Origin of the sequence: Amycolatopsis sp. WAC 01376 (genome assembly GCF_003947415.1) — a bacterium.
Lineage (GTDB): Bacteria > Actinomycetota > Actinomycetes > Mycobacteriales > Pseudonocardiaceae > Amycolatopsis.
On the sequence record NZ_QHKL01000001.1, the window covers coordinates 393334 to 508676 of the forward strand.

Consider the following 115343-nt stretch of genomic DNA (forward strand, 5'->3'; position numbering starts at 1 on the left):
TCTCTTGCGTACTCGTATCGCTCTTTCCCTCGGCGCGCTGCTGCCCGCCGAGGGCGCCGCCTTCGCGACCACGTCGCTCGCGTCGGCCGATCAGAGCGCCCCGACGCCGACGATCACCCAGGCGCCCCAGCCGACCAACGCGCCCACCGCGGCACCGGGCGAGCCGACCCGGGCCACCACCGCCCCGGCGCGTCCGGAGGCGGCCCCGCCGAAGACCAGCGCCGGCGTCGTGAAGCCGGGCGAGCACCGCGTCCCCAAGGCCGTTCCCGCCGGACCGACCGGTGACCTGAACCTCCCCGCCGTCACCGAAGGAGCCGGTAACTAGGTGTCGCTGAGCCGCTCGTCGAAGACCGGGACGGGCTCGCCGTGGGACGGCGAGTTCGCCCGGTACTTCGACGAGCGCGCGCACAGCCTGCGTGCCACCGCGTACCTCCTGTGCGGGGACTGGCACCAGGCCGAGGACATCACCCAGGCCGCGCTGCTGAAGCTGTACCTGGCTTGGCCGAGGCTCTCCCGGCACGACGCGCTCGACGGCTACGCGCGCAAGATCGTGCTGCGGACGTTCCTCTCCGAGCATCGGCGGGTCTGGCGCAAACGGGAGAAGCTCACCGACGACCTTCCCGAGGTCGCGGGTGAAGCGGGCGGCACGGAGCAGGAGATGCTGGTCAGGCATGCCCTGTCCGGTATCGCCCCGAAGCAGCGGGCCGTACTCGTACTGCGGTATTTCGAAGATCTCAGCGTCGAAGAGACGGCCGCGGCGCTGGGCTGCAGCACCGGGAACGTGAAGAGTCAGAGCGCGCGGGGTCTGGCGACTCTGCGCAAGCGGCTCGGGCCGCATTTCAGTGAACTTGCCTTGAGCGGAGCGCACGACGATGGGAGGTGAGGAGATGGACGAGGACATCAAGGGCGTGCTTTCGCACGGGTCGAGCGGTCCCCCGCTGGGTATCCGGGCGGCGGACATCATCGAGAAGGGTGGCCGGATCCGGCGACGGCGCAAGCGGCTGGCCGTGGCGGGCAGTTCGCTGGCGACGGTCGCGGTGATCGTGTTCGGCGCGATCGCCGTCGGTGGCCGCGGCGGTGAGGGATCCGCGCCGGTCCAGCCCGCGGGCCCCGGCCTGTCGACCATCGCCCCGGCACCCGTCTCACCGGCGCCTTCCGAAGAGACTCCTCGGCCGACGGTCGCTCCCGGGGAACCGTCGTCCGCTCCGGTGACGCCCCCGAAGCACGATCAGACGCGCACGACACCCAAGACCCCGCAGCCCGGCCGCACGACGGCCGTCCCTCCTCGTGGGCCGACGCCGACGCAGGGACCGAGCGGGCCACCGACCGCGGTCACGACCCACTGATCTCCTGCCCGGAACGTCCGATTTCCGAGTTGTGACCCAAAGTAATCGGAAATTCTCCGACATCGGCTTCACCTGGTGGTTCGTCACCGTTCTGGGGGAACGACCCTCGCACGACCGATCCAAAGCGCTGAATCAGCACGTTTGAACACCTACGGTCGAGGGAACAAACCCTCGACGATGGGTAAGTAAACGGGTGGGTCGGGAGGTCAAACCCATGGCCGAAGAGGCGCTGAGCGCGTCACATCAGGAAAAAGGGGAACCGGCGGAGGCCCCACCTGAACAGATCAGAAAGGCCGTCGCCGGAGCGGCGATGGGTAACTGCATCGAGTGGTACGACTTCGGTGTATTCGGCTTCATGCCCGCCATCCTGGGGCAGGTCTTCTTCAATGCTTCGAGCACTTCCGAAGGCGCGCTGGCGACCTTCGCGGTCCTCGCGATCACCTTCGTCGTGCGGCCGTTCGGCAGCTTCGTGTTCGGTCCGCTGGGGGACAAGATCGGGCGCCAGAAGGTCCTCGCGCTGACGATCATCCTGATGTCCGGGTCGACGTTCATCATCGGCCTGTTGCCGTCCTACGCGACGATCGGCCCGGCCGCGGCGGTACTGCTGATCCTGTTGCGCACCATCCAAGGCTTCTCGGCGGGCGGTGAGTACGGCGGCGCGGCGACGTTCATCGCGGAGTACGCGCCCGCCCGGCGCCGGGGTTTCTGGGGCAGCTGGCTCGAATTCGGCACGCTCGTCGGCTTCGCGATGGGCGCCGGGTTCGTCACGATCTTCACCGTCGTCCTCGGCGACGAGGCCATGCGCGAATGGGGCTGGCGCCTGCCGTTCCTGATTGCCGGCCCGCTCGGCATCGTCGGTCTCTACCTGCGGAACAAGCTGGAGGACACTCCGCTGTTCCAGGAGATCGAGAAGAAGAACCAGGTCGAGAAGTCGCCGCTGAAGGCCCTGCTCAAGAAGCACTGGACGTCGATCCTGCACCTGATCGGCATCGTGGTGATGCTGAACGTCGCCGACTACATCGTGATCACGTATCTGGAGACCTACCTCAAGGACGTGGTCGGGTTCAGCGGGCACACGCCGTTGCTGATCATCCTGGCGACCATCGGGTTGATGCTGGTCCTGATCGTGCCGGTCGGCATGCTGTCCGACCGCATCGGGCGAAAACCGATCCTGATCACGTGTTGCGCGAGCTTCCTGGTGTTGCCGATCCCGGCGTTCTCCTTGATGGGCGCGGCCGCGGACGACCAGAACGCCTGGCAGCTCATGCTCGGCCTGGTGATGATCGCGGTGCCGCTGGTGCTGATCCTCGCCGTGCTCGCGGCGACGCTGCCGGCGATGTTCCCGACACAGGAGCGCTACAGCGGTTTCTCCATCGGCTACAGCGTTTCCACCGCGGCGTTCGGTGGCACGGCGTCGTACATCATCGGCAGCCTGGTGACCAATACGGGCGACAACCTGTGGCCGGCGTACTACTTGATGGGCGCGGCGGCGATCGCGGCCATCCCGATCCTGCTGCTGCCGGAAACGGCCGGGGTCTCGCTGCGCGGCATCGTGAACTCGCGGATCGCGCGGCGCCGGAAGCCGGAAACGGTCACTCCCGGCGATCCCTCCGAGCTACCCGCGAGTTAACGTCTGTCCATGAGCCGTATCTCGCAGCCGTGGCCGCCGGTCGAAGTCGAACCGGCGACCGTCCACCCGGAAGCCCCGAAACAGGGCAGCCACCTCGGCATTCACTACGGTGAATGCTTCGGGTGCGGCGACGAGATCGAGGCCGGGCTCCACCTGCATTCGACGGTGGGCGAAGGGACGACGGTGTACTCGAAGTTCACCGTCACCTCCGCCCACCAGGGTGCGCCCGGCCTCGCCCATGGCGGCCTGCTGGCCTGCGCCTTCGACGAGGCGCTCGGCGCGACCGTCGGCAATCTGCTGCGCCGCCCCGCCGTCACCGGGAAACTGGAGACGGACTTCCTCCGGCCGGTCCCGGTCGGTTCGACCCTGTACATCGCCACGAAACTGGACGGCGTCGCCGGCCGGAAGATCTACGTGAGCGCCGACGGACGGCTCGACGCCGAAGACGGCCCTGTCGCGGTGCGCGCGCGGGCGTTGTTCGTCCGGGTCGAGTTCGAGCACTTCAGCACCCACGGGGATCCCGAGGCGCTGCAAAAGCTCGCCGCCGCGCACGAGAAGGCCCAGCGCGCCCGCGAGTGGGACATCAACCCCTGAGCGTTTAGTCCTCTGGATACGGTGGTTCGGCATGCGAACTACCGCATCCAGAGGACTAAACGCGTGGCTAGGTGAGTGTCCTGGGCCGGATCGCGTTGGCCTTGTCGACGAGTTCGACTCGCTGGTCGACGGTCCCGGCCAGGCGGGCGAGGGTCCGGTAGCAGCGCTCGAGCCCGAACCGCAGGTCTCGTTCGTCCAGTGCGCAGCCCAGCACCTTCGCGCCCGGCGTCGGCTGGTTCTGCGAGTTGAGCCAGCCGTGGGCCGCTTCGAGCACCTCCGCCGACAAACGGGTGCGGCGTTCGGCGTCGAGCTGCAACCGCTCCAGGCGCGTCGAGGCGTCGACGAGATCCCGCTCGGACACCATCACCGGGTCCTTGCCGCCGCCGTTGATCCTGGTCTTGATCTTGATCGCGGCCACCTGCGCCGCGACGTAGTGCGACGAGGACGCCGGGACGGCTTCGAGCACCTCGATCGCGCTGGCCCTGGCGCCCTGCGCGAGGTACACGCGAGCGAGGCCGAAGGCGGCGCTGACGTACGACCGGTCCGTTCGCCACACCAGCTCGTAGTAGCGCGCGGCGCCGAAATAGTCCCCGACCCCTTCCGCGCTGACGGCCAAGGCCAGCTTCGGCGCGATCTCGCCCGGAAGGTCGTCGTACACCGCTTCGAACGCGACGTGCGCGACGCGGGACCGTCCGCCGGCGAGCTCGATCAGGCCGCGGTACCAGTCGATCCGCCAGTCGTGCGGGAAACCGGCCTTGATCGCGAGGTACTGCGCGGCCTGCAACTGCCGCTGCGCCTCGACCAGTTCACCGAGCTCGATGCGGGCCCGGACGATGCGCAACCGGACCTCGATCGACTCACGCGGTGCCCCGGCCAGCGACTCGATGGCGCCCTTGGGATCGAGGGCGACCGTCGACGCGAGCACGCCTGCCGCCGGGTCGTCAGTGTCGACCTGCGGGATCGGCAGGCCCGAGACCACCTCACCCGGATCCGGCAGCGGCACGCTCCCGCCGTGCTCCGGAACGACCATGTCGACACCGAACGTGCGGGTCTCCGGGCCGAAGACGGTCGAAGCACCGGGGCGCGGTTTCCCGGTGCCCAGCGCCATGATCTCGCGGAGCACACCGGTCAGCTGGTCGGCCATCTCCTCGGCCGCGATGAACCGGCGGTCCGGGTCGGAATGCGTGGCACGCTTCAGGAAACGGTAGTACGAAACGAAAAGCGCGAACAACGGGACGACGTCCGGGCCGGGCAAGGTCGTCTTGTACTTGCTGGTGTAGCCCGAGAACTCGAAGCTGAGGACGGCGAGCGTGCGGCCGACCGTGTACAGATCCGATGCCACCGAAGCGCCGTGGGTCGCCAGTTCGGGCGCGCTGTAGCCGGTGGTGAAGAACAGTGGGCTCTCGTAGTCGTCGACACGGCGGACCGCGCCGAGGTCGATCAGCTTGAGCTGCTCGTGCGTCTGGATGACGTTGTCGGGCTTGAGGTCGCAGTACAGCAGGTTCTGGCTGTGCAGGTAACCCATGGCGGGCAGGATCTCCAGCCCGTAGGCGATCACCTGGCCGATCGGCAACGGCTCCGGGCGCTTCGTCTCGCGGTGGTGCGCGAGCGCGAGCTGCCGCAGCGACTGGCCGCCGACGTACTCCATGACGATGTACCCGACCGAATTGCCGGTGTCGCCGTCCGGATGCTGCACGAAGTTGTGGATCTTGACGATGTTGGGATGCTCGACCTCGGCGAGGAACCGCTGCTCGTTCGCGGCGGCCGCCATCGCGGTGGCGTCACCGGTGTCGATCAGGCCCTTGAGCACCACCCAGCGGTCGCTGACGTTGTGGTCCTGCGCGAGGTAGATCCAGCCGAGCCCGCCGTACGCGAGCGCGCCGAGCACCTCGTACTGGCCGCCGACGATCTCGTTCGGCCGCAGCTTCGGGACGAAGGAGAACGGGTTCCCGCACTTCTCGCAGTTGCCCTCTGGTGAACCGGGTTCACCGTCCTTGCCGCGGCCGACCTTGGCACTGCAGTTGCCGCAGAAGCGTTTCTCCTCCGACACCATCGGGTTCTCGAGGACCGCGGACGCCGGGTCGCGATACGGCACCTGCGGGACGTCGACGAGCCCGGCGCCGAGACGGCCGCGACGCGAGGTGCGGGACGACGTCCGGCGCGCGGTGCCGGGGAACGAACCCGTGCCCGTGCCCGTTCCCGTGCCGGTTCCGGTGCCCCGGCTGCCCGATCCGGTGCCGGTGCCGGTCCCCCGGCTTTCGCTGGACCGTTCGGGGAGGACGCTTTCCGTACCCGGATCCGGCAGCGGCCCCGGGCCGTTGTCGACGCGCGGCGTCGGCGGCATGATGCTCTGCGTCTCCGGCGTCGGCGAGGAGAGCACGCTGGTCGGCTGCGGCGCGTCGGCGGGCGCCTGCCACGCCGGGCGGACGACCTGGGTCTGCGGGCTCACCGGGGCCATGTCACCCGGCGGACGCGTCGGATCCTCCGCGCCGGGGATCGGCCGCTGCTGGCCGCGCGGCGGCGTCTGCGGACGCTGGACCGGGGCGTGATAGATCGTGCGCTCGGCGTCCTTCTCCGGCTCGGGCTGCTGCTTCGGCCGCGGAGGCTCGTTGAGATCGAGCCTGCCGGAAATGGACGGTTCGGGCGTTTCCCAGCGGACCGGCGCCGGCGGCGTCCAGGAGGCGGGCTCCGCCTCGCGATCCGGCGTGGCGTCGTCCGGCGCTGCGTGCCGAGGACGGCGCGGCTCTTCCGACACTGGTACCTCCCGAAATCCCCGCGACAGCGTCAGACCTGATCCTAGACGTGAGCAGGCAGGTCGTGCCCGCGCCGGGTCGAACCCGCTACGGTGCGAGAGAGAACCGATTCAGCAGGTGATGAGGGGGAGGGACCGGTGCCTGCGTCATTTTCGATGTCGATGGCCCAGCTCGACGTCATACTCGAAGAACTCGGGCTCGGCAGATTCGTGCTGCCCTACGAAATCCCGACCGTCGGAACCACCTTCACGGAACGCGAGCGGCACTGCGAAGAAATCTGGGCCGAGCTGGCCGATCGAGGCTTCGCCCGCGACCGCGAACTCCTGCGCGACCACGAACAGACACTCCGGCTCTGGGCCACCGGGGACTTCGTCGTCACCATGGAGGCGCACGAAGTCGAGCAGGACGCCGAATACCTCTACCGGGGCGCTTGGAACAGCAGTCTCGGCGTCGTGAGCCAGCAACGCGGATTCGACATCCTCTTCGAGCCGGTCTACCCCGAACAGGTCGTCGCGACCCTGCTCGGTTACCTGCCGTCACTCCAGCCGTTCCCCGGACGGGTGACGACGTCCAGCACCCTCCCGCCGTCCAAACGACCGGACGACCCGTTCGACGAGGACCCGAACAACCTCCGCCTCGGCGCCGCCGGCCGCTTCTTCGAACACCCGCTCGCGCGACTGGGCACGATCAGCCTCACCCTGCGCGACGACCGGGGCAAACCGCAGCAGAAGAGCGTCCAGTGGTTCGACAGCGTCCAGGGCCGCTTCATGCTCACCACCGACCGCTTCCCCGACGGCGAAGTGCGCCGCACGTTCACCCCGACGAGTGGCTCCCACCTGGCACGATGGGTCCACGACCTGGTCGAAGCCGCCCGCGTCGGCAGCGCGTGATCCTCGCCGGAAGGCGGGCTTCGAGGCCGTTCCCGCTGATATCGTGATCTGACGAGCGCTACGAGTAACCGGGACTTGGTACAGGGGAGAGACCATGACTGACGGCACCGGCGGACCGCCGGGCAACTTCTCGGACATCCTGGGCGACTTCTCGGCGCAGGCCGACCGGATGGTGAAGGCCGCGAAGGACGGGGACTTCAAGGTCAGCGAAGAGGCCGGGGAGGCGCTGAAGACCGCCATCAACGATTACATCACCGACTGGGCATACAACCAGATCCGGTTCCAACGTCTTACGGAAACGCCCAAGTTGGGTACTGGCCCGTTCGCGCAGCAAGTCGGCCAGCACGCGATCCTGGTGGCTGACGGCGACGAGTTGTCAGCCAAGACTCAGCTTGACGCGTTGCGCGATGTCCTCAACCGCGCCGAAGAAGCCATCAATCTTGCCAAGTCCAAGTATTTACAGCGAGACACCGCCAACGCCGACCAGCTGAAATCTCTCCAAAAGGACTGACAAAGATCGACATGATCACGAAATCACAGAGCCTGCTCGTCGTCTCTTTGTCGGCCCTGCTCGCTGTCGGACTTTCCGCCTGCTCCACAGAGAACCCCGGCAACGCCACACCTGTGCAGACGCAGCCCGGTGGAACGTCGGTATCGGCGAGCACCGCACCTGAGGACGTCTTCGGAAAGCTGAAAGCCTGCGACCTGCTGGAGCCGACGAGCACAGCCAAGGGCTTCGACCCACCTGCCGAAGAAACCTACGAGAGCGACAACGGCTGCGGCACACGGAAGTACGGGTACGGCTCGGTGACCCTTTACCTCGTTCCCGAGGCCGGGATCGACCAACTGTCTGCCGGCCAAGGAACCAAAATCCCGACGAAGGTCGGTGAACGGGACGCGGTCGAAATCCCTGGAGACGCTGGCAAACAGGCCTGCACGGTGGCGATCGCCGTCACCCCGAACGCCCGGATGACGGCATCGACCGGTCTGAACAAGGGAACCAACGAAGAAGCCTGCGCGCTCTCCCGCGAGATCGCGACGGCCGCTGAACCGAAGCTGCCCAAGGGAAGCTGATGATGTCTCGTGTCCGCCTTGGTTCGCTGATCGCGGTACTCGCGGTTGCGGCGAGTGGCTGCTCGTCGGAGCTTCCAGGCAGCGCCATCGCCTCGGAACCGAGCGTGGCACCGGCGAACTCGGACAGCCGGCCAGCCGAGGTATTCGGTGACCTCAAAGCATGCGACCTTCTCGAGCCGACCACGACTCCCAAAGGTTTCGATGCGCCAGTCGTCGAGACAGCCGAGAGCGATAATGGATGTGCGGCTCAAAGACGCGGCTACGCCTCCGTGAGCATCTACCTCGTCCCCGAAGCCGGGATCGACCAGCTGTCTCCAGGACAAGGAACCAAGATTCCGACGAAGGTCGGCGGCCGTGAGGCCGTGGAAATTCCCGGCGACTCCGGGACTGAAGCCTGCACGGTGGCGATCGCCGTCACTCCCAACGCCAGGATGACCGCATCGACGTCCCTCAACGAGGGCACGAACGAAGAAGCGTGTGTTCTCGCCAGGGAACTGGCCGTCGCCGCTGAGCCCAAGCTCCCCAGGGTGGGCTGATGTCCGTTCGCCCTCGCTCTCTGATCGCGCTGATCGCAGCACTCGCGATCGCGGCGAGTGGCTGCTCGCCTGAGCTTCCAGGCAGTGCCGTCGCCTCGGGACCTAACGCGGCCCCGGCGAAGTCGGACAACCGGTCAGGCGATGTGTTCGGGAACCTGAAGGCTTGCGACCTGCTTGGGGCGACCACGACGCCCAAAGGCTTCGAGCCACCCGTCGTCGAGACAGCCGAGAGCGACAACGGCTGCGCGACGCGCAAGAGACGTTACGGGTCCGCGCGGCTATATCTCGTCTCGGAGGCAGGAATCGATCAACTGTCCGCCGGTCAAGGAACCAAAATCCCGACGAAGGTCGGTGAACGCGACGCGGTCGAAATCCCTGGAGACGCTGGCAAACAGGCCTGCACGGTGGCGATCGCCGTCACCCCGAACGCCCGGATGACGGCATCGACCGGTCTGAACAAGGGAACCAACGAAGAAGCCTGCGCGCTCTCCCGCGAGATCGCGATGGCTGCTGAACCGAAGCTGCCTAGAGGCAACTGACTACGGAACGAGAGGGACCATGGTCAACGTCGGGCAAGACGACTTCGACAGCAAGTTTTCGGCGATGGGCAACACCGGCCGGACGTACGAGGCCAAGCGGTACTCCGAAACGTACGAGGAGGTCAACGCGGGTCCGGGCGGCAACTCCCTGACGGCGAGGCTGACGGCTGAAGCGAAGGCGGGGCAGTACTCGGCCGATCAGGCTGCGGCGCTGGCGCAAGGCCAGCAGTTCCGCGCCGGGCTCAATCCGTCGGAACAGCGCTATGAAGCCGTCCCACACGGCGAGCTGAAGAACATGGTCACGCAGGACCTCGATCCGGGGGACATCGATGAGAAGGGGCAGCTCTGGAACAACCAGGGCAACTCGCTGAACACCTTCAGCAACGCCGTCCGTGACGCGATCGGCAAAGAGGGCGAGCATTGGCAGGGGGACGGTGCCAAGTCGGTCACCGACTTCTTCACCAACGTCAGCAAGTGGGCCGACACCGCGGGTGACGGCGCGTATCTCGCGTCCAACCGGTTCTCCCAGTCGGCGGCCGCGGCCACCACCGCGAAGAACTCCATGCCCGAAGAGGTTCCTTTCGACCGCAACACCGAGTACAAGAACGCCCTCGGTCAGCTCGCGTCGGGGAATTACGCGGGTGCGGTGGACACGGTCAGCAACATCTCGGCCAAGCAGGAGCAGTCGTTCCAGGCGCATCAGCAGGCCGCGCAGGTGATGCACACCTACGACCAGTCGCTCTTCGACGTCAATTCCAAGCAGCCCACGTTCGCTCCGCCGCCGGAGATGGGCGATTCGACGGCGGCGTCCGGGTTTTCCGGGGGTACCGAGGCCAAGGGCTTCAGCAGCGGTGGGCCGGGGCCCAACAGTGGTCCTGGGCCTGGGATGCCGGGGCCGGGTGGCGGGCCGAGCGGGCCGACGCCGGGGCCGGGGATCACCACGGGCGGCGGGCACACCGGGGTTTCCGGGCCGAATCAGCCGTTCGGTGGGTCGCAGGGGTCGTTCCGGCCGGGGCCGACGCCGGGGCTGGCCGCGATGAACGGGCCTGGCCCGACCGGTCTCGGGCGGCTGGGCAGCGAGCAGTATCGCGGGAAGCCCGGCCGGACGCCGAGTGGGCCCGGGGGCAGTGCGGCGAGCCGGTTGACCGGTGGCGGCGGTGGCGGCGGGTTCGGGCGCAACGGCGGGTCGGGCAATGTCGCCGAGCGGCTCGCGGGCGGCAAGGTTTCGGCCGGTGACGCCGAAAAGCTCGCGGGCAAGGGCGGCGGGTCCGGGGCGGGCAAGCTGCCGGAGGAGCGTGTCACGCGGGGAGGTGCGGCCGCCGCGGGCAAGAGCGGCGGGCCGGGCGCCATGGGCGGGGGCGCTCCCGGTGGCAGGGGGCAGAAGGAAGAGGACAAGGAAAAGAAGGCCCCGAACTACCTGCAGGAGGAAGACGCCGACGTCTTGTTCGGCGGTTACGAAGGCGAGATGAAGCCGGTGCCGCCGGTGATCGGCGACAAGTCCCCGTAAGCAGAAGCGGGCCGTTCGGAAGCGAATCCCGAACGGCCCGTTCTCACTTGTACACCGCCGCGGGCGGCGTCCCGCCTTCGAGTTTGTTCCCGATCCATTTCGCGTAGATCGACTGCCACGCGCCGCCGCGCACGTTCTCCAGCACGGCGTTCACGTACCGCACCATGTCCTCGTTCTCCTTCGGGACACCGATACCGTAGTTCTCCTCGGTGAACCGGTTCCCCACGATCTTCAGCGTCGGGTCCTGCGCGAGCATCCCGGCGAGGATGACGTCGTCCGTGGACACGGCCTCGACCTGCTTCTGCTGCAGCATCACCAGGCAGTCGGACCAGTTGTCCACCGAGACCGGCACCGGCTTCGAGGGATCCGACGCGATCTTCGTCAGCGAGGTCGACGTCTTGGTCGCGCACACCCGCCGCCCGCCGAGGTCCGAAAGCTGGGTGACCTTCGAGCCGGATTCGACCAGGATCCGTTGCCCCGCCTGGTAATACGCGGTCGAGAAGTTGACCTTCTTCAGCCGGCTGCAGGTGATGCTGTAGGTCCGCACCACGATGTCGACCTGCTTCTTCTCAAGCACTTCTTCGCGCAGTTTCGACGGGATCGCCCGGAACTGCACGCGGCCTTCCGCGCTGCCGAAGATGGCCTTCGCGATCTCGTTGACCATGTCGATGTCGAAGCCTTCGAGCTGGCCAGACGTCGGATTCCGGAAACCGAACAGGAACGTCGTCTGGTCGACGCCCGCGACGAGTTTGCCGTTCTCCTTGATCTTCGCCATCGTCGAGCCGCTGGTGATCGACGTGCCGTTGGTCGGCCGCAGGCTGGCCAACGGGTTGCAGCTCGTGTCGGTCGTACCGCCACCGCCGGCGTTGTCGGCGCCGCCGACGTTCGCGGGCAACGGCGGCGCGACGTCGCCGACGGGCGCCGGGTCGACCGGCGCCCCCGCGCTGCCGCAAGCCGTCACCAGCACGAGGACCGCGCCGAGCACGGCCCCTCGCAGACCGTTCCGTATCACCGGTACTCCCTCAGCCGTTCACGGATTCCCAACGCGGATCCCGCCGCCGCGAGCAACGCCAGCACCGCGATCCCCGGCGGGAGCAGGGTCAGCGCGCGTTCGGCGCCGCGGGTGTCGTCGAGGAATTCCTGTCGTCCCACGTTGATCGCGGCCACCAGGTTCTCGTCGAGCCGCAGGAACGCCCCGGCCGCGCCGTCCTTCTTGTCGTCGCGGGTGGCCGTGCCGACGGCGTCCTGGTAAAAGCCGTCGTCGTCCTGGCGCCGCACCTCGGCGTGCGCCTTGAACCACGCCGACGCCGCTTGGATCGCCGCGTCCACCTTCTCGGCGGCCGCGCCGCCCGCCGCGAGGCCGCGTGCCTCGCCCAGCAGACCGCCTTGCCCGTCGGTGCCGCCGAGTTGCGCGGCGAGGTCACCGAAGTCCTTTTCGTACGCCGCGCCGTCGCCGCGGGCGACGAGGGTCAGCGTCTCGTCGGCTCGTGCCTGCAGCGCCGCGATACGGGCGCGCACGAGGACGTCCACCTGGTGCGAGCCGTCTTCCTCGCCACTGCCGACGAGGCTGCTCTGCACGATCAGCGCCACCGCGCCCCACAGCAGGGCGACGACCACCGACGCGGTCGCGACGACGAGGCCGACGTTCAGCAGCCGGTTGGTCTTCCGCGTCAGATGCACCTGCGTGACGATCAGGGCGGCGAGCAGTGCGAGCACCAAAGCCGTTGCCAGCCAAGGGAATCCGGTCGCGTCGTCTTGTTCGGCGGCGAGCCGGTCGGTGTCGATGCGGTACAGATCCTGTGCGGCGGGAAGGATTTTCGCCCGCATCAGCTCGGATGCCTCCCGCAGATACGAGGCACCGACGGGATAACCCTGCCGGTTGTAGACACGCGCGGTCTCGATCAGTCCTGTGTAGACAGGGATCTCGCGGCCGAGGGTGTTGATCTGCTCGGCGGCTTCGTCGACGCCGGAGGAGTCCGATGCCGCCTTCGCCAGCGCCGCCCCGGCTTCCGCGATGTCGCGTTCGTACCGCTGGCGCATCGGGAGCGGCTCGGTGCCGATCGAGAGGAACGAACTGGCCGCTGTCGCGTCGGCGTCCGAAAGCGCGCGGTAGACCTGCTGCGCGGCGGCGGCCAGCGGTTCGCGGTGGTCGATCAGGCCGTTGATCGTGTCCTTCTTGTCCTGCGCGGCCAGCGTGCCGAACAGTCCCGCGACCAGCGACAGCAGCACGAGGCCGATCGCGATCACCGACAGCCTGCCCGGCGTGGTCGCCGCGGACCGAATGACCGCGCGGATCCCGTTCCCCGGCAGTTCGAGCAGCCCGGCGATCCCGCTGCGGCCCTCCGGCGCAGGGGGCGGCGCGGGGCTCCCCGGCGGCCCCGGCCGGGTCACAGTGCTCGTCATCGCCGATCCTCCCCATTGGTTCTACCCGCAAAGAAGGTATCCGAGTCGGGATCAGCGCAGCCAGTGACACCGGCGTGTGTCATCTGCACGTGATCTCAGAGGCCCTTTTCCAGTCCGTAGCGCACTGCCTGCGCACGATTGCGCACACCGATCTTGGCGAACGCGTGGTTGATGTGGCTTTTCACGGTGGCCTCGCCGATGTACAGCTCGGTGGCGATTTCCGGATTGGACAACCCGCGCGCGATGAGGCCGAGCACTTCGGCTTCGCGGGCGGTGAGCCCGTCCGGGAGTTCGACCTTGGCCCGCGTGACCGTTCTGGCTTCGAGCGCGGCGACGAGTCTGTCGGAGACTTCGGCGGCGAAGATCGCCTGTCCGTTGGCGGCGGAGCGGATGGCCGCCCCGATATCGGCGCGTCCGGCGTCCTTGGTCAGGTAACCGCGGGCTCCGGCGCGCAGCGCGTCCGCGATCGAGGCGTCGTCCGCGTACGTCGTGAGGACGACGACGGCGACGTCCGGGTGATCGCGTTTGAGCAGTCTGGTGGCGGCCACCCCGTCCAGGACGGGCATGCGCAGGTCCATCAGCACGACGTCGGCCGCGGTGTGGCCGAGCAGGTCGAGCGCTTGCCGTCCGTCGCCCGCCGAGCCGGCGACCTCGACCCCGTCGATCAGCCCGAGCAGGGCGACGAGCCCTTCGCGCATGACCTGCTGGTCATCGACCACGACCACCCGGATCACGTCCGCACCACCGCCTCCACCGTCCAGTGCCCGTCGGCAGGGCCCGCGGTCAGCGTGCCACCGGCGAGTGCGAGCCGCTCCCTCATCCCGGTGAGACCGAATCCGCCGGTGTCCGCCGATCGGCCGGTTTCGCCGAGTTCGTTCCACACCCGCAAGCGAACCTCCGCCGGAGTGAAGTGCAGCCGGAGCGACACCGGCTGCCCGGCGGCGTGCTTGGCCGCGTTGGTCAACGCCTCCCGCGCGACGCCCACCAGCGAGACCACCTCGGCGGACGGCAGTGGCCGCTGCTCCCCCTCGACCTCGAACGACACGCCGTCGTGGTGCGCGTCCGCCAGCCGCCGCAAGGCTTCGGCCAGCGACGGGACGTCGCTGCGCAAGGCGGCGACCGCGTCCCGCGCCTCGGCGAGCCCGTCCGCGGCCAGCCGCCGCGACAACCGGACCCTGCCGAGCGCACCGTCCACATCGGACTTCTCGGCCAGCAGCGCCTCGGCGACCTCCAGGTGGATTCCCAGCGCTCCCAGCGAATGCGCGAGGACGTCGTGGATCTCCCTGGCGATCCGCGTGCGCTCGTCGAGCGCGGCGGCCCGCGCGTGTTCGGTCTGCGCCAGCCTGGTCTGCTCCAGCAGCGCGGCCGCCTGCGCCGCCTGCACCTCGTACTGCCGCCGGTTCAACCCCAGCAGCATAAGCACGAGCAGCACGCCGACGTTGCCGAACACCAGCGGCCCGGACGCGCCCGCGACCAGGCCGGTGACCGCCGCGAGGCCCGCGTCGAGCCCCACCACCCCCACGATGGCGGCCACCGACGGCTCGGTCAGGGTGGCGAACCGGCTGACCGTGACCACCGCCAGCACGATGGCGGAGGAGTCCTCCGCCCAGCCGAGCGCGATCGACGGCGCGACGCTCGCCACCGCGAGCAGGACGGTCGCCACCCGGGGGAACCGCGGGGAGGCCGCGACGAAACCCAGCCAGCACGCCGCGCAGACGCCGTAAGCCGTCCAGATCCACGCGCTGGACTCGCTCGCGGTCAGCAGCACCACCACGACCGCGGCCGTGCCGAGCAGCTGGACGACCAGCCAGCTGGGCGCGATCGTGTCCGGCAGCAGCGGCCGCTCCCGCTTCCTCATCTCCCCCCTCAGTGATCGCTCAGCCGCGTGATCATCTCGACCAGGATCAGCCGGTAGGCCAGGAATCCCAGCAGGACGACGACCCCTGCGACGACCAGCACCAACAGGCCTTTCGCGTTCATCTTTCCCATGACACGGACGTTAGGCACGCCGAGGGGTGGACCGGGACCATCGCCGGGTCGACCCCGGGGTGGAGGTTCAGGCGCGGACGGCGGGCGCGACGGAATACGGGAGGACCTCGCCGTCTGCGGGCCGTTCGACGAGCACCTCGACATCGTCCGCGAAACGGTACGGCCTGCCCAGCAGGATCCCGCCGAAATGCCGCCGCATCCTGGACATCTCGGCGCGGACGGTGACGGTGCGGCCCGCGTCGCCGAACAGGTCGCGCGACAGTTCCGACGCCGACCTCCCCTCGCGATGACGCGCGAGGACGTACAGCATCTCCGCGTGCCGCGGGCTCAGCCGATGCGACCACGTGCCTGCCTCGCCCGAGACGCGCAGCGTGCTCTCGCGCGCCGACCTCAGATCGAGCACGACCCGCGTCGGCGGCACGTCCTCCTCCTCGGTGAGCCGGACGAGCCACCCGCCCGGCAGCGGCTCCAGCAGGCAGTTCCCGTAGGTGGGGAGCCAGGTCCGGCCCGCGGTCGCGTCGTTCGGCAGCGCGATCCGGCCGACCGGGACGAGGCCAGCCGACGCCGCGATCCAGCCGTGCGGGTCGGCGATCACCGCCCTGCCCTTCACCTTGGCGAGCAAGGGTGACGCCAGCCCGCGCAGCTGTTCGAGCTCCGAGAGATGGGTGGTGCGCAGCTGCGCTTCGGCGAGTTTCGCGACCGTGTCGACCAGTGCGAGGGTGGTCGGATGCACGGTGGAGGCCGGGCCGGAGAGGTCGACGACGCCGAGCAGCCTGCCGTCCCTCGGATCGTGCAGCGGCGCGGCGGCGCAGGTCCAGTCGTGCTGGCTACGGACGTAGTGCTCGGCCGAGTAGACCTGCACCGGATGCCGGACCACCAGCGCGGTTCCCATGGCGTTGGTGCCGACGGCGTTCTCACGCCAGTCGACGCCGTCGACCAGGCCGAGCCCGTCGGCGCGGCGGCGGACCGCGGTGCTGCCGTCACGCCAGAGGACGCGGCCGTCCGCGTCGACGACGACCATGATGTGCGCGGCCTGTTCGGCGAGGCTGATCAGGCCGCCACGCAGGGCGGGCAGGACGGCGGCGAGACCGCTCTCGCGACGGCGGGCTTCCAGCTGTTCCATGGCGAGCGCGGGAACCGGCGCGCCGCGGTCCGGGTCCAGGCCGAGCCGGCGCATCCGCTGCCAGGACGCGCCGATGACCGCGCGCGGATGGCTCGGGAGCGCGCGACCGGAGAGGGCGGCCTCGTGCACTTCGGCGAGGGCGCGCGCGTGACGGCGCGGATCCGCGCCGACCGGCAAAGCCGCCTCCAGCCGCACCTGGCCCACTCCTTTGGTCCGTTTCGACCAGTGTGCCCGGCGGCCCCGGCGTGCGGAAGGCTTCTGTGATCTGGGCCGGCTTACCGGCCGAAGGGGGCGTCCACCAGGTGGGTCGCGGGAAAGGACCCGGTCGGCTTGCGGCCGAGGAGCAGGCCGGTCCTGGTGGCCTCGGCCATCACGGCGCGGACGTCGACGCACCATGGGCCGTCGGGCTTCAGCTCGACGAAAGCGCTCTCTCCCGGCTTCAGCACGAAATGCGGTTGGCCGTCGAGCGCGATGGAGCCGCCGTCGACGGCGAGGTCGACGCGGACCCCGGCGTACAGCACGCTCCAGCCCCGGACGCCCACCGCGCGGACCTCGCCGGGCGCGATCGGCGCCTGCACGACGTACGGCGTCTCGTCGACCGGCCCGAGCGAGACCGCGACACCGTCCACAGTGGACTTGGGACTGGGGCACAGCCGCCCGGGGATACTCGACAACCCGACCCCGTCCGGGACGGCGAACGTGCAGTACAGCTCGGTCAGCGACGCGGGATCCCACCGGCTCTCCGAGCACACGCTGACGTCGGTCAGCGCGATCTCGCGGCGGGCCTTCGTCACCACCTCGAGCACGGTCGCGCGGTTCGTGACCAGGTCCGTGTCCACCTGATGGGTGGCCAGCAGCCCGGCGGCGAGCCCGGCGACGGCGGTCTCGTCGGTGCTCCCGGCGGGCAACATGAGCAGCGGCACGTCGCCACAGGCGGCCGCGGCGGCCCGCATCATGCCCTCGTTGCCCAGGCAGATGACCACGCTCGCACCCGCGTCCACCATCCGGCGGACGGTGCCGATGATCTTCCCCGCCTCGGTCCACACCATCACGCGGCCGACCCCGGCCACTCTCAGTGCCGAACGCAGGCTCTGGATATCACGCTCCGAAGCGGGGTTCGCCACGATCCCCGCAACCGCTTCGCCCACATGTCCTCCGCTGCCGCGCCAAGTCCCTACAAGGAAACGACGTCGAGGCCGCGAAAGAAAGAGTTGCACGAGGTTGCATCACAAAGCCACCTCCGCGGAGGAAGGCGACCAGCAGCGCGAGTTCGAGGATCAGCAGGATCCGTTCGGCCACTCCGCTCACCGCACGGGCGTCGACCAGGAACGTCGCCACGAAGACCACCAGAGCGGCCAACGTGGCGTAGGACAGCCGCCGGGCCGCGCCGAGGATCAGTCCTGCCAGCGGCAACGCGGCGAAAGCGGCGAGCGCGACATACCGGTGGATGGCGCCATGCCAGGTCAGCGGCTGGTCCATCGGCTCCTGCGGGAACACCGCGAGCACGCACAGCCCGACGCCGAACAAGGCGACGAGCCTGGCGGCCCACACCGCCCCGGACAGCCGGACGCCGCCCGCGACGGTCAGCGCGCCGAAGCCGGTGGCCAGCATGGCGACCCCGACGAGCCGCGCACCCTGTCCGACGTGGACGTACTCGCTGAAGGTGGTGGCGAGGGGATCGACCGCGCCGGCGTTGACGATCTCCACGTAGACAGCGATGACCAGGCCCGCGGCCAGCCACGCGAACGCGGACAGCCGGATCAGCCCTCTGATGTCGTTCATGAACCGAGCCTGACCGCGCGCCACCGTCCGGCACATCCCGCCCGGGCGAGCAGTCCGCGTCACCCCGCGGGGGACTCCCGGTGTCCCCCACGAGGGGATGTGCCCGGTCCGCGGCGTCGTTAGCGTCGAGCCATGGACACGTACGGCGGCTCCCTGGGCTGGGCGCTCCTCACCGGACGCGACGCCGATCTCGAACCGCCGTCGGCCTGGTGGCGCGTCCCGGTCTGGATCAAGGCCGTCCTCGCCGGATCCGCGCTCGCGGTGCTGATGGGCCTGACCTACGGCACTTGGGCGCGTTACCTCGGCGGCGGCAGTGTGCCGCTGATCTTCTTCCTGCTGATCCTGCAGATCGTCCCGCCGTTGCTGGTCGTCAAGTTCCCGCTGACCGCCGTCCGGGTGGCGGCGGCGGGGATGGTCAGCGCGATCATCGCGGTCCTCTTCCCCGCCGACTACGCGCTGTTCGGCCGGACAGCGTCGGAGTGGCCGTTGCAGGTCCAGGCCCTGCCGTATCTCCCGGTCCTCGCGCTGACGCTCGCCCGCACGAAACCCGGGCAAGGCAGGGGGATCTCGATCATCGCCGTGACGCTGGCCGTCGGGGTCGGCATCGCGCAGCTACCGCGCGCGGGCACGAAGACCCTGGTGTGGTCGTTGATCGTGGTGACCGCGACCATCGTGGCCGGATACGGGATGCAGCAACGCCGCCGGGCGCTGGAGCAAGCCGACGCGGCCGAGCGCACGACGGTCGAGGAGCGCGCGAAACGGGCGACGTTGCAGGAACGCGCGTTGATCGCCAGGGAGCTGCACGACATCATCGGCCATCACCTCTCGCTGATCGCGCTGCGGACCGACAGCGCGCGCTACCGCGTCCCGGACGTGTCCGAGGCCGCGCAGGAGGAGTTCCGCGCCATCGGGGTCGCGGCCAGGGAAGCGCTCGACGAGGCCCGGCGGCTGGTCGGCGTGCTGCGTGACACGGAGGCCGAGCCGGAGCACGAACCGCAGCCGGGGCTCGCGGAGGTGCCGTCGCTGATCGACGGCTGCCGGGCGTCCGGGATCGAGATCCGCGCGGAGATCGCCGGCGGGGACGACGTTCCCGCCCTGGTCGAACTGGCCGCGTACCGGATCCTGCAGGAGGCGCTGAGCAACGCGGCCCGGCACAGCCCGGGGGCGAAAGTGGACGTCGAGGTGCGGCGAGAACCCGACGGGCTCAAGATCCTCGTCGAAAACGGGCCGCCAACACGGCCTGCCGGCCCTGCTTTGAACGACGGCACCGGCCTCGCCGGGATCGCCGAACGCGTTACCCTGATCGGCGGTTCCCACGAGGCCGGGCCGCGGGCCGACGGCGGTTTCCGCGTGGCCGTCAAGCTGGATCTCCCGGGGGTGGGCGAAGCGTGACGACCGTTTTCATCGTCGACGACCAGGCCTTGGTGCGGGAGAGCTTCGCCGGCCTGCTGAACGCGCAACCGGGTCTGGACGTGGTGGGCCAAGCAGGCGACGGAATCGCGGCGCTCGCGGGCCTCTCCGCCTTGGCCACGCCACCGGACGTCGTCCTGATGGACATCCGGATGCCCGTGATGGACGGTCTCGAAGCGACCAGGCGGCTGCTCGACGGCGACGGCGAGAAGCCGAAGGTGCTCGTCCTGACGACGTTCCACCTGGACGACTACGTCTACGAGGCGCTGCGGGCGGGCGCGAGCGGGTTCCTGTTGAAGGACGCGCCGTCGGCCGAACTGATCAACGCCATCGAAGTGGTCGCCGCCGGTGACGCGCTGCTCTCCCCCGCCGTCACGAAGCGGCTCATCGCGAACTTCGTGGCGAGCGCACCGGTTCCGCGGCCGTCCCCGGCGAGGTTCGACGTACTCACCGAACGCGAGCGGGAAGTGCTGCGGTTGATCGCGAAAGGGCGGTCCAATCCGGAGATCGCCGCGGATCTGGTGCTCTCGGCGCAGACCATCAAGACCTATGTGGGCCGGATACTCGCGAAACTCGGGTTACGGGACCGGGCACAGGCGATCGTGCTCGCCTACGAGGCGGGACTCGTCTCCCCCACCTGAGAGCCGCCGGGCCAGGAAAGCGTAGGCGCCCGCGGGTCCTATGTCGTGATTCGGGTTCTGGCGAGCTTCCCCTTGGGTACCTACTGCGTGGCCTGTGGCGCTTCTTGCGTGATGCCAGGTTGAAGTACATGAAGGCCCCGTGCCTACTCTTCAGCGCTTCCAACGGCCCGGCGTCGAACTCCTATGTCGTGAAGGGCACCTTTGAGACCTTCAACGTCTCAAAGGTGCCCTTCACGACATCACCACGACCGCGACCACTCACGCAAGCGCCTGACTGGAGTCCTTCACGCGCCACTGTTGTGACTGCTGGTGCCTGTGGGGCGAACGCGGCGAAGACCGAGTCCGTGAAGGCCTCCTTGAGGGACCCAGAGTCCCTCAAGGAGGCCTTCACGGACCGGGGCCTGGCATCAACCGCAGCCTCAACCACGTCGGCACCTAAGACACCCTTGGCTCTAACCCGAATCGCCACGCACGATCGGGCCGCCCTGGAAAAGCAGCAGGGCCGCCTTCCCGAGGGAAGACGGCCCTGCTTGGAAAACCTGGATCAGATCACGGTGACCGAGGTGGCCTGCGGACCCTTCGCGCCCTGCCCGATCTCGAACTCCACGCGGGCGTTCTCCTCGAGGCTACGGAAGCCGTTGCCCTTGATCTCGCTGTAGTGCACGAAGACGTCGCCGTCGCCGTTGTCGGGAGTGATGAAGCCGAACCCCTTCTCGGAGTTGAACCACTTCACAGTGCCCTGAGTCATAAAATCTCCATATGCAACACAAACAAACAGGAAGCCACGTCGGCAGCCCGGGTCATGACCAGACGGTTTGCTTCCCCGGAAACACGAGGAGACACTACGCCCGCTGAGTTCTGCGAGCGTGAACCAACACGAACACAAAAAACGAGACCTGAATCAGTAAAGCACACGCCATGCAGGCGGACAAGGCTCATCACCCGGGTGTGCCGACCGGCACTCTACCCTCGCGGCCCCGCTCCTCACCGCCCGGCCCTCGCGGCTATTCGCCACTCGCCGCGCGCAGCGGTGCCTCGGCGCCGAACGGTGAACGGCGCAACGCCTCCCGGTTCGTGGGCACGACGGCGATGTCGTGGGTCTCCGCGTCCGCACTGAACTGCACCGGCACCACGCCGGAAACGGACTTGTCCTGTGGCTTCGTCTCGTCAGCCATGTTTTCTCCCAGTGTCAACACAACGCTCGTAGTACGACGTTAAGTACTGCGTGCCAACAACCCCACCGGTGATCGCTTCGGTCCATATCGGACTCTCTCGGTGTTGCGGCGATTGTGCCACGGCCGACCGACAAAATCCGGTCTCCGCGACCGAAAGTCGGCCGAGTCGTCACCGCTTTCCCACCTTTTGGAGCAGGTGAAGGCTGTCCGACAAGGGTTTCTGTGTATCCCCTGAGAAAAGTACCGCCCGGTCGTCGGCGCGGCGGCGCCTACTGGCCGCCCTGCGGTGGCCTCGCGGCGCCCAGCAGGCTCGTCAGCCGGATGTCCGGGGCCACCACGTCCGGATCCGTCCTGATGTCGATGACGCACGGCCGTTGCCGGACCAGCGCGCTCGCGATGATCGGCTCCAGTTCCACCGGGTCGTCCACGGTGTACCCGGCGGCGCCGAGGCCACGTGCCCAGGAGGCGAAGTCGGTGACGGGGACGGTGACCCCGGTGAGCCTTCCGTGTTTGCGTGCCTGATGCACCGCGAGCGGGCCGTGGAGTCCGTTCTGGAACACCAGGACGGTCACCGGCACCCGGTAGCGGACGGCGGTCTCGATCTCCTGCCCGGTCATCAGCGCGCCGCCGTCGCCGACCATCGCGATCACCGTCCGGCGCGGCTCGGCGAGCTTCGCCGCGACCGCCGCGGGAACGGCGTAGCCCATGGCCGCGTTGCTCGGCCCGAGCTGGCTGCGCGGGGCGGTGAAACACCAGTAGCGGTGCATGAACTGGGCGAAGTTGCCCGCGTCGCTGGTCACGATCGCGTCTTCGGGCGCGAGTTTGCGCACCGCGCGGATGACGTCGGCGGGATGGATGCGGGTGGCGCCGCTGGTGTCGGGCGGGGTCATGAAGGTGTGCACGGCGGCGTTCGCGGCCGACGCGCGCCGCTGCCGTGGCGAGGCGACGTTGCGCAGTTCCCGCAGGAACGGCTCGACCTCGGAGTCGACACGGAAGGTCAGGCCGCCGCGGCGGGCGGGCTCGATCCCGGTGCCGACCAGCACCAACGTCTGCGACGGCGTCGGATAGCGGAAGGACTGCGTGGTGACCTCGTCGAGCTGCGTGCCCAGCGCGAGCACGAGGTCGGCGCGCTCCAGCGCGTCGAGCTGCCGCGCGGGGATGCCGATGCCGAGATGGCCCGCGTAGCGCGCGTGGTTCTCGGGGAAGGCGTCCTGACGGCGGAACGCGTTGTACACCGGGAGCGCGAGTTCGTCGGCGACGGCGATCAGCTCGTCGCGGGCCGCACGGGCCCGGCCGCCGACGATCACCACCGGGTCGCGGGCCTCGTCGACCAGCTGCGCGACCGCCTCCGCGGTCCGGCCGAGCGCGCCGGTGGCCGGCGGGCGCACGGAGGCGACCGGTTTGGCCGAATCGAACGGGACACCCCAGAAGTCGGCGGGGACGGCGACGATGGTGGGGCCCGGCCGCCCTTCGCGGCAGCGGTTCAGGGCCTCGACCAGCAGGCCGGGGACCTCGTCCGGGGATTCCGCGCGGCCGGTCCACTTGGCGAGGGGTTCGAGCATCGCGGTCAGGTCGGCGGTGGGCAGCTCGCTCGTCGGCCCGGGTTCCGACGGCGGGTTCTCCAGGAGGACGACCATCGGGCTCTCGTCCTGGTACGCCGTGGACACGCCGATCGCGAGGTTCGCCGCGCTCGGGCCGCGGCCGGCGAGCAGCACCGCCGGATGCTCGGTGAGCTTGCCTTCGGCCTCGGCCATGAACGCCGCGCCGGAGTCGTGCCTCGCCGAAACGAAGGTGATCGACCGCTCGCGTTGCAGCGCGTCGAGCAGATCCAGGAAGGACTCACCCACCACCGCGTACACGCGGTGGATCTGCGCCTCGGTCAGGATCCTCACGGCCGTCTGGGCGACGGACGCTCCCGGTTGGTATCTAATGAGAAGAGCTTAGGCGGGCGGTGATCGGTGCCGTCAAGCGATCTTCCGATTCCGGCAACCCCGGAGCGGGGAGAATGTCCGAAATTCGGAACGTGTTCGAGCAAGGGAGCACGAAAACGTGACCTCAGCCACCGCCGGACGTGAAACTGTTTTCACTTACGGTGCACCGGCCTTGAAATACGGCGCCGGGTCGAGCGATGAGATCGGCTACGACCTCACCCAGTACGGCGCCCGCCGGGTGCTCGTCCTGACCGACGCGGGCGTCGCCGCGACGGGCTGGCCGCAACGGATCGCCGAAGGCATCGAGACCTATGGCATCGAAGCCGTCGTCTTCGACGGCGTGCACGTCGAACCGACCGACGTCAGCATGCGCAAGGCCGTCGACTTCGCCCGCGGACAGGGCGAGTGGGACGCCTTCGTCGCCGTCGGCGGCGGTTCGGCCATCGACACCGCGAAGGCGGTGAACCTGTTGACCAGCAACGACGGCGATCTGATGGACTACGTCAACGCCCCGGTCGGCGGCGGCCGCGCGCCCGCTTCGCCACTGAAACCGCTGGTCGCGGTGCCGACCACCACCGGGACCGGCTCGGAGAGCACCACCGTCTGCGTACTGGACGTGCTGTCACTGCGGGTGAAGAGCGGCATCAGTCATCTCCGGATGCGGCCGAGCCTCGCCGTGGTCGACCCGAGGCTGACGGTCTCGCAGCCGCCCGAGGTCACCGCCGCGAGCGGGATGGACATCCTCTGCCACGCCGCGGAAAGTTACACGGCCAAGCCGTACACCGAGTTCGACCGGAAGCGCCCGGAGGACCGGGTTCCTTACTGTGGCTCGAATCCGCTGGCCGACATGTTCGCCGAGCAGTCGCTGCGGCTGCTGTCGTGGGCGCTGCCCGCGGCCGTGCGGGACGGCTCCGACATGAAGGCACGCGAGGCGATGGCGCTCGCGGCGACGTTCGCCGGCCTCGGCTTCGGCAACGCCGGGGTGCACATCCCGCACGCCAACGCCTACCCGATCGCCGGGCAGGTCCGGGAGTTCCATCCGTCCGGGTATCCGGGTGACGAAGCGATGGTCCCGCACGGGATGGCCGTCTCGCTGACGGCGCCGGCGGCGTTCCGGTTCACCTTCGACGCCGCCCCGGACCGGCACCTGCGGGTGGCGCGGCTGCTCGCGCCGGACTACGAATGGCCGGGCGATCTGCGGGACCACCTGCCCGCGGTGCTGCGGCAGATCATGCGGGAGATCGGGATCCTTAACGGGATCGGCGCCGTCGGCTACACCGAGTCCGATGTGGACTCACTGGTTTCCGGCACGGTGAAACAACAACGCCTGCTGGCGACGGCGCCGCGCGAGGCGTCGGAAGCGGATCTCGCCGTCATCCTGCGGGAGTCGGTGACGCTGTGGTGAACGGCGAGTACCCGCACTGGCAGACGGTTCCGTTGCGGTGGAAGGACAACGACGTCTACGGGCACGTCAACAACGTCGTCCACTATTCGGTGATGGACACCGTGATCAATACCTGGCTGATCGAACGCGGCGGTCTCGACATCGAAACCGGCGGGGTCATCGGGTTGTGCGTGGAATCGCAGTGCAAGTACCACGCTTCGGTGTCGTTCCCGGGAGATCTCGAAGTCGGCCTGCGGGTCGGGCATCTCGGCCGGTCCAGTGTCCGCTACGAGGTCGGGATGTACTCGAAGGAGACGGTGATCGCGGAGGGGCACTTCGTGCACGTCTTCGTCGACCGCGAGTCCCGGCGCCCGGTCCCCGTCGAAGGTCTACTCAGGAGCGCGCTGGAAGAACTGCGCACTGGGCTGGGGTAGCCGCGGCGCCCACGCGTGCATGAGCTGGGCGTAGCGCGTGGACCGGTCCATGAGTTCGAGATGGGTGCCCAGCGCGGTTTCCTTCCCGTCCATCACCAGGACCCGGTCCGCGCGCAACGCCGACGTCAGCCGGTGCGCGATCACCACCAGCACCCCGCCCCGCTCGGCGAACGCCCGCTCCGCGCGGGCTTCGGCGGGCGGGTCGAGGTGCGAGGTCGCCTCGTCGAGGACGACGACGCCCGCGTCGCTCGCGTACACCCGCGCGAGCGCGATCAGCTGTGCCTCCCCGGCGGACAGCATTCCGTGCCCGATCTCGCCGTCGAGTCCGCCCAGGCGTGTCACCAGCGGTTCCGCGCCGACGGCGGCCACCGCCGCGGCCAGTTCGCCGTCCATCGCGGTCTGCGCGAACAGGCCGACGTTGTCCCGCACGGTCCCGGCGAAGACGTAGGCCTCCTGCGGGATCAACGCGACCATCCGATGCCGCAGCGCCGCCGGGATCTCCCGGACCGGCGCCCCGCCGAGCAGCACGCGGCCGGACTGCGGTTCGAGCATCCCGGTCAGGAGCCCGGCCAAGGTCGACTTGCCGATCCCGCTCGGCCCCACCACCGCGAGCCGTTCCCCAGGCAGCAGGTGCAGGTCGAGGCCGCGCACCACCGGTTGCGCCGCCGCTCCCCAGCTGAAGGTCAGGTCACGCACGTAGATCGCGGTCCCGTCGGGTTCGGCCGTGCCGTCGGGTTCCGGTTCGGCCTGCGCGGTCTCCGCGAGCCGCCGCAGCGCGACGATCAGCCGCAGCACCACGGTGCTCGCCGTCGCGGCCAGCCCGCGCAACGCCGGCTGCATCGTCGTCGCCAGGTAGACGAGCGCGCCGAGCGCGGCGCCGGCGGTGAGCGTGCCGTCCTTGACCATGCCCGGCGCCACCAGCAACGCCAGGAGCAGCGGCACGAAACCGCCGGTCGCGATCACCACCGTCCTGGCCGCCCCGGACCGCGCCACCCGCACGGCGGCATCCGCCTGCGTGTCGACGGCGTCGTAGAGTTCCAGCGCTGCCAGGGGTTCCGCGCCGCACGCGACGACATCACGCATACCGGACAGCGACGCGCCCGCGACCTCGGCGGTCCGCTCGTCGGCCAGCGCGAGCGCGCGCTGACGGCGGGCCAGCGACGGGAGCAGGCAGGCGAACACTCCGACCGCGACCACCACCGGGATCGAGACGATCAGCGCGAGCGAACCGGCGACGGTGAACAGCCCCGCCAGCGCCGCCACCGTCGTCACGACCATCCCGCGTGCCTGCACCAGGAGCCCGGCCGTGGCGTCGCGGACCACTTCGACGTGCTGGGTGATGCGGGCAACGCCGCTGGCGTCCGGCTGGTTCCGCGGTGGCGAGGGATCGTGCAGGACCCCGCGGACGACGGCGGTCACCAGCGCGTCGCGCAACGGCTCGACGACCTTGCCGAGCTGATGCCACACCAGCCGTGAACCCAGCGCGCCGATCACGGCGACCAGCCCGAAGACCGCGAGCCAACGCAGTCCGGTGCCCGGCCGATCCGCGGCAAACCCCTCGTCAACCGCGAGTTCGACCAGGCGACCGGACAAGAACGCGGGCGCGCTTTCCAGCACGGAGCACGCCAGCAGGACCAGGCCGCCTTTCCACTGCCCGGCCAGCGCCGAGCGGTAGAGCCCCCAGACGCTCATTGCGCAGCCTCGGTGAAAACGGCTTGATAGGCCGGATTCCGCCACAGCTCGTCATGCGTGCCGATCGCACGGACCCGGCCGTCTTCCAGCCACACCACCGCGTCCGCCCGCGACGCGGTGGCCGCGCGATGCGTCACCACCACCCGCGTCCGGCCGGGCAGGGTACGTTCGATCGCTTCTTCCACGGCGGCTTCGGTGACCGTGTCGAGGCTGGCCGTGGCGTCGTCGAGGATGAGCACCCTCGGCGCGTGCGCGATCGCGCGCGCCAGCCCGATCCGCTGTGCCTCCCCGCCGGAAAGCGGCGTCTCCGAAAGCGGTGTCCGATATCCGTCCGGCAGCCGGACGATCAGGTCATCGACTTGGGCGGACCGGCAGGCGGCGCGCACGGCGGCCTCACCCGCCCACGAGCCGTAGCCGACGGCGTCGCCGATGGTCGCACCGAGCAGTGCCGGCCGTTCGAAGGCGAACCCGACGACCGCGCGGAGTTCTCGCGGCCGCAGCCGCTCCAGCGGGCGGCCGTCGAGCGTCGCCGTCCCCGCGTCCGGGATCAGCAGCCCGCCGAGGACGTTGACCAGCACGGACTTCCCCGAACCGGACCGGCCGACGACCACGGTGAACCGGCCGCCCCGCACGAGCAGGTCGACGTCCCGCAACGCGCCTTCGACCGTGACCCCGCGCAGTTCGAGCGTGCCCTGCCCGACGACGACACCGAGGTCACCCGGTTCGGGGACCGGCGAGTCGAGCACCTCGTTGATCCGCCGCGCGCACGACCGCGCACGGGAAAGTGTGGTGAGCAAAGGAATCTGGGTGATCAGGCCCATGCCGAGCGCGACGTAGCCGAGCGCCGCGAGGACCTGTCCGACGGACAGTCGGCCTTCCATCACGCCGAAACCGGCGGCGGCGAGCACCGCGAGTTCCACCGCGGGCAGCAGCAGACCCGACCGCCACACCATCTTGGCCTGCGTGCGCCACATCCCGCGGCCGGCGAGGCTCAGTTTCGGCAGCGGCCGCAGCACCCGTTCGGCCTCGCGGTCGGCGGTGCCCGACGCGGCGATCGTGCGGAGCCCGGCGACCGCGTCGACCATTCTCGCCGCCAGCTCGCCGGAAACCTCTTGATAGGTGAGGACGTCGTCGGCGGTGTTCCTCAGATGGGTGCGCGCGAGCATCAGGCCGAACGGGATGCTGCCGAGGAAGACGAGCGCGAGCCGCCAGTCCATCAGCGCGAGCAGGACGACGGCCCCGCCGGAGATCAGGGTGGTCGATCCGAGCTGGACGACGACCGAGGCGACCATTCCCGCGCCGGTGCAGTCACCGGTGAGCCTGCTGATCGCGTCGCCGTCGGCGAAGGTCGATCGGGTGCCGAGCGCGAGGTGGCCGTCGGTGAGTTTGCGGCGCAGCCAGGCCGTCGCGGACGAGGTCATCCGCGCGGCGAGGATCCCGCCGATCAGGCCGACGGCGATCTCGGTGACACCGAGGACGATGAGCCAGGAGACTTCGGGAAGGCTGGGACGGCCTGCGATGACGGCGTCGACCGCCGCCGCCGGCGCGCCGGGCAGGAGCAGTCCCGCCGCCGTCCCGGCGAGCGCGCTGAGGATCAGCGCGATCAGGCGGGGGCGATCGAGCAGGGTCACGGTGACCAGCAGGCGATCGGCGGAACCCGCCATCCCACTCCTTCCCTCGTTCCGGCGATGAAGGGCTCACGTCCCACTTCGTGATCCGTGATCCCAACGAGATGAACCGGAAGGCAAAATGAAGGCGCGGGAGCGGCGCACTTGGCCTGTGCCGCTCCCGCACCCTCGGTGATCAGTCTGTGATCAGTGGCAGGTCAGCAGGCTGATCGTGCTGTTGGCGCAGGAGGCCAGCAGGCTGAGGTTGCTCGCGCCGCCGTGGCTGCCACCGCCGCCGCCCTCGAGAACCTCGGGGGTTTCCATGGCCTGCAGGTCGAGAACCAGTTCCATGATCATGTTCCCTTTCGTTGTTTTTCTCTTCCGCCGATCGTCAGCGACCGGCAGTTCGGGGGGACAGGAAAGGCAGTGCGGCCTTCCCGTCCAAGGTGGCGGCGAGGGCGAGCAGAACGCCCGCGCCACCGGTGACGACGTCCATCGACAGCCGCAGCAGCTGGTTACCGGGGAACGCCAGGCCGCCCTTGTACGGCACCGCGTACCAGGCCAGCCGGGAAAGATGCAGGTCGATGGCGTCGCGGACAGGCCGGTCCGGTTCGGCGCCCATGGCCAGCGCGGTCATCAGCCCGCCCCGGCCGAACAGCAGACCGGGATGGATGACGAACTCGCCGCGGCACGCTTCACGCAGGCCGGGAAGGCTCTTCAACGCCTTCGCGTCGGGACGGTGCTTCGCCAGTTCCTCGGCGACCATGAGGATCCCGGCGCTGCCGACACCCGCGTAGGGCAGCGTCCGGGTCTCGCCGTCGCGGACCTGCAGCGAGCCGTCGTCGGACTCGGCGCACTCCTCGATGTCCCGCTCCAGCGCCTGGTCGGCGAAGGACAGCCAGCCCTGTTCGCGAGTGCGCTCGAACAGCCGGACGAACAGCAGCGCCGCACCGGACCAGCCGTTGAGCAGCCCGGCCCTGGCGAAGTCGCCCGGCGGGTCGGCGGTTTCGAGTGCTTCGGCGAGCCGGACGGCGGTGGCGAGTGCCTGCCTGCCGAACTCGTTGTCCTTGCGGGCCACCGCGAAGTGCAGCTGGGTGAGCCCGATCCCGGACAGGCCGCCTTCCAATCCGTGGTCGGTGGTCTGCTCGACCAGCGTCGCCGACGCCGACAACAGCTTGGTGGCCTCGTCCCGGTATCCGAGCTCTTCGAGGACATACGCGATGCCGTAGGAGCCGTCGTAGAACCCCGGTCGTCCCGGCGGATCGCGGCGGATCGAGTCCAGCAGCCAGCGTTCGTGCTCCCGGTGACGCTCGCCGCCGACCGTTTTCAGCGCGTGGAGGACGCCGGCCGCGCCGTAGCCGAAGCACGCTCCGCCGACGCGGAACTGTTCGATGTCGCCGGGGAAGAGCCGGTCGGTGCGTTCGGGGGTCGCGCTGGCGAGGATCGCCTCGATGATCTGCTTGCGGACCAGCGCCCAGTCCGGTTTGTCCTGGTCGAGCTCGGTCTCGCTCGACAGCGAAGGGCCGTTCCGGGGCGCGAGCTCGGCGACGATCGAGTCGGCGTAGCCCTCCGGGACGTCGAAACGCCGCTGGACGAAGTCCGCGAGCCCGCGCAGCTTCGCCGGGGCGAGCTCGAGGAGCGTCGTGAGCGGCAAGAAGATCCAGAGCTTCAGGACGGCGAGCGCGTACTCGTCGACCTCGAACCCGTTCCGGTCCCGCGGAGCGCGGAAACCGGGGGCGCCGAGAGCGGGCCGCGTGCCGGCTTCGACGTCGGACGCCATCTCGAAGTCGATCAGCGAGACGGAGTCGTCCTTCCCGTCCTTCTCGTCGCCGCCGTCGATCAGGATGTTCTGGGAGTGCAGGTCGCCGAAGACGATGCCGCGGCCGTGCACCTCCCCGACTATCGCCTCCACCCGCCGGACCAGCGCCAACGCGCGTTCGGTGTACGCGACGATGTCGGCCTCGGTGGTGTCGCGCCGGGTGAGCGGATAGTTGCGGGCGAGCCAGTTGCCGAGCGAGACGCCCGGCATGTACTCCATCGCCAGGAAGTGGTGCTCCCAGACGGTGAAGCGGTCGAAGGCGGTGGGGATGCCGTCGATGCCCTTCAGCCGGTCCAGCACCTCGTGCTCGCGGCGGAGGCGTTCGACGGCGTCGACCTCGTCGCGGTCCAGGCCGGCGAACGGCCTGGCCTCCTTGAGGACCACCCGCTCGTCGTCGGCCTTCCGGTCGGCGAGGTACACGCCGCCGCCGTTGGAGAAGTGGAGCGAGCTTTTCACCTGATAGGGGAACTGATCCGCGCCGCCACCCTTGCGAGCTGCGAGATGCGGGGCGAGGAACTCCGGAATCGTCACCCAGTCAGGTACGGAGAACGTCGGTTCGCGCTTATCCGGGACCAGCGTGCCGTCCGGTTTACGGACCGCGAGGACCCGCTTGCCGTCGAGTTCGACCCATTGCTCGGCAAATCCGCCGTAGCGGACGTAGAGCGGACCGGCACCATACCGGAGATCACTGAGAATGTATGCCCCCGGTTCCCCGTCGAGCTTCGCGGACAACTCGGCGAGAAGGCGCTCGAGCTCGTTGTTGTCAGCTGGATAAAGAGTGAGCAACTTTCCGCTTCCGTCACGCGGAGCGTATTTCGAATTCCTTGCCAGCAGGGTGCCACGCGAACGCAGATGCTTGTAGGCCACCTCGCGCTCGACACAATGCTCGTGCACCTTCACGAGCACGCGCTCGGCGTTGCCCAAACCTGCGGACACGTGGATTTTCCAGCCCTGCAAGGGAAGGTTTCGAGCATCAGGGTGCAGCAGCCGCCATACTCCGCGCACTCCGGTGCGCCAGCCCGACTCTGGAGCGGGCAACAGGGAGGCGAAATCGTCGGCGGCGTCCCCGTTTTCCCGCTGCTCATCGAAGAACAGAGGATCGGCGAAGCAATACGCTTCGTACCGGACGTCCATCGAGCGCCCCCTCCTTGGCACCAATCGGATGGGCCATGTGCACCATCGCGATGGAGAATATTCCACCCGCCGGATAGCGAACGGCCAATCCGCCATACCGGGGGTTCGTATGGGCTGTTCAGGGTCGTCAATTCGAAACCTACCGAATGGTAGGGGTACCCAGCGTGAGATCAACTCGGATTCCAACCACCCGGTCGGTGTGTAACAGGAACGGACCGACGTCGTAATCCCTGGTCGAAGCGTCGAAAACAATAACCGCCGCCGAATTGGCCGAACGCCAACTCATGGCGCTTCGTGATCTATTCACCCGAGGTCTGGACCACTTCCGCGCCTCGTGGCGCCCGCCACGCGGGCCACCGGTCGCCCGCCGGCGGAGATCGGCACGGAGGTACGTTGTCGCCGGTGGAGCAGTCAAGGAGGCGGACGTGATCACAGGCTTCGCGGTGACCGTCGCGATCTGCGCGACACTGGTCGCGATATGGAGTTTCGTGCAGTCCGCACGCAAGAAGCTGCCGGACAACGCACTGCTCGGCGGCCTCGCCGTGGTCGAACTCCTCCTGGTGGCGCAGCTCGTGATCGGCGTCGTACAGCTGATCGGCGGCGGCCGCCCCGGCAGCATGGCCACCTATCTCGCGTATCTGATCGGCTGCCTGGTCGTGCTCCCGCTCGGGACCTTCTGGGCGCTGGCCGAGCGCACCCGGTCGAGCACCGCGATCCTCGGCATCGCCTGCCTCGCCATCCCGGTGATGGTGCTCCGGCTGCACGAGGTCTGGGCGGGCGCCAGTGCCTGAGGAAATCGAGGAGAAGACGGTGGACACCGCGGCGGACAAAGCCTCCGGCCCGGGACGGATCCTGGTCGCCGTGTACGCGATCTTCGCGCTGGCGGCGACCTCGCGCGCCGCCGTGCAGATCAGCACCAAATTCCACGAGGCCCCGCTGGCCTACGCGCTCTCCGCGTTCGCGGCCGTCGTCTACCTCCTGGCCACCGTGGCACTGGCCCGCCGCGGCGCGGGATGGTGGCGGATCGCGCTGGTCGCCTGCGGCGTCGAACTGCTCGGCGTGCTGACCGTCGGCACGTTCAGCCTCTTCGACCGCGAAGCCTTCCCGCACGCCACCGTGTGGTCGGTGTACGGACAGGGCTACCTCTTCATCCCGCTGGTGCTGCCGGTGATCGGGCTGTTCTGGTTACGGCGGACGAAGCCCTGACGGGTCTGGGGCTCGTGAGCGGTGCCCCGACACCGAACTCGCGTGATCGAACACGTATCTCGCGTGCTTGGAGGCGTATCTCGCGTGATCAGACGCCGAACACGCGAGATACGCCTCCAAGCACGCGTGATACGGCTCCAATCACGCGAGTCGCGCCTCTGATCACGCGAGTCACGACTTAGCCCTCGAACCCTCACTTGTCGAAACAGCCCTTTTCGTTGAGCGGGCCGAAGGTGGGCAGGACGAGCCCGCACAGATAGCCGTCGATCCAGCGCCCGTTGCCCGCGACGTTGGTCAGCACCCGGATCGCCGGCGCGAACGCGGCGATCCCCTTGGCCAGCGAATCCTGGTTGCGCTGCAGCATCGACGTCAGCCGGTCGAGTTGTTCGAGCACCGGCCCGAGTTGCCCGTCGTTGTCGGCGATGATGCCGTCGAGCGCGGTCGCGAGCCGTTTCGAGCCATCGAGCAGGTCCTTGATCGCCTGCTGCCGGGTGGCGATGGCGCGCAGCAGCGCGTTGCCGTCCTGGATCAGCCGCTGGACCTCGGCGTCGCGGTCGACGAGAGTTTGCGAGACCTGCCGCGTGTTCGCGACCAGCGTCCGGAGTTGCCGGTCGCGGGAGGCGATGGTGCCGGAGAGTTTCGAGATCCCGTCGAGCGCGGCGCGGACGTCGGACGGCGTATCGGCGAAGGTCGCCGAAATCGTGTCGAAGCTTTTCGCGAGCTGATCGACGTCGATCGCGTCGACGGTTTTCGACAAATCCCGAAACGCTTCAAGGACGTCGTACGGCGCGGTGGTCCGCCGTAGCGGAATCGGGTCGCCCGGATCAAGGATCACTTCACCGCGCGGATCGAGCGCCAAATACTTCTGTCCCAGGACGTTCTTGATCTGAATGGACGCGCTCGTCGCGTCGCCGACCCAGGCGTCCTTCACCCGGAAGGAGATGAGGACGCGATCGCCTTCGAGGTCGATCTCGGACACCTTGCCGACCTTCACGCCGGCGATCCGGACGTCGTTGTCCACGCGCAGCCCGCCCGCGTCGGAGAACTCGGCGGAATAGGTGACGTCGCCGACGACCACCGGCAGGGCGTCGGCGTTCAGCGCCGCCGCCATCCCGAGGGCCATCGTGGCGAGACCGGCGATCGCCGTCTTGACCGGATCCATCGCGCCGAAGGACCGCATCGCCTCACCTCGCAGGTCACGAGCGGCAAAGCTTAGGGGCCGCTCCCGCCCATCGCCAGGCGAAACGTTGCACCGATCGGGTAAGAACGTCTGTCTATTGTGGACTCCGGCTAAGTGTCGAGCCTGACTTCGTAATGAAGCGTCTTGTACTTCTTCAGCCGGTGCGCGAGCGGGACGAGGAAGCCGTGCAGGAGCCGGTGCTTCCTGGCCAGCAGATCGGCCGCGTGCCGGGCTTCGTCACCGTCGAGCAGGCGAACCCGCCCGTGCACGGCCTCCCCGGTCGGGGTACCGCGGAACGTCGAAGGGGCGATCTCGATCCGCGGATCGTTCCGCAGTCGCTTGGCCTTCCACGCCGCGTCATACGTACGGATGTACGCGTGATCCCCCTCGACGGCGATGTTGACCGGCGTCCCGATGGGCGTCCCGTCCCGTTTGAAGGTCTTCAGCAAGATTGTCTTCTGGTCGGTGAACCTGGTGAGCTGCGTCGTCATATCCCTGGGACGGAGCCACCGCACGAAACGTGACGGCTAACGCCAGAGCTCGTTCGCCGTCCCTCGCGCGACATGCTCCTCGTAGATCTCGACCTTCCGGGTGATCAGTTCCAGGCAGTCGACCAGCTCTGCGATCCGGTCGCGGACGGTGTTCTGGTGGTCCCGGAGCAGCTCCAGCCGCTTGTCCTCGTTTCCCGGCCCCTGCCGGACGAGTTCGGCGAAGGCACGAATGGTGGCGAGCGGCATTCCGGACGCCCGGAATTTCGTGCAGTTCAGCAGCCATTCGACGTCGTGTTCGGTGTACACGCGGCGGCCGTTCGCGTCCCGTTTCACCGGCGAAGCGAGCAGTCCTTCCTTCTCGTAGAAGCGAAGTGCGTGCACGCTGAGGCCTGTCCGGTCGGTGACCTTGCCGATCGCGAGTTCCGTCACCTCGCCGACGATAGCGCTTGTCCTAGAGTGCCCTCTAGCTCCTAGCGTCCGCCCCATGAGCACTTCACAACACAAGATCGGGTCCGGCTTCGGCGCGCGCAGCACCGCCGGGGAAGTACTGAGCGGGATCGACCTTTCGGGCAAGGTCGCCGTCGTCACCGGCGGATATTCGGGGCTGGGGCTGGAAAACACGCGTGCCTTGGCGAACGCGGGCGCGCACGTGGTCGTCCCCGCGCGCCGTCCGGCCGACGCCGAGGCCGCGCTCGCCGGGATCCCCGGCACCGAGGTCGGCGAGCTCGACCTCGCCGATCTGACCAGCGTCGAGGCCTTCGCCCGCGGATTCCTCGGCACCGGACGCCCGATCGATCTGCTGATCGCGAACGCGGGGATCATGGCCGCGCCGGAACGGCGGGTCGGCCACGGCTGGGAGTCGCATTTCGCGATCTGCCACCTCGGCCACCACGCCCTGGTGAACCGGCTCTGGCCCGCGCTGAAGGCGGCGGGCGGGGCGCGCGTCGTCACGGTGTCGTCCGCCGGTCACCATTCCTCGCCGATGCGCTGGGACGACGTCCAGTTCGAGCACGGCTACGACCGGTGGCTCGCCTACGGCCAGGCCAAGACGGCGAACGTGCTGTTCGCGGTGCGGCTGGACACGCTCGGCGCCGAACACGGCATCCGCGCGTTCAGCCTGCATCCGGGTGCCATCCTCACTCCCCTGCAACGGCATCTGCGACAGGAGGAGATGGTCGAGCGCGGCTGGATCGACGAGCACGGCTACCAGGCCGACCCGAGCTTCAAGTCGCCGGAGCAGGGCGCGGCCACGCAGGTCTGGGCGGCGACGTCGCCGCTGCTCGACGGGATGGGCGGGCTCTACTGCGAGGACTGTGACGTCGCCGAAGTCGCCGCCGAAGAGGGCGAGTGGGTGGGCGTGCGCCCGTATGCGATCGACGCCGGTGAGGCCGCGCGGCTCTGGGAGCTCTCCGAAAACCTCACCGGCGTCTCCCTTGCCTAGTTCCAGAACTTGATCTCGGGGTTGCCCGCCACCGGCCCGTCGAGCAGCGGCTGATGCCCGCCACGCAAGTTCTTGTCGAAGAACGCGGAGACGTATGCCCTGGTCAGTTCCATGCCGCGCTCGCCACCGAGCAGACCGGGCTGGCTGAGGCCGAGCTGCTCACCGAGTACGCCGACGTCGGTGAAGGACGCGTGCCCGGCCGCCGCGACGCTGATCCAGCGCTTCCAACCGGTGAGGTTCGGCCAGCTGCCCGCCCACGTCGTGTCCGGACCGGCCGGGGTGTACTCGCTTTCGCGGCCGAGCAGCAGGAACGGCCGGTCGATCCCGGACGCGGGGATCGGCGACCACAGCCTGCCGTCCAGGTCGGCGCCCGCGCGGATCCGCTGGTCGTCGACCATCGCGGTCGGCGTGCTGTACCCGCCGATGGAATGCCCGGCCATGCCGATGCGGGTCCGGTCGATCAAACGTGACCAGGGGGACGAAGGCCTGGTCAGCGTGTCGAGGACGAAGGAGACGTCCGCGGAGCGGATCGGCGGGAGCAGTTTCGAGTCGGAGCCGCACGCGGCGCATTCGGTGACGTGGCCGTCCGGGAAAGCGGTGCCGTGTGACTCGTAGTTGTGGCCGATGAGCGCGACGACGAACCCCTTGCTCGCCAGCTCTTCCGCGAGCCCGGTGAGCGTCGTGCGCGGTTTGCCGAATCCCGGCGACAGGACGACGAGCGCGCGCTTTCCCGGCCTGGCCGGGGCGTCGACCCTCGCGCTGGTCCGGATCCCGGAGACCAGGCCGGGGTCGATGTCCGGCAGACCCGATTCGGTCAGGAACGCCTTGGCCTCGGCGAAGGTGAGGTACGGCCGCTTCGGGCCGATCGGCAGCAGCGCCGGATAGAACATCGACACCATCAGCTCGCGCGGCCCGGACGGCACCCACGGGTCCTTGCGCGAAGTGTCGACGAGGTGCAGGTCGGTGGAACCGAGGGGATGCGAGCCGGTCGGCGGTGGCAACGTCAGTCGCGGGGCCGCCGCGGCCGGGCTCGCCATGGCCGCCATGCCGGCGAGGGCGAGCAGTGCGACGAGAAGCCTTCTCATGAGGGTTCCGTTTCTGTCGAGGATCTTCCTTCACCCAGCCTGGAGCCCGCCGACGTATTCGCGCGTCTGTCGTAAGGTGTATCCCGGGGTCTGCCGTAAGAGGGACGCGCGCCGCCCGATGCGGGATTACGCTCGACTGGTGCTGGCCTTCCTCAGGAATCACCCGAGAGCCGTCGACCGCGGCCTGACCCTCCTCATCGGACTGTCCACTGTGGTCACCGCCGATGACCCGGAGGGCTTCGAGTGGTGGCTGGCCTCCTTGGTGGCCTTGGCTTCTTTGCTCGTCCGGCACCGGAACCCCACGATCACCTTCGCGGCCGGGGGCACGGTCTCACTGCTGCATCTGGCGATGGGCAACGATCTCAAACCCGTCGACGTCGTGGCGTTGATCGGCCTCTTCTCCGTCGCGGCCTGGGGATCGCGCCGGCTTTCGCTAGGGCTGCTGGCAGCGGGGCTGTTCGTCGCCGGAGCGTGGTCTTTCTATGCGTCCGAAGCGAACACGCGGACGCCGGGCCCGACGCCACCGCGACTCATCATCATCGATCGCCTGGCACCGGCCGACACCGACGCCGACGACCATCAAGTGCAGGACTGGGGCGGTTTTCCGGCTATCGGCCTGTCGCTCGGCGTGGCGTGGCTGGCCGGGCTGAACACGCGGCAGCGCCGGATCCGGCTGTCGGTGCTGGAACAGCGGGCCGCCGATCTCGAACGCGAGCGTGACACCCAGGCCGCGCTGGCCGTGGCCGCCGAACGCGGCCGGATCAGCCGCGAACTGCACGACGTCGTCGCGCACGCGCTTTCCGTGGTGGTCCTGCAGGCGCAGGGAGCCCAGGCGGAGCTGGACCGGCGGCCCGAGCGATCGAGGGAGGCGCTGGACGCCATCGTCGACACCGGGCGGACCGCGTTGAGCGAGATCCGGCGGCTGCTCGGCGCGCTCGGCCAGGACGAGCCGGACTGGGAACCCCGGCCCGGTGCGGAACGCCTGCTGCGGCTGGCCGCCGACATCCGGTCCGCGGGCACGCCGGTCGAGTTCAGCGTCGAAGGGGAACCACGGCCACTTTCGTCCACAGTGGACCTGGCCGCCTACCGGATCGTGCAGGAGTCGCTGACGAACGTGCTGAAACACGCCGGTCCGGACGCGGCGGTGACTATCGTGATGCGGTACGAGCCCGGGACACTGGGGATCGAGGTGACCGACGACGGCGTCGCGGCCGAAGCGCCGTCCGGCACCGGGCACGGCCTCGAAGGGATGCGGGAGCGAGTGAACGTACTGGGCGGCACCTTCGAAGCGGGACCGCGGCCGGACCGCGGCTTCGCCGTCCGCGCGTCCCTGCCGTCATGACGATCCGCGTGGTCATCGCCGATGACCAGGCGCTCGTGCGCACCGGCCTGCGGATGATCCTGGACAACGCGGACGACATCGACGTCGTCGGCGAGGCGGGGAACGGCGCGGAGGCCGTCGCGCTGGTCGCGGAGCTCGATCCCGACGTCGTGCTCATGGACATCCGGATGCCCGAAATGGACGGCGTCGAGGCCACCGCCGCGATCGCCGCGGCCTATCGCACCCGCGTCCTGGTGCTGACCACCTTCGACCTGGACGAATACGTCTACGCCGCGCTCCAGGCGGGCGCGAGCGGCTTCCTGCTCAAGGACTCGCTGGCACCGGATCTGCTCGCCGGCGTCCGCGTGGTCGCCGACGGCGAGGCCACCCTGGCTCCCACCGTCACCCGCCGGCTGCTCGACCGCGTCGTCACCGGCCTGCCCACGTCGCCACCGGACGACAGGCTCGCGCTGCTCACCGGACGCGAACACGAGGTGCTCCAGCAGCTGGCGCGCGGCCTGTCCAACGCCGAGATCGCCGGACTGCTGTATCTCTCGCCGGGGACGGTGAAGACGCACGTCGGCCGGATCCTCACCAAACTCGGCCTCCGCGACCGCGTCCAGGCCGTCGTCTTCGCCTACGAATCCGGGATGATCAGCCGCTGACCGCGGCGGGCGTGCGCCAGTGCTTGCCGCGACGGGGCCGCCGGTGCTGGCCGCGCCTGCCGAGCTCACGCAGGTCGTCCGAAGGGCGGGCGGCGAACTCCTCGGCGGTGATGCCCATCCGCACGAGGTACTTGATCTCGCCGCGCACCACCTCGGTGTCGCGCAGCCTGCCTTCCTCGCGGAAGCCGAGCCCGCCGTGCAGCGAAAGCGACGCGAGGTTGCCGCCGTACACGGTGACCTCGCATTTGCGGAAGCCACGCTGGCCGAACATATGCGCCAGGAGGACGGTGATGGCGTCCGTGGCGTAGCCGCAGCGCTGGTGACGAGGGGCGATCCCGATGCCGTAGCCGAACCGGCCGGTCACCGGGTCGGCGCCGATGGTGCAGACCGACCCGACCAGCATCCGGCCGCGCACCGTCTCGATGCCGAAGTGGATGTCGTCACCCGAGGATCCCGAACGGTGCGAGGCCCAGTGCCGGTGTCCGCCGCCGATCAGCGGCGTCGCCTCGCGGGCCATGTCACGGTCGAACCCCATCAGGACCCGGCGGTCGCGGAGACCGACCTCGCGCAACCGCACCTTCCGCCCGACCTGCTCGGGCTCCAGGGCGGTGCGGCTCACCGCGTCCGGCCGCACGACTGCTCACGAACGATCACAAGCATGCTTGGACGATATCGGTACCCGAAACGCCCGAAGGCCCCCACCCGGTACGGATGGAGGCCTTCGGCGTGAAGAAAGTCAGATGGCGACGACGCGCTGGGCCTGCGGGCCCTTCTGACCTTGGCCGATCTCGAACTCGACGCGCTGCCCTTCGTCCAGGGACTTGAAACCGCTGCCCTGGATCTCCGAGTAGTGCACGAAAACGTCCGGTCCGCCGTCGTCCTGAGCGATGAAGCCGAAGCCCTTTTCGCCGTTGAACCACTTAACGCTGCCCTGAGCCATACTTTTCTACCTGCTCTTCATAGCGAGTCTGAGCCCATTCGATGCCCCGATCTCGCCGTCTATTGTCGCAGGTCTTGCCGAGATACACACGTCGCCGTCCCAAATTAATACAGATCGCCTGGTCAACGGCACCCTCGGCGGGTCGCCCGGCGCGTCGGATCGCCGATTTCCGCCGTCTTCGGGCTTGACCTTGACCCTGCGTCAGGGTCGGAGCCTTGCCGCATGACGACCACACCCCCGCTCGGAGAGTTCCAGGAGATCGACGGCCGCCGCCTGTTCGTGCACCGGTCGGGCGACGGCGGGCCCGCCGTCGTGTTCTTGCCGGGGGCGAGCGCGGTCGGCTTGGACTACTTCGGTGTCCACCAGGAGGTCGCGCGGTTCACCACCGCCGTGCTGTACGACCGCGGCGGCACGGGCTACAGCGACGCGCTCCCGCTGCCCCGCAGCGCCACCGCGGTCGCCACGGAACTGCGCGAGCTGCTCCTCGCCCAGGGCGTCGCCGCCCCGTATGTGCTGGCAGCACACTCCCTCGGCGGCCTCTACGCGCATCGGTTCGCGCAGCTCTACCCACGTGAGGTGGCCGGACTGGTCTTCCTGGACGCCCTCCACCCCTGCTGGGACGACTTCATGCCGCCCGCGGCGAGCCTGGCCGAGGCCGAGCGGCCGGGACCCGAGCCGGACCGCCAGGCCCTCCGCGCGATGCACGCCGAGCTGCGCGCGGACTACCCGGACGACGTGGGCCTGCCGCTGATCGAGGCCAAGATGAGCGACGAATGGCTTCGCGCCGGTGCCGCAGAACGCACCGGGCTGGTCGCGCTCGCCGACGAACTGCGGGGCGGGCCGGACCTCCCCGACGTCCCGGCCATCGCGCTCACCGTCGTCGGCACCGACGCCGGGCATCCGCCGCAGGAGATCAACGAGGCCAAGACGAGGATGGACGCCGCGCGGATGAGCGGGTTCTCCCGCGGGGAGCAGCGAGTGATCTTCGACACGCTCCACCACCGGCTCTGCTTCGACCGCCCCGATGCCGTGGTCCAGGCGATCCGCGACGTCGTCGACCGCTCCCGCTGAGGGGAAGCGGGGTGGTCCGGCGCCGGTGCGCTGGGCTTGAATGCTCCCAATGCCACATTGGGGACACTGAGCGTCTCCGATGCGACATTGGGGGCACCGATCGAGCGACCGGCACCGGCACGGCTGGGCTCGGCTCCGGTGCGGTGGGCTTGAGTGTCCCCAACGCGACATTGGGGGCACTGAGCGTCTCCGATGCGACCGGTATTTGCTTACCTACGCTTGACCAGGGCGAAGGTGAAGCGTCAGCGGCGGCTCGGATCACACGACCACCTGGCCTGCATGAGGGTGACGGCTCAGCGTGTGCCGGGTGCTGACGATGTGGGAATCGGGACGTTGAGTGTCCCAATTCCTACATCGTCGAGGGGTTCCCCGCTCACCCACATCAGCATCCAGTGGGTAGGCAAATACGGGTTCCACCAATGCGACATTGGGGGCGCTGGAGCCGGGGTCGTACGGACAGGAGGACGGGTGCTCACGATCGGCAGGCTCGCGGCGACCGCCGGGGTGACCGTGCGTGCCGTTCGCCACTACCACCACATCGGCCTGCTGCCCGAGCCCGAACGCGACGCCTCCGGTTACCGCCGCTACAGCGCCCAGGCGGCGGTGGACCTCATCCGGATCAAGACGCTCGCGGACGCGGGGGTGCCCTTGGCCCGCGTCGACGCGTTGCTGCACGCGGAGCCTGCCGAGTTCGCCGACGCCATCGCCGACCTCGACGCCGAACTGCGGCGCAAGATCGACCGGCTCACCGAGAACCGCCACCGGATCGCCGAACTGACCGGCGGCGAACGGCTCATCCTGCCGCCCGGCGTGGTCGCCCTCCTGGAGCGGATGCGTGGCCTCGGCGTCAGCGAGCAGCGGGTGCTGCTCGAACGTGACGCGTGGATCCTGATGCAAGCGCTGGATCCGCGCGCCATGCCGGAGCGGCTGCGGGACAAGAACGCCGCCTTCGACGATCCCGAGACGCTGCGTGTCTACCTGGCCTGCGATCAGGCAGTCGGCTGGGATCCGCGCGATCCCCGTCTCGACCGGCTCATCGAGGACCTGGACGCCTGGGAGATCGAACACGAACGGGACGGCGGGCGGCCGGGATACCGCGAGCTGGTGGTTTCCCGGATCTCCGAGGCGTCGCCGGCGTGGCAACGCATCGTCGGCGAACTCGCCCACCGCGCCCGGTCGCGTCAGTGCCCTTCGGGTTCGGAGCCGATCCGGTAGGGGACGGGTTTGCCGTCCGCGTCCCGCACCGGGACCGGATTGCCGTCGGCGTCCACGATCTTGCCGTCGACGATCCTGTCGCCGTCCTTGAGCCGCGAGAAGGCCTTGAGATCGGAGTAGTCGATCACCCTGGTCGCCGTCGCGAACACCGACGGGTCGCGGCCCTTGCCCGGCTTCAGGTGGTTGAACAGCAGGTTCAGCACGACGGCCATGAGCGCGGCGGAGCTGATCCCCGAGTGGAAGATGGTGCCGACCCACGCCGGGAAGTGGTGGTAGAACTCCGGCGCCGCGATCGGGACCATGCCCAGCCCGACGGAAGCCGCGACGATCACCAGGTTCATGTTCCCGTTGTAGTCCACTTTGGACAGTGTCCTGATCCCGGACGCCGCGACCGTGCCGAACAGCACGAGACCTGCCCCGCCCAGCACCGGGTACGGGATCGCGGCGACCACCCTGCCGAGTACCGGGAGCATGCCGAGGACCAGCAGGATCACGCCGCCCGCGGTCACCACGAACCGGCTCCTGACGCCGGTGATCGCGACGAGGCCGACGTTCTGGGCGAACGCGCTCTGCATGAACCCGTTGAAGACCGGCGCGATCGCCGAGGACGCCATGTCGGCGCGCAGCCCGTCGCCGATCCGGCGTTTGCCGACCCGGGTGCCGACGATCTCCCCCACCGCGAGCATGTCGGCCGTGGTCTCGGTGAGGGTCACGAGCACGACGATGAACATCGACACGATGGCGGCGACGTCGAAGGTCGGCGCGCCGAAACCGAACGGGGCCGGCACCGCGAAGATCGGGCCGTCCCAGACCTGGGAGAAGTCGGCCTTGCCCAGTACGGCGGCCAGCACGGTGCCCACCACGATCGACAGGAGGATCGAGAGCCGCGAGATGGCCGGGACGGCGACCTTGCTGAGCAGCAGCACGATCGCCAGCGTCATCGCGGCCAGCCCGACGTTGGAGACCGAGCCGAACTCCGGCGACTTGGTGTTGTTGCCCATCGCCCACTGGGCCGCGACCGGCATCAGGCTGAGCCCGATCACGGTGATCACCGTCCCGGTGACGACCGGCGGGAAGTACTTCACCAGCCGGGAGAACACCGGCGTGATGAGCAGGCCGAGCAGCGCGGACGCGATCACGGAGCCGAACACGGCGGGCAGCCCGCCGTCGGCCACGATCGCGGTCATCGTCGCCACGCCCGCGAAGGAAGTGCCCTGGACCAGCGGCAGCCGGGAGCCGAAGAAGGGCACGCCGAACGACTGCAGGATCGTCGCCAAACCGCCGATGAACAGGCACGACGCGACGAGCAGCCCGATTTCGGCCGTCGAAACGCCTGCGGCGCCGCCGATGATCAGGGGCGGCGCGATGATCCCGCCGTACATCGTCAGGACGTGCTGGATGCCGTAAGTGAAACTCTTGCCGATCCCGAGCCGTTCGTCCTCGGGCCTGCCGCCTGCCGCCGGTTCGGCCTGCGTCCTCTTCACCATGGATCCGCCTCTCCGTCGAAGCGAGCGATGCGGGGCAATTTCAATCTGCGGAGGTTAACTTCCACATCGCAGAATTTGCAAGACCCTGCCCGTAGGGGTCGTCCTCCCGGCGCGCGGACAAAGATCCTTTCCAAGCAGGGGCGCCGGAGCGCGGCGGTGGTAGAAATCAGCTGCCCAGTCGGCGAGGGTCCCGAGGCAGAAAGACGGCACAAATGGCGAATCCGCTGGTCGCTGAACGTCAGGACTCCACCCAAGGCCACTCCGGTGTCCCGCTGCTGGAATCGGCGATCGACCTCAAAGAGGGCATCGAGAAGGGCGATTGGGCCGCGGTCGCGATGGGTGCCGTCGGGACCGCTCTCGACGCGCTGTCGATGGCCATGGATCCGTTCGGTTCGATCCTCGCCGCGGGCGTCGGCTGGCTGCTGGAGCACGTCGGCCCGCTGTCCGACGCGCTCGACGCACTGACCGGCGACGCGGATCAGATCAAGGCGCAGGCCGAAACCTGGTCCAACATCGCCAAGGAACTCGGCGCCATCGGCACGGATCTGTCCGACCTGGTCAAGGCCGACCTGCAGACGTGGGCGGGCGATGCCGCCGACCGTTACCGGGAACGGTCCCAGGACACCGTCACCGTGCTCACCGCCGCACAGAAGGGCTGCGAAGGCGCCTCGAGCGGAGTCAAGACCGCGGGCGAGGTCGTCGCCGCCGTCCGCACGCTCGTCCGCGACATCATCGCCGAACTCGTCGGCCACCTCATCAGCTGGGCGCTGCAGGTGCTGTTCACCCTCGGCATCGGCCTGACCTGGGTGGTGCCGCAGGTCGTGACCGCGGTCGCCAAGACCGCGTCGAAGATCGCCGACCTCACCACCAAGCTTGTCAAGGCGCTCAAGGGCCTGATGCCGCTGCTGAAGAAGGCCGACACGCTCTTCGACGACGCCGCCAAAGCCCTGCGCAAACTCCAAGGCGGCAAGGTGGACACTCCGCCGCCGCCCAAGACCAAGGGCGGGAACGACAGCGGGATCGACCCCAAGAAGGACAAGGACGACGAGAGCACCACCAGCTCCAGCGCCGACAGCAACGGCAGTGGCGGCGGCAAGGGCGGCGACGGCAACACCAACGACAAGGGCAACAACACCAAGAACGACAACGACCAGACGAACACCAGCGGCACCGGAAACGGCGGCACCCGCGACCGGGGCGGCAACAACGACTCCACCAAGAAGGACGGCAACGGCGACCGGTCGACGCCGTCGGATTCCAAGAACTACTGCGGTGACCCCGTCGACGTCGCGACCGGCGAGGTCGTCATGACCCAGGTCGACGTGACGCTGCCCGGCGACGCGGCGGATCTGGAGCTCTCCCGCACGCATCTGTCGTCCTACGGCGCCGGCCGGTGGTTCGGTCCTTCTTGGACGTCCACAATGGACCAACGGTTGGTCTTCGCGGGCGACCGGATCCGGTTCTACGCCGAAGACGGGATGGTGCTGGACTACCCCATCCCGGCCCACGAACCCGTTTTGCCGCAGCAGGGTCCGCGTCACCGGCTGCGTCGCGCTCCGGATGGCTACCGGCTGTCGATCGGCGATCGCGAGCTGCTCTTCGCCGGCCACCGCGGCGTCCTGCCGCTCAGGGTCATCGAACAGAACGGAAGCCGCACCGAGTTCGGCTACGCGGCCGACGGCACGCCCGCGAGCATCCGCCGTGACGACGGCGTCGAACTCGCGATCGGCACCGCGAACGGGCGGATCGTCGCGCTCGGGGCTCCGGGGCAGCCGCCGTTGGTGAGTTTCTCGTACAACCGGCTCGGCCAGCTGAGCACGGTCACCGACTACGCCGGTCGCCCCATGGCACTCGACTACGACTTCAGTCACCGCCTCGTCGGCTGGCGTGACCGCACGGGCACTTGGTACCGCTACGTCTATGACGACGCCGGCCGCTGCGTCCGCGCCGTGGGCGCGAACGGCTACTACAACGCGACGTTCGTCTACGAGCCCGGCACGACCCGGCACACCGACGCCCTCGGACACACGTGGACCTATCGCCTCAATGACGCCAAACAGCTGATCGAACGCGTCGACCCGCTGGGCAACTCCCGGCGCTACAGCTGGAACCGGCGCGACGAGCTTCTGTCCCAAGTGGACGAACTCGGCCGCGAGACCGGCTACGAGTACGGCGACGACGGCGAACTGGTGGCCGTCCACCGCCCCGCGGGCTCCACCGTGCGGCTGACGCCCGCCGCCGACGGCGAGGTCCGGCTGTCGGCGGGCGAAGCCCAGCGGGTGGTCCCCGAATTCGATCCGGCCACCACCCTGGCGGGCACCGGGCTGCCGGTGCACATCCCGGACGCGCCGAATCCGCTCGACGACGAACCCGTGACGGATCGCCCCGGCGACCGCGACCTGTTCGGCCGCCCGCGTCTCACGTACACGGCTTCCGGCGGCGAAGCGCGGCTCGGCTGGACGGCCGACGGCCGCCGTGCCTGGCGGCTCGGTCCGCACGGCGGTCGCGAGACGTGGGTGCACGATGCGGAAGGTCACGTCGTCGAGCACCGCGACGCGACGGGTGCCGCGCGGCGCCGCAAGTACGGCCCGTTCGGTCTCGTCATGGAGGAGACCGACGCGGCGGGCGCGCGCACGCTGTACACCTACGACGGCGAGCTGCGGCTCACCTCGGTGACCAACCCGAACGGCCTCACCTGGCGGTACGTCCGCGACGCCGCGGGCAGGCTCGTCGAGGAGGTCGATTACGACGGCCGCCGGATCGGTTACGCCTACGACGCGGCGGGCCGGCTGCTCCGCATGTCCAACGGCACGGGTGACGCGACCGAGTACGACTACGACCTTCAGGGCAACATCGTCACCCGGCGTACCCCGGACGACGTCACGTCGTACGAATACGACGCGCTCGGCAGGATGACCGTCGCCGAGAACACCGAGTCGCGGGTCGAACTGGTCCACGACGGCGATCAGGTGGTCATCGACACGATCAACGGGCTCGGCGTGTGCCTGCGCCACGACGGCGAAACGCTCGTCCGCCGCACATCGTCCGGTGTGGACAGTGAGTGGCGCTTCACCGAAGCGGGATTGCCGAGTTCCCTGCGGATCGCCGGTCATGAGGTCGGCTTCGCCTATGACGCCGCCGGACGCGAGACCACGCGCAGCGTCGACGGCGCCGTGGTGCTCCAGCGGCGATTCGACGCGGAAGACCGGCTCGCCGAAGAGGACATCGCGGGTGTCGGGCGGCGTGTCTACCGCTACCGCCCGGACGGCAGGCTCGCCGCCGTCGACGACGCGATCCGGCCATGGCAGCTCTCCTTCGACCCCGTGGGCCGGGTCAGCGAGGCCCGCGGGCCCGCCGGGGTCGAACGGTTCACCCATGACGCGGCGGGCAACCTCGCCGTCGACGAGACCCACTACAACGATGACGAGCGGGGCAGGGTCACCGCCGACCGGTCGTGCGCCTACGAATGGGACCACCTCGATCGGCTGCGGTCCGCGCGCACACCCGACGGCGCGTTCTGGACCTACCACTACGACCCGCTCGGACGGCGGTTCGCCAAACGCCGCTGGCTGCTCGGTCCGGAAGGGGAAGCCGAGCTCACCTTCGACGTCCGGTTCCTGTGGAGCGGGATGAACGTCGTCGAGCGGATGGATTACGACCCCGCCGACGAGTCCTATCGGCTCTTCACCTGGGAGCGGTATGACGACGACCGTCCCGTCGTCCAGATCGAGCGCACCGGCGCCCTCGAAGACGCCGTGTTCCGTGCCGTGATCACGTCGCCCGCGGGAACGCCGACCGAGTTGCTCGACGAGCACCGCACGCTGGTCTGGCAGGACCGCAGCAGTTTCTGGGGCGTGCCGTTGCCCGACGCGGACACCGCGGCGATGCCGCTGGCGTTCCCCGGCCAGCACCGCGACGAGGAGACCGGGCTGCACTACAACGTATTCCGGTACTACGACCCGCGAACCTCGCGTTATCTCAGCCAGGACCCGCTCGGGCTCGCCGCCGCGGCCAACCCCGTCGGCTACGTCGAGCAGCCGCTGCTCATCGGCGATCCGCTCGGCCTGGCCGGTTCCTGCGGCAAGACCGGGCCGGGCAGTCAGCAGCGGCCCCAGCCGGCCGGCCCCAGTGCGCAGCCGCCGCCGCTGCGAAGGAGCCCGAGGAAACCTCCCATCAACGTCGACAAGATGTCGAAGGAGGAATTCGACAAGTTCAAGCCGAAACTCGACGAGATCCTGAAGGCGGACAAGCACTTCTTCTGGTCCGGCGGCACCAAGAAACGCAAACGCGGCGAAGAGGACGAGTACCTCGGCTCGGTCGAGGAGAAGGCCACCAAGATCGCTAAGCAGAACGGCGGCAACACCCTCGAAGGAACGCTCAAGGACAACAACGTCAAGATGCCCGGGTGGATCAACGATCCCAACGACCCGAGGAAACCGCTCGTCCAGGAGAAATGGGACTACGTCTCCGAAACCTTCGCCAAGAACTCCAACAAGGACACGCACGTGGTCTTCCCCTACTGGCCGGGCAAGGGACACGACGTCTACCCGCATCGCCGCGACGACAACGTGTTCGACGTGACCGAGTACCCGAGGCTCGAAAAGATGGGGATCGACGACATCACCAAGCACAACGCGGAAACCGGGCACACCCGCCCGTACCGGCACACCAAGTGAGTCACCTGACGTTGCTCCAGCTCCCTCGCTTTGGTATACCAAAGGAGTGCGTCGAGAAAGGTGTTCACCGTGTTGATCCGTGACGTCCGCCCGTGGGGTGGACAGCACAGCGACGTCGAAGTGGCCGATGGCCGGATCACCGCGGTACGGCCGCACGATCCCGCCGCCGCGACGGCACCCGGCACGGTCGACGGGCGCGGGCGGCTGCTGTTCCCGTCGTTCAGCGACGTGCACGTCCACCTGGACTCGACCCGGATCGGCCTGCCGTTCCGGCCGCATACGGGCGCGCCGGGCGTGTGGGCGATGATGCTGAACGACCGCGAGAACTGGCGCGAAGCCGAGGTCCCGCTGCCCGAACGCGTCGCCGGGACGCTGGAACGGATGATCGCCAACGGCACCACCCGCGTGCGCACGTACGCGCAGGTGGACGTCGACTGCCGGCTCGAGAAACTCGACGCAGTACTCGCCGCGAAGGAGCGCTTCGCCAAGCACGCGGACGTCGAGATCATGGCGTTCCCGCAGGCAGGCATCCTGCGTGAACCCGGCACCGTGGACGTGCTGGAGGCCTCGCTGCGCTCGGGCGCCACGGTCGTCGGCGGGATCGACCCGTGCTCACTGGACAAGGACCCCAAGGGACATCTCGACGTCGTGTTCGGCCTCGCCGAGAAGTACGGCGTCGAGGTCGACATCCACCTGCACGAACCGGGCCACCTCGGCGTCTTCTCGACCGATCTGGTGATCGAACGGGTCCGCGCGCTGGACATGCGCGGCAAGGTGACGATGTCGCACGCGTACGAACTGGGCTCGATCTCGGAGTCGGTGAGCCGCCGCCTGATCGACACCTTCGCGGAGCTGGACATCGCGATGGCGACCGTCGCGCCGTCCGTCGACGGCCAGCTGTCCCTCGCGGACCTCACGACCGCGGGCGTGCGCGTCGGCCTCGGCGAGGACGGCCAGCGGGACTACTGGAGCCCATACGGCAACTGTGACCTGCTCGACCGCACCTGGCAGCTGGCCTTCACGAACGGTTTCCGCCGCGACGACCTCATCGAGATGGCGCTGGCCGTCGCCACGATGGGCGGCGCGTCGATCATGGGCCACGACGTCCCGCGGCTCGCGGGTATCGCCGACCGGCCCGGCGTGGCCGTCGGCGACCGCGCCGACCTGGTGCTGGTGGACGGCGAGACCCCGACGAGCGCGGTGATGGACCGCGGCAAGGACCGCACGGTCCTGCACGACGGCGTCGTCGTGGCGGACGGGCTTTCGGTGCTCGGTTATTGAGGGGTAAGTCAAAGGTGTCGTGGTCGTGGGGTTGGGGTCTGCGGTGAGGTGAAGGCGTCCTTCGTCGCGTCTGATGCGGTGAAGGGCGCCTTCGCGCTTGGTCGGTGGTGCGAGCCCGTTCGTTCGGCAGGCCGTGCGAGGCCCGATGTCGAATTCCGGATGAGCCGTTCGTGGAGTAAGTGAGCGGCCGCCACGAGGGCGCCGCCACGACCACAGGGGATGAGCATGTCGCACCCGGAACCCGTCGCCCGCCGCATGTACGACCTGGTCGAGCCCATCGGCTTGGTGCCCTACTTCGCCGACGAGCCGGACGAGGCCCTGATGGCGCTGGGCCTGCGCAATCAGTGGGACGCCTATTTCGCCGGGCGGGTCGCGCCGTTCGGCCGGTCGGTTCCGGCCGAGGTGATCCACGCGATCTTCTACAACTTCGCCCCCGGCGAGGTGGCACGCCACCTCCCGCGGATCTGGGAGCTGACCACGCCCGAGGAGGCGCTGGCCGCTCGTGAGCGGGGATGCGTCGCCGGAATCCGGCGGATCCTCGGCGACCTCGCCGACGACCCCGGTGTCGCGCGCGCCGGCGACCTCCTGATGAAAGCGGCGACCAGCGCACCGATCGAGGGACGCGCCCTCTACGCCGCTGTCCGCACGCTTCCGGTCCCGCGGGAGCCGGTGGCCAGGCTGTGGCACGCGGCCAACTTGCTGCGCGAGCATCGCGGCGACGGCCACACCGTCGCGTTGGTGACCGAGGGCATCGGCGGGACCGAGGCCCACGTGCTGCACGCCCTGTCCATCGACATGCCCGCGAAGGAATTCGGCCGGGTCGGCCACCTCCCCGCCGCACAGCTGACCGCGGTCATCGACGGTATGCGCGACCGCGGCCTGGTCGGGGCCGACGGCTGGCTCACCGCCGACGGCCGGGCCGCGAAGGAACGGGTCGAAGCGCTGACCGACAAGCTCGCGGAAGCGCCGTACAACGCCTTGAGCCCCGGCGAACTCGACCGCCTCGTCACCGACCTCGAACCGGTTTCAGCGGTTCTCCGTCCGGCCTTCCCGTGGTAGCCGCCCGACGCGATAGCGCAGGTGGGTAGCGGTCCCGGCGACGGGTTCGCCCTGCGGGACCAGCTCGCCAAGGTGCCCGGCGAACACGGCGGTCCCCTGCCCCAGCACCACTGGGGAGAGGTGGAGGTAGACCTCGTCGAGCAGGCCCGAGGCGAGCAGTTGCCCGGCGACGTCGGCGCCCAGCACGAGCACGTCCTTGTCGCCCGCGGCTTCTTTGGCACGCCGGACCGCGGCCTCCAGCCCGTCGAAGGCGAACGTGCCTCCGTTGTCACCGAGCAGGTCTTCCCTGGTCCGGTGGGTGACCACGAAACTCGGGACGCCGGGCCACGGCGTTCCACCCCACGGCCGCAGACCGAGGTCGAAGGTGTGCCTGCCGATGACGGTCGCCCCGACCATCGCGTTCACTTCGTCGCGAACGCTGGCGTCGGGCCCTTCACCGGCCATCCATTCGTGCAGTCGTTCGCCGCCGTCACCCATGGGCTCGTCGGCCCGCACGTTCGGTCCGGCGGTGAATCCGTCCAGCGACATCGACACGTCCAGCACCACCTTGCTCATCGCAAGGCCTCCTTCGCTCCTGGGGCGCCGCTGTCCGGCGCTTCAGGAGGGGGTCGGAGCCGTGCCGTCCGTCTCGACATCCACGCTCGAACGCCCTCGTCCTGTCCGGACAAGGGCGCTCTCAGCAGGGTTTTCAGTCCTCGGCGCGGAGTTCGGCGTTCGCGCGCCGGGCTTCGTGGAGCTGATCCTCAAGGGTGACGATGCGGCAGGCGGCATCGACGGCGGTGCCCTGATCGACCAGTTCCCGCACTCGCGCGGCCAGGCGAAGCTGATGCCGGGAGTAACGGCGATGGCCGCCGGCGGAACGCTGCGGGGTGATCAGGCCTGCCTCGTCGAGGCTGCGAAGGAAGCCTTGAGTGGCGCCGAGCATGTCGGCGGCACGGCCCATCGTGTAGGCGGGGTAGTGCTCGTCATCGAACCTGTCGGCCCCGCTGGGCGTGGCCGGTCCTTCTTGGTCAGGGATCATTCCACCTCCACATCACAAAGGACCCCGGGTGCCGAAACGGCACCCGGGGTCCTCAGGGTTGGGTTTCACCATCGTCTACCGGCGCGACCGCCGGCTTCCTGCACCCGCGTCCGGTGAACAACCGGAGTGCGCGGGGATCGCTGATTCGTGACCGCGAACCACCTCCGTACTCGATGGAACTACGGCACCCGCGCGGCGATACCTTGCCGCTGCGGGCGATCCAATGATGTCGCCGTTCCCTTCTTTCCTGTGTTTTCACCTTGCTGGGTACTGCTACTTCACCTGCCGCGAGCGACACTGCCGGAACCCTTTCACTGATCGGTCCCAGCACGCTGACGCCGCTGGTCACTGCCCGGAGCCCTGTTCACTGATCGGCTCCGGCCACCTGACCGGTCCTGCAACTGCACTGCTTACTTACTTACTGAACTACTGACTTACTGCAACTACATGTTCTTCACGGGCGCGACTGCTCCGCCCGTGTCCTGCACTTTCCTTCCAGGGCCGGCACTACCTGGTCGAACCTTCTTCACAACCCGGCCCTGAGATCCTGCTCCCGATCACCGTCCGGGACCTGTTCCTAGATCGGCCCCGTGCCGCCTGACCGGCTTGTCTCACCTCGCGGGTAGTTACGTCATCTCCCGCGCCTGCTTGACGTTGTCTTTCTCGGTACGAGTAGAACATTACACACACCCGGCGTTGAATGTCTACCCCGGCCAGCATAGATTTTCTGGAGCGCGTCGGACGGGTGAACGCAGAAGGGGAGACGACCATGAGTGACGACCTCGCCGGGGATTCGCTCGACGAGCGGTACGGCCTGGCTGTGGTGCGTGACCTGGAGGAATACGCCGATGCGCTGTCACGGCTGGTCGAGAAGGGGCTCCAGGACCGGCGCGCGCCACTGCTCTCCGAGGCCGAGGCCTACGCCGCGGCGGAACTACTCGGCCGGTTCGCGCTCGATGAACCTTGGAGCGCCTTGAACCAGCTGGCCGCCACCCTGGCCAGCCGGATCTACAACCGCCTCGGCGCCTGAACAGCGGCTGACGGTGATCTCCCGCTCCACATTCGCCAGCTTCTCCGGATTGCGCACGTGGTACGCACCGGTGACCAAGCCGTTCTCGACCCGCACCGCCAGCACGCCGTCGATCTCCCCGTCGACCCGGATGAGCAGCCCCGGGCCACCGTTGATCTGAACCGGCTCGACCGCCCTTTCCGCGTCCCGTTTCCACCAGCCGACGGCCAGCAGGCGCGCCACGTTGTCCACGCCCACGACCGGCCGCAGCAGGGCGTGTTTGACCCCGCCGCCGTCGCTGAGGGCGACGACGTCCGGCGCGAGGATGTCGAGCAGGCCCTGTAAATCGCCGGTTTCGACCGCCGACCGGAAGGCCTGGAGCGCGGCCCGGTGTTCGGCGGGAGAGCCGGCGCCGCGGGGTCTGCGCGCGGCGACGTGCGCCCGCGCCCGATGCGCGATCTGGCGCACGGTACTTGGAGTTTTGCCGACGGCTTCGGCGATCTCGTCGTAGTCGAGCACGAAGACCTCGCGCAGCACGAACACCGCGCGCTCGGTCGGCGCGAGCGTCTCGAGCACCAGCAACATCGCCATCGAGACACTGTCGGCCAGCTCCACATCCTCGGCGACGTCCGGCGCGGTCAACAGCGGCTCGGGTAGCCACGGGCCGACGTAGGACTCCTTGCGCCTGCCGAGTGTCCGCAGCCGTTTGAGCGCCTGCCGGGTGGTGATCCGGACCAGGAACGCACGCGGGGCCAGCACCGTCGCGAAGTCCACGCCCACCCACCGCATCCAGGTCTCCTGCAGGACGTCCTCGGCGTCGGTTGCGGAACCGAGCATCTCGTAGGCCACGGTGAAAAGCAGGTTGCGATGGGCCACGAACGCCTCGGTGGCGGGCTCCATGGCGGTGTCTCGTTCGATCGTCACCGGTTCCTGCCTTTCTCGAGCGTGCCCATACGACCCCGGCCCTCCTCCTTTTGTGACGGTGGCCTGCGTCACAAGGCCGACCTGTCACGGGAATCGCGTCGCCGGGATCTCTTGGTCGCAACGCCGAAGAGAAAGGAAGTCCGCCATGCCCCCGCGGTCACGCATGCCCAACCCGATCCCCTTCGTACCCGAGATGGCCGAAGTCGCCGGCGGCCTGCACAAGGTCCTCAAGAACGGCGCGATCCCCTCGACGACCGTCAGCCTGCTGCAACTGCGCGCCGGACAGCTGCTCGGCAGCACGTACTTCACCCTTCGCGAGACCGCCAATCTCCGCCAAGCCGGAGAGCCCGAGGAGCGCATCACCGCGGTGGCGACCTGGCAGGACGCCACCTGCTTCACCGACCCCGAACGCGTCGCGCTGGAGCTCGTGGAGGCCGTCCTCACCCCGAATCCGTCCGGCGAACGTGTCCCCGACTCGTTGTACGCCAAGGCATCCGAATGCTACGACGCCAAGGCGCTCTGGACGCTCGTGATGGCGATCGCGCATATCGGCTTCTTCGCCCCCGCCGCGCTCATCGCCAAGCCGATTCCCGGAATGCCGCCCGGCCTCAACTACACCGACTGACTTCCCCACGTTCGAGAGAGGTTCTGAATCATGAGCAAGTTCGCAGTGGCCGGCGCGACCGGACGGCTGGGACAGCACGTCGTCGACGTCCTCACCGAACGAGGACACCACGTCGTGCCGATGTCCCGCGCCACCGGCGTGGACATCATCACCGGTGAAGGGCTCGCCGAGGCACTCGACGGCGTCGAGGTCATCATCGACGTCGCCTCGTGGCACGGCTCCGAGCAGGAAGCGGCGACGGAGTTCTTCCGCACCTCGGCCCGCAACCTGCACGAGACGGGCCGTCAGGCGGGGGTCGCCCGGATCGCCGCGGCGTCCATCATCGGCGCCGACAAGGCCACCGCCGGTTTCATCGCCGCCAAGAAGGTGCACGAGGAACTCCTTCTGGCAGGCCCTCTCCCCGTTCGCCTCCTGCGGGCCGCACAGTTCCACGAGTTCGTCGGCCAGCTCCTGGACTGGCAGCAAAGCGACGTCGTCCACCTGCCCGCCCTGCCCACACAGCTCGTGGCCTGCCGCACCGTCGCGGAGGAACTGGTCGACCTCGCCCTCGACCCGAGCGACCCGGGAACCCCTATCCCCGAAATCGCGGGGCCACGCAAGGAAATCATGGCGGACGCGGCCCGCATCCTCGGCGCCCGCCGGGGCATCGAGGTCGTCAGCGTCGACGGCTCCGGCATGCCCGACGCCGACATCGCGGCCGCCGGCGGCTTCCTGCCCAGCCCGCACGCCAAGCTCGCGGGCCCCACGTTCCCAGAGTGGCTCGACGCCCAGTCCTGAACGAAAGACAGAAAATGACCGAAACCATGCCACTTCACCTGCGAAGGAACGGTCTCGACCCGATCGGAGAATTGGCGCGGGCTCGCGACGGCGAAGGAGTCGTACAAGTCGAGACGCCGTTCGGCGTACCCGCGTATCTGGTCTGCCGTAAGGAAGACGTCCGTCAGGTGCTGGCGGATCCGGCCCGGTTCAGCAGCGCCACGCCGCTGACGGGAGCCGGACAAGACGACGTCACGGCGGGACAGCTGATCAGACTCGACCCGCCCGAACACACGCGCCTGCGGCGTCTGCTCACCCCGGAGTTCACCGTACGGCGGATGAACAGGCTCGAGCCGCGGATCACCGAGATCGTCCAAACGGCCCTGGACAACCTGGAGCGAGCCGGTAACCCGGCCGATCTGGTGGCGCACTTCGCGTTGCCGGTGCCGTCGCTGGTGATCTGCGAACTGCTGGGTGTCCCGTATGCCGACCGCGGCGAATTCCACGAGCGCGCCGCGCGGATTCTCGACACCTCGTTGCCGGTGGACCAGCGGGTCGCGGCGCAACGGGAGGACCACGACTACATGGCCGGTCTCGTGGCCCGCGCCCGGACGGATCCGGGCGACGACATGCTGGGCATGCTCGTGCGCCAACACGGCGACGATCTCACTTCGGACGAGCTGACCGGTATCGGAGGACTTCTGCTGCTCGCCGGGCACGAGACGACCGCGAACATGCTCGGCCTCGGCACCCTGGCCCTGCTGTGGCACCCGGACCAGCTGACCTTGCTCCGCGAGGATCCCGGACTGATCGAGCCCGCCGTCGAGGAACTGCTGCGCTGGCTTTCCGTCGTCCAGTCGCTGCCGCCGAGGACGACCACGACGGACGTGGAGGTCGGCGGGCACCGCATTCCCGCGGGATCGCTCGTGATCTGCTCGATCCCGGCCGCCAACCGCGACCCCGCCCTGATCGACGATCCCGAAACCCTCGACATCACCCGGGGAACGACCGGCCACGTCGCCTTCGGACATGGCGCACACCATTGCCTCGGGGCACCACTCGCGCGGATGGAACTGCGCATCGCTCTCCCGGCGGTGTTGCGGCGTTTCCCCCGGCTCGCTTTGGCCGACCAAGTGGAATTCCGCGAGTTCAGTCTCATCTACGGCGTGCGCGCGTTGCAGGTGACGTGGTGAGCCCCGGTTTCCTCTCGGAGTGGCTTCGCGCGGGGCGAGCAGCGTGCTGATGGCGCAGGTTCGATGAACGCGGGAGGCGGTCGGCTAACTGTTCCGCGCTCGCCCGGCGGCGAAGTAGGCCCGCAGGGGAGCCACGGCGTGCTCGCCGGCGCCCGCGTCGACCGCGGCGGCCAGCGCGTTCAACTGGACCGTGGCGATGCGCACGGATACCGGGTCGGAAAGGGTGGGCACGAACTGACCCTGCTCGTCTTCGACGTCGGCGAGCTTGCCCTCCGCCTCGGTGAGCACCACCCATGGCCCGCTGACCACGTGCGCGTGACAGTCGTGCAATACCCGGCCGAGATCGGTCAGCACGTTGCGGCCGAGGCCACGCCCGGGGGTGGCCACCATGGTCACCACGCATTTGCCGTGCAGCGCGGCGCCCACCATGGGCCGGGACACCCAGTCGACCGCGTTCTTGAGCACGCCCGGAATCGAGCTGTTGTACTCCGGTGTGACGACGAGCAGACCGTCCGCCTCGCGGACGGCCTCACGCCACCGCTCGACCGGAGCAGGGCCGCCCTCCCGGGAATCGAGATCTCCGTTGTACAGCGGCAGATCGCCGAGTCCGTCGAAGACATCGATCGTCATCCCCGCCGGGGCCAGCTGCCGAACGGCCGCCAGTAGCCGGGTGTTGAACGACTCCTTGCGAAGCGATCCGGAAATGCCGAGAATCCGCAACTCACCACACTCGCATTCATTTCGTAACGGTCCATGAGGGAATCCCGCCGTTCGGGGCCGCACCGCTGGGCGCCCGGTTTGGGTGCTTTGCGCAGCTGCGAGACGGGGTCGTGAGTGGTAATGAGGGTTAGAACGCAATGCCACGTAGCTTGAGTTGATCTTGGACGAGGTTTGATCGCAAGTGGCGACGGTTGCCGCAGGTCAAGCGCTCGGTTGCCCCGGCCGACGGAAGCCGGTACGCCCCTAGTGTCCACTGTAGACACGCTTCGATGGCTGAATGTCCGATTGACGACGAAATGGGCGGTGCTGCCAGGGGGTCGTGAGTGGCAAAGGTCGTTCTAACGCTCATTGCCACTCACGACCCCCTCACACAGCTGCTCAAAGCACCCAAATCAGGCACCCTGATCCGGACTGGCGTCCCGTGTGGACAGTCCGGATCAGGTTCCGCTGCCGGCGACTTGTCCGGCTTGATCGAGCAGACCGGCAGCTGCTCAAGCTCAACTTAAGCTACGTGGCATAGGGTTAGAACGACATTTGCCACTCACGACCCCCTCGCGCCTGACCAGGGCCGAAGGCTCCCTTCGCCGCATCAGACGCGGCGAAAGGAGCCTTCACACCCCACCACCAGCCTCACCCGCGAACAGACGCGCGTCGAACCCGTCAAGGTCGGCGAAAAGCACCAGATGATGATGGTGGCGAAGCAGAGAACCCACCCACGTGCCGGCCGTTTCCAGCCGCGCTGCTTCGGCACGGCTCAAGAGCCCGAGAGGATCGTCGGCGGCAAGGGAATTCGGGACGTACGCATGGGGGTTCGGCGCGGGCGTCAGTCCAAGCGGATCCGGGGAGAGGTACGCACCGGTATCGGGATCGTAATAGCGGTGATCGTGGTAGTGCAATCCCGTTTCTTGATCGAAATACTGACCGGCGAATCGCAGCGGGGTCGTCGCGGTATCACGTTGCCAGTGGGATTGCCCCCACAGTGTGCGCCGCTGATTCCCGGCGATGACGCCGTCAGCGGAGACCAGCTCGGTCGCTGCACCACTCAGGTCCGTGACCACGGAGTGGAATTCTTCGTCGACCTGCTCGTCTTCGGATCCTGCACGGACAACGGTTCGCGAGGTCTGCGTGACCGGAATGAACGAGTCGTTCCGGTAATTCCAGGTGGTGATCTTCCGCCGATCGCCTTGAATGTCCTCTTGCTCGGCGAGAACTCCCCCGTCCCACGAGAACCGTGTCTGCTCCAGCAGTTCACCGTCGGCGGAAAGATGACGCTTGCCGATGCGGCGGCCAAGGGGATCGTACTGATAGTGCCACTTGCTCCCGTCGGGAAGAGTGGCAGAGAAAAGCCTGCTGTCCGCGTCCCACGCATAGCGCCAAGTCTCCGGATCGCCGGATATCCGTGTTCGCGTCCGCGTCACGACTCGCCCGGCGGCGTCGTACCCGTAACGGACGTTCCCGGCCCGGGTGGTGAAGGTTCCGTTCACCTCGCGGGGTCCTTGCGATGAGGTCTCCGGAGTTCCGGAAGCGGGGAAAGTGGCCGAAGCGGGCCAGACGGCGTTCACGATGTTGCCGACGGGGTCGTAGTCATAGTGCTCCGACCATTCGTCACCCCGGCCGGTCACGACGGTGACCCGCCCGTCGGAATCGAGCCGGAACGCCCGGCCGCCGGTGAGCAGATCTTCCAACTCCGCGACGAATCCGTCCGGGCCGTAGGTGTACGCGCGCCGTTGGAGCGGTTCGGATCCCGCCGGACCGGAGGAAGCGGCCCGGCCGGTGAGGGTTTGAGTCACGAGACGACCGAGTAGGTCCCATTCCTGGGCGAGCACGGTTCCGCCGGGTAGCTCCCGCCGGATTTCCCGTCCGGCTTCGTCATGGGCGAACCGCAGTTCCCTGCCGTCGGCGGTGAGTGCCGAAGGCAGTCCGGCGGCGTTGTAGACCCAGGCGGTACGGGCCCCGGATGGTGTGATGCGGCTCGTCACCCTTCCGGCGGCGTCGTAGGTCTTGGTGACGGTGCGGCCGTCGCAGGTTTCGGTGATCACCCGGCCGAGCGAGTCCCGGACGAAGACCAAATCCACGTCGTCGTTTTTCGCGCGAAGGAAGCGGCCTTCCGGATCGTGGTCGAACTTCGTCACGGTGCCCTCGGCGGCGTGATGAGTCGCCAGTTTGCCGAGCGGGTCATACGCGAACGAGGCCTCGTGGCCGCTGGCGTTCACACGGTGCACGAGCTGACCCTCGGCGTCGTACCAGTACTGGGTGGTGGCGCCGTTGTAATCGGTCTGCGCACTCATCCGGCCGGCGGAGTCCAACTCGTATTGCCACGTCAGTCCGCCGTGGGTCACCGAGACGAGGCGGCAGTTGCGGTCGAAGCCGAGCTCGCTGCGGGTACCGCCCGGCCAGTCGATCGACACGAGCCGCCCGAATGGGCCGTAAGCGTAGGACGTGACCGATCCCGTGGCGGAGACGCGTCGCAGCAGATTCCCTTCGCCGTCCCAGTCCCAGGACTCGGTCGAACCGTCCGGCAGGGTACGGGAGGCGGGGAGGCCATCCGTCGTCCACGTATAGGCGGTCGTCCCGCCGCCGGAACTCGTGACGCGCACGACTCGTCCCAGTGGGTCGCGCTCGTACCGGGTGGTTTCGCCGGTGGGCGCGGTGACCGTCACGGGCATCCCGGCGGGATCGCATTCCATCGTGGTGACCGCGCCATCCACGCCGATCACCTCGGCGAGGTGCCCGCGGCTGTCATACCCGTTCTTGAGCACCGAGCCGTCGGGCGCGGTCAGTTCGGTGAGATTGCCGCTCTTGTCGAAGGCCTGTAGCCAGACACTTCCGTCCGGCCCGGTGATCCGTACCGGGAGGCAGGCCTCGTCGGCTTCGACTTGGGCGACGCGGCCGTCCGGATTGGTCACCGAGACCAGGTTGCCGCGATCGTCGTAGGCATATCGCGTGACCCTGCCGAGGGCGTCGGTGCGGACCGTGACCCGGCCACGTTCGTCGTAGTCCGTCCGCGCCGTTTTCCCGATCGGGTCGGTGATCGCGGCGACTTGGGCGGACTCGGTGATCGCGTGGATGGTGACATCTCCGTCGATGCCGGTCCAACGGGTGATGCCGTGCTCGTAGGCGAAGGTGCCGGACAGGAAACCTTCAGGGCCTTCCCCGCGTACGCAGCGGCCTTCGGGATCGAAGGTGTAGTGGTAGGAGTAGCCGTTGCGGTCGGTCCAGCTGGTCAGCCTGCCCTCGCCGTCGTAAGTGAAGCGTCGCGGCAGGCCGGAGGAATTGACGACGCCGGACAGGTTGCCGGAGTCGTCGTATTCGAAGCGGCGCAAGGGGATTTCGTCCTGGCCGTCGGGGCGGGCGAGGGTCAGCGCGGTGACGTGCTCGCCGGTGACCGTCACCAGGACGCGGTAGCCGCCGGAGTGGACGATGCTGAGCGGGCGGCCGGCCTCGTCGTGATTGAAGGTGATCTCGTGGCCCGCGCGATCCGTGACCGAGACCAGGGGCAGTTCGCCGCCTTCATATCCGGGCCGTCGCTCGAATCGCCAGATGAGGCCGCGTTGCGGATCGCTGACGGCGTAGGAGCCGTCCGGGTTCTGCAGCAACGGCCAAGCGGGACCGGTCACCGGGATGGAGCGGGGATCGCCGGCGCCGCCCGGGTGTGTCCAGGTCAGGATCTCCCCGCCGGCGAACCTCGCGTCGATCCGGTCTCCGGTCACCCGCAGGCACTGGTCGAGGCTCGACGTCCAGGACCGTCCGAACCATCGGCCGGTGCGAGCGGACGACCGGTGGGCACGCTCGAGCACGAGGGGCAAAACGCCGGGCAGCGTGACATCGGTCTCGGCCAGAATGACGTCGCCGGTCGCCACGTCCACGAGATCGCTGACGTCAGGCATCATAGTCTCCACCCTTGATTTTTAGTCCCATTTACGGCTTCATCGAGCTTTGCTCGCCGGTGGCGGTGGCGCGCTCACCGGCGTCGTACGCGTTTCGTCTTCACCGGACTACGGAATCAGCCCTCGCAGCGGCGCGAGATCGTGCCAAGGATCTTGCAGCGCTTCACGCCATTTCGCTTCGTGCTCCCGATGCCGGAGCCTGAAGTAAACCGTGCGCCGAATGGAGTCGCCGGTGTTGTTGCCACCATTGTGGCCGAGCAGGTAGTGCTTCAACAGCAGGTCGCCTGGACGACCACGCACCATCTCCCGCTCCGGCAGCTTGACATTCGGGTAGGTCGTGAAGGCCTCGGGACCGCGCTCGCGGAACAATTGTGCGTGCGCACGGTGTGTTCCCGGCCAGACGAAGAGGTTTCCCGTGTCATCGCTCGACTGGTCGGTCAGGAAGAACCCGGCGAGCATGGTGAACGTCCATGGGGGGTCATCGGGTTTCCGTCCCTTGCCGCCGTCGATATGCGGCTTTTCCCTGGCGTCCTTGAAGGGCGGGTAAGTCAGTGCGATCTGCACCGACTCCGGCACCTCCAACTCTCCTTCGCCCGTGAGGTTTTCGGCGAGCGAGAAGGCGGCGGTGTCACGCAACAACGCCGCGAGCACCGGTGAATCCTCCAATTCCTGGAACCGGTAGACCACCCCGACATGGCCTTCCGCCGGCGGGCGCGCACGCAGCTGCTCGTCGACCACGGCGTTGGCGGCGGCGATCAGATCCGGCGGCACGACATCCGGAATCACGAGGTAACCGCGCTCGGCGAACTCTTCCAGCTGTTCACGAGTCAGTGCCCGTTTCGCGCTGAATGTCGCCTGCCGGTCACCATTCTTCGGTATGACTTCGGTCGGATCCACCACGAAATCTGCCACCCACCTTCTGTCAAGTCTGCCGTCTCGGGTACCCGGCTGATGCTAGGGCGCTCGCGGAGGGATCCCTATCCCTCGGTATGACAGTTGCCCGCGGTGCGCGTTCAAGTGACCGTCGCCGACTTTCGTTCACCGGCCCTCGCGGCGGCATCGGGAATTTGCTTGACCTTCAACGTCCTCGCGGTCGGCGAGGAAACTCGCGCCGGAACAGATACGGTAAGTTTGCTGGGATTCGGTCGAACGTCGGCCTGTCAAGCCTTTTGGAGGAGCCATGTCCGTCCTTGTCATCGGCGCGTACGGCAGTGTGGGCAGTCACGTGGTGACTGGGCTTCTGTCCGCCGGAGCGTCAGTCCGGGGAGCCAGCAGGAAACCGAAACCGGGCGCATTGCCGGACGCCGTCGAGATGGTCCGCCTCGACCTCGATGAGCCGGAGACGCTTCCGGCCGCGCTCGAGGGCGTCGAAAAGGTCTTTCTCTACGCCAATCCGGGCAGTGCCGTCGACTTCGCCACCGCGGCGCGGGCGGCCGGAGTGGAACACGTCGTGTTGCTGTCGTCGGCTTCCGTGGTGGAACCCACCCTGCAGAACAGTCGCAGCGCGAAAGAGCACTCCGCGGTGGAGAAGGCGCTGCAGGAGTCCGGAATCGCGTGGACCTTCCTCCGCCCGACCACGTTCGCCACCAAGCAGCTCAGCTGGGCTCCGGCGATCCGGGCCGGGGAACTGCTGCGGATTCCCTTCCTGCATGGGCAAGCCGCGTCCATCCACGAACGCGACATCGCCGACGTGGCGGTCCGGACACTGACCGATGCCGGACACGAGGGGCAGGGGTACTGGCTGACCGGGCCGGAGGCCTTGACGCAGCAGGAGCACATCGACACGATCGCCGCGGTGATCGGGAAGTCGATCGACGTCGTCGAGGACACCGAGCCGAAGTGGCCGCCGTTCCTCATCCAGACCATGAAGCAGCTCATGAAGGAACCGTGCGTCGTGACGCCCGCCGTCGAGGAGATCACCGGAGTGCCGGCCCGCTCCTTCCGGCAATGGGCCGAGGACCACGCCAAAGACTTCAGCTGACTGGGCAAGCCTGCCCATGGCGGGCGTGCCGGTCACCGCGTCGTGGCGGTGCCGGCACGCTCATCGTCACTCGGTCTTGCCCCGGCTACCCGGCGGAATTCGTCCTGATATTGAGCGGTAAGGCAAGGGTGCCGCGATCAGGTGAGCTGGCCCCTGGGGTGACGCGGCACCGCACTCGCGTGATCAGACACGTAACTCGCGTGCTTGAAGACGTAACTCGCGTGCTTGGAGACGTAACTCGCGTGATCGGACCCCAACCCACGACAGCGCGTTCTTGCTGCCGGCCCGGTGCTCGCGCACGCGCCGGCACCCCGCCGAGGTGAACCGCTCGGCGGGGTGGCCACGAGTGGTCAGCCGAGGCCGCGCAGTCCGGGGAGGACCTGCTCGGCGAAGTTCTTGAGGAACCGCTCTTGGTCGTGTCCGGGGCCGTGGAAGACCAAGTGGTCGAATCCGGCGTCGACGTACTGCTTGATCTGACCGATCGCCTCGTCCGGGGTGGAGGCGACGATCCAGCGTTTGGCGATCTGCTCGATGGGCAGTTCGTCGGCGGCCTTCTCCATCTCGACCGGGTCCTCGAAGCCGGCTTTCTGCTCGGGAGACAGTGACAACGGCGCCCAGAACCGGCAGTTCTCCAGTGCCTGGTCCGGATCCGGGTCGTAGGAGAGCTTGATCTCGATCATCTTGTCGATCGCGTCGTGGTCACGGCCTTCTTGCCCCGCGCCCGCTTCCACGGCAGGCAGGAGCTTCTCGGTGTACAGCTCCATGCCCTTGCCACTGGTGCAGATGAAGCCGTCACCCTTGCGGCCGACATATTTGGCCATGACCGGACCACCGGCGGCGAGGTAGATGGGGACCGGCACCGCGGGCCGGTCGTAAATGGACACGGCGGTGGTCTGGTAGTACTGCCCCTCGAACGTGACGCGGTCTTCCGTCCACAGCCGGCGGATCAGGTCCACGGCCTCACGCAAGCGGGCGAACCGCTCCTTGAAATCCGGCCAGGTGATGCGCGCGACCGCGACTTCGTTGAGCGCCTCGCCGCTGCCGATGCCCAGCGCGACCCGGCCGGGGTACAGCACCCCGAGGGTGGCGAACGCGTGCGCCACCACGGCCGGGTGGTACCGGAACGTGGCGGTCAGCACGCTGGTGCCGAGCTGGACCCGCTCGGTGCGCTCCCCGACCGCGCTGAGCCAGGACAGGGAGAACGGCGAGTGGCCGCCCTCGTGCCGCCATGGCTGCAGGTGGTCGCTGATCCAAACGCTGTCCAGGCCGTGGCCTTCCGCGCTGACCGCGTACTCGACGAGCTCGCGCGGGGCGAACTGCTCGGCCGACGCCTTGTAACCGATCTTCAGTGCCATGCTTCCAGTAATAGGCCGCGCCGGGAGGGATCCCTATCCCCCGTCCTGACGGTTGGCGGTGCCGGCCCGGGGAAACGGGCCGGACGCCGCCGCGCTCGCCTCAGGCCGGTGAGGTGAGCGCCCGGTCCAGATGCCGGGCGAAGAACCGGACCGCGCTGTCGACCTCGAACCTCGGCACTTCATGGTGTTTGCCCGCGTTGGCGTGCAACGACTTCTCCTTCGAGGCGAAGGCGTCGAACAGCGTCAGGCTGGCCTCTCGCGAGATTTCCTCGTCGTCCCACTGCATGCCGAACTCGATCGGGATGGTGATCTCCTTCGCCTTCTCCGCGAGGACATCGGGCCAGTGCTGGCCGAAGACCGCGGCCGTGATCCTGGGCTCGACCGCCACCAGCGGCACCCCGATCGCGGTGCCCAGGTTGATACCGAAGTACCCCACCGGCCCATCGGCGCCGATCTCCGCGAGCTCCTGAAGGGCATCCAGGGTCGCCCGCCACTCCGGCACGGCCAGCTCCGCCAGATACGCGCTGTAGCGCCGGGCGACCGGGCCTTCCGACTCGCCCGCGGCCTTCGCCGCCAACAGCGCGGCGACCTCCTGCTCGTCGCGCGCCGAGCGCGGCCGGTCGCCGTGACCGGGCGCGTCGACGACGGCGACGTGAAAGCCGCCGTGAGTCACGAAGCGCTGTGCCCGGCCCGCCATCGCCGGATGTTTTTTGTGGTTGCCCCCACCGTGGCCCATCAGCACCAGAGGCGCCCGCTCGCCGTCGGCAGGCGACCAGAGAACGCCGGGGACCTCACCCACGACGAAGTCGCGTTCGACCATGCCGTTCGACGAAGATTCGGCAAGGAACCGCAGAGAATGCACAGGGTGCCGCCTTTCGAGAGGGCCGTGACGCTGGTCCTCCGCAACCGGCGTCCGGGACCACCACGCTCCCGCCGAAAGCGCCGACGCACTGTCGGCGGTCCGGCGGAAGCCGTGGTGGTCCGCGTGATCAGGCGAGAAGTTCGAGCACCGGGGCGAACTGCTCGGCGAACACGGCGTTCAAGGTGAAGCAGTTGATGCCGAGCGTCTCGCGCCGTCGCTGCAGTTCGTCGGCCATCACCTGCGGGCTGCCGCGGAGGATGCCCAGCGAGTCGTGCTCGATGAGCGTCTTCATGTCGGTCTTCAGCAGCCGCGGCACCCAAGGCGGCGCCACTTCGCCGATGACGAAGATCGGGGAGACGAACTCGATCTCGTCGCCCCGGTCCCCGGCCTGTGCACGCATCCCCGCGACCAGCGCCGCGATTTCCTCCCGGGTCGCGATCGGGCTCGCGGCGACGGTGATCCTGTCTGCCTTCGCGGCGGCCAGGGCACGGGCCTTGGGACCGCCGGCGGCGATGAGCACCGGGGTGTGCGCGTCCCCGTCGAGGGCACGCAGTTCGTCGATCGTCTGCTCCACCTGCGCCAGGCGTTCCGCGGGCGACGACGGCGTGATGCCCAGCAGCTTCACCGCGTCATCCAGGACGAACGGCCTGCCCGTCCCGATACCCAAGTCGAATCGCCCGCCACTCAGCAGTGACAGTGTGTGGGAATCCCAGGCCGCCATGCGCGGCGCGCGCAGCGGGCTGGCGGCCACCCACGTTCCCACCCGCAGGGTCGTGGTCGCCCCGGCCGCGATGGCGAGGGCGGGGAACGGAGACGGTGCCGTCAGGACGTCGGCGGAGAGCAGGCTGGTGTATCCCAGGTCTTCGGCCTGCCTGGCTATGCCAAGCCACTGCTTCTCGTCCGTTGGCTCCGCAATCACGGCGAACTTGAACGCCTTGTCGGTCATGGGGGAAACCCTGTCCTTTCGTAGAGCGGACGCCATCGGGCACGGAGGCCGCCCCCGATCGCGGGCGGGGCGGACACCGGTACCGCGGCTCGGATCAGCTCCGGTGCGTGCGCGTGGCGGAGAACCCGGACGAAACTTTTTCGGCCCGCGTTCAGCAGGCTAAAAGCGGCCGCACCCCCTCCGGCATCCCTCAGCCTGATAGCCCGGCCTTCCGGCGTCGGAAGCGCGCCGGAAGGATTGCGTGAGTCAGCGATCCGCTGCTAACGTCGTTTTCGACCGTGAATTCGTTGGAGGAGGTGAGACCCGTGAACGCAAACACCCATGGGTGCTCCCTGAACCCTTCACGGTCCGGCGGCTGAGCTTCGCTGCCGCCAGGAGCGCCTGAGACCGAGGCACTCCTGGAAGGAGTCTCCGATCAACACGAAGCCTTTGACATCCGGCCTGAGCGAGAACGCGGTGGTGATCACGCGCGTCGCGGACAGGCATTGGCACGCACTCGACGACGACAGGGTGGTCGGCCGCGGATATGCGGAGCACCGGCCCGACGGCCGTTTGTTCGTTTGCGTCGACGCCTGGCGCGAGGCCACGTTCGACCGGCTCGCCGAGGCGATGGTGGCCGAACTGCCGGAGCCGCTGTACACGGTGGTCGACGAAGCCGACGTCGAGCTGACGGCCTGCTGGCGACGAGCCGGTTTCACGATCCGGCGCCGCGAGTGGGAATACGCCGTGCCGACCGACCCGCGGACCACGGGACTCGAAGAAACCCTGCCACCTTCCGGGGTGACGATCGTGCCTGCAGGCCAGGCGGACGAGGGTCTGCTGCGGGCGGTGGACCGCGCGATCCGTGACGAAGTCGAGGCGACCGCCGGGTGGCAGTCGATGCCTGCCGAAGTGATCCCCCGCCCCGACGGCGACACCATCATCGACCCGTCGAAGTACGCGGTCGCCGCGACACCGGACCGCTACCTCGGCCTGATCCGCGTAGTGACGGTGAACCGGCCGCGCATCGGACTGCTCGCGGTCCGCACCGTCGAGCAGCGCCGCGGCATCGCGCGTGCGCTGCTGGCCCACGCGCTCGGGACGCTGCACCGCGCCGGATTCGCCGAAGCCTTTGCCGAAGTCCAAGAGCCCAATCACGCGGCCTCTGCCCTGTTCGAAGGCATCGGCGCCCGGCCGATGAACAGCAACCTGGAGCTGGTGCGATGAAGACTAGAAAAGGCATCGAAGTCGAGGGCAAGGTCGTCGAGGCCCTGCGTGCCGGCATGTTCACCGTGGAGCTCGACAACGGCCACCGGGTGCTCGCGCACATCAGCGGCAAGATCCGCCAGAACTTCATCAAGATCTACCTGGAAGACCGGGTGCTGGTGGAGCTCACGCCGTACGACCTGTCGCGCGGCCGGATCGTCTTCCGGTACCGCAACTAGCGGCTGGTCGTGCAGGAAGGCGTGACTCGCGTGCTTGGGGACGTAACTCGCGTGTCTGGATGCCGCACTCGGGTGTGCGGAGTCTGGACACGCGAGTTCCGTCTCACCTGTTCGGCCGGCGCTGCTATTCGGCGATGTCGTCGCGCAGCCACAGACCGTCGATGTCCACCTCGATACACGGAGAGAAAAGGACCCTCTGGTGCAGGTCGACATCCGGGGGAACCGACATGGTGAACAGGTAGAACTCCGCGGGCAAGGCGCAGCTTGCGAATTGTGCCGCCGGATACGGGGAATTCGAGCCGAGCATTGCGGTGATCCTGACCCACCGACGAAGAATGCCTCTGAGACGGAAGCCCATTACTTTCCTTCGTTTTTCGGAGACCAGAAAAGTCTGGCCCCCACCACCGCGACCCTTCAGGTCACCCGGATGGACAATCGAGAGCTCATCGAGAACCGATGCGCGTCCCCGGTCCGGATCGGACAGGCCTCACTCACGCTCCGGAGGAGCGATCACCTTCAGCCCACCGCGGCCACCTCGTCGCCGTCCGGCACCGCGACGATGTCACCGGCTCGTCCCACGACGAACCTCCCGCCCCCGTCCCCGAGAAGTTCCGAGGATCGGTCCACCAGCGGCAACGCGGACATAGGCCACCTCTCGAAGTGCCGATGCGGACAGCGCCGACCTTGACCATCATCGTGCCCATCCCGCCGCACCGACGGCAACTACCCAGCCTGACAGTGTCCGGCTCCTGTCTCGCCGCGGTCCGCTGAGCCAGGTATGCCCGAGCCCTCCGGGGAACCGACAATTCGGACAGAACCAGTCAGTTTTTCCGCATTCTCGGCATTCGACCAGTTGGCGGTTTCGACGACGAAAGGCCAATGACTCGCGGGCGCCCATCGGGCGCACTCCGGCAGCGCTGGCGGAAAATCATAGCCCCCAGGACTACTCCGTGTGACCTTGACATAGCGCAGCGATCAGGTATCGTCGGCCAGGTCTGGGGTGCTCATAGAAACTGGGGTAAGTATAGCAATTTGACACAATCTCTCCGCCGAAGAGAGATTGGGCTTAAATCGTGCTGTCCAAAGTTCGAGTCGCGCTCTTCACCGTAAATGTACTTGGAGACTTCCTTAAATGTGCATGGAAACTTCGGGGGTTCGATTGGGCATTCTGGGACTAAACGCGTCAATTCTCTCCTCTCACGACTGCATCAATCTCGAAATCCTGCACACAGCCGGTTCGGTCTGGCTCGAGGGCGACGTCGTCTCCGCCATCTCCCTGGCCGAGGCCGCGGCGACGGCCAGATGCCGTCGGGGCAGCGAGCACTGCACGGCGCTGGCGAGCCTTCAACTCGCGCTGCTGCTGACCAACCTCCGGTGCATCGACGAAGCCAAGCGCGCGGTCCGCCAAGCAACCGAGGTGGTCGACGACCCTGCCATCGACGCGGTTACGGCGCTGGTCAGAGCCAAGATCGCACTCTGCGAAGGCGACATCGACGGGGCGGGCAAGCTGTGTGACGCCGGCATGGTCGTGGCGAACGACCCGCGTCTCGCGTCGTGGGCCTCGATCGGGAACACGGTCCGCGCGATCGCCGCGATGCGGCGTGGCGAACTCGCCGCGATGATCCATCATGCCAACCAGCTCAAGGATGACGTGCTGTTCGGCAGGGACGTGCTTTTCGGCAGGCGGGACACCTTTCCTTGGGACTCGCCCGCCTGGCTCGTCGTCCAGATCCTCGAGGCGGAGAAGGGCTGGGAAGTCGCCGTACCGCTCGCCCGAGGGCTCTTCGAATCCGAATCGTCGGCCCGTGGTCTCCTGCTGTCCGAGCCCGCGGCGGCGTCGTTCCTCGTCCGGATCCTGCTGCGAGCGGGCGACCGGGAATCCGCCCAGCGCGGCCGTCGTTGCGCGGCGGCGCTCTCCGCGGACAATCCGGACATCCGCGCCATCACGGCCGCCGCCCTGCACCTCGACGCGCTGGTCGAGGAGGACGTCAGCCTGCTTCAACAAGCGGCCACCGCCAGCCGCGACGCGTGGACCCGCGCCTCGATGAACGAGGACATCGGCGATCTCCTGTCCGCGAACTACGGAGACTTCCGGCAGGCATGCACGCATTACGACACGGCCATGCACTCCTACGCGGACGCCGGCTCACCGCGCGACTCGTCCAGGGTCCGCAGCAAGTTGCGGCGCCACGACACGTCCAAGGCCGCGGCGAGATTCTGGCCGAGCAGCCGGATCCCCATGCTGACCGACACCGAGTACGCGGTGGCCGAACTGGTGGCAGGCGGACTCACGAACGCCGAGGTCGCCGGCAAGATGTTCCTGTCTCGCCACACCGTCGCCTTCCATCTCCGCAAGATCTTCCAGAAGGTCGGGGCCAAGTCGCGCATCGAGCTCGCGGTCATGTGGAAGCAGCTGGTCGGGCAGGACATCACCACGTCGATGTGAGTCGTCGGCGCGGGTTCGCCGGCGGTGAGGTGAAGGGGCCCTTCGCCGCGTCCGATGCGGTGAAGGGCGCCTTCGCCCTTGGTCTGTGGTGCGAGCTCGTTCTCCTGGCAGTGAGGGCCTCCCTTCCTACCCTGAAGGTAGGGAAGGAGGCTTTCGCTACCGTCAGATGTGATCCCTGGTGACAGTGGTGACTCACGTGCCTGGATGCCGCACTCGCGAGTGCGGAGTCTGAACACGCGAGTTACGTCTCTAAACACGCGAGTGCGGTGTCGCGTCACCCGGCCCGCCGTCTCGCCCAAGACACGACACGTTTGCCTCACCCCTCAATAACCCGAAACGCCACCCACGACCAACCCGGCCACACCGCGTTCGCTCCTGGTGCGGCGGTCAGCTGAAGTCTTTGATGTGTTCCTCGGCCCACTGCCGGAACGAACGGGCCGGCGCCCCGGTGACCTCCTCGACCGCGGAGGTCACGGCACACGGAGCCTTCATGAGCTCGGTCATGGTACGGACGAAGGATTCCGGCATCTTCGGTTCGGCGTCCTCGGGAGCCAGCTCGGCGACCTCGATCCGCCGCCCCAGCACCGCTCCGATCACCTCGATGCATTCCTGTTGTGTCAAGGCCTCTGGCCCGGTCAGCCAGTACGCCTTCCCCTCGTGCCCGGCGCCGGTCAGTGCCCGGACCGCCACGTCGGCGATGTCGCGCTCGTGAATCGCCGCGGTGCGCAAGCGCGGGAACGGAATCCGCACCACCTCCTCCCCCGACCGGATCATCGGAGCGAAGCGGAGCTGCAGGGCGGCGAACGTGGTCGGGCGGAGGAAGGTCCACGCGATTCCCGACTTCCGCAGCGCCTCCTCCACGACCGAGTGCAGCTGCGCGCTCCGGCTGTGCCGGGCGGCGGGTTGCACCACGGCAGAGGAGGACAGCAACACGACGTGTTCCACCCCCGCCGCCTTCGCCGCGCTGACGAACTCGGTGACGCCGTCCTGGTTGGCGTAGAGGAAGACCTTCTTGACGCCCTCCAGGGCGGCCGGCAAGGTGTCCGGTTCGCTCAGGTCGAGGCGGACCATCTCGACGGCGTCCGATACCTCACCGGTTCGCGGTGTTCGACTGGTTCCCCGGACCGGCATTCCAGCGGACAGAAGTCCGTCCACGACGTGATTGCCCACATTGCCGTACGCACCGATGACAAGAACGGACATAGCTCCTCTAAGGGGGTAACGGATCACCATTCGGGCAAATCGCACCCGGGGTCGGCATCATTCAACGACCTTGCCCTGGTACTGACCATCCCCCGCCTTGGTAAAGCGGCCACGTACGCACCCAATGCCACTACCAACGTCGGGGATAGTGCGCGGCCGCGCGCCAGACCTACTGTCCGGAAAAGGGTTCGGGCAAAGAGTCCGGCGGCCAGCTTGGAGGACCCGGGTGAAGGACAACGAATCGGTCCTGTTGGAGGCCTACCAGCGGTTCCACCAGACGGGACCGGAGTGGGGCGGCCACCATCTCAGCAACCACGGCCCCATGGCCGTGGAGGCCATGATCCGGCACGGACACGCCGGCTCCGTGCACCACTGGATCGACAACTACACGCAACGCCTGGAAGAACCACCACGCGGGATCGACCCCGTCACCGAAAACGACTGGCGAGAGGCACTCGGCGACCTGAAACGGGTAGCGGACTGGACCACCCTGTTCCACCGCGAGGTCACCGAACGTCCCTGGCGGGAAGTACTGGCGACGTGGTGGCCGCGGCTGGTACCCGGCATCGCCGGCGGTACGGCTCACGGCGCGATCCGAGTCGGGCACGTGGTCCACTCGATGCTGACGGCCGAAGCACGGGCAGGATCCGTCGACAGCATCGAAAACCCGTACGTGACCGAGCTCGCCGACGCACTGGGCTACTGGGCCGCGTGCTGGACACCGGTGACGGGCGACCCTTCCCGTCGGCTCGGGTCGCTACGCCCGGCCGACGCCCTTGCCAACGTGCCGACCGTCGCCGACCAGCAGAAAGGCGTCCCCTACCGGCTCAGCCAGCTCCCGACCACCGACGGCTGGCAATCGGCACTGGGCGCGCTGCGGACCGTGGACGATCCCGAGCAGGTACCCGCGTTGCTGTCCCAGCTGATCGACGCCACGGTGTTCCGCTACCTGGACTACGGCCACGGTCACGCGGTCATGCTTGTCCACGCCTCGACGGCACCCACCGCGGTCCTCCGCGTGCTACCCGCCCTGCCGCGCAGGCTGTGGGTTCCCAGCCTGGACGCCGCCTGGCAGGCGACCGCGGCCCTCACCGCCGCGTGCACCCCCCAGCTCGCCGCCGACCGGGCGGATCTCACCGTCCACACCAACGGCGTCGCGACGACCGAGGACGCCATGGCACTGGCGGTCGACCAGGGAGACGAACACGTCATCAAATTCGCCGACACAGCCGTGGAAACCTTCACTCGCACCGGGAACAAGGACGCGCTCGCGGCCGCGAGCCGATGCGCGGAACTCATCACTCTCACGGAGGCCGCAGGACGTGCACGATTCGATGGCCGTGGACCCACCAGCTGACCGCCCCGGCTCCCCGGTGCCCGCGCTTCCGGCCACTGGGGGAAGTGCCACCGATCGGGACGGTCTTTTAGCGGCTTCTTATGCCGCGATGTGGTGTTTCAGGTATTCGGTGTGGACTTCGCGGGTCCCGAAGCCGAGTCCTGAGTGAAGAACCGCTGATCAAAGAAGGCTTCACCGCATTTCGGCACTAGTTCGCGTCAGGGCGAACGCGTTGTCCCGACAGACTCCAGTGCGGCCGACGGACCACTGGGTGCCGAGTGTCCACTGTCCGGAAAGCGCGGGTATCTCAAATGATTTGCGCGAGGCGGTCGCCCACTGCTAGGTTCATGGCGACCGTGAATTCGTGCGAGGAGGTGAGTCCCGTGAACGCAATCACCCATGGGTGCTCCCTCAGCCTCTCACGGTCCGGCGGCTGACTTTCGGTGTCGCCAGGAGCGCCTGAGATCAAGGCCCTCCTGGAAGGAAACTCCGATGAATACAAAGCCTCTCACCACCAGCTTGAACGAGAACGCGGTGACCATCACCCGCGTCGCGGACAATCAATGGCACGCACTGGACGACAACCGGACGGTCGGCCGCACCTATGCGGAACACCGGCCCGACGGACGCTTGTTCGTCAGCATCGACGCCTGGCACGACACCATCTTCGACCGGCTGGCGGAAGCGATGCTGGCCGAACTGCCGGCACCGCTGTACACGGTGGTCGACGAAGCCGACGCCGAACTCACAGCCTGCTGGCAACGCGCCGGTTTCACGATCCGGCGCCGCGAGTTCGAATACACCGTGCCGACCGACCCGCAGGCCACCGGACTCGAGCAGACCCTGCCGCCTTCCGGGGTGACGATCGTGCCCGCCGACCAGGCCGACGAAAGCCTGCTGCGGGCGGCGGACCGCGCGATCCGTGAAGAAGTCGACGCGGCCGGCGGGTGGTGGCAGACCATGCCCGCGGAACTGATCTCCCGCCCCGAAGACGAGGACACCAGCACCGGCCCCTCGACCTACGCGGTCGCCGCGACACCGGACCGCTACCTTGGCCTGATCCGCGTGGAAACAGTGCACCACCCGCGCATCGCGCTGGTCGCGGTCCGGGCAGGCGAGCAACGTCGCGGCATCGCACGGGCACTACTCGCCCACGCACTCGGGACACTTCGCCGCGACGGGCACTCCACCGCCTGGGCCGAAGTCCACGAGACCAACCACGCGGCCTCGGCACTGTTCAAAAGCGTCGGCGCCCAGCCGGTGGGCAGCAACCTGGAGCTGGTCCGATGAAGAAGAACAGGAACGGCATCGAGGTCGAAGGCAAGGTCGTCGAGGCCCTGCGGGCCGGCATGTTCACCGTCGAACTCGAGAACGGCCACCGGGTACTCACCCACATCAGCGGCAAGATCCGCCAGAACTACATCAAGATCTACCTCGAAGACCGGGTGCTGGTCGAATTGACACCCTACGACCTCACCCGCGGCCGGATCACCTTCCGCTACCGCAACTGACAACGACCCAGGCCCCGGTCACGATGTCTTCGTGACCGGGGCCTGGGTCGTCGGTTCGAGCGGTCGCGAACTTCCGCTCAGTACTTGCGGACCTCGATGGGCAGCTTGTTGACGACGCGTGGTTTCACCACGTCACCGAGACCCCACCGGCCGGGACTTTCGCCCGAAATCGCCCAGGGATTGCGCAGGCCGGCAGGAGCGTCGTCGCGCACGCGGATCTCCCGGTAGCGTTCCAGGAGAAGCCGGATCGCGATCCTCGTCTCCAGTCGTGCCAGTGGCGCGCCCACACAGTGATGGATGCCCTTGCCGTACGACAGGTGCGGATTGGGCTTGCGGAGGATGTCGAACCGGTCCGGGTCGGCGAAGACGCGGTCGTCGCGGTTCGCGGTGGTCAGCCACACCAGCACGGTCGAACCGGCCGGGATCTTCTGGCCGCCGAGCTCGGTGTCCCTCGTCGTCCGCCGGGGCGAACGCGGGAACGGCGGCCGGAAGCGCACCGCCTCGTCGATCGCGGCCGGGATCAGCGCCGGGTCGGCCCGCAACTGGTCCCACACAAGAGGATTCTCGTCCAGCGCGAGCAGCGTGTTGCCCATGGCGGCGGTGGTGGTGTGGTGGCCGGCGACCACCACGTTGAGACAACCGAGGGCCTCCTCCTCGTCCAGCCGCGCTCCGTCGGCCTCGACCGTAATGAGCCTGCTGACCAGGTCGTCGCCGGGGTTTTCGCGGCGGGCGCGGAGGATCTCCAGTAAGTGCGAGTTCAACTCGCGCAACGGCTTCAACTCACGCAGCGGCGGCGCGTCGTTGTCGTTCGGCGACTCCTTCGCGGCGGAGCTCCGCACCTCGACGACGGAGTCGGACAGCTTCCGGACGAACGCCAGGTCGTCGGCGGGAATGCCGAGCATCTCGGCCATGACCATGAACGGCAACGGGTGGGCCAGCTGTTCGATGAAGTCCCACTGATGGCCGCCGTCATCGGCGGTATCGAGTAGCCGCGTCGTCAACTCGGCGATCCGCGGCTCCAGGTCGGCCATCATCTTCGGGGTGAGCGCCTTGCTGACCACGCCGCGCAGCCGCCGGTGAGCCGGATTGTCCGCCCGGAGGAAGTTGCCCGTGAAGTCTTCCTCCACCGGCCCCAGCGGGGCGACTTCGGAGGAGAAGGTCACCGAGTCCATCTGCACCTGCTGAGTGACGTCGTAGCCGAGTACGTGCCACGCCTTGATTCTCTCGTCGAAATGCACGTCTCCACGTGCTCGTAACACGTCGAGATAGCCGAGAAGATCGGACAGCGTCGGTTCCGACTGGGTGACACCCATGAAAACTCACTCTCTTCCTACGACCCGGTGGCGCGCGCTAGCAAACTCGGGAAGCCGGGACGCGACTTCCGTGGGGCTTGGCATGGCGGCGATCTCCTCGGCGATGGCTTTGGCCGCCTGTCCGGCATCGGTATCGGCCAGCAGTCCGCCCGCTGCCTCGGCGATGGCCGCCGCGGAGACGACGTCAGTGCGGCGGCGGTCGTCTTCCAGTTCGACTCCCTCTGGCAGCAACTGCCTCCCGGCACCGGTGGCGGACACCGCGCCCGCCATGGCGAAGTTGTCGAACCCGACGGGCAGGAACAGTTGTGGAACCCCGGCGGCGGCAGCGGTGACGGTCGTCCCTGGGCCGCCGTGGTGTACGGCGAGGTCGACAAGTGACAGCAGTTCCCCTTGCGGCACCCAGCGTTCAAGGTGCACGTTTTCGGGAAGCACACCGAACTCGTCCAACGAAAGGTTGGGCCACGCCGCCACCACCACCTCGACGTCCAATGCCGACAACCCATCGACAGCGGCACGCAGGGCGGCGACGGTGCCCAGCACCGTCCCCAATGTCAGATAGACCAACGGGCGTTTCCGCTCGGCCAGTGCGATCTTCGGTAGCTCACCGGGTTCACTGAACGGCACCAGGCGCAGCGGCACCCGTTCCGGACGAGCCAAGAACGACGTTTCCTGCAGCGAGGAAGGGAAGACGTCCAGGTACGGGTCACCCAGGAGGTATCGCCCTTCGGGCACCTCGACCCCGATTTCGGCGGCGACCGCACGGAGGAGCCTCATGTCCACCTGCCGCCATCGGTCTTCTCGGTCGACCGCGTCCGCTCGGGAGTTGGCGTGACATACCGCGGGAATGTCCAGGCGATGCGCCGCGAGCCCGGCTCCCGGGTTGCCCGCTTCGTACACCACCAGGTCTGGCCGCTCCGCCCGCAGCACGGGCATCAGGTCGGCGGCGAACCGGCGGGGTAACAGCTCACTGAACGCCCGGACCGCGGGATCGAGCAAACCACGCCACGGTAGGTCGCCGGCCTCCCTGTCCTTGCCCGCCTGAACGGAACTCAAGGCTTCATGGATCGGCATTCCGACCGGCACGGTACGGAATCCGAGCTCCTGTAGCAACGGATGGAATCTCTCGCCGATCGCATAAAGGACGTCATGGCCGACCTCCCGGGCAGCGAGGGCCAGCGGCAGCAACGGGTAAGCGTGACCGTAGCCGGACAGGCTGGAGAAAACGATCTTCATTTCCCGGCTTTGCCTTCCTGCCTGGAAAGATCGAACAAGACAGAGCAAGGCTAACCAGCAGGTGCCGCCGCCCCCATCCCTCACCTTGACTGCGCCGGACTCGCCCGCGATGAGCGCATACGTTTGTCCATTATGGACAGACGTATGTCGTCCGCCTGATCACGCGAAAAGTGGCGTGATGCCAAGGTGCGTCACTGGGTGGTCGTGAGTGTTTCGGGTCGTTAGAACGACACATATTGCGAGGTAAGGCAAACGTGTCGCGTCTCGGGCGAGACGGTGGGCCGGGTGACGCGACACCGCACTCGCGTGTTCAGGCTCCGCACACCCGAGTGCGACATCCAGACACGCGAGTAACGCCGTACCGAAGTACATGAAGGCCCCCTTCCTTGCGCCTAGCGCAGGGTCCCGGCAAAGTCGCATAACCGCTGGTCGGCTCCGCCGCCATGGCGGGACAAGGCGAACGTGTCGTGGTGGAGCCGGCGGGACCGGGCTCACTCAAGGAGCCTCACCCGGCTCTTGACTGTCCACAAAGGACGCTTGTCAGAGCGCTGATGCCCGGTTTAGGGTATTTGCGTGATTTCGAGCGGGGGGGTCGTGAGTGGTAATGAGCGTTCTAACGCTCATTACCACTCACGACCCCTCGCGTAAACGTACATAGCGGCATCAATCGGACACTCGTGGACACTGAAGCCCCGCCGGCGCCGCGCGACAGTGCAGGAATAGCTGCCTGACCTGCAAGATCTCGACTTTGCCGGGACCCTGCGCCTAGCGCAAGGAAGGGGGCCTTCATGTACTTCACGACCAGCCTCCGAGGTCACAGTCGCCCCACCGTCACCAGGGACCCACATCTGACGGTAGCGAAAGCCCCTTCACTACCGTCAGAGTAGGCAAAGAGGCCCTCACTACCAGGAGAACGCCTACGCAGAAGCGGACACCGGCCCCACGCCACGACACATAACACTCACGACCCCCAACGCACAACGCGGCGAAGGGAGCCTTCACCCCACCGCCGGCGAGCGGGTCAGCCGATGCCGCGGGCGAAGCGGAAGAACTTGTGCGGATCGTAAGCCCGCTTGATCCGCACCAGCCGGGGGTAATTCTCGGCGTAATAGGCGGTCCGCCAGTCCGGCAGCGCCGGGTCCATGTAGTTCTGGTAACTCTCGCGCAGGGAATGCCGGTCGAGCACCGCGAAGCCGTCCGCGAGCCAGCTTTCACACGCCGCCGTGTCCTCGTCGGTGTAGGCGAAGTCGCGCAGTTCCGCGGTGAGACCGGCCAGCATCTTGGTGGTCCGGTGCACATAAGCGGTGTCCGTGCGGGCCCGCGTGTTCGCGGCGCCCCCGAGGGCTTCGAAGTACAGCATGCGGGACTGCCCGGTGCGGAAACGCGCCGGATCGGCGAGGACCGCCAGCAGGTCTTCGACGTCGGCTCGAGGCACCGCTGAGCCGAACATCCGGCACCGGGTGCGGTAGTAGTTCCAGCGAGGTGCCGTCGCCTCGGGAGTGGCGCCGACCCGGTGGCCCTGCGCGGCGGTGGGATCCGCGTAACCATAGAGCCGCGTCATGGCGTGCTGAGCCGGCAACTCCCAGACGGACCGGTTGAGCGGCGTCACGCCGGTCGCCGCGACCAGTTCGTCGATGCGGCGGTTGAGCTCGTCCATGGTGCTGTACCAGGTGCCCGAGACGGTCACCATCGTGCTGGGTGAGGGCGGGCTCGCGGTGCGGGCCATCAGGACCGACGAAAGATCGTCGGGAGCCGTGTTCACCCACTGCTGCCAATTCTCGATCAGCGCGGCCGTGTCGGCTCCTGACCAGATGAGCCGGTAGCCGACCAAACTGTTGCGCGGCACCGGTTCCAGCGTGTACTTGGTGACGACGCCATAGTTGCCGCCGCCATTGCCGCGCAACGCCCAGTAAAGATCGGGATTCTCCTGGGCCGAGGCCCGCACGACGCGCCTGTCCGCCAGCACCACCTCGGCCGAAACCAGCCGGTCGCAGGCCATCCCGTATTTGCGAGTCTGGTGACCGATACCGCCGCCCTGGATGTAACCGCCGGAACCCACCGTCGGGCACAGGCCACTGACGAGTGCCAGCCCATAGGGGGCCAGGGCGGCCAGCGCGCCGGCCTGCTGGGTGCCCGCGCCGATCGTGACGTGCGTTCCGTCGATGGTGACCTGGTTCAGCCGGGAGACGTCCAGGATCATGCCCTTTGTCGTCGAATAGCCCCCGAAACTGTGCCTCCCGCTGCGGGGAACGGTGTGCACCCCGTTGTCCTGGGCGAACGCGATGACGGTCTGGATGTCCTTTGTGCTTTCGCAGTAGGCGACGGCCATCGGATTGGTGTTGTCGAATTGGCTGAGCGCCTGCTCGCGGGCCTGCCCGTAGCCCGGATCCGACGGCAGGACGAGGTCACCGTCGAGGTGACGCCCCAGCGAGTTCCAGTCGACCGTGCCGCCACCGCGCCCGGCGGTGCCGGCGGCGGCGGATCCGGTCGAACCGAGGACGCCGGCCACGGCACCGACCGCGGACGTGGCAGCGAGGCCGAGAACACTACGGCGAGTGAAGTTTCCTGTCACAGTAAGTCCCCCAGACGAGTGATCGTTGCTGCGATTCTTATCCGGTGAGTAACCGATGCGCAAGGACGCCGAGGGGCTGACCGACGGCCGAAGGCGGACAACTACTCACTCGACCGGCTGCCGGACCCGCCACGGCGGGTGTAGGAAAGAGCCATGAAATTCCGCGTACTCGGTCCGTTCGAGAGTCGACGTGGGGCAAGCCGACCGCGCGCCGGCGGCACGGCAGGCGGGGCGGCATCGGCGAAGGAGACGCGGTCATGACCGAGCAGGCGCACCGGCGATACGGCCCGAGCGCGCAGTGGTTGCACATCAACGACGCGCATATCACCGAGGAGGCCGTGGCCGACCTCGCCGGGTTCAAGTCGAACGGCGTCAATTTCAAGCTGGCGCTGTGGAATCCGCGACCCAACGGCGTGCGATACCTGAAAGCGCTCACGTTCGCACTGGGCATGCGACTCAGCCCCGCCAACAGGGAAAGGCTGCGCCGCACGCGCAACCGTGAGGTCGGCGACCCCTATTCAGTGCGTTGCGACGGCGAATCAGTGTGCCTCGACTACTTGCAGGCGGTGCACGAGGTCGAGTTCATGGCGGCGAACCTGCCCCTCGACGGCGCACGGATCGTGGAGATCGGCGCCGGCTACGGCCGGACCTGCCACACCCTGCTGTCCAACCACGAGGTCGCCGGATACACGATCGTCGACCTGCCGAACACCCTGGCGCTGTCGCGCCGGTACCTGCGGACCGTCCTGGAGCCGGAACAGTTCGCGAAGATCCGTTTCGTGGGTATCGACGAGGTGGACGAGCAAGTGCGCGGTGCCCGCTTCGATCTGTGCGTGAACGTCGACTCGTTCGCCGAGATGAATCCCGGCACCGTGCGGGACTATCTCGGGCTCATCGACGCGACCTGCACGCATTTCTACGTCAACAACCCGGTCGGCAAATACCTCGACAAGACGCTGGACGGCCACTCGCAGGGGACCGCGGTGGTGGAGCTGGCGCTGAGCACCGGGTTGCTGCGCGACGTCATCGACATCCACGACAGCGAGGCGGTACTGGAGAAGGTGCCCGCTTTCGTGTCCGCGTACCGGCCAGGCGAACGGTGGCAGTGCGTGGCAAAGGAACGCTCGGTGTCGTGGAGCTATTACTGGCAGGCCCTGTACCGCGCCGCCCCGGTGCCGCGGTGAACGCCGACGGTGACGGCGGGGACCGGCCGCTGATCGCGGTGCTGGGTGGTTCGGGCTTCGTCGGCGCCGCGGTGGTCGAAACCCTTGCCCGGCAACCGATCCGGCTCCGTACGGTCGGCCGTCGGCCGCAGCCGGTGCCGCCCGGCGCCGTGGCTGAAATCGAGGTGCTGACCGCCGACCTCACGGTTCGCGCGGACCTCGAAGCCGCTGTGGCCGGCGCGGACACGGTGGTCCATCTGCTGATGCACACCGCCGACTGGCGTGAGGCCGACGGCAACCTGACCGCCGAACAGGTGAACGTCGGCGTGCTGCGCGAACTCGTCGAGCTGCTCGGGGAGCGCCGCCGGCCGCCGACGATCGTGTTCGCGGGCTCCACTTCGCAGGCCGGTCTGCCGGAGCGGATACCCCTCGACGGCACCGAACCCGACCGGCCCACGACCGCCTACGACCGGCAGAAGCAGGCAGCGGAGCAGGTGCTCAAGGCGGCCACCGCCGCCAAGCTGGTCCGCGGCGTTTCCTTGCGGCTGCCCACCGTGTACGGGGACAGCCCGCGGGGGCGGCTGAACGGCCGCGGCGTGGTCTCCACCATGGTGCGCAAGGCTTTCGCCGGCGAGGAGCTCACGCTGTGGAACGACGGCACCGTCGAACGCGACCTGCTCTATGTGCACGACGCCGCGAACGCCTTCCTCGCCGGGATCGACCACGCGGACGTGCTCGCCGGCGGGCACTGGCTGGTCGGCACCGGGCGCGGGGTGCCACTGGGCGACGTGCTGCGCACGATCGCCGAACTGGTCGGCGCCCGCCTCGGACGGCCGCCGGTACCCGTCGTCTGCGTACCGCCACCCGATCTCGCCACGGCCACCGACATGCACAGCGTCGTGATCGACTCGTCGAGGTTCCGGGCCGCCACCGGCTGGCGCCCCCGGGTGCCGTTGCACACCGCACTGCGGCGTTGCGTCGACGCGTTCGCCGAGAACGCCGGATAGCGCGGGCCTACAGCAGCCCGTTCAGCAAGCCGACGACCGCGAGCAGCGTACGTGCCTGCATGTTGAGGTAATGCCCGTGCCGGGCAAGCGAATTCAGCTGGCCGGGGGTCACCCAGGCGTACCCGGGCGGCGGCTCGGCGCCCACCTCGGTTTCGTCGGCCTCCACGAGCAGGTATCGGCTGACGGCGTTGAAGAAACGGCCACCCTCGTCGGAATGCACCGCGGCGTACCGGATCCGGTCCGCCCCGGCACGGCGCACCAGGTCGAAGAACCGCGGCCGCTCCTCCTCCGGCAGGTGGGCGTAGTTCTCCGGGGTGCACTGCACCGTCGGTCCGAGTTCGACGGTGTCGAGGAGACCACCCTCGGCCCTGGCATGGGCGAGCAGATGCGGCACCCCGCCGAAGCGGCGGACCAGGAACGCGCAGAGACCCAGACCGACCGGCTCGAACAGCGGCTGCATCCACGAGGTCACTTCACGGTTCCCTGCCTCGACGGACACCCCGCCGACCCGGAAATACCGGTTCGCGACATGCTGGATGTCGTCCTCGGTGTGTACCCAGTCGTCGACCTTGGCGAGCGGCACGCGCCGGGCCCGCACGTCGTGCCGGGCCCGCTCGTTGGTGAACCACGACAGCACGTCCGTGTCGGAGCGCACCGCGCCCGGCTCGGCGGGCGCCGTCGGGGCGCAGGCAAGGACACTGCGTGCGTCCATGTTCACCACGTTGTCGCGGTGCAGCAGCTTGCCGATCTGCCCGAGAGTGAGCCAGCAGAAGTCGTCGTGCGGTGGCACGTCGTCGAAGGTCTCGATGATCATGTTGCGGTTGGATTTGCACAGGAACCAGGAGCCGTGCTCCGACTGGAGCACGTCGGCGAGCACCCGGCCCCGGCCCGGCCGGGTGAAGTACTCGAGGTACCTCACGTCGGCGCCCCGGTGCACGCCGGTGTAGTTGCTGTGCGTGGCCTGCACTGTCGGCGAGAGCTGCAACAGGCCAGGATTGCCCGGCTCCATCTTGGCCTGCATCAGGAAATGCAGGACGCCGTCGAACTCCTTGGCCAGGATGCCGAGGATCCCCACTTCGGGTTGCACGATGATCGGCTGCTGCCACTCGCGGCCGTCGATCACGACGTGCAGCCCCTCCACGCTGAAGAACCGCCCGCTGCGGTGCACGATGTTGCCGCTGTCCGAATCGGACGACCAGTCCTTGATCTCTCCGAGCGGCACCCGCTCGACGATGAAGCGGTGCGCCCGGCGGCGCCCAGCGCGACAGGCGTCGAAGTCCTCGGTCCGCATGTCCGTGCCGGTGGCGGCCGCCCGCCGGGAACGCGCGAGCCGTGCGGGCAGCCGGGTGTCATCCCGTGCCGCCAACTGCGTTGCGATCACCATCTTGGATCCCCTTCGAGACGACGCCGGGCACCGGACTGCGCGACGCGTGGTGTCCTGCCCTTCACCGGGCGTCCGGCGACCGGGTGGCCCGCAAGCTCACGTAGTCGTTGTCCCTTTCCAGGCCGAGCACTTGCGCGCTCAGGTAGTCGACGCCGTCGGCGTAGGTGTACGGCTGCATGAACCGGCCGGCGCGCACGTCCCGATACAGCCGGGCCAGCGGGTGCTCCGCCACATACGTGGCCCCGCCCACCACGGTGATGCAGTCGTCGACCACCGCGGCCGCCAGTTCGTTGACCACTTGCTTGGCGCACTGGAACGGGGTCATCAGCCGCCGTCCGCGCTCATCCGGATCCATGTCGTGCCGGGGGGACAGTTCGTCGGCGTTGACGAGCGCGGCCGACGCGGTGGCCCGCAGCGCGTACAGCCGCGCCTCGATCTCGGCGACCAGGGTGCGCGACGCCGCGGGTGGTGCGGCCGACCGCCGGCCGACCGTGTCCACCGCGAGTTCACGGGCGGCCTTCGCGACCCCGGCGTAGATGCCGAGCATCGCGAGGGAACTGATCGCCTGCCCGGCGAGGACCGCGTCGCTGTGCGCACCGACGCTGCCACGCGCCAGCACGTCGTCCGCCGGCACCGGGCAGTCGTCGAACGCCACGTCGAGGGTGCCGGACGCACGCATCCCAAGGCCGTTCCATCCGTCGACGATGGTGAGCCCCGGGGTTTCCCTTGCCACGATAGGGGCGTACAGCCGCGCTGATCCGCCGTCGACCGGCGCCTGAGCGGATACGACGAAATGCGTCCCGATCGGCGCCATCGTCACCAGCGTCTTGCGACCGGACAGCAGCCAGCCACCGGAGCCGTCGGGGCGCAGCCGGGTGACCTCTCGCCCGTGATCCTTCACCGCGCCGCACACCACCGCCTCGCCCCGGGCCATCGCGCGCAGCAGCCGCTCGGCCAGTCGCCGGGTCGGCGGCGGACCGTACTGCCACTCGTAGGTCAGGGTGATCCCCCGGCTGAACTGGGCGTGCAGGGCCAGTGCGGTCGAGGCGTCCGCCTCGGCGACCCGCAGAAGCGCGACCGCCACGTCGTGGAGCCTGCCGACCCCCATCCCGCCCAGCTCCGCGGGCACCGTCGCGCCGAGCACGCCGTCACGGCCGAAACCGCGGAACGTCTCGGCGGGGAACGTGCCGTCCCGGTCGTTCGGCGCCGCCTCGGCCCGTATCCGGGGCAGGTGCCGAGCCAGGACGGTCAGCAACTCCCGGCCCGGCTCGGTGGTCGCGGTGCTCAGGTCGCCGGGTGGCACCGCCTGCCACGGCGAGTCCCGTTCCGTCTCCATCAACGCGGTGTGGTGTTCCAGCATGGCCCTCGATCCCCTCAAAGCACCCGGACGTTCGGCACATAGCTGATCCATCGCCCGCCGGAGCGCCGGAACTCCTGCTCGTTCGCCATGATTTCGTCGGCGTGGTTCCAGGCGAACAGCAGCGCGTAGTCCGGGTACGGATCGCGGAACGCGGCCGGCGGGCGTACCGGGATGTGCTTGCCGGGCGTCATCCGGTGCTGTTTCGCGGGCGTGCTGTCACACACGTAGGACACGAGTTCCGGTCCGATATCACAGAAGTTGGTGACGGTGGCGCTTTTCGCCGTGGCACCGTAGGCGACCACGCGGGATCCGTCGACGCGCAGCCGTCGCAGCAGTTCCACCAGATCGTCACGCACGCGCATCACGCCGTCGGCGAACCGGCGCAGGGTCGCCATGCCGGACAATCCGCGGGCGTCCTCCTCGGCGAGCAGGGCGGCGACCGCGGCGCTGGGCGTGCGCTTCCCGGCCCGGGCGAGGGTGTACCGGATCTCGCCGCCGTGCACCGGCAGCCGTTCCACGTCGACCAGTTCGAATCCGTGATGCTCGGCCATGGCCCGCACGGAGTGTGCGCTGAACAGGAAGAAATGCTCGTCGTAGATCTGGTCGAAGGACGTCTTCTCCACCACGTCACCGAGATACGGGTCCTCGAACACGAACACGCCGTCCGGCGCCAGCAACGCGTCGACGCCGCGGAAGATCGAGTCCGGGTACGGGATGTGGCACATGGTGTTCGCCGCGAAGACGACCTGGGCCGGCCCTTCCGCCGCACGGACCTCCGCCGCCGTCGCGTCCTCGAAGAACGCGGTACGTACCCGGACACCTTCGGCGCGGGCCAGCTCGGCCACCCGCCCGGAAGGCTCGAAGCCCAGATGACGTACGCCTGCCCGGTGGATCGTGCTCAGCATGACGCCGTCGTTGCAGCCCATCTCGACGATGAACGGGTCCGGCACGGCCAGCTCGGTGGCGAGGAACCGTCGTGCGACGCTCGCGAAGTGCTCACGCATCACCGCCGAACCGGACGAGTGGTACGGGTAATCCTCGTGGAACATCTTCTCCCGCGGTACCGGCTCGGTGAGCTGCACCATCGTGCAGGACTCGCATCGGCCGACGGCGAGCCGGAAGAAGAACTCCGTGGCATCGCTGCCGGGCTCCCGGAAAGCGTCGGACAGTGGCTGACGGCCGAGGTCGAGGAACTCGTGGACATCGCCGTCGCACACTCGGCAAGTGGCGGTCGCCAGTTCTCCCGGCATGGTGTTCCCTCCGTACCAGATGGGTTGTCTCAGAAACCGGCCAGCACCTCGCGAAGTGCCCGGATCACCGCCTGCTGCCGGTCGAGTGGCAGCGACGGGTACATCGGCAGCGAGAACACCTCGTCCGCCAGTTTCTCGGTGACCGGCAGCGAACCCTTGGCGTATCCGAGGTCCTCGAATCCCGCCATCGTGTGCACCGGCCAGGGATAGCTGATGTTCAGCGCGATGTCGTACGCGCGCAGCCGCTCGATGATCTCGTCCCGCCTGGGGTGGCGGACCACATACAGGTAGTACACGTGCTCGTTCCCTGACGACACCGCGGGCAGCACGAGCCCTCCGGGCGCGACGAGGTCGCTCAGCGCCTCGTCGTAGCGGCGCGCGATCGCGCGCCGCCCCGAGATGTACGCGTCGAGCCGGCGCAGCTTGCACCGCAGGATCTCGGCCTGTACCTCGTCAAGGCGGCTGTTGTGCCCGGGGGTCCGCTCCACGTAGTAGCGGTCCTCCATGCCGTAGTAGCGCAGGCGCCGGAGGTTCTGGTCGGTGCACTCGTCGCCGGTGATCACGGCGCCGCCGTCGCCGTAGGCGCCGAGAACCTTCGTGGGATAGAACGAAAAGGCGGCGGCATCGCCCATCGCGCCCGCCAGCCGTCCGTGGTGGCGCGCGCCGTGCGCTTGGGCGCAATCTTCCAGGACGACCAGGCCATACCGGGCGGCCAGCCGGCTCAGCGGGGCCATGTCGACGCACTGGCCGTACAGGTGCACGGGCACGAGCGCCCGGGTGCGCGGGCCGATCGCGGCCTCGACCTGGCCGGTGTCCATGAGGAAGTCGTCCTCGCGCACATCGACGAAAACCGGCTTCGCGCCCGTCCCGTCGATGGCCACCACGGTCGGTGCGGCGGTGTTGGCGACCGTGATCACCTCGTCCCCGGCCCCCACACCGAGCGCCTGCAACCCCAGCTTGAGTGCGTTGGTGCCGTTGTCGACACCGGCGCAGTGGGCGACACCGTGGTACGCCGCGAACTCCGTCTCGAACCCGGCCACGCTCGAGCCGAGGATCAACTGGCCGGACTCGAACACCTTCGCCACCGCGGCGAGCACTTCCTCGCGTTCGTCGTGGTACTCCGGCAGGTAGTCCCATACCCGGATCGTCACCGTCGTCCTCCCTCGCGGGCGAATCACCCCAGCCGATCCGATCGAACCGGCGCTGATATCTCTTGCGTATTCGGTAGCCGTACGGCAGGTTTTTCGCCCACAACTCGTGAAAGGCTCGCGCGGAATACCTGGGTGAGGCAGGAAAAGCAGACAAGGTCCGGTCGGACTTCGTCACCCCATGAAGAAAACCCACTTCTGTGGCGCGATGCTCAGCGGACACGGTACGTCCGGACAGCGGGGTCCTGGCATCCCGCACGCTGCTAGTTGTCGCGGGTGAACCGTTGAGCGCGCAGTCGGCCCACGGGATGGCGTGCGGGGTTTTGGCCGGTCACGCTTCCGGCCGGGCCACCACGCGCAAGTGGTGACGGTTTCCGCAGGTCAAGGGCTCGGTTGCGCTGGCCGACGGGAGCCGGCACGCCCCTGGTGTCCACTGTGGACACCTTTCAGAGCAACCGTGTCGTGTCTCGGGCGAGACGGTGGGCTGGGTGACGCGACACCGCACTCGCGTGCTCAGACCCGGAACTCGCGTGTTTGTAGGCGTAACTCGCGTGTTTAGAGACGTAACTCGCGAGTGCGGTATCCAGACACGCGAGTCACGCCCTACCGAAGTACATGAAGGACCCCTTCCTTGCGCTAGACGCAAGGAAGGGGTCCTTCATGTACTTCACGACCGGCCGCCGAGGTCACAGTCGCCCCACGGTCACCAGGGACCACATCCTGAAAGTAGCGAAAGCCTCCTTCCCTACCCTCAGGGTAGGCAAAGAGGCCCTCACTACCAGGAGAACGCGCACGACCACTGGCCACCCCGGCACACAGCTACGCAAAGCACCCGAATCGGGCACCCAGATCCGACCTGGCGTCCCGTGTGGACAGTCGCGCCCCGGGTCCGCTGCCGGCGACCTGCCCGGCTTGATCGAGCTGACCGGCAACCGCTCAAGATCGACTTGAGCTACGTGGCATTGGCTCCTGGTGCTGTCAGACCGAGGGATACGGATCACTCCGGCCCGGCCATAGCATCGGCTGAACGTCCCAGACATCAGATGTGACCGGAAGGGTGGCCAATTCGTGGCTGAAAACGACACGATCACCATTCGCGTTGACGACCGGATCGAGCAGGCGATTGCCGCCCTGACCCGCGGTGGCGCGTCTGCCACGGAGGCGATCGAGCGGGCGATCATGGAATCGGCGAGGCGCGCCGCGCCCGCCCCGCCCACCGAGGCCATGCCGAGCAGCATCGACTCGAAAACGTTGAGCGTGCAGCGGAAGCTGACTCGCGAACAGTTGCTGGAGTTCGCCGAACGCGGCTACCTCGTGATCCCGGATGTCGTCCCTCCGGACATCCTGGCCGCGGCCAACGCGGCGGTGGACGGACAGCTGCGCAAGCATCAGCCCGAGGAAGGGCACGCCGGACCGCACTTCATGTTCCCGAAATGGGATGAGGAGCCGGACCTGGCGGCGCTTTTGCGTGACACCCCCGCGTTCGAGCTCGCCGAAGAACTCACCGGTGACGGTGCCATGGAATATCCGTGGCAGACGCAGATCGCGATGACCTATCCGCCCTACACCGACGACCGGGGAATGCCGCATATCGATGGCGGCATGCGCCGAAAGGCCGATGAACCCCCGCGGACCTTCACCATGCTCGCCGGTTTCTTCCTCACCGACCAGGACGGCGACGATACGGGGAACCTCTACGTCTGGCCGGGAACACACCGCGCTCACGCGAAGTACTTCCGCGAGAAGGGGCCCGACGCGTTCACCTCCTACCCGGACATCGAGCTGCCCGAGCGGGAGCAGGTGCGCGGCAAAGCGGGAGACCTGCTGCTGAAGCACTACATGGTCGGCCACAACGTCGGCAGCAACTTGTCCGACTCCATCCGGCGCACGGTCTACTTCCGGCTCAAGGTCCGCGGGCACGACGCGACGTGGCGTGAGATCATCCAGAATCCCTGGCACGATTTCACCCCGTTGCGGCCGCTGGTGTCTTCATTCGAAGAAAACGGCGAGTCCGGCGCATAGAGCTACCTGGCCGGATGCGAAAGCCGGCAGGTTTTCCGGCCTGCCGGCTTGGTCCCATCGGCCGCGACATCACTTGGTCTGACAGTATCCGCACCACTTACCCTGGCGAGTGGAAAATATGTCGAATGATCTTTCAACATGAAGGCGATCGTATATTCGTCGACCGGCGGAATTGACGTTCTCCGGTTCGTCGACCGGCCGGTACCCGAGCCGGGACCCGGTGAGGTCCGGGTCCGGGTCGCGGTCTCCGGGGTCAACCACTCGGACTGGAAGGGCAGGGAGTTCGGTCACCGCAACGGCACCCTGATGTTCCCCGAGGTGATCCCGCACAATGACGGCAGCGGAGTGATCGACGCCGTCGGAGCGGGCGTCGACCGGGAACGGATCGGCCAGCGGGTGTGGGTCTGGGAGGCGGCGTACAAACGCCCCCACGGCACGGCCGCCGAGTATTCCGTCGTCCCGTCCCGCCAGGCGGTGCCACTGCCGTCGAACGTTTCGTTCGAGGCCGGCGCCTGCCTCGGCCTCCCGGCGGTCGCCGCCCACCGCTGCCTGCTCACCGGGCAGAAGGGCCCCGACCGGCTCGGCCCCGGCACCCTGACCGGACGGACCGTGCTGGTCGCCGGTGGCGCCGGAGCCGTCGGCCATGCCGCGATCCAGCTCGGCGCCTGGTCCGGCGCGACCGTGATCGCGACGGTCAGCAGTGAGGAGAAGGCGAAACTGGCCCGCGTCGCCGGCGCGGCACACACCGTCGACTATCGGTCGGACACGGCGGAGGCCGATATCCGCGCCGTCGCGCCCGACGGGGTGGACCTCATCGTCGAGGTGGCGGCGACCAAGAACATCGACACCGCCGTGGAGGTGCTGGCACCGAACGGCACCATCGCCGCGTACGGCACCGAAGGGGACAGCGTGCTGGCGTTCCCGACCAAGAAGGTGATCGGCCGGAACACGCGCCTTCAATTCGTACTGGTGATGACGCTGCCCGCTGCGGCCAAAGACCTCGCGTCGGCCGACATCACGAGAGCAGCGGCGGCGGGGGCACTCGCCGTCGGCGAGGAGGCCGGGCTGCCGATCCATCGGTTTCCGCACCCGAACACCGGCGAGGCGCAGGACGCCGTGCAGGGCGGCACCCTCGGCAAGGTGGTCGTCGAGATCGGTTCCCTTGCGGGGTAAGGCAAGGCGCGAGGGGGCCGTGAGTGGCGATTCGGGTCATTGAGGGGTAAGGCAAAGGTGTCGTGTTCGTGGGCGGGGCCGACGGTGGGGCGAAGGCTCCCTTCGCTGCGTCTGATGCGGTGATGGACGCCTTCGAGCCTGGTTGGACACGGGTTCGACGGTGACAGCGACTCGTGAGTGATTCCTGACCATTCTTGACTATCCACAAAGGACAATTTCCGGGACGCAGGTGACCGGTTTAGGCTATTTGCGCGTTTTTGAGAGGGGGTCGTGAGTGGCAATGAGGGTTAGAACGCTCATTACCACTCACGACTCCGGCCAAGAACCACCCAGGTAGGCGCTAATCGGGCATTCCGGCTATCAGGGGCGTCCTTTGTGGATAGTCAAAGAGTGACTGGACTCCGCTGGTCAGTCCGTATCCGCGCCGCGAAGGCCTCCCTGTCACCGAGCTCGCGAAGCCGACCTTTCATTACGGGGACTCGATCACGCCACGCTTGCCTTACCCCTCAATAGAACCCGAATCGCCACTCACGACCCCCGAATCGGCAACTGACACCACGGAAGCGTCCCTTGTGGACAGTCGAGAAGATGCCCCAGAGGGGACGGACGATGTACGACCGCGACACGTACCTCCGGCGGTTGGGCTACGACCCGGCCACCGGCCGCCCGGCCGCGGAGCTGGCGACCCTGGTCGCACTCCACAAGCGGCATATGGAGGCCATCCCGTTCAACAGCGCGGGCTCGCTGGCCGTACCGGCGCCGAGCGGACGGCTGGTCGATCTGGTCGACTTCGACGAGGACGCGACGTTCGACTCGGTGGTCGCGGCGGGCAACGGCGGCGGCTGCGTCCAGCTGACCCGGCTGTTCCTGCGGCTGCTGCGCGACCTCGGGTTCGATGCCGACCTGATCGCCGGTACGACGGCGGAGGGTCGCCGGTCCTACGACGTCGAGGTCGAGCACATGCTCATCCTGGCCCGCGTGGACGGCGAATCCTGGCTGGCCGACATCGGGTACGCCGGGCCGTCGTTCGTCGAGCCGCTGAACCTCGACGGCGGTGGCGTCGAGCAACGCCAGTACGGCTGCCGGTACCGGCTCGTCCCTGACGGCGACGGTATGTCGCTGCGGCGCCGTCCCAGGCTCGGCCAGTGGAGCACGGTCTACGAGTTCACCGCGAAAGTCCGCGACCGGTCGGACTGGGCGCCGGCGGAAAAGGCGATCAACGCCGCGCTCGCGGCAGGCGACGACGACGGCGGGCTCTACAGCCGAGCGGTCTCCGACGGCCAGGTCGTGTTGAAGGGCCGTCGATACCTGACGGTCCGGGCCGGCATCGAGAAGGCCCGCACCCTCAGCGACGACAGTGCTTGGCAAGCGCACCGCGACATGATCCTGGCCGGCGAAGTCGGCTGACCACGACAACCGAGGAGGAAGGCATGCGCCGACGGATTGCCCGGTCGGAACGGATGTACGTCAGCGAGATCAGGACGCAGGCGCTGCAGATCTGCGTGGTGCGCGGCGGCGTCGACGCGCAGATCCTGGACGCGGCGTTCACCGCTGTGCTCGCGGAGGCACCGGGTTTGCGCAGCAGGCTGGAGAAGGACGGTGACGACTTCTACCTCAGCCTGCTGGACCCGGGTGAGCTGCCGCGCCTGCACGTCCGGCGCAACGAGCCCGGTGCGCGGATCGAGGAGTACAACAAGCCGTTGCACCTCGGTGGCCCGCTCGCCCGTGCCGTCCTGCTGACCGGCTCCGACGAGGACGTCGTGATGTTCGGCGTCGACCACGCGATCTCCGACGGCCGCAGCGCGACCGCGTTCTGCAGCCGGATCTGGCAGCGGTACATCGACATCCAGTCCGGCAGCTACGCGGGCCCGCCACCGGGGCCGCAGGAGTGGCCGTCGCCGCTCGACGACTGGCTGCCGTCGCGCAGCGATGCCGAATTGGACGCCTATGTCCAGGAGCGGCTCAAGCGTGCCGAAGGCGCACCGGTGGCGTCTCTGCCGTTCCGTGCGGCCGGGTCCGCCTCGGCGGTGCCGCCGGAGAGCCTGATGACGTCGCGCCGGCTCCGGCTGACCGAAGCGGAGACGACCGGCCTGCTGGCCTTCGCCAAGGACGCCGGAGTGTCGATGAACGGGCTGGTCGCCGCGGCACTGCTGGCGGCCGTCCGCGACGGTTTGCCCGAAGAGCTGGCAGGGCACCGGCTGTCCAGTTTCTGCACGGTCGACCTGCGCGACCAGGTCGCGCCGGGCCTCAGCCACGAGGCGATGGTGCCGATGGTCTCCTGGTTCCGCGATCTGCTCGACGTGCCCGACGGCGCCGACCTGGTCAAACTCGGTCACCGGTTCACCACCGAGCTGCGCGCCGCCATGGGGCGGGGTGACGCGGCGCTGGAAATGCAGGCATTGGACAGGCTGCTCCCCCACCCCCAGCTGTGGCCGACCAGCCTGGTGCTCACCAACGTCGGGAAGATCGACGGGCCGCCGTCGCCGAAGGGCCTGGAAATCACCGACATGACGAAGTTCCCGCTGTCCAGCCGGTGGGACCCGGCGCGCGAGGCGGGCCCGCTGCTCGCGTCGCCCGCGACGATCTACGGCCGGTTCAGTCTCGAAATGCCGTACAGCACGCAGTGTTTCACCACCGAGCAGATGGATTCGATCCACGACCACGTCCGCGATTCGCTGCTGGCCTGCGCCGATCGGGCGCCGAGCTCGCGCCGGTAAAGCCGGCAAAACGTTCGCGGGCGGCCGGATGGCATCCGGCCGCCCGCGAACAGTTCGGGATCAATAACGCACGGGCAGTCGCAGGACGCTCAGCACCGGTGTCTTCAGCCGGACCGGAACCTCCTGCAGCGGCACGTCCAGAGCGAGTCCTGGCAGGCCGAGTACCAGCGCGGTCAGCGCCTCGGCCAGCACGAGCCGGGCCAGTCGCTGCCCGACGCAGGCGTGCACGCCGTACCCGAAGGCCAGCTGAGCGGACGCGTCCTGGGTCAGCTCCAACCGGTCGGGACAACCGAACTTGGCCGGATCACGGTTGGCCGACGGCAACGCGACCGTCACCGTCTCCCCCTCGCGGATCAGCTCTCCACCGAGCTCCACATCGGACAGTGCGGTCCGGAAGATCTGGAACTGGTTGACCGAGGTGTACCGCAACAGCTCCTCGACCATTCCCTCGATGCCGCCGGAGCCGCCGGTCCTGGCGGCCGAACGCAGCCTCTCGAGCTGGTCGCCGTGGTACAGCAGTGACAGCAACGACGAAGCGAGTGCGCCTTCGCAGCTGGCGAAGCCCGCCGCGAAGACGATCAGCAGCATGTTGGTGATCTCGCGGTCGGTCAGCTCGGGCTCGGCCGCCAGCCGCCCGATGACGTTTTCGCCCGGCTCGACCCGTGCCTTGCCCACGAGGTCCAGCAGGTGGAAGTACGCCCGCGTCCCGGCCTCCCGTTCCGCCTCGAGGCTGACCTCGTCGTCGGTGGCACTATCGCTCAGTGCGGACAGGACCGAGCTGCCGGCGAACGGGATCCCCAGCACCTCGCACAGCACCCGCAGTGAAAGTGGCCGGATATAGGCCGGCAGGAGGTCGACCGGCGAGCCGTGCTCCCGGACCTCCGCGAGCTGTGCGGTGGCCAGTTCGGCCACCCGCGGGGCATACGCCGCCGTGGCGCGGGCGCTGAACTCGCCGCTGAGCAGATTCCGGTAGCGGGTGTGCTCCGGCGGGTCCATGTGGATGAACCCACCCGGCACGATGGGCACGGACGGGAAGATCTCGCCCTTCTTCGTGACGGGGGCGTGGGTGGTGTGGAACCGGTGGCTGAACGCCTGACTGCTGAGCACCTCGCGGGCCAGTTCGTGGCTGGTGGCCAGCCAGCCGACGTGACCGTCCGGGTACACCATCCGGGTCAGTGGCCGCGTCCGGACCAGCTCACCGAGTACCGACGGCGGGTCGAACGGTTCGGTGCGATCCCAGTGCCGCAGATACGAGATCGGTTCCGAGATTCCCTCAGTCATGCGATGACATCCTCTGTTCTGGACCGGCTTTCACCGGGTCGCGTCGGATCCCTCGTTCGCGGCCAGCACCCGAAGCGCTTGCCGGTCCACCTTTCCCGCGGCGCTCAGCGGCAGGCCGGCCAGCAGCACCAGCCGTTCCGGGAACTTCCGTGGCTCCATCCCGGCCGCGGCGAGGTGCGCGGTGACCTCGGCGAGGCTCAGCTCGGCCGAAGTGGCGACGCAGGCGCAGACGCGCTCGCCGTACAGCGGATCCGCCACCGCCACGCAGGCGACGTCACGGACCGCGGGATGCGTGATCAGCACCGACTCGACCTCCGCCGGGCTGATGTTGAGGCCGCCGCGGATGACGACGTCCTTGCGGCGGCCGACGATCCGTAGCCTGCCGCGCTCGTCGATCAACCCGAGATCTCCGGTACGGGTCCAGCCGTCCGCGGTGCGCAGCGTGCTGTCCAGCTCGGCGGAATTGAGGTAACTCATCGGCGACATCGGGCCGCGGGCGACGACCTCGCCGGTGGCTCCGGCAGCCAGTTCGGCTCCGTCCTGGCCGACGACGCGGATGTCCGCGACGGCGGGGTCGGGGCGGCCGACCGTACCGTCGTAACGGCCGAGACCGCTGTTGCACGAGACTCCGTCGGCCGACCCGTACAGCGAGACGACCGTGCACCCCAAGAGCTCCTCGGCGCGCCGCGCGGTGTCCAGGTCGAGCGCGGACCCACCGAGTACGGCGGCCTGCAGAGAGCCGAGGTCGGCGTCCGGGAGCTCAGGGCAGTCCAGCAGCATCCGCAGCATCGTCGGCACACCCAGCAGGTGGGTGGGCCGGGTGTCGGCGATGGTCCGCAGCGTCGCGGCGGCGTCGAAGGCAGGCCTCAGCACGAGGGTCCCGCCGAGGGTCGCGAGGGTGACCGGCGTCCCGCTGGAGCCGAAAGCCGACGCCAGCGGGACGAGGAAGAGGTTGCGCATCGAGGCCGGAGTTCCCCGGTGCAGACCGGCCATCATCACCCCCCGCCCGCCGGCCAGCGCGTTGTGCGAATACACGACCATCTTCGGTTCCGCCTCGGACCCGGAGGTGACCAGGATCCGCGCCGGCCCGTCGGGATCGATCTCCCTCGGCGCGAACTCGTCCGAAGTGGCGGCGAACAGGGCCTCGATCGGCACACAGCCCGGTGGCCCGGTGACACCGTCCCCGGCGACGACGACGGCACGCAGCATCGGCAGGGCGTCGGCGTGTTTCCGGATGCGCTCGGCGCAGGGATAACCGTGGTGATCGGCGACGGTGATCACCACGACCGCCTCGGAGCGGCGCAACAGGCTCACCGCGTCGCGGTCGCCACGGCCGAGCGGGAACGGCAGCACGATGGCGCCTACCGCGGCGACGGCGAGGTCGACAGCACAGGCGAGACGGGCGTTGGGCAGCTGGACCGCCACTACGTCGCCCGGGCCTACGCCGAGCTGTGCCAGCCCCGCGGCCAGCCGCCTGGCGGTCCGGTCCAGTTCGCCGTAGCTGACCGTCCCCTCGGCGTCCAGCACGGCGGGCGCCTGAGGCGCGCGCCGGACGTGCCCGCGGAACAGGGAATACAGGTCCTGGTCCGGATAGTGGCCCGCGGCGGCCCAGGACCGGCGCAGGTCGGCGGGAACATGGTCGGTGTAACGGATGATGGAGGTGCGGTTCACGAGACCCTCCCTGGTCTGCGCCTGACGGAGATCCATGCGGTCCCTAGACCCGGGAGACGGGCCGGGTCAGCGCCGCGCGGGCATCGGCCCGCAGCTGGACCCGATCGGGTTTGCCCCAGCCGGTCTTCGGCAGTGATCGGCGAATCTCGATCAGGCTGGGGACGTGGTTGTCGGACAGTGCTTCGGCGACCTGGCGGCGCAACTCCTGGACGTCCACGACGGCGCCGGGCTCCGGCACGACGGCGGCGTAGACGCGCTCCACCCGATCGGCGTCTTCGACCCCGCACACCGCAGTCTGGGACACGCCGGGCAGCCGGCCGAGTACCTTCTCCACCGCCTCGGGATGGATGTGGACACCGTTGATCTTCATCAAGTCCGCGAGGCGGCCGCTCAAGTGCAGGTAACCGTCGGCGTCGAGGTGCCCGAGGTCGCCGGTGCGGACCCAGCCGTCACGGATGAGCGCCGCGGTCAGCTCCGGATCGTGCCAATACCCTGCCGACGGCCAGCTCGGAATCGCGCAGACCTCGCCGACCTCGCCGGCGGCCAGCGCCTCGCCGGTCTCCGGATGCCGGACGCTCAGCCCGCCGGGGTTCACCGGTCTGCCGACCGTCCCGCGGGCGTCCAGGTCGCCGTGCTCGTCGGCGGCGAGCATGGTGAGCACGCCGGTCTCGGTCGTGCCGTACACCTGGATCAGCACCGGACCGAAGATCTCCTGGACCTCGCGCAGCCGCTGCGGCTCGGGACGTCCCGAGTAGAACACCTCGGTCAGGCTGGACAGGTCGGTGCCGGGCCGGTCCGGATGCTCGGCGAGCGCGTACATCTGCGGAGTGCCGAGAAAAAGCCGGCTGATCCGGTACTCGGCGACAGCGCGCAGCACGGCCCCCGCGTCGAAGCCCGGCTGCAGCACGACCATGCCACCGCTGACGAGCGTGTCGTCCGCGGCGAGCACGTCGGAATGGATGAGCGGTGTGGTGATCAGAAGGTTCGTCCGGCCGCCGGCGCTCGCGCCTGCCATGGGTGGGAGGCAGGGGGCCGCCGAGACCATGGCGTTCCTGACCCCGAAGGTCCAGCAGACGCCGTTCCGGCCGCTCGGGAGCCTGACTTGGGTGATCACCGCGAGGTCGTCGTCCGCGAGGTCCGCGGCCGAGCCCGCGCCGTCGCCGGAACCGGCGGTCAAATCCACGGTGCCCGGCCGCCCCGCACCCAGCACGGCGAGAATCGGCCGATCGGTCGCGTCCGCCAGCAGGCCACGTGCCCGTTCCTCGTTCGCCGCGTCGACCGCCAGCATCCGTACACCGGCATCCGTGCCGAGGGCGCGCCGCAGCTCCATGCGCAACTCGTCCTCGGGTCCGTCCGGATGCAGCCAGCGCAGATGCGCGGCGGTCGCCCCCGCCAGATTGACCGCCCATTGCAGGATCATCGTGGCGGCGGTGTTCGTCTCGGTCAGGACGCAGACGACGTCACCACGGGTGATGCCCTGCCCGCCCATCACGTCCGCGGCCCGGCGGGTGGCATCGGCCAGCTCACCGGTGGTGAGGAGGGCGTCACCGCTGACCATCGCGGCGCGATCCGGCTCGGCATCGAAATGGTCCAGCAACTGCTGGACGTAATGCACATGCGTCATACTCATTACCCGGTTTCGCCTTCCTGTCCGGGAAAACCGATGACCAGCGATCGAAGGAAGATAAATCGCAGGCTAATCGGCGGATGCCCCGATCCCATCCCTCACCTTGACTGCACCGCCTGGACTGTCCACAAAGGAAACCGAAATGGGCGGTTCTACCAAGGGGTCGTGAGTGGCAAAGTCGTCCTAACCCTCATTGCCACTCACGATCCGGACTAGCGTCCCGTGTGGACAGTCGCGCCCCGGGTCCGCTGCCGGTGGCTTGTCCGGCTTGTCTGTTCGATGGGCCGCCTGGGCGCGAAGACCGCGAACTTGGCTTATGAAAAGTGCTCTAGACCCGGGAGACGGGCCGGACCAGTGCCGCGCGGGCATCGGCCCGCAGCCGGGCACGGTCGGGTTTGCCAGGACCGGTCACCGGCAGTTCCCGGCAGATTTCGATCAGGCTGGGGACGTGGTTGTCGGACAGTGCCTCGGCGACCTGGCGGCGCAGCTCCTCGGCGTCCACCGCCGCACCGGGCTTGGGCACCACGGCGGCGTAGATCTGCTCCACCCGATCGGCGTCTTCCACCCCGCACACCGCGACCTGGGAAACGCCGGGAACCTGGCTGAGCACCTTTTCGACGGCCTCGGGATGGATTCGGAGTCCCTTGACCTTCATCATGTCCGCGAGACGGCCGCTCAGGTGCAGGTAACCGTCGGCGTCGAGGTGCCCGAGGTCGCCGGTGCGGACCCAGCCGTCACGGGAAAGCGCCGCGGTCAGCTTGGGCTCGCGCCAGTAGCCTGCCATCGGCCAGCGCGGAATCGCGCAGATCTCGCCGACCTCACCGGCGGCCAGCGCCTCGCCGGTCTCCGGATGCCGGACGCTCAGCGCCCCGGGATTCACCGGCTTGCCGACGGTGCCGCACTTGCGCAGGTCGTCGTGGTCGTGCGGGAAGAGCATGGTGAGCACGCCGGTCTCGGTCGTGCCGTACACCTGGATCAGCACCGGACCGAAGATCTCGTGCGCCTCGCGCAGTCGTAGCGGTGCCCCGTGGCTGCCGGTGTAGATCAGTTCGGTCAGGCTGGACAGGTCGGTACCGGGCCGGTCCGGATGCTCGGCGAGCGCGTACACCTGCGGAGTGCCGATGATGAGCCTGCCGATCCGGTGTTTCGCGACCGCGCGCAGGACGGCTCCCGCGTCGAAACCGGGATGCAGCACGACCATGCCGCCGGTGATGAGGGCGTCGTCCGCGCCGAATCCGCTGGAATGGGTGAGCGGTGCGGTGATCAGGAGGTTCGTCCTGCCGCTGCGGCCGACGGCCGACGTGGCCATCTCGTTCTTGACCCCGAAGGTCCAGCAAACACCTTTCGGCAGGCCGCTCGACCCGCTGGTCTGGGTGATCACCGCGAGGTCGTCGTCGACGATGTCCGCGGCCGGGCCCGCGCCGTCGCCGGAACCGGCGGTCAAATCCACGGTGTCCGGCCGCCCCGCGCCCAGCACGGCGAGAATCGGCCGATCGGTCGCGTCCGCCAGCAGGCCACGTGCCCGTTCCTCGTTCGCCGCGTCGACCGCCAGCATCTTCGCCCTGACATCCGCGACGACGGCGCGCTGCAGCTCCATGCGCAACTCGTCGTCGGGCACGACCGCGTTCATCCCGCGCACATGCGCCGCGGTCGCCCCCATCAGGTTGGCCGCCCACCGCAGGATCAGCGTGGCGGCGGTGTTCGGCTCGGTCAGGATGCCGACGACGTCGCCGCGCTCGACGCCATGGTGCCGCATCGTGGCCGCGGCCCGCCGGGTGGCATCGGCCAATTCCCCGGCGGTGAGGAGGGCGTCACCGCTGACCATCGCGGCGCGATCCGGCTCGGCATCGAAATGGGTCAGCAACTGCTGAACATAATGCACATGTGTAGTACTCATTACCCGGTTTCGCCTTCCTGTCCGGGAAAACCGATGACCACTGGACGAGCGCGACAAGGCGCACGCTAATCGGCGAGTGCCACGGTCCCCATCCCTCACCTTGACTGCACGGGTGACCGCGTCAGGCCGCGGGACGCAGCCAACGGTCGACCCGGGCACGCAGGTCGGCCGGGAAGATGTCCTTGCGCAGCAAGGCGTGCACCCCCTTGGGCGGCAAGGGAACGTCGACGTGGTGGGGCTCGGTCTGGTCCGCGTACTGGGTGACCCGGAAACTCGCCGCCATGCTGCACAGGGCGTGGGCTTCGGCGCGGGTGACGCCGGACGCCGCGCTGAACCAGCCGATCAGGCCGCGCAGGCAGTCGACCAGTGCGGCCTCCAGGCTGTCGGCCAGCCCGATGCCGACCCAGTACGTGTCGGTCTCGGCGAGCGGCCGGGTCAGGCCAACCTGCTTGTGGAGGTCGTACCGCATCCGCAAGCGCTCGGCCGTGGACTTGAGGGCGGTCTGGTCGACGAGCCCGTCGCCCTGCAGGGCGTGAATGTCGCCCAGCCAGATCCGGGCCCCCGGCTTGGCGACGGGGAGGAACAGCGAGGAACCCACGGTGAGTTCGGGAAGGGAAAGGTTGCCGCCGTGGTCGCCGCCGATGAGCGCGCTCGTCTGCTCGTCGCCCGGCGGTTCGACCGCGATGATGCCGGCGAACGGGTCGAGTGGCAGCGAAATCCCGTGTACGTAGTCGGCCCGGGTGCGGGTCTCGTCGAACCGGAAGTCGTGGAAGTACGGCTCGTCGAAGTCGTACGGCAGCGCGCCTGCCCTGGTGGGGAAGGCGTTGGCGCCCCAGTCGCCCACCCGCAGTTCGGTCAGACGGCACTCGACGACGTCGCCTGGTTCGGCACCGGCCACCTCGACCGGGCCGACGATCTGGAACGGGCAGCCCGGGTACTCCTTGCGCAGCCGCGCACGGTCGGCAGAGGACATGCCGTACCGCAACCGGTTCTGCCAGTTCGTCCAGGTGTCAGGGTAGAGAACCTCGTCACCGGGCTCGATCTTGGCGGCGGGCGCCGCGCCGGGATCGAGTATTCCCGGCCGGACAGTGTCCATTGTGGACTCTACTGTGTGCGTCGTCACGGATGCAACGCTAGGCAGCCGAGGACATGCCGGGCAAGGAAGTCCTGGCGTCGCCGGGAAAGACTGTCAACCTGACTGGTGCCGCGCGACGCGACCGCTGGCCGGCCGACGCGGGCCTGGTCGCCAGGTCTCGTATGTCCGTCCACAAGGGACACTTGGCCTCCGGCGGCCGTGTCGCGAAAACCACTTTCGGGACGTCAGGTGTCGCGAAAGTGGCTTTCGCGACATGCCTTGGCATTACGCCACGTTTGACTTATTGAGGGGTAGGGCAAAGGTGTCGTGGTCGTGGGGTGAGGCCGGCGGTGAGGTGAAGGCGTCCTTCGCCGCGTCCGATGCAGTGAAGGACGCCTTCGCCCCTTGCTCTGCGGTGCGAGCCCGTTCGTCCCGCTGGGGGGCGGGCGGAGCTAAGCCGTAACTCGCGTGCTTGAACACGTAACTCGCGTGCTTGAACACGTAACTCGCGTGCTTGAACACGTAACTCGCGTGCTTGAACACGTAACTCGCGTGTTTGGACACGTAACTCGCGTGTCCGGCGTCCAACACGTGAGTTATTGAGGGGTGGGGCGAAGTTGGGAGGTTGCGGTAGCGAGGAGGGGGCTTTCGCGACATGCCTTGGCATCACGGCGGTAAGTCCGTGCGCACAAAGGCCCCTTCACCGCGCTAGGCGCGATGAAGGGGCCCTTGACGTAGCTCAGGTGGGCGTTACTGCATCCGGTGCCGGAAGGTGATCCGGCCACGGGTCAGGTCATAGGGGCTCAGCTCCACCGTCACCGTGTCCTGCGGCAAGATCTTGATGTAGTGCTTGCGCAGCTTTCCACTGATATGGGCGAGTACCTTGTGCCCGTTCTCGAGCTCCACGGTGAACTTGGCGTCTTTGAGGCACTCGACGATGGTGCCGACGACTTCGATACCCCGGTTTACTTTCGACACATCAACTCCAGGGTGTTACTGGCACGGCGAGCGCCGATACCTTCCAACAACAGGATTGCCGCGGTGTCGTTCTCGTCGACGTCGACCGACGTCAGAGCGAACCCGCGAGCGTGCACAGCGTTCAGCGCCTGAACCAGCAGCGCGCGGCCGATGCCACGGCGCCGCTGCTCGGCACGGACAGTGATGGAGACGATCCGCGCGATCCGCGGTGTCCCGTCGTCCCGCATCAGCGTTACAAAAGAGATCGCGCCGACCTCGGCGCCGTCGACTTCGGCGCGGAACACGCCATCCCCGCCGACGAGGGTCACTCCGGCCGGGGGCTGCGCGGTTGTCTGCGCGTCGCTGGACGACAGCACGTATTCCCGCTCGCGCCGGTGTTCGGCGAACCCGGCCCGCTGCCAGTTCGAGATCGTTTCCGAGTCGCCGGCGTCGACGAGCGTGTACAGCGGTGACGGCAGCTCCGCCAGCATGGCGGCGGCCAGCCGGTCGAAAACCGCGTCATCCCAGGTATCGATGCTGATGTACAGCCGCCGATCCACTTTGCGCGCAGTGTCACCGCGACCGACGACGATGTCGTCTTCGACGGCGTGCCACTGATCTGTTGCGACCCTCGTGATCACGGGGTCCGGGATGCGATGCTTAACGTTAATCGCTGTCGCCTTTCAGGAGTGCCATTGAGGGGCGCTCCTGTGACATCTAAGTCAGTCACCTGCCGTGACAGGGAGAGAGAGCACCCACTTCGTCGTACCAACGTTCACGGGACTCACCTCCTCGACTGTCTGTCACGGCCAAGACAAGACACTACCAGACCGGGTGTCGTGCGCCACCGTCAGGATGCCTTCCGTGGACAGCGGACGCGCGGCGGTGAGGCGTCTACCAGGCTGAGGGATCCCAGGTCAGCACTGCCGCTTTTAGCCTCCGAAGGCGGGCCGAAGGGCTTCGCCCATCCAATGCCCGATGGGTCCGCTCTACGAGAGGACGTGTGATTCCGTGCGCGCCGAACTGATCAGAGCCCTCCCCCTGGTGTTGCGGGGACACGCGGACAGCTTCGGCGAGAAGGTCGCCTTCCAGGACGACAAGCGGGCGGTCACCTACGGCGATCTGGAGGCGCGGACCCGGCGGCTGGCCGGACATCTGGCCTGCCTCGGTGTCCGGCGCGGCGACCGGGTGATGATCTGCCTGCGCAACAGCGTGGAGATGCTCGAGAGCTACCTCGCCATCCTTCGTGCGGGCGCGATCGGGGTACCGGTCAACCCCGCGTCCACCGACCCCGAACTGGACTATCTCCTGCACGACAGCGAGGCGGTCGCCGTCATCACCGACCCCGTGCACGCGGCGGGCTTCCTGCGCTCGCCGTCCCTCGCCCCCGGCGCACGGCTGCTGGTGACCGGGGAGGCACCCGCGCACCCGTCCGTCCACGCCTACCAGGAACTCGCGAAGACCGAGCCCGCGGAACCCGCCCGTGACGATCTCGGCCTGGACGAAGTGGCTTGGCTGTTCTACACCTCCGGGACCACCGGAGAACCGAAGGGAGTGCTGTCCAGCCAACGCAATTGCCTGTACTCGGTGGCGGCGAGCTACGTGCCGATCCCCGGGCTGTCGGCGGACGATCGCGTGCTGTGGCCGCTGCCCTTGTTCCACAGCCTTTCCCATATCGCGTGCGTGCTGGCGGTGACCGTGGTCGGTGCGACCGCCCGGATCATGGACAGCCCCTCCGGGGACGAGTTCCTGGAAGCCGCCTGGGAAACCGAGGCCACCTTCGTGGCGGGGGTGCCGACCACCTATCACTACCTTCTCGAGGCACGGCGGCAGCGCGGGATCACCCTCCCGGCGTTGCGGATCGGGCTGGTCGGGGGCGCGGTCGCCGGTGCCGAACTGTGCCGGTCGTTCCGCGAGGGTTTCGAGGTGCCGCTGGTCGACGCGTACGGCAGTACCGAGACGTGCGGGGCGATCACGATGAACCCGCCGGGAGGAGTGCGCGTCGACGGGTCGTGCGGGCTTCCGGTGCCCGGGGTGGCTGTCCGGATCGTCGACCCGGAGACCGGCCGCGACGTGCCGGACGACGTCGAGGGCGAGGTGTGGGTACGCGGCCCGAACGTGACGTCCGGCTACCACAACAAACCGGAGGTGACCGCGGCCGCGTTCCGAGACGGCTGGTACCGCACGGGTGACCTCGCCAGCCGGGACGCCGCCGGGTACTTCACCATCCGCGGCCGGATCAGCGATCTGATCGTCAGGGGCGGAGAGAACGTCCATCCGGAGGAGATCGAAGCGGTTCTTCGCGGCGCTCCGGGGATCGCCGACGCCGGCGTGGCCGGACGGCCGCACGAGGTGCTCGGCGAGGTGCCCGTCGCCTACGTGGTCGCGGATCCGACGGGTGTCGAGATCGGCGCCGTGCTCGAACGGTGCCGCCGGGAGCTGTCCGCGTTCAAGGTTCCCGAAGAGGTCTACGAGGTGGCCGACGTCCCGCGGACCGCTTCGGGGAAGATCCAGCGCCGCCGGTTGGCCGATCGACCCGCCTCGCTGCGGTACACGGCGAGCGGATCGCACGACGGAGTCCTGCGCCTGGAGTGGGTGCCCGTGCCGGCAACCGGCACCGCCGGCACCGCCGGCCCCGCGCCGTCGACGTGGGCGTTCGTGGGCCCGGCCGCCGCCGGGGGCCCGTTCTCCTCCGGGCACGCCGAGCTGGCCACGGCCGGCGCCGCCGAGATGACGGTGCTGCTCGCGCCCGGCACCGTGGGCACTTGGGATGAGCACCGCGCCGCGACCCGGCGACTGGTCGAAGAGGTGACGGCGTGGGCCGCCAGGGCCGGATCGGGGAAGCTGGTCCTGCTGACGCGGCGGGCGGTGGCGGTGTCGGCGCTGGACGAGCCCGCCGATCCGGCTCAGGCCATGCTGGCGACCGCGATCGACCGAGTGCTGGGGAGCCGGGCGATCCTGGTCGACCTGGACGGCGAAGCGCCGATCGGCGCCGTGCCGTACGCGGCCCTGCGTGACGAACCGCGCTGCGCGCTGCGCTCCGGCGAGCTTCTGGTGGCCCGGCTGACCCGCCAGCCGGTGGCGGACCGTTCGCCGCGGGATGCGTGGCCGGGTTCCGACGGCGTCGTGGTGCTGACGGGTGCCGACACCGTGCGCGGCGCGGCGGTGGCACGGCAGCTGGCCGCTGTGGTCCCGGACGAGCGGCTGCTGCTGCTCTCCGGCGCCACCGAGTGGGAGCCGTCGATCGCGGCAGGCCCGGCCGCCGCGGTGATCCTCGCCGACGGCGACCCGGAGCTGGCCAGGAAGCTGAGCGCCGCCACGGACTCCACCCGGACTTCGTTCCTCGCGATCGTCGACTCGGACGAGGTCACCGAGGCGGCGGACCCCGGCCGGGCGGTCTCGGCGGCCATGGTGACCGCCGTGGTCCACGATCGTCGCCGTCGCGGCCTCGCGGGCTCGGTACTGACCTGGACCGAACCGGCCACGGACACCCCGGGGTCGTCCTGGTTGCGTGACGGGCTGTTCGCGGTCGACACACTCCTTGCCACAACGGACCCGGCGCCGCTGTTCGCCCTGCGTGCGCACCGGCCGGAGCCGGGGACCGCCGTGCCCGCACTCCTGCGTGACCTCTTCCCGGAGCCGCTCGTCCGGGACGGCCTCGGCGACTCGACGGCCGCCATCCGGGAAGAATTGGCCAGCCTGGACCGGCACGCGCAACGCGCGCTGCTCCAGGCCATGGTCCAGGACGAGTCCGCGGCGACGCTCGACCGGTCCGGCGACGTCGGCGTCGGTGTGGACCGGGCGTTCCGGGATCTCGGGTTCAGCTCGGTCGCGCTCGTCGAACTGCGTACGCGGCTGATGGCCCGGACCGGTCTGAAGCTGCCGACCGGAGCGGTGTTCGACCATCCGACGCCGCGGGCGCTGGCCGCGTTCCTGCACGCCGAACTGGTCGGTGACACCGCCGGGGCCCCGGCCGAGACCGCCGTCGACACCTCGCCGGGGACCGGCGAGCCGATCGTGATCGTCGGGATGGCCTGCCGGCTGCCGGGCGGGATCACCGGGCCGGACGAGCTGTGGCGTCTGGTCAGCGAGGGCCGGGAGGCGTCCGGGCCCTTCCCCGCCGACCGAGGCTGGGACCTGGAGCGGCTCTTCGACGCCGACCCCGACCGGCCAGGGACCTCGTATGTCGACCGGGGCGGGTTCCTCGAGGGCGCGGCCGAGTTCGACGCCGGCTTCTTCGGGATCTCCCCACGCGAAGCGGTCGCCATGGACCCACAGCAGCGGGTGCTGCTGGAGACCGCTTGGGAGGCGCTGGAGCACGCCGGCATCGACGCGTCGTCGTTGCGGGACACCGATGCCGGTGTCTTCGCCGGCCTGATGGAGCAGGGCTACGGCACCGGCCCGGTGCCGGAGGAGCTCGAAGCCTTCCAGACGACCGGCACCGCGGGCAGCGTCGCGTCAGGCCGGATCTCCTACCTGCTCGGCTTGCGGGGACCGGCGATCACCGTGGACACGGCCTGCTCGTCCTCACTGGTCGCGCTGCATCTGGCCGCCCACGCGCTGCGTCGCGGCGAGTGCTCGCTGGCCTTGGCCGGTGGGGCCACGGTGATGGCCACCCCGCAGTCCTTCGTCGAGTTCTCCCGGCAGCGTGCACTGGCCGCCGACGGCCGGTGCAAGTCCTATGCCTCGGCCGCCGACGGCACCGCGTGGGCGGAAGGCGCCGGGATGCTGGTGCTGGAACGCCTCGGCGACGCCCGCCGCAACGGGCACCGGATCCTGGCGGTGCTGCGCGGCTCCTCGGTGAACTCCGACGGTGCGTCGAACGGCCTCACCGCACCGAGTGGTGAGGCGCAGCAACGGGTCATCCGGCAGGCACTGGCGTCGGCGGGCCTCGGTCCGGCGGACGTCGACGCGGTGGAGGGGCACGGGACCGGAACCGTGCTGGGCGACCCGATCGAGGCCGAGGCGTTGCTGGCGGGCTACGGCCGGGGCCGGGACGCCGATCAGCCCCTGTGGCTGGGTTCGCTCAAATCGAACGTCGGCCACACCCAGGCCGCGGCGGGCGTCGCCGGTGTCATCAAAATGGTCGAAGCGCTTCGGCACGGTGTACTCCCGGCGACACTCAACGTGGACGAGCCGAGCTCGCGCGTCGACTGGTCGGCCGGTGCGGTCGCGCTGCTGACGGAAAGCAGGCCATGGCCGCGCCGTGATCGTCCGCGCCGGGCGGGCATCTCCAGCTTCGGCCTGAGCGGAACGAACGCCCACGTGATCCTGGAGGAAGCACCCCGGCAGCCTGCCGTCCGGCAGGCCGCGACGGTGCCGTCGCCGTCGATCGTGCCGCTGATCTTGTCGGCCCGCTCGGCGCCGTCGCTCACCCGGCTGGCGGACCGGCTGGTCTCGCTCATCGAGACCGACGGCGAGTCGTCGTGGATCGACGTCGCCGTGGCATTGGCGGCTCGGCGAACGACCATGGACGAACGCGCGGTCGTGCTGGCGGCCTCACGGGAAGAGGCGCTGGCCGGCCTTCGCGCACTGGCCCGTGACGAGGTCAGTCCCCTCGTCGTGCGTGACAGCGCCGCCTCCGGTGCCTCGTCCGGCGTCGTGCTGATCTTTCCCGGCCAGGGCGCGCAGTGGACCGGGATGGGACGCGAGCTGCTCGACACCTCCCCCGCGTTCGCGGAGGTCGTCCAGGACTGCGCCCGGCTGCTGACCGAATGGGCGGACTGGTCGCTGATCGACGTGCTGCGAGGCGAGGCCGACCAGGAACTGAGGGAACGCGTCGACGTCATCCAGGTGGCGAGCTTCGCGACGATGGCCGGGCTGGCCGCGCTGTGGGCGTCGGTGGGAGTCCGGCCCGACGCGGTGGTGGGCCACTCGCAAGGCGAGATCGCCGCGGCCTATGTCGCCGGGGCGCTCTCCCTGCGCGACGCGATGCGGGTCGTCGTGGTCCGGAGCCAGATGATCGCGGAGACCCTGTCCGGCCGGGGAGGCATGGCATCGGTACGTCTCGACGCCGCCGAGGCGACCGCTCGGCTGGCGAAATGGGGCGGCCGGGTACAGGTCGCCGCGGTGAACGGTCCGTCCTCGGTGGTGCTCTCCGGTGCCCCGGAGGCGCTGACCGAGGTGCTGCGCGAGCTGGCCGAGTCCGGTGTCGACGTACGGCGGGTGGCGGTCGACTACGCGTCGCACAGCGACCAGGTCGAGGCCGTCCGGGAGCGGCTGGCGGTGGCGCTGGCCGATTTGTCACCGGCCGAGCCGTCGGTGGCCTTCCACTCGACCGTGACCGGGGCCCGGGCAGACGGCGCGCTGGACGGCGACTACTGGTACCGCAACCTTCGGCAACAGGTCCGTTTCGGGCCGACGATCGATCGCCTGCTGGAGCAGGGTTTCGGCGCTTTCATCGAGGTCAGTCCGCACCCGGTACTCGTTCAGCCGGTCACCGAGGCCGTGCACGAAGCGCGTTCGGAAGCGGTCGTCGCCGGTTCGTTGCGCCGGGACGACGGCGGGCTCGGACGCTTGGCGCGATCGATGGCAGAGCTGTTCGTCCGCGGCCTCCCGGTGGACTGGCGCGGCTTACTCGCCGCCGAAGACGTCCGGGCCGTGTGGATCGACCTGCCGACCTATCCGTTCGAGCGGCAGCGTTTCTGGCGACGGCCGGTGTCGACCGCCGACGCGCCGGGCATGGGTTTGGACGACGCCGGGCATCCGCTGCTCGGCGCGCTCGTCCGGCTGCCCGATTCCGGTGGCCTGATCGCGACCGGGCGATGGTCCGCGTCGACCCTGCCGTGGTCGGCGGGCGACGAGGTACCCGAGGCGGCCCTCGTCGAGCTGGCGCTGTGGGCGGGCGACCTGGCCGGCGCCCCGGTCGTCGAGGAATTGACCGTCGACCGCGCCGTCGTGCTGCCACCCCACGGCGGCCTGAACGTACGGATCGTCGTGGGGCGGCCGGACGCCGCCCACCGGCGGTCGCTGACGGTCCACTCCGGTCCGTCCGGAGCGAGCGCCCCCGAAGAGTGGACTCCGCACGCCACCGCCACCGTGGCACCGGCGGCCCGATCCGCCGCCGAGGCCACCGGTACCCCCGCGGTCGAGGTCGCTCTCGACGACGCCGAGCGGCCGGACGCGCACCGCTACGGAATCCACCCGGCACTGCTCGACGCGGCCGTCCGGACCGTGCTCGCGGCCGGTCAGCGGCCGAAGACCTGGCGAGGCGTCCGGCTGCTGGCCTCCGGGGCCGACACCGTCGGCGTCCGGTCCACGCCCGCCGAGGACGGGACGGCCTTCCGCGTCGAACTGGCCGATCCGGCCGGGCGGCCGGTGCTGGCGGTGGCGGAACTGGTCGCCGGACAGTCCGCGTCCACCGCGGCCCTGTTCCGCCTGGACTGGGTCGACCACCCGACGCCACAGGCCACCTCGGCGCCCGGCCTCGCCGACGCGACGCTGCTGATCCACGAGGCCGACGTCTCGGACGACGATCCGCGCGCCGCGGTCGTCGAGGTGCTCGAACTGATCCAGGCGTTCCTCACCCGGCCGGACGAGGACGACGCCCGGCTGGTGATCGTCACTCCCGACCAGGACGGGATCGCCACCAGCGCCGTCCGGGGACTGGTCCGGTCCGCCCAGTCCGAGCACCCCGGCAAGCTCGTGCTGGTGGCCGCCGGCCACGCGGACCGGGCGACCGACTCGGTCATCGCGGCCGTGCGCAGCGGTGAACCGCAGCTGAGGCTTCGGGACGGCCGGATCCGAGTGCCCCGGCTGGCGCGGCAGGCGGCGGCCGAGCCCTCACCCGCGTCCCGGCCGCTCGATCCCGACGGCACCGTACTGATCACCGGTGGTACCGGAACGCTCGCGGCGGTGACCGCGCGGCACCTCGTCGCCGAGCACGGTGTCCGCCGGCTGATCCTGGCAAGCCGCCGCGGCCCCGCCGCCGACGGCGACGAGGCGCTGCACGACGAACTGGCCGGGCTCGGCGCGACCGTCCGGCTGGTGGCCGCCGATGTGGCGGATCGCGAGCAGGTGGCGGCGCTGCTGGCCACGGTCGGCGAGGAGCATCCGCTGACCGCGGTCGTGCACACCGCCGGAGTGCTGGACGACGCGGTGATCACCGAGCTCGACCCGCGTCGCGTCGACACCGTGTTCGGGGCGAAGGTGGACGCGGCCCGCCACCTGGACGACCTCACCCGCGACCTCGATCTCGCCGCCTTCGTGCTCTACTCCTCGGCCGCGGGTGTGCTCGGCAACCCGGGGCAGGGGAACTACGCCGCCGCCAACGCGGCACTGGACGCCGTGGCGCGGGAACGCCGGAACGCCGGCCTGCCCGCGGTCTCGATCGCCTGGGGTTACTGGGACCGGGCCAGTGGCCTGACCGGCCACCTCGGCGACGCCGACCACCGGCGGAACCGGGACATCGGCATGATCGGCCTGTCCGACCGCGACGGGATGAGGTTGCTCGACCAGTGCCTGCCGGCGGGCGACGGCGGCGCGGCCGTGGTCGCGGCCGGTTTCGACCTGGCCGCGCTCCAGGCGGCCGATGACCCGCGGATGCCGTCCGTGCTGCGCGGCCTGGTACCGGCGGGACGGCCGGTCGACCGGGGCGGTGCGACCGTGCGGCCCGCTCCGGCGGCGCAGGCCTCCCCGGCAGGCCGGATCGGCGAGCTGCCCGCCGCCGAGCAGCTCGACGCACTGGTCGACCTGATCCGCCGTCAGAGCGCCCTCGTCCTCGGCCATCCGAGCACCGACGCGATCCGGCTCGACCGCACGTTCAAGGATTCGGGCTTCGACTCGCTCACCGCGCTCGAACTGCGCAACCGGCTCGCCACCGCGACCGGGCTGGCCCTGTCCCCCGCGATGATCTTCGACTATCCGCGGCCGCGGTCGCTGGCGGCCCATCTGCAGGCCAAGCTCCTCGACAACGCGCAGACCGGACCGGCCACCGCGGAGCCGAGGGCGACGACCGAGGAGCCGATCGCCATCGTCGCGATGGCCTGCCGGTTCCCCGGCGGCGTGCGCAGCCCCGAGGACCTGTGGCGAATCCTCGCCGCGGAGACCGACGCGGTCACCGAATTCCCCACCGACCGCGGCTGGGACACCGACCGGCTTTTCGATCCCGACCCGGACCACCTCGGCACCACCTACGTCCGCCACGGCGCCTTCCTCGACGACCCGGGCGCGTTCGACGCCGGTTTCTTCGGCATCTCGCCGCAAGAGGCGCTGGCGATGGACCCCCAGCAGCGACTGGTCATGGAGACCTCGTGGGAGCTGCTCGAACGCGCGGGTATCGACCCGCACAGCCTGTACGCCCAGGATGTGGGTGTCTTCGTCGGAGTGAACAGTCACGACTGGACCGTGCGCACGCATCACGCGGCCGGCGTCGAGGGTTTCCGGCTGACCGGCGGCTCGGGCAGTGTCCTCTCCGGGCGGGTGGCCTACCACCTCGGCCTGGAAGGCCCGGCGATGACCGTGGACACCGCTTGCTCTTCGTCGCTGGTGACTTTGCACCTTGCCGTGCAGGCCATCCGGAACGGCGAGTGCTCGATGGCGCTGGCCGGCGGCGTGATGGTGATGGGCACCGTGGAGACCTTCGTCGAATTCTCGCGGCAGCGTGGGCTCGCGCCCGACGGCCGCTGCAAGGCGTTCGCCGACGCGGCCGACGGTACCGGGTGGTCGGAGGGAGTCGGATTCCTTCTCGTCGAGCCGCTGTCCCAGGCCCGCGCGCGGGGCCATCGGGTGCTGGCGCTGGTCCGCGGGACGGCGGTGAACTCCGACGGTGCCTCCAACGGCCTCACCGCGCCGAACGGCCCGTCGCAACAGCGCGTGATCCGCAAGGCGCTCGCCGCGGCCGGACTGCGGGGCGACGAGGTCGACTCCGTCGAGGGGCACGGCACCGGGACCACGCTCGGCGACCCGATCGAGGCGCAGGCGCTGCTGGAAACCTACGGCAGGGACCGGCCTGCCGACCGTCCGCTCTGGCTGGGGTCGGTGAAGTCGAACATCGGCCACACCCAGGCCGCGGCCGGCGTCGCGGGCGTGATCAAGATGGTGCTGGCGATGCGGCACGGCGTCCTGCCGAGGACACTGCACGTCGACCGGCCGTCGACCCACGTCGACTGGTCGGCGGGCGAGGTGCGGCTGCTCACCGAACGCCGCGACTGGCCTCGTACCGGACGGCCGCGCCGGGCAGGCGTGTCGTCGTTCGGCATCGGCGGGACCAACGCGCACGTCATCCTGGAGGAGGCGGGCGACGACGACGCCGGTGAGGTGACCGAGGACGTCGCCCACGATCGGCCTTCGGCAGACCTCCGCGTGCCGGTTCCGGTCTCCGGCCGCACCCCCGCCGCGTTGCGGGCACAGGCCGGCGGCCTGGCGGACTTCATGGCGGCGCGGCCGGAGCTGGAGCCCGCCGACCTCGCGCTCGCGCTGGCCACCGGCCGGGCGCAGCTCGACCGCCGGGCCGTCCTGGTGGTCCGGGACCGGGAGGAGCTGGCCGCCGGGCTGCGCGGGCTGGCCGAAGGTTCCGCTCCGGCCATCGGCGGCGCCCCGGCCGACGGCAAGCTGGCCGTCCTGTTCACCGGGCAGGGCAGTCAGTGGCCCGGCATGGGCCGGGACCTCGCGGCCTGCTTCCCGGTCTTCGCCGAGGCGTTCACCGACGCCTGCCTTGCCGTCGAGAAGCATTGGACCGGGCACACCACGGCGCCGCTGTCCGACGTCGTCTTCGACGCCCTCGACGCCGAGGCCGGTCGGCTGATCGATCAGACGATCTACACCCAGGCCGGCCTGTTCGCACTCGAAACCGCGCTGTACCGGCTCTACGAGTCGTGGGGGGTGCGCCCGGACCTGGTGGCGGGCCATTCCATCGGGGAGATCACCGCCGCGCATGTCAGCGGGGTGCTCGAGCTGGCGGACGCGGGACGGCTGGTCGCCGCGCGGGCCCGGTTGATGCAGGCGCTGCCACCGGGCGGAGCGATGGTCGCCGTCCAGGCGACCGAGGCCGAGGTGACCCCGGAACTGCTGGAGGCGCCCGGCGTCATCGACATCGCGGCGGTCAACAGCGCCCAGTCACTGGTGTTGTCCGGTGACGAGGTGGCCGTGCTGTGGGTGGCGAGCGATCTCGCCAAGTTCGGCCACAAGACCCGGCGGCTGCCGGTGAGTCATGCCTTCCATTCGCGGTTGATGCGGCCCATGCTCGCCGAGTTCCGGAAGGTCGCCGAAGCGCTGACCTACCGGGAGAGCCGGCTGCCCGTCGTTTCCACGGTCACCGGCAGGCTGGACGCCGGACAGCGCTTCGCCACGCCCGACTACTGGGTCGAGCAGGTCCGGGCCACGGTCCGGTTCGGGGACGCGGTCACCTCGCTGCGCGATCAGGGCGTGACGACGTTCCTGGAGCTCGGACCCGGGGGCGTGCTCACCACGATGGCGTCCGAGAGCGTCGACACTTCGGCGGTGTCCTGCGTCGCGACGCTGCGCGGGGACGGCGCGGAGGTCGCCGACACGGTCGCGGCCCTCGGCGAACTGCACGTCCGCGGGGTGGCCCTCGACTGGCCCGAGATCGTCGGCCGTCCGGCCGGCTCCGCCACGGTCCTGGCCACCGAGCTGCCGACCTACGCGTTCCAGCGGCGGCGGTACTGGCTCGACGAAGCGCCACTCGGCGACGCGGTCCCCGCGGCCGCGGCCGGGCAGGAGGACGCGCGAGGCAGCGTCGCCGACCGGTTGACGACCCGTGACCAGGGCGAACGCGAGCGGATCGCGCTCGAGGTGATCCGGGAGTCGGTGGCGGTCGTGCTGGGCTACCAGCAGGCCGATCTCGACACGATGGACGACGACCAGTCGTTCAAGAGCCTGGGTTTCGATTCGCTGGGCGGCGTGCGGCTGCGTAACCGGCTGCGGGATCTCACGGGCGTCGACCTGCCCGTGACGGCGGTCTTCGACTTCCCGACCCCGAAGGTCCTCGCGGCGCGTCTCGGCGGTGAGGCGGCGGGTGAGGTCGCCGAGGTGCCCGATCGCGCTCCGGCGCCGGTGGCCGCCTCCGACGAGCCCATCGCGATCATCGGCATGGGCGTGCGGCTGCCAGGCGGTGTGGAGACTCCGGACGACCTGTGGCGGCTGGTCATCGAGCGACGCGACGCGATCTCCGGCTTCCCCGTCGACCGCGGCTGGGACACCGACGGGCTCTACCATCCGGATCCCGCGCACGTCGGGACCACCTACACCCGGTCGGGTGGCTTCCTCGGCGACGCCGCCCAGTTCGACCCCGGGCTGTTCGGGATCTCCCCGCGTGAAGCGCTGGCGATGGACCCGCAGCAACGGCTGCTGCTGGAAGCGTCCTGGGAGGCCTTGGAACGGGCGGGCATCGACCCGCTGTCCGCCCGTGGCGAAGAGGTCGGCGTGTTCACCGGGATCGTGCACCACGACTACGCGACCCGGCTGAACCGGATTCCCGAGGAGGTCCGGGGATACGTCATGACCGGCACGTCGCCGAGCGTCGCCTCGGGCCGCATCTCGTACGTCTTCGGCTTCGAGGGGCCGGCGGTGACCCTGGACACCGCATGCTCGTCCTCGCTGGTCGCGATGCACCAGGCCGCGCAGGCCCTTCGGCGCGGCGAGTGCACGATGGCGCTGGCAGGCGGGGCCACGGTGATGGCCAGCCCGGAGGCGTTCGTCGAGTTCTCCAGCCAGCGCGGCCTCTCGGCCGACGGCCGGTGCAAGTCGTTCTCGTCCACCGCGGACGGCACCGGCTGGTCGGAGGGCGTCGGCGTCGTGCTCCTGGAGCGGCTCTCGGTCGCCCGGCAGCGTGGCCACCGGGTGCTGGCCACGATTCGCGGATCGGCGATCAACTCCGACGGTGTTTCGAACGGACTGACCGCGCCGAACGGGAAGGCGCAGCAACGGGTCATCCGGCGGGCGCTCGCGTCGGCGGGACTGGAGCCCGCCGACATCGACGCGGTGGAGGCCCACGGAACCGGCACGGTATTGGGCGACCCGATCGAGGCGGGGGCCTTGCTCGCCACGTACGGGGAAGCCAGGGACGCGCGGCGGCCGCTGTGGCTCGGGTCCTTGAAATCGAACATCGGGCACACGCAGGCGGCCGCCGGCGTGGCAGGTGTGATCAAGATGGTCGAAGCGCTGCGGCACGGTGTGCTGCCGCCGACCATCAACGTCGAGGAACCGACCGAACAGGTCGACTGGTCTTCCGGCACCCTCGCGTTGCTGACCGAGCAGCGGGAGTGGCCGCGGACCGGCAGGCCCCGGCGGGCCGGCGTCTCCGCGTTCGGCGCCAGCGGGACCAACGCGCACGTGATCCTCGAGCAGGCCCCGGCCGACGAGGCCACGACCGCACCGCCCGAGGATCCGGACCGGGTGAAGGGACTCGTGACGGACGTCGTGCCGCTGGTGGTGTCCGCCAAGAGCGTCCGGTCACTCGGCGCGCAGGCCACCCGTCTGCGGACGGCTTTGGACGATCCCGCCGAGACCGGCGGACCGGTGCTGCCGTCGATGGCCGACGCCTTGGTGCGCGGCCGGGCGACGCTGCCGGAGCGAGCGGTCGTGCTGGCGAGCTCACGAGACGAGGCGCTGACCGGTCTCGCCGCGCTCGCCCGCGGCGAGGCGGCACCCAACCTGACCACGGGCAGCGTGGCAGGCTCCGGCGCACCAGGCAGGCTGGTCCTCGTCTTTCCCGGCCAGGGTTCGCAATGGGCGGGGATGGGCCGGACGCTGCTGGACGGTTCCGCGGTCTTCCGTGCGCGGATCGACGAGTGCGCGCGGGCGTTGGAACCCTGGGTCGACTGGTCGCTGACCGCTGTCCTGCGCGGCGAGGTGGACGAAAAGACCCTCGATCGCGTGGACGTCGTCCAGCCGGCGAGTTTCGCGATGATGGTCGGCCTGGCCGCGCTCTGGGAATCGATGGGCGTACGGCCCGACGCGGTGGTCGGCCATTCCCAGGGGGAGATCGCGGCGGCGTGCGTCGCAGGCGCTCTGTCGCTGGCCGACGCGGCCCGCGTCGTCGCGGTGCGCAGCCAGGCGATCGCGACCACCCTGTCCGGCCGGGGCGGCATGGCGTCGGTGCTGCTCGGCGCGGACGAGGCGAACGAACGGCTGGCCGCCTGGTCCGGGCGGCTCGAGGTGGCCGTGGTGAACAGCCCGTCCTCGGTCGTCATCGCCGGTGACGAGGAGGCGCTGGCCGAGGCTTTGGAGGTCTTGACGCGCGAAGGCGTGCGGACCCGCACGGTGCCGGTGGACTACGCCTCGCACACCCGGCACGTCGAGCGCATCGAGGACGTTCTGGCGACGGCGTTGAGCGGGATCCGCACCCGGCCTCCGCACCTTCCGTTCTACTCGACGGTGACCGGTGGCTGGGTCGGCGACGGCGATTCGCTCGGCGCGGACTACTGGTACCAGAACCTGCGGCGCCCGGTCGGGTTCGGCCCGGCCGTCGCCAGCCTGCTGGCACAGGGCTTCGGAGTGTTCCTGGAAGTCAGCGCGCATCCGGTACTGGCGCAACCGATGACCGACGTCATCGACGATCCGGGAAAGGACGACCGATCCCGCGGCGCCGGACGGCCGATCGTCTCCGGCACGCTGCGCCGGGACGCCGACGGTCCGGCCTCTTTCCTCGCCTCGGCCGCGCGGCTCTTCGTCGGCGGGGTGCCGCTCGACTGGAGCTCGGCACTGCCGGCGCGACGGCTCCCGCACCCGGCCGAGCTACCCACCTACGCCTTCGACCGCAAGCACTTCTGGCTGACCGACGCGGCTCCGGAGAACGACGGACCGGCGGGCCCGGCGGTGGATGC

At 68.9% G+C, this 115343-nt stretch carries 92 protein-coding genes (1 of these 92 running past the window's edge); 43 read left to right on the forward strand and 49 right to left on the reverse strand.

All coding sequences use genetic code 11. The features are described 5' to 3' along the window. The first annotated feature begins 4 nt into the window (after positions 1-4). From DMH03_RS02030 to DMH03_RS02050, 5 genes are all read left to right on the forward strand, one after another. Positions 5-325 (forward strand): hypothetical protein, encoded by a 321-nt coding sequence (locus DMH03_RS02030; protein WP_370310625.1) that lies wholly within the window; start codon positions 5-7, stop codon positions 323-325. Continuing rightward, positions 326-883: a SigE family RNA polymerase sigma factor gene (locus DMH03_RS02035; protein ID WP_125790302.1), complete on the forward strand. Its 558-nt coding sequence runs from the start codon at positions 326-328 to the stop codon at positions 881-883. Positions 884-887: 4 nt separating this feature from the next. After that, positions 888-1346, forward strand: a complete 459-nt coding sequence (locus DMH03_RS02040; protein ID WP_233611230.1) for a hypothetical protein — start codon at positions 888-890, stop codon at positions 1344-1346. 214 nt (positions 1347-1560) lie between these two features. Then, entirely contained in the window at positions 1561-2976 is a 1416-nt protein-coding gene (locus DMH03_RS02045) for an MFS transporter (RefSeq protein ID WP_125790304.1), read from the forward strand. A gap of 9 nt (positions 2977-2985) precedes the next feature. After that, a complete protein-coding gene (locus DMH03_RS02050) occupies positions 2986-3570 on the forward strand; it encodes a PaaI family thioesterase (RefSeq protein ID WP_125787390.1) in 585 nt (194 codons plus the stop codon). A gap of 67 nt (positions 3571-3637) precedes the next feature. On the opposite strand, the gene DMH03_RS02055 is transcribed toward DMH03_RS02050, so the two are convergent. Beyond that, positions 3638-6325 carry a tetratricopeptide repeat protein gene (locus tag DMH03_RS02055; protein WP_125790305.1) on the reverse strand — a complete coding sequence of 896 codons (2688 nt, stop codon included), beginning with the start codon at positions 6323-6325 and terminating at the stop codon, positions 3638-3640. A 135-nt stretch (positions 6326-6460) separates the two neighbouring features. Between DMH03_RS02055 and DMH03_RS02060 the strand changes: the two genes are divergently transcribed. The 6 genes from DMH03_RS02060 to DMH03_RS02085 all read left to right on the forward strand — a co-directional run bounded on the left by DMH03_RS02060 (position 6461) and on the right by DMH03_RS02085 (position 10869). Further along, entirely contained in the window at positions 6461-7213 is a 753-nt protein-coding gene (locus DMH03_RS02060; protein WP_233611231.1) for an ESX secretion-associated protein EspG, read from the forward strand. A 94-nt stretch (positions 7214-7307) separates the two neighbouring features. Next, on the forward strand, positions 7308-7724 hold the full coding sequence (locus DMH03_RS02065; protein WP_125790306.1) for a hypothetical protein: 417 nt from the start codon (positions 7308-7310) through the stop codon (positions 7722-7724). A 47-nt stretch (positions 7725-7771) separates the two neighbouring features. Continuing rightward, the gene (locus tag DMH03_RS02070) at positions 7772-8287 is read left to right on the forward strand and encodes a DUF3558 family protein (protein WP_158633057.1); all 516 of its coding nucleotides are present in this window, start codon (positions 7772-7774) and stop codon (positions 8285-8287) included. A gap of 2 nt (positions 8288-8289) precedes the next feature. Beyond that, positions 8290-8823 carry a DUF3558 family protein gene (locus DMH03_RS02075; RefSeq protein WP_233611348.1) on the forward strand — a complete coding sequence of 178 codons (534 nt, stop codon included), beginning with the start codon at positions 8290-8292 and terminating at the stop codon, positions 8821-8823. Then, positions 8823-9362 carry a hypothetical protein gene (locus tag DMH03_RS02080; RefSeq protein ID WP_125790309.1) on the forward strand — a complete coding sequence of 180 codons (540 nt, stop codon included), beginning with the start codon at positions 8823-8825 and terminating at the stop codon, positions 9360-9362. Before DMH03_RS02075 ends, DMH03_RS02080 begins: the two co-directional genes overlap by 1 nt. A gap of 19 nt (positions 9363-9381) precedes the next feature. After that, the gene (locus tag DMH03_RS02085) at positions 9382-10869 is read left to right on the forward strand and encodes a PPE domain-containing protein (protein ID WP_125790310.1); all 1488 of its coding nucleotides are present in this window, start codon (positions 9382-9384) and stop codon (positions 10867-10869) included. 43 nt (positions 10870-10912) lie between these two features. Here DMH03_RS02085 and DMH03_RS02090 read toward each other — a convergent pair whose 3' ends face one another. The 8 genes from DMH03_RS02090 to DMH03_RS02120 all read right to left on the reverse strand — a co-directional run bounded on the left by DMH03_RS02090 (position 10913) and on the right by DMH03_RS02120 (position 18166). Next, entirely contained in the window at positions 10913-11878 is a 966-nt protein-coding gene (locus DMH03_RS02090) for a glutamate ABC transporter substrate-binding protein (protein ID WP_125791494.1), read from the reverse strand. Then, positions 11878-13272 (reverse strand): hypothetical protein, encoded by a 1395-nt coding sequence (locus DMH03_RS42235; protein ID WP_125790311.1) that lies wholly within the window; start codon positions 13270-13272, stop codon positions 11878-11880. Before DMH03_RS42235 ends, DMH03_RS02090 begins: the two co-directional genes overlap by 1 nt. 95 nt (positions 13273-13367) lie before the next feature. Next, positions 13368-14006 (reverse strand): response regulator transcription factor, encoded by a 639-nt coding sequence (locus DMH03_RS02100; protein WP_125790312.1) that lies wholly within the window; start codon positions 14004-14006, stop codon positions 13368-13370. After that, complete coding sequence (locus tag DMH03_RS02105) at positions 14003-15130, reverse strand: sensor histidine kinase (RefSeq protein WP_125790313.1); 1128 nt, start codon at positions 15128-15130, stop codon at positions 14003-14005. The genes DMH03_RS02100 and DMH03_RS02105 overlap by 4 nt, the downstream gene beginning before the upstream one ends. Positions 15131-15138: 8 nt before the next feature. Then, positions 15139-15261 carry a hypothetical protein gene (locus DMH03_RS42835; RefSeq protein WP_255431224.1) on the reverse strand — a complete coding sequence of 41 codons (123 nt, stop codon included), beginning with the start codon at positions 15259-15261 and terminating at the stop codon, positions 15139-15141. A 67-nt stretch (positions 15262-15328) separates the two neighbouring features. Then, positions 15329-16588 (reverse strand): GAF domain-containing protein, encoded by a 1260-nt coding sequence (locus tag DMH03_RS02110; RefSeq protein ID WP_125790314.1) that lies wholly within the window; start codon positions 16586-16588, stop codon positions 15329-15331. Between the two features lie 71 nt (positions 16589-16659). Continuing rightward, positions 16660-17532: an NAD(+)/NADH kinase gene (locus tag DMH03_RS02115; protein WP_125790315.1), complete on the reverse strand. Its 873-nt coding sequence runs from the start codon at positions 17530-17532 to the stop codon at positions 16660-16662. Continuing rightward, complete coding sequence (locus DMH03_RS02120; protein WP_158633058.1) at positions 17483-18166, reverse strand: DUF998 domain-containing protein; 684 nt, start codon at positions 18164-18166, stop codon at positions 17483-17485. The genes DMH03_RS02115 and DMH03_RS02120 overlap by 50 nt, the downstream gene beginning before the upstream one ends. A gap of 132 nt (positions 18167-18298) precedes the next feature. Between DMH03_RS02120 and DMH03_RS02125 the strand changes: the two genes are divergently transcribed. Next, a complete protein-coding gene (locus tag DMH03_RS02125) occupies positions 18299-19558 on the forward strand; it encodes a sensor histidine kinase (protein WP_125790317.1) in 1260 nt (419 codons plus the stop codon). Further along, positions 19555-20217, forward strand: a complete 663-nt coding sequence (locus tag DMH03_RS02130) for a response regulator transcription factor (protein WP_125790318.1) — start codon at positions 19555-19557, stop codon at positions 20215-20217. The genes DMH03_RS02125 and DMH03_RS02130 overlap by 4 nt, the downstream gene beginning before the upstream one ends. Positions 20218-20761: 544 nt before the next feature. Here the strand turns inward: DMH03_RS02130 and DMH03_RS02135 are convergent. From DMH03_RS02135 to DMH03_RS02140, 3 genes are all read right to left on the reverse strand, one after another. Further along, positions 20762-20965, reverse strand: coding sequence for a cold-shock protein (locus DMH03_RS02135; protein ID WP_125790319.1), 204 nt, complete (start codon positions 20963-20965; stop codon positions 20762-20764). A 256-nt stretch (positions 20966-21221) separates the two neighbouring features. Beyond that, positions 21222-21392, reverse strand: a complete 171-nt coding sequence (locus DMH03_RS42240; protein ID WP_199748644.1) for a hypothetical protein — start codon at positions 21390-21392, stop codon at positions 21222-21224. Positions 21393-21661: 269 nt separating this feature from the next. Then, positions 21662-23323: a thiamine pyrophosphate-binding protein gene (locus DMH03_RS02140; RefSeq protein ID WP_255431234.1), complete on the reverse strand. Its 1662-nt coding sequence runs from the start codon at positions 23321-23323 to the stop codon at positions 21662-21664. Between the two features lie 172 nt (positions 23324-23495). Between DMH03_RS02140 and DMH03_RS02145 the strand changes: the two genes are divergently transcribed. Together DMH03_RS02145 and DMH03_RS02150 are read left to right on the forward strand one after the other, a co-directional pair. Continuing rightward, entirely contained in the window at positions 23496-24728 is a 1233-nt protein-coding gene (locus tag DMH03_RS02145) for a hydroxyacid-oxoacid transhydrogenase (protein ID WP_125790321.1), read from the forward strand. Then, complete coding sequence (locus DMH03_RS02150; protein WP_199748648.1) at positions 24722-25141, forward strand: thioesterase family protein; 420 nt, start codon at positions 24722-24724, stop codon at positions 25139-25141. Before DMH03_RS02145 ends, DMH03_RS02150 begins: the two co-directional genes overlap by 7 nt. Here DMH03_RS02150 and DMH03_RS02155 read toward each other — a convergent pair. The 4 genes from DMH03_RS02155 to lanKC all read right to left on the reverse strand — a co-directional run bounded on the left by DMH03_RS02155 (position 25097) and on the right by lanKC (position 31393). After that, positions 25097-26833, reverse strand: a complete 1737-nt coding sequence (locus DMH03_RS02155) for an ABC transporter ATP-binding protein (protein WP_125790322.1) — start codon at positions 26831-26833, stop codon at positions 25097-25099. The two genes, DMH03_RS02150 and DMH03_RS02155, sit on opposite strands and share 45 nt — an antisense overlap. Further along, entirely contained in the window at positions 26830-28497 is a 1668-nt protein-coding gene (locus DMH03_RS02160; RefSeq protein ID WP_125790323.1) for an ABC transporter ATP-binding protein, read from the reverse strand. Before DMH03_RS02160 ends, DMH03_RS02155 begins: the two co-directional genes overlap by 4 nt. Positions 28498-28647: 150 nt before the next feature. Beyond that, the gene (locus DMH03_RS02165) at positions 28648-28791 is read right to left on the reverse strand and encodes a SapB/AmfS family lanthipeptide (protein WP_125791496.1); all 144 of its coding nucleotides are present in this window, start codon (positions 28789-28791) and stop codon (positions 28648-28650) included. Positions 28792-28831: 40 nt separating this feature from the next. After that, a complete protein-coding gene (gene lanKC, locus DMH03_RS02170) occupies positions 28832-31393 on the reverse strand; it encodes a class III lanthionine synthetase LanKC (protein ID WP_125790324.1) in 2562 nt (853 codons plus the stop codon). Positions 31394-31818: 425 nt separating this feature from the next. On the opposite strand from lanKC, the gene DMH03_RS02175 reads away from it, so the two are divergent. Together DMH03_RS02175 and DMH03_RS02180 are read left to right on the forward strand one after the other, a co-directional pair. Then, positions 31819-32184, forward strand: a complete 366-nt coding sequence (locus DMH03_RS02175) for a hypothetical protein (protein ID WP_125790325.1) — start codon at positions 31819-31821, stop codon at positions 32182-32184. Next, the gene (locus DMH03_RS02180; protein ID WP_199748649.1) at positions 32177-32599 is read left to right on the forward strand and encodes a hypothetical protein; all 423 of its coding nucleotides are present in this window, start codon (positions 32177-32179) and stop codon (positions 32597-32599) included. The genes DMH03_RS02175 and DMH03_RS02180 overlap by 8 nt, the downstream gene beginning before the upstream one ends. A 193-nt stretch (positions 32600-32792) precedes the next feature. Here the strand turns inward: DMH03_RS02180 and DMH03_RS02185 are convergent, their stop codons facing one another. From DMH03_RS02185 to DMH03_RS02195, 3 genes are all read right to left on the reverse strand, one after another. Then, positions 32793-33779, reverse strand: coding sequence for an MCE family protein (locus DMH03_RS02185; RefSeq protein ID WP_125790326.1), 987 nt, complete (start codon positions 33777-33779; stop codon positions 32793-32795). A 110-nt stretch (positions 33780-33889) separates the two neighbouring features. Further along, positions 33890-34270 (reverse strand): PPOX class F420-dependent oxidoreductase, encoded by a 381-nt coding sequence (locus tag DMH03_RS02190; protein WP_125790327.1) that lies wholly within the window; start codon positions 34268-34270, stop codon positions 33890-33892. A gap of 36 nt (positions 34271-34306) precedes the next feature. Continuing rightward, a complete protein-coding gene (locus DMH03_RS02195; RefSeq protein ID WP_125790328.1) occupies positions 34307-34699 on the reverse strand; it encodes a MerR family transcriptional regulator in 393 nt (130 codons plus the stop codon). A gap of 55 nt (positions 34700-34754) precedes the next feature. On the opposite strand from DMH03_RS02195, the gene DMH03_RS02200 reads away from it, so the two are divergent. Next, a complete protein-coding gene (locus tag DMH03_RS02200) occupies positions 34755-35711 on the forward strand; it encodes an SDR family NAD(P)-dependent oxidoreductase (RefSeq protein ID WP_125790329.1) in 957 nt (318 codons plus the stop codon). Here the strand turns inward: DMH03_RS02200 and DMH03_RS02205 are convergent. Beyond that, complete coding sequence (locus DMH03_RS02205; RefSeq protein ID WP_125790330.1) at positions 35708-36796, reverse strand: alpha/beta hydrolase; 1089 nt, start codon at positions 36794-36796, stop codon at positions 35708-35710. The genes DMH03_RS02200 and DMH03_RS02205 overlap by 4 nt on opposite strands. A gap of 139 nt (positions 36797-36935) precedes the next feature. Between DMH03_RS02205 and DMH03_RS02210 the strand changes: the two genes are divergently transcribed. Together DMH03_RS02210 and DMH03_RS02215 are read left to right on the forward strand one after the other, a co-directional pair. Beyond that, complete coding sequence (locus DMH03_RS02210) at positions 36936-38138, forward strand: sensor histidine kinase (RefSeq protein ID WP_125790331.1); 1203 nt, start codon at positions 36936-36938, stop codon at positions 38136-38138. Beyond that, a complete protein-coding gene (locus DMH03_RS02215; protein ID WP_125790332.1) occupies positions 38135-38782 on the forward strand; it encodes a response regulator transcription factor in 648 nt (215 codons plus the stop codon). Before DMH03_RS02210 ends, DMH03_RS02215 begins: the two co-directional genes overlap by 4 nt. On the opposite strand, the gene DMH03_RS02220 is transcribed toward DMH03_RS02215, so the two are convergent. Both DMH03_RS02220 and DMH03_RS02225 read right to left on the reverse strand, forming a co-directional pair. Beyond that, the gene (locus tag DMH03_RS02220; RefSeq protein WP_125790333.1) at positions 38772-39416 is read right to left on the reverse strand and encodes a GNAT family N-acetyltransferase; all 645 of its coding nucleotides are present in this window, start codon (positions 39414-39416) and stop codon (positions 38772-38774) included. The two genes, DMH03_RS02215 and DMH03_RS02220, sit on opposite strands and share 11 nt — an antisense overlap. Before the next feature lie 102 nt (positions 39417-39518). Continuing rightward, the gene (locus tag DMH03_RS02225) at positions 39519-39722 is read right to left on the reverse strand and encodes a cold-shock protein (protein WP_005149851.1); all 204 of its coding nucleotides are present in this window, start codon (positions 39720-39722) and stop codon (positions 39519-39521) included. Between the two features lie 222 nt (positions 39723-39944). On the opposite strand from DMH03_RS02225, the gene DMH03_RS02230 reads away from it, so the two are divergent. Together DMH03_RS02230 and DMH03_RS02235 are read left to right on the forward strand one after the other, a co-directional pair. Beyond that, positions 39945-40793, forward strand: a complete 849-nt coding sequence (locus tag DMH03_RS02230; RefSeq protein WP_125790334.1) for an alpha/beta fold hydrolase — start codon at positions 39945-39947, stop codon at positions 40791-40793. 468 nt (positions 40794-41261) lie between these two features. Beyond that, positions 41262-42008, forward strand: coding sequence for a MerR family transcriptional regulator (locus DMH03_RS02235; RefSeq protein ID WP_125790335.1), 747 nt, complete (start codon positions 41262-41264; stop codon positions 42006-42008). Here DMH03_RS02235 and DMH03_RS02240 read toward each other — a convergent pair. Beyond that, on the reverse strand, positions 41975-43495 hold the full coding sequence (locus DMH03_RS02240) for a nucleobase:cation symporter-2 family protein (RefSeq protein WP_125790336.1): 1521 nt from the start codon (positions 43493-43495) through the stop codon (positions 41975-41977). The two genes, DMH03_RS02235 and DMH03_RS02240, sit on opposite strands and share 34 nt — an antisense overlap. Before the next feature lie 212 nt (positions 43496-43707). On the opposite strand from DMH03_RS02240, the gene DMH03_RS02245 reads away from it, so the two are divergent. From DMH03_RS02245 to DMH03_RS02255, 3 genes are all read left to right on the forward strand, one after another. Continuing rightward, positions 43708-48171, forward strand: coding sequence for a DUF6531 domain-containing protein (locus DMH03_RS02245; protein WP_125790337.1), 4464 nt, complete (start codon positions 43708-43710; stop codon positions 48169-48171). A 69-nt stretch (positions 48172-48240) separates the two neighbouring features. Beyond that, on the forward strand, positions 48241-49452 hold the full coding sequence (locus DMH03_RS02250) for an amidohydrolase family protein (RefSeq protein ID WP_125790338.1): 1212 nt from the start codon (positions 48241-48243) through the stop codon (positions 49450-49452). 225 nt (positions 49453-49677) lie between these two features. Then, a complete protein-coding gene (locus tag DMH03_RS02255; protein WP_125790339.1) occupies positions 49678-50511 on the forward strand; it encodes a MarR family transcriptional regulator in 834 nt (277 codons plus the stop codon). On the opposite strand, the gene DMH03_RS02260 is transcribed toward DMH03_RS02255, so the two are convergent. After that, positions 50479-51066 (reverse strand): dihydrofolate reductase family protein, encoded by a 588-nt coding sequence (locus DMH03_RS02260; protein ID WP_125790340.1) that lies wholly within the window; start codon positions 51064-51066, stop codon positions 50479-50481. The two genes, DMH03_RS02255 and DMH03_RS02260, sit on opposite strands and share 33 nt — an antisense overlap. Before the next feature lie 133 nt (positions 51067-51199). Further along, positions 51200-51532: a MerR family transcriptional regulator gene (locus DMH03_RS02265; RefSeq protein WP_125790341.1), complete on the reverse strand. Its 333-nt coding sequence runs from the start codon at positions 51530-51532 to the stop codon at positions 51200-51202. Positions 51533-52301: 769 nt separating this feature from the next. Between DMH03_RS02265 and DMH03_RS02270 the strand changes: the two genes are divergently transcribed. Beyond that, positions 52302-52562, forward strand: coding sequence for a hypothetical protein (locus DMH03_RS02270; protein ID WP_125790342.1), 261 nt, complete (start codon positions 52302-52304; stop codon positions 52560-52562). Here DMH03_RS02270 and DMH03_RS02275 read toward each other — a convergent pair. Continuing rightward, entirely contained in the window at positions 52467-53441 is a 975-nt protein-coding gene (locus DMH03_RS02275; protein ID WP_233611349.1) for an RNA polymerase sigma-70 factor, read from the reverse strand. The two genes, DMH03_RS02270 and DMH03_RS02275, sit on opposite strands and share 96 nt — an antisense overlap. 169 nt (positions 53442-53610) lie before the next feature. Here DMH03_RS02275 and DMH03_RS02280 point away from each other — a divergent pair, with 169 nt between their 5' ends. Genes DMH03_RS02280 through DMH03_RS02290 form a run of 3 tightly spaced genes read left to right on the forward strand, consistent with a single transcriptional unit; the run spans position 53611 to position 56039 of the window. After that, positions 53611-54090 carry a carboxymuconolactone decarboxylase family protein gene (locus DMH03_RS02280; protein WP_233611236.1) on the forward strand — a complete coding sequence of 160 codons (480 nt, stop codon included), beginning with the start codon at positions 53611-53613 and terminating at the stop codon, positions 54088-54090. A gap of 30 nt (positions 54091-54120) precedes the next feature. Continuing rightward, entirely contained in the window at positions 54121-54867 is a 747-nt protein-coding gene (locus DMH03_RS02285) for an SDR family oxidoreductase (RefSeq protein ID WP_125790343.1), read from the forward strand. Between the two features lie 14 nt (positions 54868-54881). Next, a complete protein-coding gene (locus DMH03_RS02290; RefSeq protein ID WP_125790344.1) occupies positions 54882-56039 on the forward strand; it encodes a cytochrome P450 in 1158 nt (385 codons plus the stop codon). A gap of 84 nt (positions 56040-56123) precedes the next feature. Here DMH03_RS02290 and DMH03_RS02295 read toward each other — a convergent pair whose 3' ends face one another. The 3 genes from DMH03_RS02295 to DMH03_RS02305 all read right to left on the reverse strand — a co-directional run bounded on the left by DMH03_RS02295 (position 56124) and on the right by DMH03_RS02305 (position 61558). Next, complete coding sequence (locus DMH03_RS02295; RefSeq protein WP_125790345.1) at positions 56124-56759, reverse strand: NAD(P)H-dependent oxidoreductase; 636 nt, start codon at positions 56757-56759, stop codon at positions 56124-56126. A 611-nt stretch (positions 56760-57370) separates the two neighbouring features. Continuing rightward, entirely contained in the window at positions 57371-60649 is a 3279-nt protein-coding gene (locus DMH03_RS02300; protein ID WP_125790346.1) for an RHS repeat-associated core domain-containing protein, read from the reverse strand. Positions 60650-60754: 105 nt separating this feature from the next. After that, on the reverse strand, positions 60755-61558 hold the full coding sequence (locus DMH03_RS02305) for a phytanoyl-CoA dioxygenase family protein (protein WP_199748650.1): 804 nt from the start codon (positions 61556-61558) through the stop codon (positions 60755-60757). A 268-nt stretch (positions 61559-61826) separates the two neighbouring features. On the opposite strand from DMH03_RS02305, the gene DMH03_RS02310 reads away from it, so the two are divergent. Beyond that, positions 61827-62627 carry an SDR family oxidoreductase gene (locus DMH03_RS02310; protein ID WP_125790347.1) on the forward strand — a complete coding sequence of 267 codons (801 nt, stop codon included), beginning with the start codon at positions 61827-61829 and terminating at the stop codon, positions 62625-62627. A 350-nt stretch (positions 62628-62977) separates the two neighbouring features. Here the strand turns inward: DMH03_RS02310 and fgd are convergent, their stop codons facing one another. From fgd to DMH03_RS02325, 3 genes are all read right to left on the reverse strand, one after another. After that, on the reverse strand, positions 62978-63982 hold the full coding sequence (gene fgd, locus DMH03_RS02315) for a glucose-6-phosphate dehydrogenase (coenzyme-F420) (protein ID WP_125790348.1): 1005 nt from the start codon (positions 63980-63982) through the stop codon (positions 62978-62980). A gap of 100 nt (positions 63983-64082) precedes the next feature. Then, positions 64083-64844, reverse strand: a complete 762-nt coding sequence (locus DMH03_RS02320) for an alpha/beta hydrolase (RefSeq protein ID WP_125790349.1) — start codon at positions 64842-64844, stop codon at positions 64083-64085. Between the two features lie 127 nt (positions 64845-64971). Further along, positions 64972-65790, reverse strand: a complete 819-nt coding sequence (locus tag DMH03_RS02325) for an LLM class flavin-dependent oxidoreductase (RefSeq protein ID WP_125790350.1) — start codon at positions 65788-65790, stop codon at positions 64972-64974. Positions 65791-66246: 456 nt separating this feature from the next. Between DMH03_RS02325 and DMH03_RS02330 the strand changes: the two genes are divergently transcribed. Continuing rightward, positions 66247-66996 (forward strand): N-acetyltransferase, encoded by a 750-nt coding sequence (locus tag DMH03_RS02330; RefSeq protein ID WP_233611237.1) that lies wholly within the window; start codon positions 66247-66249, stop codon positions 66994-66996. Further along, positions 66993-67214 (forward strand): translation initiation factor IF-1, encoded by a 222-nt coding sequence (gene infA / locus DMH03_RS02335; protein ID WP_125787346.1) that lies wholly within the window; start codon positions 66993-66995, stop codon positions 67212-67214. The genes DMH03_RS02330 and infA (DMH03_RS02335) overlap by 4 nt, the downstream gene beginning before the upstream one ends. Positions 67215-67338: 124 nt before the next feature. On the opposite strand, the gene DMH03_RS02340 is transcribed toward infA (DMH03_RS02335), so the two are convergent. Then, positions 67339-67572: a hypothetical protein gene (locus DMH03_RS02340; RefSeq protein ID WP_125790352.1), complete on the reverse strand. Its 234-nt coding sequence runs from the start codon at positions 67570-67572 to the stop codon at positions 67339-67341. A gap of 158 nt (positions 67573-67730) precedes the next feature. Continuing rightward, positions 67731-67859, reverse strand: a complete 129-nt coding sequence (locus DMH03_RS42840) for a hypothetical protein (RefSeq protein ID WP_255431225.1) — start codon at positions 67857-67859, stop codon at positions 67731-67733. A 514-nt stretch (positions 67860-68373) separates the two neighbouring features. On the opposite strand from DMH03_RS42840, the gene DMH03_RS02345 reads away from it, so the two are divergent. Beyond that, entirely contained in the window at positions 68374-69660 is a 1287-nt protein-coding gene (locus tag DMH03_RS02345) for a helix-turn-helix transcriptional regulator (RefSeq protein WP_125790353.1), read from the forward strand. 387 nt (positions 69661-70047) lie between these two features. Here the strand turns inward: DMH03_RS02345 and DMH03_RS02350 are convergent, their stop codons facing one another. Further along, positions 70048-70863 (reverse strand): SDR family oxidoreductase, encoded by an 816-nt coding sequence (locus tag DMH03_RS02350; RefSeq protein ID WP_125790354.1) that lies wholly within the window; start codon positions 70861-70863, stop codon positions 70048-70050. Positions 70864-71089: 226 nt separating this feature from the next. Between DMH03_RS02350 and DMH03_RS02355 the strand changes: the two genes are divergently transcribed. The 3 genes from DMH03_RS02355 to infA (DMH03_RS02365) all read left to right on the forward strand — a co-directional run bounded on the left by DMH03_RS02355 (position 71090) and on the right by infA (DMH03_RS02365) (position 73710). Further along, a complete protein-coding gene (locus DMH03_RS02355; RefSeq protein WP_199748651.1) occupies positions 71090-72220 on the forward strand; it encodes a questin oxidase family protein in 1131 nt (376 codons plus the stop codon). 471 nt (positions 72221-72691) lie between these two features. Then, positions 72692-73489: an N-acetyltransferase gene (locus tag DMH03_RS02360; protein ID WP_125790356.1), complete on the forward strand. Its 798-nt coding sequence runs from the start codon at positions 72692-72694 to the stop codon at positions 73487-73489. Then, on the forward strand, positions 73486-73710 hold the full coding sequence (infA, locus tag DMH03_RS02365; protein WP_125790357.1) for a translation initiation factor IF-1: 225 nt from the start codon (positions 73486-73488) through the stop codon (positions 73708-73710). Before DMH03_RS02360 ends, infA (DMH03_RS02365) begins: the two co-directional genes overlap by 4 nt. A gap of 77 nt (positions 73711-73787) precedes the next feature. Here the strand turns inward: infA (DMH03_RS02365) and DMH03_RS02370 are convergent, their stop codons facing one another. The 3 genes from DMH03_RS02370 to DMH03_RS02380 form a co-directional block, all read right to left on the reverse strand. Further along, positions 73788-75023, reverse strand: a complete 1236-nt coding sequence (locus DMH03_RS02370; RefSeq protein ID WP_125790358.1) for a cytochrome P450 — start codon at positions 75021-75023, stop codon at positions 73788-73790. Between the two features lie 6 nt (positions 75024-75029). After that, entirely contained in the window at positions 75030-76256 is a 1227-nt protein-coding gene (locus DMH03_RS02375; protein ID WP_125790359.1) for a glycosyltransferase, read from the reverse strand. A 1021-nt stretch (positions 76257-77277) separates the two neighbouring features. Continuing rightward, a complete protein-coding gene (locus DMH03_RS02380) occupies positions 77278-78765 on the reverse strand; it encodes an FAD-binding oxidoreductase (RefSeq protein ID WP_233611238.1) in 1488 nt (495 codons plus the stop codon). A gap of 320 nt (positions 78766-79085) precedes the next feature. Between DMH03_RS02380 and DMH03_RS02385 the strand changes: the two genes are divergently transcribed. Beyond that, on the forward strand, positions 79086-80012 hold the full coding sequence (locus tag DMH03_RS02385) for a putative sugar O-methyltransferase (RefSeq protein WP_125790361.1): 927 nt from the start codon (positions 79086-79088) through the stop codon (positions 80010-80012). Beyond that, positions 79961-80998 carry an NAD(P)-dependent oxidoreductase gene (locus DMH03_RS02390; RefSeq protein ID WP_233611241.1) on the forward strand — a complete coding sequence of 346 codons (1038 nt, stop codon included), beginning with the start codon at positions 79961-79963 and terminating at the stop codon, positions 80996-80998. The genes DMH03_RS02385 and DMH03_RS02390 overlap by 52 nt, the downstream gene beginning before the upstream one ends. A 7-nt stretch (positions 80999-81005) precedes the next feature. Here DMH03_RS02390 and DMH03_RS02395 read toward each other — a convergent pair whose 3' ends face one another. The 4 genes from DMH03_RS02395 to DMH03_RS02410 all read right to left on the reverse strand — a co-directional run bounded on the left by DMH03_RS02395 (position 81006) and on the right by DMH03_RS02410 (position 86143). Next, a complete protein-coding gene (locus DMH03_RS02395) occupies positions 81006-82382 on the reverse strand; it encodes an NDP-hexose 2,3-dehydratase family protein (RefSeq protein ID WP_125790362.1) in 1377 nt (458 codons plus the stop codon). A 61-nt stretch (positions 82383-82443) separates the two neighbouring features. After that, the gene (locus DMH03_RS02400; protein WP_199748652.1) at positions 82444-83742 is read right to left on the reverse strand and encodes an acyl-CoA dehydrogenase family protein; all 1299 of its coding nucleotides are present in this window, start codon (positions 83740-83742) and stop codon (positions 82444-82446) included. A gap of 14 nt (positions 83743-83756) precedes the next feature. Continuing rightward, positions 83757-84992, reverse strand: a complete 1236-nt coding sequence (locus DMH03_RS02405) for a class I SAM-dependent methyltransferase (RefSeq protein WP_125790363.1) — start codon at positions 84990-84992, stop codon at positions 83757-83759. A 29-nt stretch (positions 84993-85021) separates the two neighbouring features. Next, positions 85022-86143 (reverse strand): DegT/DnrJ/EryC1/StrS aminotransferase family protein, encoded by a 1122-nt coding sequence (locus DMH03_RS02410; RefSeq protein WP_125790364.1) that lies wholly within the window; start codon positions 86141-86143, stop codon positions 85022-85024. Positions 86144-87208: 1065 nt separating this feature from the next. On the opposite strand from DMH03_RS02410, the gene DMH03_RS02415 reads away from it, so the two are divergent. The 4 genes from DMH03_RS02415 (at position 87209) to DMH03_RS02430 (ending at position 92052) form a co-directional block, all read left to right on the forward strand. Further along, positions 87209-88162: a phytanoyl-CoA dioxygenase family protein gene (locus DMH03_RS02415; protein WP_125790365.1), complete on the forward strand. Its 954-nt coding sequence runs from the start codon at positions 87209-87211 to the stop codon at positions 88160-88162. A 138-nt stretch (positions 88163-88300) separates the two neighbouring features. Beyond that, on the forward strand, positions 88301-89335 hold the full coding sequence (locus DMH03_RS02420) for an NADPH:quinone reductase (RefSeq protein WP_125790366.1): 1035 nt from the start codon (positions 88301-88303) through the stop codon (positions 89333-89335). 588 nt (positions 89336-89923) lie between these two features. Next, complete coding sequence (locus DMH03_RS02425) at positions 89924-90742, forward strand: arylamine N-acetyltransferase (protein WP_125790367.1); 819 nt, start codon at positions 89924-89926, stop codon at positions 90740-90742. Between the two features lie 23 nt (positions 90743-90765). Beyond that, the gene (locus DMH03_RS02430; protein ID WP_125790368.1) at positions 90766-92052 is read left to right on the forward strand and encodes a condensation domain-containing protein; all 1287 of its coding nucleotides are present in this window, start codon (positions 90766-90768) and stop codon (positions 92050-92052) included. A gap of 60 nt (positions 92053-92112) precedes the next feature. On the opposite strand, the gene DMH03_RS02435 is transcribed toward DMH03_RS02430, so the two are convergent. The 7 genes from DMH03_RS02435 to DMH03_RS02465 form a co-directional block, all read right to left on the reverse strand. Next, a complete protein-coding gene (locus DMH03_RS02435) occupies positions 92113-93333 on the reverse strand; it encodes a cytochrome P450 (protein ID WP_125790369.1) in 1221 nt (406 codons plus the stop codon). A gap of 30 nt (positions 93334-93363) precedes the next feature. Continuing rightward, entirely contained in the window at positions 93364-95004 is a 1641-nt protein-coding gene (locus tag DMH03_RS02440; protein WP_233611243.1) for a class I adenylate-forming enzyme family protein, read from the reverse strand. A gap of 43 nt (positions 95005-95047) precedes the next feature. Further along, on the reverse strand, positions 95048-96634 hold the full coding sequence (locus tag DMH03_RS02445) for a class I adenylate-forming enzyme family protein (protein WP_125790371.1): 1587 nt from the start codon (positions 96632-96634) through the stop codon (positions 95048-95050). Positions 96635-96959: 325 nt separating this feature from the next. Continuing rightward, entirely contained in the window at positions 96960-98528 is a 1569-nt protein-coding gene (locus DMH03_RS02450) for a fatty acid--CoA ligase family protein (RefSeq protein WP_125790372.1), read from the reverse strand. A gap of 121 nt (positions 98529-98649) precedes the next feature. After that, complete coding sequence (locus DMH03_RS02455; RefSeq protein WP_125790373.1) at positions 98650-99651, reverse strand: acetamidase/formamidase family protein; 1002 nt, start codon at positions 99649-99651, stop codon at positions 98650-98652. Between the two features lie 702 nt (positions 99652-100353). After that, positions 100354-100581 carry a translation initiation factor IF-1 gene (gene infA / locus DMH03_RS02460; protein ID WP_125787323.1) on the reverse strand — a complete coding sequence of 76 codons (228 nt, stop codon included), beginning with the start codon at positions 100579-100581 and terminating at the stop codon, positions 100354-100356. Beyond that, entirely contained in the window at positions 100569-101201 is a 633-nt protein-coding gene (locus DMH03_RS02465) for a GNAT family N-acetyltransferase (protein WP_199748653.1), read from the reverse strand. Before DMH03_RS02465 ends, infA (DMH03_RS02460) begins: the two co-directional genes overlap by 13 nt. Before the next feature lie 370 nt (positions 101202-101571). Between DMH03_RS02465 and DMH03_RS02470 the strand changes: the two genes are divergently transcribed. Then, positions 101572-115343 carry the 5' portion of a type I polyketide synthase gene (locus DMH03_RS02470; protein WP_233611245.1) on the forward strand. Its footprint extends 2107 nt past the window's final position, so only the first 13772 of its 15879 coding nucleotides appear in the window; its start codon is at positions 101572-101574; its stop codon lies beyond the right edge, outside the window.

Excerpts from the sequence above, each read along its gene's own strand:
- DMH03_RS02275 (WP_233611349.1), bottom strand. The coding sequence starts at position 53,441 with ATGGAGCCCGCCACCGAGGCGTTCGTGGCCCATCGCAACCTGCTTTTC.
- DMH03_RS02425 (WP_125790367.1), top strand. The coding sequence starts at position 89,924 with ATGCCCCAGAGGGGACGGACGATGTACGACCGCGACACGTACCTCCGG.
- DMH03_RS02205 (WP_125790330.1), bottom strand. The coding sequence starts at position 36,796 with ATGAGAAGGCTTCTCGTCGCACTGCTCGCCCTCGCCGGCATGGCGGCC.
- DMH03_RS02190 (WP_125790327.1), bottom strand. The coding sequence starts at position 34,270 with ATGACGACGCAGCTCACCAGGTTCACCGACCAGAAGACAATCTTGCTG.
- DMH03_RS02185 (WP_125790326.1), bottom strand. The coding sequence starts at position 33,779 with ATGCGGTCCTTCGGCGCGATGGATCCGGTCAAGACGGCGATCGCCGGT.
- DMH03_RS02240 (WP_125790336.1), bottom strand. The coding sequence starts at position 43,495 with ATGGTGAAGAGGACGCAGGCCGAACCGGCGGCAGGCGGCAGGCCCGAG.
- DMH03_RS02430 (WP_125790368.1), top strand. The coding sequence starts at position 90,766 with ATGCGCCGACGGATTGCCCGGTCGGAACGGATGTACGTCAGCGAGATC.
- infA (WP_125787346.1), top strand. The coding sequence starts at position 66,993 with ATGAAGACTAGAAAAGGCATCGAAGTCGAGGGCAAGGTCGTCGAGGCC.
- DMH03_RS02285 (WP_125790343.1), top strand. The coding sequence starts at position 54,121 with ATGAGCAAGTTCGCAGTGGCCGGCGCGACCGGACGGCTGGGACAGCAC.
- DMH03_RS02280 (WP_233611236.1), top strand. The coding sequence starts at position 53,611 with ATGCCCCCGCGGTCACGCATGCCCAACCCGATCCCCTTCGTACCCGAG.
- DMH03_RS02375 (WP_125790359.1), bottom strand. The coding sequence starts at position 76,256 with ATGAAGATCGTTTTCTCCAGCCTGTCCGGCTACGGTCACGCTTACCCG.
- DMH03_RS02065 (WP_125790306.1), top strand. The coding sequence starts at position 7,308 with ATGACTGACGGCACCGGCGGACCGCCGGGCAACTTCTCGGACATCCTG.
- DMH03_RS02215 (WP_125790332.1), top strand. The coding sequence starts at position 38,135 with ATGACGATCCGCGTGGTCATCGCCGATGACCAGGCGCTCGTGCGCACC.
- DMH03_RS02085 (WP_125790310.1), top strand. The coding sequence starts at position 9,382 with ATGGTCAACGTCGGGCAAGACGACTTCGACAGCAAGTTTTCGGCGATG.
- DMH03_RS02395 (WP_125790362.1), bottom strand. The coding sequence starts at position 82,382 with ATGGTGATCGCAACGCAGTTGGCGGCACGGGATGACACCCGGCTGCCC.
- DMH03_RS02435 (WP_125790369.1), bottom strand. The coding sequence starts at position 93,333 with ATGACTGAGGGAATCTCGGAACCGATCTCGTATCTGCGGCACTGGGAT.
- DMH03_RS02290 (WP_125790344.1), top strand. The coding sequence starts at position 54,882 with ATGACCGAAACCATGCCACTTCACCTGCGAAGGAACGGTCTCGACCCG.
- DMH03_RS02450 (WP_125790372.1), bottom strand. The coding sequence starts at position 98,528 with ATGAGTACTACACATGTGCATTATGTTCAGCAGTTGCTGACCCATTTC.
- DMH03_RS02400 (WP_199748652.1), bottom strand. The coding sequence starts at position 83,742 with ATGCTGGAACACCACACCGCGTTGATGGAGACGGAACGGGACTCGCCG.
- DMH03_RS02225 (WP_005149851.1), bottom strand. The coding sequence starts at position 39,722 with ATGGCTCAGGGCAGCGTTAAGTGGTTCAACGGCGAAAAGGGCTTCGGC.
- DMH03_RS02075 (WP_233611348.1), top strand. The coding sequence starts at position 8,290 with ATGTCTCGTGTCCGCCTTGGTTCGCTGATCGCGGTACTCGCGGTTGCG.
- DMH03_RS02045 (WP_125790304.1), top strand. The coding sequence starts at position 1,561 with ATGGCCGAAGAGGCGCTGAGCGCGTCACATCAGGAAAAAGGGGAACCG.
- DMH03_RS02135 (WP_125790319.1), bottom strand. The coding sequence starts at position 20,965 with ATGACTCAGGGCACTGTGAAGTGGTTCAACTCCGAGAAGGGGTTCGGC.
- lanKC (WP_125790324.1), bottom strand. The coding sequence starts at position 31,393 with ATGGACGTCCGGTACGAAGCGTATTGCTTCGCCGATCCTCTGTTCTTC.
- DMH03_RS42240 (WP_199748644.1), bottom strand. The coding sequence starts at position 21,392 with ATGGCTGACGAGACGAAGCCACAGGACAAGTCCGTTTCCGGCGTGGTG.
- DMH03_RS02445 (WP_125790371.1), bottom strand. The coding sequence starts at position 96,634 with ATGAGTATGACGCATGTGCATTACGTCCAGCAGTTGCTGGACCATTTC.
- DMH03_RS02120 (WP_158633058.1), bottom strand. The coding sequence starts at position 18,166 with ATGAACGACATCAGAGGGCTGATCCGGCTGTCCGCGTTCGCGTGGCTG.
- DMH03_RS02340 (WP_125790352.1), bottom strand. The coding sequence starts at position 67,572 with ATGGGCTTCCGTCTCAGAGGCATTCTTCGTCGGTGGGTCAGGATCACC.
- DMH03_RS02360 (WP_125790356.1), top strand. The coding sequence starts at position 72,692 with ATGAATACAAAGCCTCTCACCACCAGCTTGAACGAGAACGCGGTGACC.
- DMH03_RS02265 (WP_125790341.1), bottom strand. The coding sequence starts at position 51,532 with ATGATCCCTGACCAAGAAGGACCGGCCACGCCCAGCGGGGCCGACAGG.
- DMH03_RS02310 (WP_125790347.1), top strand. The coding sequence starts at position 61,827 with ATGTCCGTCCTTGTCATCGGCGCGTACGGCAGTGTGGGCAGTCACGTG.
- DMH03_RS02200 (WP_125790329.1), top strand. The coding sequence starts at position 34,755 with ATGAGCACTTCACAACACAAGATCGGGTCCGGCTTCGGCGCGCGCAGC.
- DMH03_RS02080 (WP_125790309.1), top strand. The coding sequence starts at position 8,823 with ATGTCCGTTCGCCCTCGCTCTCTGATCGCGCTGATCGCAGCACTCGCG.
- DMH03_RS02300 (WP_125790346.1), bottom strand. The coding sequence starts at position 60,649 with ATGATGCCTGACGTCAGCGATCTCGTGGACGTGGCGACCGGCGACGTC.
- fgd (WP_125790348.1), bottom strand. The coding sequence starts at position 63,982 with ATGGCACTGAAGATCGGTTACAAGGCGTCGGCCGAGCAGTTCGCCCCG.
- DMH03_RS02125 (WP_125790317.1), top strand. The coding sequence starts at position 18,299 with ATGGACACGTACGGCGGCTCCCTGGGCTGGGCGCTCCTCACCGGACGC.
- DMH03_RS02255 (WP_125790339.1), top strand. The coding sequence starts at position 49,678 with ATGTCGCACCCGGAACCCGTCGCCCGCCGCATGTACGACCTGGTCGAG.
- DMH03_RS02260 (WP_125790340.1), bottom strand. The coding sequence starts at position 51,066 with ATGAGCAAGGTGGTGCTGGACGTGTCGATGTCGCTGGACGGATTCACC.
- DMH03_RS02105 (WP_125790313.1), bottom strand. The coding sequence starts at position 15,130 with ATGAGGAAGCGGGAGCGGCCGCTGCTGCCGGACACGATCGCGCCCAGC.
- DMH03_RS42840 (WP_255431225.1), bottom strand. The coding sequence starts at position 67,859 with ATGTCCGCGTTGCCGCTGGTGGACCGATCCTCGGAACTTCTCGGGGAC.
- DMH03_RS02405 (WP_125790363.1), bottom strand. The coding sequence starts at position 84,992 with ATGCCGGGAGAACTGGCGACCGCCACTTGCCGAGTGTGCGACGGCGAT.
- DMH03_RS02385 (WP_125790361.1), top strand. The coding sequence starts at position 79,086 with ATGACCGAGCAGGCGCACCGGCGATACGGCCCGAGCGCGCAGTGGTTG.
- DMH03_RS02160 (WP_125790323.1), bottom strand. The coding sequence starts at position 28,497 with ATGGCGGGTTCCGCCGATCGCCTGCTGGTCACCGTGACCCTGCTCGAT.
- DMH03_RS02420 (WP_125790366.1), top strand. The coding sequence starts at position 88,301 with ATGAAGGCGATCGTATATTCGTCGACCGGCGGAATTGACGTTCTCCGG.
- DMH03_RS02350 (WP_125790354.1), bottom strand. The coding sequence starts at position 70,863 with ATGTCCGTTCTTGTCATCGGTGCGTACGGCAATGTGGGCAATCACGTC.
- DMH03_RS02155 (WP_125790322.1), bottom strand. The coding sequence starts at position 26,833 with ATGAGCGTCTGGGGGCTCTACCGCTCGGCGCTGGCCGGGCAGTGGAAA.
- DMH03_RS02325 (WP_125790350.1), bottom strand. The coding sequence starts at position 65,790 with ATGACCGACAAGGCGTTCAAGTTCGCCGTGATTGCGGAGCCAACGGAC.
- DMH03_RS02050 (WP_125787390.1), top strand. The coding sequence starts at position 2,986 with ATGAGCCGTATCTCGCAGCCGTGGCCGCCGGTCGAAGTCGAACCGGCG.
- DMH03_RS42235 (WP_125790311.1), bottom strand. The coding sequence starts at position 13,272 with ATGACGAGCACTGTGACCCGGCCGGGGCCGCCGGGGAGCCCCGCGCCG.
- DMH03_RS02165 (WP_125791496.1), bottom strand. The coding sequence starts at position 28,791 with ATGGAACTGGTTCTCGACCTGCAGGCCATGGAAACCCCCGAGGTTCTC.
- DMH03_RS42835 (WP_255431224.1), bottom strand. The coding sequence starts at position 15,261 with ATGGGAAAGATGAACGCGAAAGGCCTGTTGGTGCTGGTCGTCGCAGGG.
- DMH03_RS02230 (WP_125790334.1), top strand. The coding sequence starts at position 39,945 with ATGACGACCACACCCCCGCTCGGAGAGTTCCAGGAGATCGACGGCCGC.
- infA (WP_125790357.1), top strand. The coding sequence starts at position 73,486 with ATGAAGAAGAACAGGAACGGCATCGAGGTCGAAGGCAAGGTCGTCGAG.
- DMH03_RS02040 (WP_233611230.1), top strand. The coding sequence starts at position 888 with ATGGACGAGGACATCAAGGGCGTGCTTTCGCACGGGTCGAGCGGTCCC.
- DMH03_RS02370 (WP_125790358.1), bottom strand. The coding sequence starts at position 75,023 with ATGGGTGTCACCCAGTCGGAACCGACGCTGTCCGATCTTCTCGGCTAT.
- DMH03_RS02270 (WP_125790342.1), top strand. The coding sequence starts at position 52,302 with ATGAGTGACGACCTCGCCGGGGATTCGCTCGACGAGCGGTACGGCCTG.
- DMH03_RS02245 (WP_125790337.1), top strand. The coding sequence starts at position 43,708 with ATGGCGAATCCGCTGGTCGCTGAACGTCAGGACTCCACCCAAGGCCAC.